Below are 115,343 nucleotides of genomic sequence, written 5' to 3' on the forward strand. Positions count from 1 at the left end.
GGCCGTTGGACTTAGGCTGGTAATATTCAGCGTGCTTAATCGCATCTGGTAAATATTGTTGTGCAACCCAATCTCCCGGGTGATCATGGGGATAGTCGTAGCCAACCCCATGGCCTAATTTAGCGGCACCGGAATAGTGGGCGTCCTTTAAGTCCGCCGGAATATCACCGAAGTGGCCACTGCGAACTTTGTCCAATGCGCCATCAATCGCGCCCATGGCTGAGTTTGATTTTGGCGATAAGGCGAGTTCGATGACCGCATTCGCTAGGGGAATCCGCGCTTCGGGTAACCCTAGCTGATCGGCTGCCTGACAAGCTGCAACTGCATGAGCACAGGCGGCGGGATTGGCTAAGCCGACATCTTCATAGGCGATGACCATCAAACGCCGCATAATGCTCTTTAAATCGCCAGCTTCGACTAGCCGTGCCATGTAATGAAGCGCGGCATTTGCATCAGAGCCCCGAATTGATTTTTGAAATGCCGAGATGACATCGTAATGGGCATCACCGTCTTTATCTGCGGAGAGGGCCTTCTTTTGGAGACATTCTTCGATAATTGCTTGTGTGATGGTCACGCCAGTTTGGCTGTCATCTTTAGAAGAGAGCACCGCTAATTCAAGGCCGTTCAGCGCGCTACGTAAATCGCCATTCGTTGCGGTACACAAATGGTGCATCGCCGCTGGTTCTAGGTCAACATGATAGTGACCGAGGCCGCGTTCGTCATCCGTTAAGGCACGTTTGACGGCAATTTCAATATCGTTCGGCATCAGTGACTGTACTTCAAAAATTTGCGTCCGGCTACGGATGGCCGGATTAATACTGATGTACGGATTTTCGGTTGTCGCGCCAATCAAAATAATGCGGCCACTTTCCAAATGGGGCAAGAGAAAGTCTTGTTTGGTTTTATCTAATCGGTGGATTTCATCCAACAGTAAAATGACCGTGCCGCTCATTTTAGCTTCTTCGGCGACGATTTGTAGCTGTTTCTTACTATCGGTGGCGGCATTCAACATGCGAAACGCATATTTGGTCGAGCCAGCAATCGCACTGGCAATGCTGGTCTTGCCAGTACCTGGTGGCCCGTATAAAATCATTGAAGATAAGCGCTTGGCTTTAACCATTCTCGCAATGATTTTGCCGGGGCCAACTAACTGTTGTTGGCCGACAACTTCTTCAATTGTTTTGGGACGCATGCGATAGGCTAATGGTTGTTGCATAATACCCTCCTTACAAAAACTAGTCTTAATTATTATAGCATTTGCGGCCGTTTGCGCCGATTGATTGGCTTCAACGTTGACCGATAGCCCGCCATATGATACAACGAAATTATCAAGATAATAAGGATGGATAAAAATATGGAAGTCGATGCAATTGGAAAAGCAATGATGCAGTACCAATTAGTGCCACTGGTCAGTCAATCCAACGTGGGGCTAGAAGTGACCATGCAGCGCGTCAATGCTCAGGGGAAACTTTCCACTCAGCCCTATCCGCAAGTCTTTGGCAGTCAGCGGCAGAATCCGCAGATTCACAATGCCTTTGCGCAGACGCAATTAAAATTAACCACCCCGGCGATGGCTGATCTGCCGTCACTGATGTCATATTTAGCTGGTTTGAACACAACGGCTCGGCGAGCATTAGCTGCCGAAGATTATTTGTGGCCGTTATCAAGTACCCCAATTCTCCCAACTGATTTAACCAAAATTCCATTTGCCGAAGCAGATGAAGTTGGGTTTAAACGCCGTCAACAACAAAGTCAGCACTATCAACTTGAGAAGTTGATGACGACTGGCGTTCACGTGAACCTCAGCTTTAATGAACAATTATTTACGCGATTATATGCCGAAACGTTCCATCAACACTATTCAAGTTATGTTGAGTTTCGCAATGCCATTTATTTAAAAGTGGCACAAGGTTTCGTGCGGATGAATTGGTTAATTCAATACTTGTTTGGCGCGACCCCCACGTTGCGTGTTGCGGAGGCCACTGCCAAACGGCAACGAACGAGTGTCCACGGTCCGGCAGGGCGCAAGAGTGCCGTTCAAGGTGACTATACGTCAATTGATCGGTATGTCGCGAAGTTACAGGCGGCTGTTCGGAGCCACAAGCTTGTTGCGGTCAGTGATTTTGACGGGCCAGTTCGGTTTAGAAGTACCGGATCTTTGACGACGCTTGGCCGCCAGGGCGTTTATTATTTGGAATATTGTGGCCTCGATTTGGACCCAACCAAGGCGACTGGTGTCGATCAAAATGCGATTGAATTTATGCGGTTGTTGGCCAGCTATTTTGTCATGATGCCGGCGCTACCAACGGCGATGGTTAGTCAGGTGAATGCACAGGCTGACCAGTTGACCACCCAAGTGACGATGGAAAATCCAACCACAGCGAGTGCCCAAGCGCAACCGGCTAGTCAAGTTTTGGATGCTTTGGCCGACTTTGCCAAAGCCTATGGGTTACCAGCCAGTGATACCGTTCTATTGCGGCATTTGAAGGCCCGTGTGACTGATCCCAAATTGACGCCGAGTGCCCAAGTTGCGCAACAACCAGATCTCTTAAACTGGGCAATCAAACAGGCTAAACAGTCACAAGCTGCGGCACTGGCAGAACCGTTTCGTTTACCCGGCTTCACTGACTTGAATTTGTCGAGTCAACTATTGGCTGAACAAGCGTTAGCACGGGGCGTCAAAGTTGATATTGTTGATGCGCCCGCTAATATTTTACGCTTGACGCACGGTAAGTCAGCACAACTAGTTGTTGACGGTAGCGGCACGGATTTGAATCCACAGGCCTTGACGACTGTCTTAGCACACAAAGCCGCCGCTAAACAAATCATGGCTGAGCAAGGGGTGCAAGTGCCGGCGTCGCAAACTTATCGTTCAGCCAATCAATTAATTGATGATTACGATCGTTATGCGGCCGGTGGCGGGATCGTGCTTAAAGGCACCGAAACGACTCGGGCCGTGGTTGCTTTTCGGATTATGCCGGAACGGGCGTTGTTTGAGCAAGTTGTTCGTCAGCTATTTGAGCAGACCAAGTCAGTCATGGCCGAAGAGTTGATTGTGGCCTCGAGCTATCGGTTCCTAGTTATTGATGGGCAAGTTAAAGCAATCGTTGAACGGCTACCAGCCAATATTGTCGGCGATGGGCGGACAACCGTTCAAGAGCTGTTAGCGCGTAAAAATGCCCGGCCACTGCGCGGGACCGCCTTTGAAAAGCCACAGTCTGAGTTGAAATTAGGGACGGTCGAACGCTATCGGCTCAAATCATATCACTTAGATTTAGATACGATTGTTAGTCGCGGCACTCAGATCCTGCTTCGCGAAGATGCGACCTTTGGCAATGGGGCCGACGTTTTAGATGCAACCGGCGATATGCATCAGTCATACATTGATGCCGTCGAAAAACTTGCGGCCGACTTAAAGCTCAAAGTCGCAGGGGTGGACGTGATGATTCCAAATCTATATGCGGAATTTACACCAGAACATCCTGAAATGGCCGTCTATCTAGGGATTCATGCGGCACCATTCTTATATCCGCATATTTTTCCAATGTTTGGGGCCAGTCAACCAGTGGCGGCGCAATTATTAAAAACGTTATTCCCAGAAATTTAGTCCTGGGTGACATTTTTTCGCTAATAATCAAAAAAACATCAGCTCGTGATGACTTGAGGCAGTGCTTCAAGTTGTGACGAGCTGATGTTTTCAGTTTTAAAATAATTTTTTTAATTTTCCAAATAAGCCAGTTGATTTTTGCGGTGTTCCGGGTTGGGCGGTATTGAGTGGATAACGTTGATCGATATCAATCACATCTTGATTGATGGCGGTAGCCGCCGTGAAAACTAGGGCATAATTTTCATCGCCAGTTCGGTAACTATCATCCGTTTTGATGGTGAACTGCACGTTGGCTTTGGCCGCAGCTTGCAAGTAAGGACCAAGTATGTCTTGATCAAGATTGCCATTAATGTATAGGCGGTAATCTGGGTGTGCTGTGAAAGCCAGACTGAGTTGGTCCACATAATGATGGCGCTTGATTTGGTAGACGGTGACGGCAACTTCGACACGTTCACGAAATGTGCCCAGATATTTATTTTGTTCATCTGGATGAAGTTGTGGAGTCCCATGCATCGCGCTTTGAATCCGATCAACGGGTTGCATTTCTTTGTCAGCCATTGTCAAACATCCTTTCTCTGATTATCATATAATTGTAGCATGTTCCAGAGTTAAATGCGAAAAACGAAAGCAGGGAAAACTGTGTTTACAAAATCAGACTTTGACTTATTTGATGACCCGACCTTAGCGGGACGCATGGCTCAAATTAAAACGGTGATTGATCCTAAATTTGAGGCCGTGACGCCGCAACTCCTACCAATCCTGGAAGCGAGTGGCCTAACCTTTTATCCGCATATTGCCAAGCACTTGCGTCGCTTCAAGAATCCACCCGTCGACACCTGGGTAGCTTTCAGTGAGAATAAGCGCAGTTACAAAGCATTGCCGCATTTTGAATTAGGATTGTGGCCGGATCGTCTGTTTTGTTATTTTGACATTCTTGATGAGGGGAAAGCTGCAGTGCAGGCAAGCATCACGCCGGCAGACTTACAAAAGCTATTCAGTCAATTGCCTAGCGACTATTTAATTAGTCATGATCACAGCGTCGCGAAGATGCAGCCGGCAACACCTGAAGCAATCACCGCGGTGCTTGACCGCTTTGCACAATATAAGCACAGCGAATTAGTAGCTGGACGGGCCATTATGCTGGACTCGCCACTGTTAGCCGATGAAGCGGCACAATTAGCCTTTATCCAAGAGACCTTCAAAACACTACTGCCAATTTATTTACCAATTATGGCTGGGGTAGGGAGAAAATAGCCGACTGGGCTTTTCCCAAAGCATAAAGACTCCAAGATAAAAGTTTTTGAACGAGTCCCGCCAGTCAGTCGGTTAGTATTACCGAGCTGGGACCGGTTGGCGCCAAAAAGCGGTCGCCAACCTCACTTTCAAGCTTTGCCAAAGGCAGCAAAGCTTGAAAGATGTCTATTCTCTAAGCCGAGCAATGCACTCAGCTAAGAGAATTTTCAGCACGTCCACACTAACCGACTGACTTCTGGGGTGGGTCATTCGATCAAGGCTGTTTTATTACTAAAGTAATGTCAATACAATCATACTGACGTTATTTTAGTTTGTCTTTACTGTCAAGCTGCAGGTGGTGTGTCGTGGAATTTACTGTGTGGGTGGCGTTAGCGCATGCAGGTTGCGCTTACACCACGGGCGCCTTTCAAGACTTGTTTTTAAGGCTTGAAAGCGAGGTTCCAGACCGCACTTTAGGCTGGAACTGTCCCCCACAGTAAATGGAATGACACACCACCGAAAGCGGCCTAGTTTAGGTTGATCTCCAGCCTCAAGATACAAAAAAACACGCCGCAATTGCGACGTGTTTTAATAACTGGAAATTAAAGTTTGTTGTAGTATTCAACGATAAGTGATTCGTCGATGTCTGCTTCAAGTTCTTCACGTTGTGGTAAGCGAGTTAATGAACCTTCAAGCTTATCAGCGTCGAATTGAACGAAGTTAGGACGTGAAACAACGGCTTCAACTGCACCGGTGATGACGATTAACTTCTTAGACTTTTCACGAACTGAGACAACTTGGCCGACTTGCACTTCGTATGAAGGGATGTCAACACGTTTGCCATCAACAGTGATGTGACCATGGTTAACCAATTGACGAGCTTGGCGACGAGTGGTAGCCAAACCTAAGCGGTAAACCATGTTGTCTAAACGACGTTCGAGTAAGATCATGAAGTTAACACCATGCTTACCTTCGCGGATTTTACCAGCTTTGATAAATAAGTTAGAGAATTGACGTTCAGTTAAACCGTACATCATCCGTAACTTTTGCTTTTCACGTAATTGGGTACCGTATTCAGAAAGCTTTGAGTGACGACCTTGACCATGATCACCAGGTGCATAAGGGCGACGAGCTAATTCTTTACCAGTACCTGAAAGAGACATTCCCAAACGACGGGAGATCTTCCAACTTGGACCTGTATAACGAGACATATGTTGTTTCCTCCAATAATTTTAGTTGGAGTAAAATAATCCGATGTGAGTTCGATATTCGTTCAGATTGAACTGCAGTTTTCGCCATTGCAGCCGCAGGTTACTAACTGACCAATAAGTGGCACCAATCTGTTGACGAGCTTACCCACTCACTGCTGCATTATTTTACACAAAGAGTAGCATAGCATGCCGACTTACTTTAGTCAATGTGTTGCACGAGGATCTTCGCGAATTCGGCGAGCTCTAATTCATTTTCGGCCGTGAAACGGTCAAGTGAAGGGGAGTCGATATCCATGACGCCAATTTTGCGACCGTTTTTAGTTAGTGGCACGACAATTTCGGCGTTACTAGCACTGTCGCAAGCGATGTGCCCAGGGAACTCATGAACGTTGGCCACCCGGTGAACTTGTTGGTCTTTAAAGGCCGTTCCGACAACGCCGGCGCCGACTTTAATGTGCATACAGGCAACCTTGCCTTGGAACGGGCCAAGATCTAGTGTTTCAGTTTCGGAATTATAAAGGTAGAAACCAGCCCAATTGAGGTCGGTGTATGTGTCGTTAATTAACGCACTGGCATTGGCTAAATTCGCCACCAAGTTAGTTTCGTGATAAAGCAGGGCGTCTAATTGTTGGTTCATGAGTGAAGTTTGGGTCTCTGACATGAAAAATCCTCCTATAAGTTGACAATTTCATACTGATTGATAATTGCGGGTATGCTATAATTTAGGTTAGATTTTAATTGGAAATTAAGCAAAAAGCAAGGCTGCGGTTCGACAGGGTGAATCCGCAACCAAACGAGCTGTCATTAATTTAATTTAAGTAAGGGGTATTCATATGCAAGTAGCAATCGGTATTGTGGTTGTCGCGCTTGTGATTTACGCTGCGATCAAGGGCTTTCAACTGTACATAGATAAACAGGTTCGACAGTTAACGGCACAGAAACAGGCGTTAGTCGAACAAGCTCAGGCAATCGACTTTGAAAAAATCGAAGGACTAGCCTTAACCGGCGGATCACTGGCAAAACTAGAAACGCTGCAAAATGATGGGCAGGTCTTACGGAATGATCGTTTGCCAGCCATTGATGAGCGCTTAACCGAAATTACTGCCGCCGCCCACAGTATTAAGTTTATGGACGCCAACCAGAACATTAAAAAGGTGACACAATCTTTAACTGCAATTGAAACGAAGATTGGGACGATTACCGAAGGGTTGCAAGCTTTAGATAATGCTGATCAAGCGCACCGGCAAGCGGTTGCCCGCTTGGAGAAAAAGTATCAGGACTTGCGTAAAACGTTGCTTTCGCAAAACTTTTCTTTCGGACCTAGTATTGACCGCTTGGAAGATCAACTGGCCAACTTGGAGAGTGATTTTGACAAGTTTTCTCAATTAGCCAAAGCTGGCGATCATGACGCAGCGGAACAAGTCTTAGATAAATTGCGGCATGATACGAGTGCCTTGGAAATGGATATTGATCGCGTGCCACCGATCTATAAAGATTTAGTCAGCGGTTTCCCAGATCAATTGAGCGAACTTGAAACTGGTTATCAACAATTGACTGAGCAACATTTTCATTTTGAAGTTGCGAAGATTGAACCAGAAATTCATGCGTTGACCAAGGCGATTGATGACAACATTAAGTTACTCGGTGAGTTGCGTGTTTCCGACGCTGAGGCTGGCAACCATGCCATCGAAAAACGGATTGATCATTTATACGACGTGATGCAAGTTGAAATTGATGCCAAAGCGGTCGTCGATCAAAAGCAAGACGAAATCAGTCAATTCTTGACGCATGCCACGAATCAAAATCAACGGCTACAAGTTGAACTGGACCGTTTAGCGCAAAGTTATGCGTTAAATGATCATGAAGTTGAACGGACGCGTGAACTTGGCGAACAGCTTAAAAATATTCAAGCCGTTTTTCAGGCGGACACGACCGCGTTGACGACGAATCAGGCGGTATTCAGTGAAATTGCCGGTCACTATGTTGATCAAGATAAACAATTGACTGGGATTGAAGCTGAACAGGTGGCCATCAATGATGCCGTCGCCGGTTTAGCTGCCGAAGAAGCCAAGGCACACGACACGTTACAACGGTTTGACTTTGAAATTCATGCGATCAAACGCCAAGTGGAAAACTTGAATTTACCGGGCTTACCAAAAGATTACCTCGATTATTTCATGGTTGTCACTAAAGAAATTGAGCGCTTAGATCACGATATTAATAAATTAGTAATTAATATGGATGACATCACCAAACAACTCATTGTGATTCAAGCGGATATGGCAACGTTGAAAGAGAAGACGACTGATTTGATTGATTCAGCCGTGTTGTCGGAACAGTTGTTACAATATGCCAATCGCTATAAAACCAATCATGAAGAAGTTCAGGAAGCCAGTGTTGAAGCACAACGATTATTTAATGAAGAACATGATTATGCACATAGCTTAGAAGTGATTGCGACGGCCGTTGATAAAGTCGACGCGGGCGCTTATAAGCGAATTGAAGACAGTTATTACACGCAAAAGCAAGCTGAGTCACAGTCATAAGCAGTCATTGAGGCCACTGTCAAAAGGTGGCCTTTTGCTTGGACTCGAAACAAAAAGGCTTGTTTCACGGCGGTTATTTGGTATAATTGCAAAGAATTCTTATCGAAAGTCCGTGCTTAGTACGGCTTTTAGGGAAAGTGAAGGCTTTAGAATGATTTATTTTGATAATAGTGCGACGACCCAAGCCGCACCATCAGTAGTGGAGACCTATGCGAAGGTCTCGCAACAAGTTTGGGGTAATCCATCTAGTCTGCACAACTTTGGTGAAACGGCTTTTCATTTATTAGAACAGTCGCGTCAACAAATTGCCGACTTGATTGGGGCTAAACCAAATGAAATCTTCTTTACCTCTGGTGGGACGGAAGGTGACAACTGGGTTGTGAAGGGCACCGCGATGGCCAAGCGAACATTTGGCAAACATTTAATTACGACTGCGGTGGAACACCCGGCGATTCATAATTCGATGGAACAGCTGAAAGAACTCGGCTTTGACGTCACTTACTTGCCAGTGGACAAAGAAGGTCGCATTTCGATTGCTGACTTGAAAGCTGCCATTCGACCAGATACAATTCTGGTTTCCGTTATGGCAGTTAACAATGAAATTGGGACGATTCAACCGCTGACTGAAGTGGCTGACGTCTTAAAGCAATACCCAAAGATTCATTTTCATATTGATGCGGTCCAAGGAATTGGTAAAGGCATTCAAGACATGATTATGAATGACCGCGTGGATTTTGTGACCTTTTCGGGGCATAAGTTCCATGCGCCTCGGGGTGTCGGCTTCATCTATGCCCGCCAAGGTCGCAAGCTAGCACCGCTGATGACGGGTGGCGGTCAAGAAAATAATTGGCGTTCTGGGACTGAAAATGTTCCCGCAATTGCTGGGATGGCAAAAGCGTTACGGCTGTTATTAACGGATGAACCTGAAAAAGTTGCTCGTGAACGGGCCATCAAACAGCGGATTTATGACCATATTACGACTTTCAACAAAGTGACGATTTTCAGTCAACCGACTGACGGCTTTGCGCCCCATATTTTATGTTTCACGATTAACGGGGTGCGTGGCGAAACCATCGTCCACGCGTTTGAAGATCAGGGGATTTATATTTCGACCACGAGTGCTTGCTCATCTAAGAAGCACTTGGCTTCAAGCACGTTAATGGCGATGCATACGCCGGAAGCCGTCGCGACTAGTGCGATTCGGATTAGTCTGGATGAAAATAATACCTTAGCGGAAGCCGACGAATTTAACAAGGTGTTCGATAACTTATATAAAAAGTTTTCTAAAATTAACGCAGACGCCTAACTGAAAGGAACTTGTCCATGCAATACACTGAAATTATGGTGCGTTACGGTGAACTCTCAACTAAAGGTAAAAATAAACGTAACTTTATTGATAGTTTAGGCCGTAACGTCCGCAAAGCACTGCACGATTTTCCAGAACTTAAAGTTCATGCAGACCGTGACCGGATGCATATCGCTTTAAATGGCGAAGATGCTGCCAAAGTGATCGGTCGCTTGAAGCTCGTTTTTGGGATTCAAAACTTTTCTCCTAGTATCCGCGTGCCCCAAGAGATGGACGCGGTCTATGCAACGGCGATTGAAATGGTTAAGGCACAATTTAAACCAGGCATGACGTTTAAAGTATACACGCGTCGTTCCGATCATAACTTCGAATATGACACGAATGCCATTAATGATATGTTGGGTGGTCAAATTTTAGATCACGTTGACGGGATTCAAGTTAAAATGAAGCAACCGGATATTGTGATTCGTGTCGAAGTGCGTCCTAATGGGATTTTCTTGTCGTCCGAAACGATTCAAGGTGCTGGTGGGTTGCCAGTTGGGACGGCCGGCAAAGGGATGTTGATGTTATCTGGCGGGATTGATTCGCCAGTTGCCGGTTACCTTGGCATGAAGCGTGGCGTTAACATGGAAATGGTTCATTTCTTCAGTCCGCCATACACGAGTGAACAAGCACTAGCTAAGGCGAAGCAATTGGCATCAACTTTGGCCAGCTATTCTGGTAGCGTGAAGTTTATCCAGATTCCATTTACGGAAATCCAAGAAGAGATTAAAGAAAAAGTCCCTGAAGGTTATCTGATGACCGTTCAACGTCGCTTGATGATGCGTTTGATGGATGCCATTACGCGTGAACGTCACGGTAAAGCCATTTTTAATGGGGAATCCTTAGGACAAGTGGCGTCACAAACGATGGATAGTATGATTGCCATCAATGATGTCACGGCGTTGCCAGTGTTGCGACCAGTGATTTCAATGGATAAGACTGAAATCATTAAGATCGCCGAAGAGATTGACACTTACAACTTGTCAATCATGCCATTTGAAGATTGTTGCACGATTTTTGCGCCACCGGCACCAAAGACCCATCCTAAGCTTGATCGTTCGCGTGCTTATGAAGAACGGATTGATGTTGACGGGTTGATGCAACGTGCGATGGCCGGCATTAAAGTGACAGAAATCAAACCTGGCGAGAATTACATGAATACTCAAGAAGAAGTTTTTGCAGAATTGCTGTAAAATTCCAGTTTATGATAATTAAAGGTTGCAAGATTAAACTCGTGAGTAAGTCTTACCGTGTCGATGATTAGGGTATGAAGATTAGTTGCCATGGCCGCTTCCAGTCGCCACTGATAACATGCGGCCGTGGGACCGGGTCAAGCCTGAGAAACGTCTTGATCCTCGCCCGAACCCCTTGCACAACTCGCAAGTGTCCCGGACCGTCCGTGGCGTAACGCCGGCAAGAAACACGCCGACCCAACGCCACATTCACGACCGATGGGATCACCACTAATTTGGCAGTGCCTGTATGACAGTGTTTACGAGTCCTTTTGTTTTTTCCACCTTTAAAATGATAATTGAATTCGTCAAAAACGCGTTTCAGTTTAACTGCTGAGACGCGTTTTTTTAATACCTGAGAGCTAAGTACAACGCTGTCAAGTTCAGGCTAGCCAAACTAGTCGCGGTGGAAAAGTGTGGTCATAATTCGACGATTTCTAAAGTTATTGTTTGCGACTGTCCCGACTTTGCGGTACATTTGAAGCATACTAGTTGAACTAGTAATTGTTAGCTTAATCAAGTTATTGAAGGGGTGTTTGCTGTGCAAGTATTATATCATGATCAGCCGTTAGACTTAGTTGGCGAACCTTTAAAAGATGGTGCTGAATTACCAAAATTTAAAGTGTTCACGACGCATAATGAGAAACTCAAGACCAAAGATCTTTTAGGCAAACCCGTGTTGATTTCTGTCATGCCCGATATTGATACTCGGGTCTGCTCGATTCAAACGAAAAAGTTCAATCAACAAGCCGACCAGTACCCACATATTCAATTTTTGGCCGTTTCAAATAATTCAATTGCGGATCAAGCTGGCTGGTGTGCCAAGGAAGGCGTCAAAAACTTGACGGTTGTTTCGGATGAAGACCTTTCCTTCGGCTATGCGACCAATTTATACTTGCCAAATAATGGGACGTTAGCTCGTGCGATTTATGTGGTTGATGCTGCTGGTAAAGTGGTTTATCACGAAATTGTCCCTGAAATGTCTCATGAACCAAACTATGTCGCCGCTTTAGAAGCTTTAAAGCAATTTGACTAAGCATTGACGACCGATTAGAAATTGATTACAATAGGAACATTCAAGCAATGAGCAAGAGAGTAGTTTCTCGTCCCATCTCCAGAAAGAAAACGGCGCTGTAAGTTTTCGTTGGGATTTTAAGCGAAGGTAGCTTGCGAGCTGTTGGCCTGAAAGTTGAGTAAGGCTGACCGGACGGATACGCCGTTCGTTAACAATAATGTTTAAGTGTGAAGAGTAGCGCGGCGAAGCTAAATTGCCGAAACGCGCTATTAGCGACAGCGACCTGTGCTTGCTACGTGACTGATAAAATGCCAAAAGCGCATTCTATCAGTCACTAGGCAATGCTCGGTAGCTGACCGTCGCTAATAACGCTCTTTAAATTTAGGTGGTACCGCGAAGTCTATTCGTCCTAATTAAGTTAGGATGAATAGGCTTTTTTGATGCCAAGACAAAGAAAGGATGTCCGCAAATGTCAGAAGAATTAACCACTGATATGCCGACTAAGTATGATCCGACCGCCGTTGAAAAGGGTCGTTATCAAACTTGGTTGGATGAAGATTTATTCAAGCCTTCGGGCGATAAAAAAGCTAAACCCTATTCCATCGTTATTCCGCCGCCAAATGTTACGGGTAAGTTGCATTTAGGCCATGCTTGGGATACCACGTTGCAGGATATTATTATTCGTCAAAAACGGATGCAAGGGTTTGATACGCTCTGGTTACCAGGGATGGACCATGCCGGGATTGCCACTCAAGCTAAAGTTGAAGCCAAATTACGTGAACAAGGGATTAGTCGTTATGACCTTGGCCGTGAAAAGTTTGTCCAACAAGTTTGGGATTGGAAGGACGAATACGCGTCAATCATCAAACAACAATGGGGTAAAATGGGACTTTCACTTGATTATTCTCGTGAACGCTTCACCATGGATGAAGGTTTGTCTGACGCGGTTAAAAAGGTCTTCGTCACGTTATACAAAAAGGGCCTAATTTATCGTGGCGAATATATCATTAACTGGGATCCACAAGCACGGACCGCTTTGTCAGATATTGAAGTGATTCACCAAGATGATAAAGGCGCTTTCTACCATGTAAAATACCCATTCGCGGACAAGGATTACACATTCAATGGTAAGCATTACATTGAAATTGCCACTACTCGTCCAGAAACGATGATGGGTGATACGGCGGTTGCGGTTAATCCAAGTGATGACCGGTATAAGGAACTCGTTGGTAAAGAAGTGATTTTACCACTTGCCGAACGTCCGATTCCAATCATTGCGGATGCTTACGTTGATCCTGAATTTGGGACTGGGATGGTTAAGATTACGCCAGCCCATGACCCGAATGACTTCCAAGTTGGTAATCGGCATGATTTGAAACGCATCAACACAATGAATGAAGACGCGTCAATGAATGCCAATGCTGGTAAATACGAAGGCATGGACCGGTTTGAAGCACGTAAAGCGATGGTCAAGGATTTGCAAGACCAAGACTTGATGATTAAAATTGATCCAATCGTGCACAGTGTTGGACATTCTGAACGGACCGGCGTTCAAGTTGAAGCGCGCTTATCAACGCAATGGTTTGTGAAGATGAAGCCGTTAGCAGCGCAAGCTCTTAAGAATCAAAAGGGTGACGATAAAGTTAACTTTGTACCAGATCGTTTCGAGGAAACGTTTAATCAATGGATGGAAAATGTTCATGATTGGGTTATTTCGCGACAACTCTGGTGGGGTCATCAAATTCCAGCTTGGTACAATAAGACCACTGGTGAAACTTACGTGGATGTTGAACCACCGAAGGATATTGAAAATTGGGAACAAGATCCAGATGTCTTGGATACTTGGTTCTCAAGTGCACTCTGGCCATTTTCAACGATGGGTTGGCCAAATGAAGATGCGGCGGACTTTAAGCGCTACTTCCCAACCAACACCTTAGTTACCGGCTATGATATCATCTTCTTCTGGGTTTCACGCATGATGTTCCAAAGCCTTGAATTTACTGGGCGGCGGCCATTTAAGAACGTTTTATTGCATGGCTTAATTCGTGATGAACAAGGTCGCAAGATGAGTAAGTCCTTAGGTAACGGGATTGACCCAATGGATGTCATTAAGAAGTACGGTGCCGATGCCCTCCGTTGGTTCTTGTCAAATGGTTCCACAGCTGGTCAAGATGTTCGTTTTAGTTATACGAAGATGGATTCGGCCTGGAACTTTATTAACAAGATTTGGAACGCGAGCCGCTATGTCATCATGAACTTGGGTGACATGGAAAAGCCAACGCTACCAGCACAATCAGATTGGACCTTAGCTGATAAATGGATCTTGAGTCGTTTGAACGCCACGGTTAAGCAAGTGACTGACTGCTTCGAAAAATTTGATTTTGGTGAAGCTGGCCGGGCCTTGTATAACTTTATCTGGAACGATTTCTGTGATTGGTATATTGAAATGAGTAAGGCCATCTTAACTGGTGACGATGCTCAAGCCAAGGCTAATACCCAAAACGTTTTGGCCTATGTCTTGGATCAAACGTTACGCTTACTTCACCCAATCATGCCATTCGTTACTGAAAAGATTTGGTTATCAATGCCACACGTTGGGAAGTCCTTGGTCGTTGCCGACTATCCAGTTGCACATGCGAACTTTGAAGACGAGGCAGCTGAAAATGATATGGCGTCACTAATCGAGTTGATCACCGCAGTTCGGAGTATTCGAGCTGAGGCCAACGCGAAGATGTCTTCAGCAGTTGACTTGTTGATCAAGACGGATAGCGAACGGTTGCAAAAAGTCTTCAAGACTAATGAAGATTATATTGACCGTTTTGCCCATCCAAAGACCTTAGTCATTGGGGCGGATGTGGAAGCACCTAAGTTAGCGATGACGCAAGTGATCAGTGATGCGGAACTTTACATCCCACTGGCTGAATTGGTTGATTTGAATGAAGAAGTTAAGAAGCTTGAAAAAGAACAAGCTAAGTTTGAAAGCGAAGTGACACGGGCAACTAAGAAGCTCGGTAACGAACGCTTTGTTGCAAGCGCACCAGAAGCCGTTGTTAATAGCGAAAAAGAAAAACTCGCTGACAATGAAAGCAAACTCGCTGCCACCAAGCAACGATTAGCCGATATTAAAGCTCAAGCTTAGATCACGACAAAAGTCTATCAGACCGTTTCAGGTTTGGTAGACTTTTTGTTGTTCCAGCCGAAAAAGGGTAAAATATGTCATTGAAGTTAGCTTGACTTGGTGTCGGTCTCGCGTCATATAACGAGTCTAACTGAAGGTTGAAAGGACAAAAGGACTCATAAACACTGTCATATAGGCAACAGGCACTTCCAAATTAGTGGTGATCCCGCTCCGGCAGGCAGAATCGCTGTGCTATGGTGGGACTGTCCCAGCCACAGTGCGGTCTGGAACTTCGATTCAAAGCCGACAGACCGCGTCTTTGAATCGCCCTGTAAGATTAGGCGGCCAAGAACGCCGGCCAATCTTACCGACACAGCACAACGATTCTCCCTGCTTCCGCTAAACCTAGCCTAAAAACAGTTAAATTAGCTGGAAGTCGCCGCTGATGGCATCGGTCGTGCTGGTGGCGTTGGGGCGGCATGTTTCTTGCCGGCATTACGCCACGGACGGTCCGGGACACTTGCGATTTATGCAAGGGTTCCGGGCGAGGACCAAGACGTTACTCAGGCTTGATCCGGTCCCACGGCCGCATGTGATCAGTGGCGACTGGAAGCGGCACTGTCAACTAATTTCCATGCCCTAATCATTGACATGGCAGTAGTTATTAGCAATTTTGGTCTTTCAACCTTTAGGAGTCTAACTAGAAGTGCCACTGATAGGATTAAGTGTTTGAAAGAGGAGCGATTAGTTTGATTGAAAATTATGACCAGGCCTTAGCGTTTATTCATGGCCGTACGAAATTTAAAAAAATGCCGACCTTAGCGCGGATGCGGCAATTTTTACAAGCACTAGGCGATCCGCAACTAAAAGTTAATGGTATTCACGTTGCGGGGACGAATGGCAAAGGGTCAACGGTGGCCAATTTACGCGAACTATTTATGGCGGATGGGCTGACAGTCGGTACATATACATCACCGTTTATCACCCGCTTTAATGAACGAATTAGCGTGGATGGCGAACCGATTAGTGACGCTGATTTAGTTGCACTCGTTCAGCAAGTGCAACCGGTCGTGGCTAAGCTAGATGCCGAACTACCCACCGGTGGCCCGACGGAGTTTGAAATCATCACCGCGATGATGTTCCTGTACTTTGCGACCCAACCAATTGATATTGCGATTGTCGAGGTGGGGTTAGGTGGCTTGTACGATTCGACCAATGTGTTCACCCCCAAAGTGAGCGCCATTACTACGATTGGTTACGACCACATGCAGCTTTTGGGTAATACTTTGACGGAAATTGCGACGCAAAAAGCCGGGATTATTAAGGATAAGGTGCCGGTAGTCGTCGGGAGATTGCCAAAAGACGCCCAGGCGGTCATGGTGGCAACGGCCGCCAACCAGCAGGCGCCGTTACAAACATTAGGCGTGGATTTTGAAACCAAACTGTTACCACCACAAGGCTGGCAAGAGCGGTTTAATTTCGATGATCAGGAGGCCCATTTTAAAGACCTCACGACACCATTACTCGGTGACTATCAAGTTGATAATGCGGCTGTTGCCTTGGCAGCTTACTTGACTTATCATCGTCAGGCCCAGCTGCCGGTCAACGGCCGAGACGTTCGGCAAGCCTTAGCCAATACGACGTGGCCGGGACGGTTGGAGCGCTTGAATCAAGAGCCACTGATTTTGATTGATGGTGCGCACAATGAACCCGCAGTGACGGAGTTGGCGACGACGCTCAAAGAACGCTTTGGCCAACAAACCGTTTACGTGATTTTTGCCGTTTTGGCGGACAAACAGCACGCCCAAATGATTCAAACACTGGCGAAGTTGCCAAATGTGCGCTTGTTATTGACACAGTTTGTGGGACCTAATCCGAAACGCCAAGCAACGGCGCCAAGCGAGTTGGCAGCAGAGTTGCCTGCCCACAAAGAAGCGCCCGTCTTTGCCGATTGGCAGTCAGCGTTGATTGCTGCCACCAACGAGATGTCTAGTGATGACGTCTTATTGTTGACGGGGTCACTCTATTTTATTTCGGATGTGCGGGCCTATTTTAAAACGCAAGCCTAATTTAATTGCGGAGCTACCTAACAGAATAGGGGGGCTTCGTATGAGTTTATTAACTGGTCGAACCGACGACCATGGGACACAGATCCATGACTTGATTCAAACTTATTTTGAAGGCTTTTTGGATGATGCCGCTGCTAATTCCGCCACACTTGCTTTTGAGGACGCCTATCCTGCAACTCAAGTGGGCGTCTGGTCACAGCAACCGGCGGCCAATCCACTTTGGAATAGTTTACTCACCGCATTACGTTGTGGTCGATTATTGCAGCAACAACCGCGAGTGATATTAGGTCAAGTTTACGGCAGTCAACAGATGGGGGAGCATTTAATCCACGATTTTGCCGGTATGGCGCAAGAACAGTTAATTCTGATTTGTTTAGACACGAAAAATCAGATTTTGAAACGTCAGATTGTGTTTCAGGGCACGCTAAATGCTTGTCCAGTCCATCCCCGCGAGATTTTTCAGGCCGCGTTATTGGCCAATACGGCGAGAGTTGTCGTGGCCCATAACCATCCCAGTGGCGATTGCCAGCCGTCGCATAAAGATACCGAATTTACGGAACGCATGGTTGCGGGTGGAACGTTACTGGGCCTGCCATTATTGGATAGTTTTGTGATTGGTGAGACCGATTACTTTAGTTTTGCTGAGCAAGGATTGTTAAACTGTAATACGGAACCTAAATAAAATATGGTAAAATAACGGGGTTAGGGTGCGCATATGCTCGCTTTAATCTCGTTTTTTTGTTAAATTTTATCTAAGTTCAATCGTGATACTGTCTTTTTGGTGTGTTTACGGTATGCTAGGATTTAGGCAGTATTTTTAAAGCAGTGCTATTATGCTATAATACTTACTATTGTGACTAATAAAAATTAAAATGTAATTGATGAAGGGATGAATGTAGTGTTCGGATTTGGGACTAAAAATATCGGGATCGATCTCGGTACTGCCAATACGATTGTGTACGTTGACGGCAAGGGCATCGTACTACGGGAACCATCCGTGGTTGCGAAGAACACGAAGACGGGTGAAATTGTATCTGTCGGTTCAGACGCCCGTGAAATGATTGGACGGACGCCCGCAAGTATCGTGGCAATTCGACCAATGAAAGATGGGGTCATTGCTGACTACGATACTACCGTAGCGATGATGAAGTACTTTATTCAAAAGACGCTCGGTCGTTCAAATGGGAAACCTTATGTCATGGTTTGTGTACCATCAGGTGTCACAGAAGTCGAAAAGCGTGCGGTTATTGACGCCACTCGGGTTGCTGGGGCGCGTGACGCTTATGTCATTGAAGAACCATTTGCTGCTGCGATTGGGGCTGGCTTGCCAGTCATGGATCCAACCGGTAGCATGGTGGTTGATATTGGTGGTGGGACGACAGATGTTGCCACGATTTCATTAGGTGGCATCGTGTCTAGCCGATCAATTCGGATGGCTGGTGACAAGATTGATGATTCAATCATCTATCATGTTCGTCAAAAGTTCAATTTGTTAATCGGTGAACGCACTGCTGAACAATTAAAGATTGCCGTCGGTTCCGCTTCCTTAGAAGCCGCTGAAGACATTGAAAGCACCACCATTCGTGGCCGTGATCTTTTGACTGGTCTACCAAAGACCGTTGAAATTACCGCCGTGGATGTTTCTGAAGCCATTCAGGAAATCGTTTCTGAGATTATTTCTGCAATTAAGGAAACCCTTGAAGAAACGTCACCAGAAATTGCTTCTGACGTCATTGACCACGGGATTGTTTTGACCGGTGGCGGCGCCTTATTAAAGAATCTTTCCGAAGTGATTGCTGACGAAACCAAAGTGCCAGTATTCATTGCGAACGAACCACTCGATTGTGTAGCGGTCGGAACCGGTGAATCACTTAAGAGCATTGATGTTATGAAAAAGCGATAACAGGTGAGCGGGAAGATGACTTCCCGCTTATTTATTGTTAAATCTTTGAATTTTCGACCGGGGGTTCATTATGCAAAAGTTTTTCTCAAACCGTAAATTGGTTATTGCGATTATTATCTTAATTATCAGTTTCGGCTTGATGAGCGTTTCTGTCGCCATTCGGGATCGTAAATCGACGCCACCATTAGTCCAACAGTTTGGTAATGATGTGGCGGGCGCAGTTGATCGCGTTGTTGCTTTACCGGTCAATGGGTTACAAGGTGCTACGAATTCCGTTTCAGACTTATTAAACACTTATCAAGAAAATCAAAAATTAAAGAAACAAGTTGATCAATTAGCGCAAGCTAAGGTCAATGCACAAACCGCAACTGCCGAAAACAAGCAATTGCGTAAGGAATTAAAGCTCAATAATGCCCTGACCGATTATACGGCCGTGACGGCGAACGTTTTGACGCGAACCCCATCTTCTTGGATGAACCAATTGGTGATTTCTAAGGGAGCGACGGCTGGCGTTAAGAAGGATATGCCAGTAATGTCACAATCCGGCTTAATTGGTCGCGTGGTTGAAGTGAATCAGACCAATTCAAAAGTTGAGTTGATTTCGAATACCAGTTCTTCAGCGGATAAATTTGCCATTCAGATTACGAATTCTGCGGGTAAAACCGTGAATGGGATTGTCACTGGTTTTGATAAGACCAATAATCTCATTGAAATGGGCTCAGTCACGTCAACCGTTAAGATTAAAAAGGGTGACAAAGTCATTACGAGTGGTCTCGGTGGGTTAACGCCTAAGGGGCTCTATGTTGGGACCGTGGCGCAAGTCAAACAAGACGATTACGGGCTGGCATCAGAAGTTGAAATCAAGCCCGCTGCCGATTTGACCGACTTAACCGTCGTGACGGTTGCTGAACAATAGGGAGGGATAACTTTGAAATCACGCTTAAGAATTATCTTCCCGATTGGCTTATTTTTGGCTTTGTTTTTGGACGGGTCATTGTCAAACGTTTTTGCTGGGAGTCTATTCAAGTATCCCTACGCGAGCGTTTTACATTTAGTCCTGATGTGGGTGATCTTTGCGGTCTTTTTAGATGATCGTGATGAGCTGCCCGTTGTCGCGTGGTCAGCATTTGCCGGTCTGGTTTTCGATTGGTTTTACACGGGTATTTTTGGCGTCTATTTGATTGCCTTACCACTCGTGGTTTACTTATGTCGCCAAATCAAGCCATGGTTAGACCTGAACTTTTTAACGTTACTAATGGTGTATATTATTAATTTGACGATTGTCGAAGCTTTCGTGTATGTGTGGTACCTGATCAGTAAAATTGTCACTAGTAATTTGGCTGACTTTGCAGTCTATACGTTAGGACCGACGATTGCCGTAAATCTCGCCATTTTCGTTATCTTGTATTATCCGGTGCGTCAATTGTATCTAAAGGTTAATTAGTCGGTGGAAAGGAATTCGAGCATGCAACAAAGTGTGATTTTGAAAGCCAGTAATGATGGCTATGACTTGATCTTTCGGCAAGCCGCTAGTTTTGATGCGATTATGGTCGATTTAAAGACCTTGCTAGACCGGTTACAAGTTGACAATACAACTGATAAGCAAATCTCTTTCGATATGAGTAGCGAAGGCCGCTTGTTGACTGCTGAGCAGACGCAAAAAGTGACGCAATTAGTCAATCGCTATTCATTGTTCAGTATTCATAAACTGACTGCGGATGTGATTTTAGCATCCGATGCGTTAGCAATGATCGAACGGAGTACGGTGCATTTAGTGAATCAGATTGTGCGTAACGGACAAGTCTTAGCCGTGACTGGTGACGTGTTATTCTTTGGGAAAATTCATGAGGGTGGTGTTTTGCGCGCCACCGGGAGTATTTTTGTGATGGGAGAAATTGCTGGTGCCTTAGAGGCTGGCTACCCTGATCATAATGATGCGGCCATCGTGAGTGATTTAGCGACCGTGCCACGCGTGCGCGTCGGTGAGTTAATCGAATTAGTGGATAAAGAAAAAATCGTGGCGGGGACGAATGTGGTTTATATTAATGACATTCAAGCTCTCGACTATGTGCCGCTGAACCAGTTGAAACGGGTTCGGCCAAAATTATTTACGCGGAATGGAGGACGTCTTTAATGGGAAAAGCAATTGTGGTCACTTCTGGTAAAGGTGGCGTTGGTAAAACAACGACAACCGCCAATCTTGGCACGGCTTTAGCGTTAATGGGGAAGAAAGTTTGCCTCGTTGATTTGGATATTGGGTTACGGAATTTGGATGTGATTCTTGGCTTAGACAACCGGATTTTATATGACATCGTGGATGTCGTTGAAAACCGCGCTCAAATTCGTCAAGCCCTAGTTAAGGATAAACGCTTTGATGATTTGTTGTTCTTACTGCCTGCCGCGCAAAATGCGGATAAAGATTCTTTGAATCCAGAGCAAGTTAAAGCAGTCGTGGACGAATTGAAACCTGATTTCGATTACATCTTGTTAGATTGTCCAGCCGGAATCGAACGCGGTTTCATGAATGCGATTGCCGGTGCCGATGCGGCAATTATCGTTTCCACGCCAGAAATTTCAGCCATCCGCGATGCTGACCGGGTCGTTGGCCTATTGGAACAATATCCATTAGCCGAAGCGCCTAAATTAGTCATCAATCGGATTCGGCGGCGCATGATGCAAGATGGCGAAACGATGGATATTGATGAAATCACCCATCACTTATCAATTGATCTGTTGGGGATCGTTTTTGATGATGATGCGGTCATTCGGACTTCTAATAATGGAGAACCAATTGTTCTTGATCCTAAAAATGCGGCGGCACAAGGCTATCGTAATATTGCCCGTCGGATTGAGGGCGAAACGGTGCCGTTGATGAACATTGAGCAACAAAAACCAGGTGTTTGGTCACGGATTGCCGGCATTTTTCGGCGAAATAACTAAAAAACGCTTGACGAGTGACTAGCTTTTGGTTATTATGAGAACAACATTAAAAAACAGAGAACAGAAGAGTAGTTCATCAATTATCGACCAGAGAATCGGCGCTGCTGGAAAGCCGACCGTAGTTGAGGAACGAACCACATCTGTGAGTTGAACGGCTGAACGAAGTAAGCTGTTTCGGTTGGCCTCGTTAGCGGCGGAGTTTAGTGATAAACTCGCTGAGTTCAATTGCGTGAGTAATTGAAAAAGATGAGGTGGCACCGCGATAAAATCGTCCTCTTAGGCTATAGGCCTAGGGACGGTTTTTTTTTTTTTTTATCACTAAACTCCCTGAGGCAGTGACTGTGAAGTTACTGCGAAGTGAGGTGGCACCGCGCATAGACGTCCTCTTGAGAACTTTTCTCAAGGGGACTTTTTTGTTACTGTGATAAAAATTAGGAGGGAAAGCATATGCACTATATTTTAGAAATCTTGCCATCATTATTATCAGGCGCCGGGATGACGCTACAAATCTTTCTTTGGACGTTGATTGGATCACTACCGTTGGGGCTGATTTTAAGTCTCGGGTTGATTTCAAAGATCAAACCGTTACAATGGCTGATCAACTTTTATGTTTGGCTCATGCGAGGCACGCCATTATTGCTGCAATTGATCTTCGTGTTTTATGGCTTACCACTAATTGGGGTGGTTTTCCCACGTTATGAAGCGGCCTTATTTGCCTTCATTTTAAACTACGCAGCTTACTTCGCGGAAATCTTCCGCGGGGGGTTACAAGCCATCGACAATGGCCAATATGAAAGTGCGCGGGTCTTGCGACTCAGTTACGGTCAGACGATTCGTAAAATCGTGATCCCGCAAGTCGTTAAGATTGTGATTCCGTCAGTCGGTAATGAAGTCATTAATTTGATTAAGGATTCTTCATTGGTCTACGTCATCGGGATTGGTGATTTGCTACGTGCGGGGAATGTTGCCACGGCTCGCGATGTCACCTTGGTCCCATTAGTCTTAGTTGCGGTGCTTTACTTATTGTTGACGGCAGTGACGACCTTTGTCTTACGTCAAGTCGAAAAACGTTACAGTTACTGGAAATAAGGAGGGGTCAATATGTTAGAACTTAAAAATATTACGAAGCGTTTTGGTGATCGCACGATTATTAATAAGTTAAATTTAACCGTTAAAGATGGCGAAATTTTAAGTATTGTTGGTCCTTCTGGTGCCGGTAAAACGACGCTATTACGGTGTATCACCGGGTTGGAAAAAGTCGATGGTGGCGATTTTCTTGTTGATGGGAAGCCCTTTGATCCCTTTACCAACCGCTCAAACGACAGTGTAATTGGGGTCGTGTTCCAAAACTTCGAGCTTTTTCCGCATTTGACGGTTTTACAAAATATTACTTTAGCGCCAACGATGGTTCTCAAACAATCTGAAGCAGATGCCCAAGCGGCCGCGAACAAGTTATTGGCACGTTTGAATTTGAGTGACCACGGGGATCAGTATCCGTACCAACTCTCCGGTGGGCAACAACAACGGGTCGCGATTGCACGAGCACTCGCAATGAAACCCAATGTTTTATGTTATGACGAACCAACGTCAGCCCTAGATCCGAATTTACGTCAAGAAGTGGAAAAATTGATTTTGGGCCTCAAAGCAGACGGCATGACGCAAATCGTCGTCAGTCATGATTTAACCTTTGCGGAAAATATTGCGGACGAGATGTTACACGTTGAACCAAATCAAACGAAATAGGAGGAGATTGCATGAAAAAAAGATTAATTTCATTGAGCCTGATTTTCGTTCTCCTTTTCGGTTTAGCAGGCAGCTTGTCTGGTTGTGAAAATGTTACGACGCGGGCGGATACGCAAGATACTTGGGCTAAAATCAAACGTCGTGGGTCCGTTGTCGTGGGCTTAGATGATAGTTTCGTGCCAATGGGATTCCGTGAAAAATCCGGTAAGTTAGTTGGGTACGATATTGATTTGGCTCGGGCTGTCTTCAAGTTGTACGGCATCAAGGTGAGTTTCCAGACCATTGATTGGTCGATGAACGCGACCGAATTGCGGAATGGCACGATTGATTTGATTTGGAATGGGTACACGAAAAATCCACAACGAGAAAAAGTGGTGGCCTTCAGTGATACTTATTTGAAAAATAAGCAAGTGCTAGTTTCTTTGAAGAAAAATAACATTAACTCATTTAATGACATGACTGGCAAAACGTTGGGCGCCCAGTCAGGGTCATCTGGTTACCAGTCTTTGGAAGACAATCCTAAGTTGCTGAAAGATAAAATTGCTAAAAAGACCCCGGTTCAATATGACACTTTTACGAATGCCTTTTTGGATTTGAATGCTGGACGAATTCAAGGGTTATTGATTGATAGCGTTTATGCGAATTACTACATTAAGCATGAAGCTAATGCGGCGGATTACCACGAAACGCAAGGCACGTTCAACTCTGAAGATTTTGCCGTTGGGATGCGCAAAGGGGATAAGACCATGAAAGCTAAAATTAACGCAGGTTTGAAGACGTTAAAAGCTAATGGGACCTTAGCAAAAATCAATAAGAAATGGTTTGGTAATCAACAAGTTGAGAACTAAATCGGGTAACTAAAAAATGGAGCTGTGACATTAGTCATGGCTCCATTCGTGTTTTCGAACAATTATGATGTTGTTACCTTTGTGCCGTGCACAATTTTTTGAAGGCTATTTGAAAAATTCGTTGTATAACGCAATCACGGCTTGATCCGCGTCGCGGTCGTGGACGCCGAACATAATCGAGATTTCGGAAGCGCCTTGGTTGACCATAATTAATTTGATATTATGATCCGCTAGGGCGGTTGAGGCCCGTGACATGATACCGACACGATTGCGCATGCTTTCACCGACAATCATCAAAATCGAATAATCGTGGGTAAAGTAAATTTCATCTGGCTGCACCGCCGCCGCAATTTCAGCCTTGAGGGCGGTTTCTAATTCGGGTGTTAATTGATGCTCATCGAAGATAATGGTTAAGTCATCGATCCCGGATGGCATGTGTTCATAACTGACGTGATGATCTTCTAAAATGGTTAAGATTTTGCGACCAAAGCCAACTTCCTTGTTTAACAAATATTTACGGATATATAATGAACAAAAGCTGGAAGAACTAGCAATCCCAGTCACCGGATAGTCCGTGCTGTTGTCCTTAGTTGACTTGATCAAAGTGCCAGGGGCCTCTGGGTGATTTGTGTTCTTAACATTTACCGTAATGTTACCTTGAATTGCCGGAATCAAGGCTTCATCGTGGAAAACAGAGAAGCCTGCGTAGGAAAGTTCGCGCATTTCTCGGAACGTCATTTCCTGAATCGCTGCGGGCTGTGAGACTAGTGACGGATTAACGGCATAGATGGCATCAACGTCGGTAAAGTTTTCGTAACGGTCCGCCTGCACGCCACGGGCAATGATTGCCCCGGTAATATCTGAACCACCACGCGAGAAGGTACAAATCTGGCCATTACGGTTATAGGCAAAGAAGCCTGGAATGACAAGTATTTGGTCGCTGTTGGCCCACTGAGCGAGATTATCATAGCTTTTTTCAATGATTTGGGCGTCATCTGGGACATCGGTGACGACCATGCCGGCGGCTTTGGGGTCCAAGTAGCGGGCATTTAGACCTGCTTGTGCGAAGACCGCGGCAACTAATTGGGCGTTTAACCGTTCACCATGCGCTTTAAATGCTGCCATCAAATAGCTGTTATCGGCGTAGGTTTGTTTAGGTAAGTTTTTAATGGTGTCAAAAATTGGTGTTAATCGGGCGTCGGCAACGTTAAAGCCGTGCCCAATTTCGGCGTAGCGGTCAATGATCGATTGCATGACAGCCGTTGTATCCTGATGATGAATGGTCTGGCGGGCATACTGAATGAGTAAGTCGGTCACCTTGGTGTCGCCATCAAACCGTTTACCCGGCGCAGAAACAATCACATATTTCCGTTGGTCGTCTGCTTTGACGATCGACAGTACTTTTTGTAGCTGGGTACTGCTGGCAAGTGAACTGCCACCAAATTTAATTACTTTCACATTAAATCGCTCCTCAATTTTATCAATACTTCAAAGAATAGCAGACAAACCGCTTGTTTGCAATGTTAATGTGACCTCATCTGACTCTCATTTTAACCGTTAGATTGTTAACTTGGCGGCAACATTTTCAGCAACCGACATTGAAAGTTGCGTCAGTGCAACCTTTCGCTTATTATTTAATACATATGCAAGGAGGAAGAAAACATTTGCAAACTCAGTTAGCAAAAGGGGTTCAATTGACGACGGTCTTGAGTCATCAATTTAAAACCAATCAAATTATTATCAATTTTCGGGCACCGATTAAGCGGACCGATATTACAAAACGGGCCTTATTGGCTAATTTATTAGAAACGAGTTCTGCGGACTATCCGGACCAACGAGCATTAGCACATGCTTTAGCCGAGATGTATGGGGCGGCCTTTGGTGCCGGCGTCAGTCGCAAGGGACCGACGCATAACTTACAATTATCTATTACCGTGCCAAATGAACGGTTTCTGGCAACGACAGAACCATTAACCATGCAAGCCATCGACTTCTTAGTGAAGATTATTTTTAAACCGCTCGCACAGGACGGTCATTTTGATGAGCCGACTTTTAAGCGCCAAGCGACTAATTTGAAGGCTTCCATTGAGTCGGTTGCGGATGATAAACAATATTATGCGGCCCAGAAATTAAATGAGGCCTTATTCGCGGCCGATGTTGCCCAACAACTACCCAGTTATGGGGTGGCAGCAGATATTGCGGCGATCACGTCACAAGGGTTGTATGACTATTATCAAACCTTGTTAGTTGACGATCAAATTGATGTGATTATGATGGGTGATTTCGAAGAAGCCGCGGTGATTGATCGTTGGCAAGCCGTTGCCTTTAAAAATCGGCTCGTTGCAAGACCAGCTGCCTTTTATCGTCACCAAGATACTGGCAACTATCTTGAAAAAACCGAAGTGCAAGCGTTAAGTCAAGCTAAGTTGAACTTAGGCTATGATTTCCCAGTTTTTTACCGCGATCAGCATTATTATGCGGCGTTGGTTTTCAATGAATTATTTGGTGGCTCACCATTATCTAAATTGTTTACGAATGTGCGGGAGAAAGCGAGCTTGGCTTATTATGCTAGCAGCTCTCTTGATACATTTCGTGGCGTCTTAAAAGTTTCTGCGGGCATTGACGGCCAAAATCATGACCAAGTGTTGGCGATTATTGCGGCACAGTTAACCGCGATTCAACAAGGTGAGTTCACGGATGACCTCGTTGACCAATTAAAGCTGGGGTTGATTAATGATTTTGAGTCAAGTTTAGACAGTCAGCGCACGTTTGCCATTCAAGCCTTAATCGACGATCTGACCCAGCAAACGGTTAGTGACGCTGATTGGCTCAAAAATATTCAGGCCGTGACCCGCGAGCAGATTATCGCAGTGGCACAATTGGTGACGCTGAACAATGGCTTCTTCTTGAACGGGGGACAGCATGAAAGTAACTAATTATGATCAATTTAATGAAACCAGTTATCAAACTAAGTTGGCGAATGGCTTAACTGTAACTATGCTCCCAAAGGCTGGCTATCATAAAACCTATGCTATTTTTACGACGAATTATGGCTCAATCAATAATACGTTTGTTCCTGCTGGTGAAACCGACATGCGGCGTTTTCCTGATGGGATTGCGCACTTTTTGGAACACAAAATGTTTGAAAAGGCTGATCATGATGCCTTTCAAACATTTGGTAAATATGGCGCCAGCGCCAATGCATTTACGAGTTTTACCCGGACAAGTTATCTCTTTTCGGCCACCCGTAATTTGAAAGAAAATCTGGAAACTTTGCTAGATTTCGTTCAAGTCCCTTATTTCACTGAGAAAACGGTGGAAAAGGAAAAGGGAATCATTGGGCAAGAAATTGAAATGTATGATGACGATCCAAGCTGGCGGTTGTACTTCGGGATGATCGGTAATTTGTACCCTAACCATCCGTTACAGTCTGATATTGCAGGAACCACCGATTCAATCGCTAAAATTACGGCAGACGAGTTGTACGCGGCTTACCGAACCTTCTATCATCCAGAAAATATGACGTTATTTATTGTTGGAAAACTGGACCCGGAAGAAGTGTTGGCTTGGATTACGGCCAATCAAGCAAGCAAACAATTCGACGCGTTTCAACCGATTGAAACGAAGATTCCAGCAACGGCCGAAGATGGTCACGATATTATTCCTTATCGTTCCATTGAGATGCCCGTGACGCGTGCTAAGTCAATTGTTGGCGTCAAAGGACTGGTGCCAATCGAACCCGGGTTGCCAGCATTGAAATATCGCGCAGGCGTCAATGTCTTATTAGAGATGTTATTTGGTGATACCTCTAAAAATTATTTACACTTATACGATCAAGGAATTATTGACGACACGTTTGGTTATGATTTTGAATTACAAAATGGTTTCGACTTCTTGACCTTTAGTGGTGAGACCGATGATCCAGCCGCTTTTGATGCGGCAATCATCGATGGCTTAGAAAACTGGCAATCGGCAGTGCTTGGTCAGGAACAACACTTAGCGGCAATCAAGAAGGAAATGATTGGTCGGATCATCTTTATGGCCAACTCATTGGAAGCCATTGCCAACCGTTACGACCAACAGTTATTTGGTCAAGCCACAATTTTTGATGAACCTGCCGTGATTAACGACTTACGTTTGGAAGATTTGGCAACAATCGCTGAACAGTTACTCACATCGCAAGCCATCAGCGAATATCAAATTCGGCCAGCAGCCAAGAATTAAAGAAATCCGAAAGTTATGGTCAGCAGGCCTAACAATTGAGTGGGCTGTGATATACTATGAAACGAAAGATTTTGAAAATAGACTTAGGGTGGAGAAAAAAGTCAAATGAGTGAAAATGAAGAGAAACTGACAATTGGCGCGCAACTCAAGGCTGCGCGGACGACTAAAGGATTGACGATTGATGATTTACAACAAATCACCAAAATCCAAAAACGTTATTTAATTGCAATTGAAGATGACCAATTTGATCAACTACCGGGTGATTTTTATGTCCGGGCTTTTATTAGACAGTATGCTGATACGGTTGATTTAGATGGTAATGAGTTACTGGAAGCGCATCGCGATGAGCTTCCTAAAACTGAATCTGAAGCCATTGTCAAAAATGTCGATGACGTTCAACCGACCCGGGCAAGTTCACGCGAACAACCAACCAGTCCGGCTGGGCGCGTTCGGAACTATTTGCCGACGATTATTGTCACTGGAATCGTCGTGGTGATTTTATTGTTTATTTGGTTTATGGCCGTTAAAACTCATGCTGGCGCTGGCTCGGCAACGAGTTCTAGCAGCTCCACGACAGAAGTTTCTAGTTCCAAAGCGACGAGCAGCAGCAAAATTGCCAGCTCAAAAGCAGCGGCTAGCAGTAGTAGTGCCGCGAAGGCCAGTTCTGAAAAGAAGTCTAAGGCCAACCAACAGACAATTAAGGCTAATGGTAGCAGTGATACGGCCTACACAATGACCAATGGGATCGACAAAAATAAAGTGACGGTTAAGGCGGCGAAGGCTGCTTGGATGTCGGTGACAACTGACGGCACACAAACTTGGCAAGGCACACTAACGGCTAATGGGACGCATGATGTGACATTGCCAAGTGGTGCCAAGACTGTCAAGTTCCAATTTGGGAATGCCACGTCGACGACCGTAACGATTAATGGCAAAAAATTTGATTTCAATCCAAACAATAGTACATCACAAGTGCGGACGATTACTTTAACCATTAAATAGACGTTACGGAGGAATACGAGTCATGAATTTACCCAATAAATTAACTGTTTTTCGAATTATTTTGATTCCAGTCTTTATCTTAATCATGGTCTTGCCATTGAGTTGGGGCCAAGTAGTTTGGGCTGGCACGACTATTCCAGTGACACAAGTCGTGGCGACGATTATTTTTGCCGTGGCGTCTTTAACCGATTTGGCGGATGGGAAGATTGCGCGTGGCCAACATTTGGTCACGAACTTCGGCAAATTTGCTGATCCCTTAGCCGATAAAATGTTGGTCATGACTGCCTTTATCATCTTAGTGCGCTTGAACATGGCGCCTGATTGGGTTGTGGCGATTATCATGTGTCGGGAATTAGCAGTGACCGGGTTGCGCCTGTTGATTGTTGAAAATAATGGTAAAGTTATGGCTGCGGCCATGCCTGGGAAGATCAAGACAACCACGCAAATGATTGCCATTATCTTCCTACTGTTGAATAACGTCTTCTTTGACGCCATCAACATTCCATTTGCATTAATTATGCTCTATATTTGTTTATTCTTTGTCATCTATTCTGGGATCGACTATTTCGTTCAAAATCGGGATGTCTTTGCGGATGGGTTTAAATAATGACAGAAGTTCACTGACTAGGTTACCTGGTCAGTGAATTTTTTTCGGTTCTTTTAGTGGTAGCGAGGGTTTAATTTCGTATATACTTAATGTAAGCAGAAACAAGTGTTACTAGGAGGTTCTTTAATTTTATGCAAGCAGAAATAATTGCGGTTGGGACTGAGATATTACTCGGTCAAATTACGAATACCAATAGTATGCATATCGCGCAAGGGTTGGCTGAACTAGGCATTGACAGCTATTATCAAACGGTGGTTGGTGACAACCCAGCTCGATTAGCCAGCGTGATTGAAATCGCGGCACAACGGAATGATTTGGTAATTTTGTCTGGTGGACTTGGGCCAACTAAGGACGATTTGACCAAACAAACCTTGGCGAAGTATTTAAACGTGCCACTTGTCGAAGATGAAGCGGCGATGCGTGCAATCGACGATTACTTTAAGACTACTGGTCGGTCGATGACAGCTAATAATCGGATTCAAGCGTTGTATCCGGCAGGCGCAACACCACTGACGAATCACAATGGGATGGCTGTCGGGGCCTTTTATCAGTCGCCTGATTCGGCGGACTTTTTACTATTACCGGGGCCACCGCGTGAAATGCGCAAGATGTTTGAGCTGGAAGCTAAGCCAAGATTGCAAGCGGCCTATGGACAACAAGCTCAGATTTATTCACGTGTGCTACGGTTCTTTGGCATTGGTGAATCAAAGCTAGTCACGGAATTGCAAGCGTTGATTGATGGTCAACAGGCGGTGACAATTGCCCCTTATGCGAAAACCAACGAGGTGACCTTACGATTAAGTGCGCAAGCCGATTCTAAACCGGCAGCGCAAGTCGCCTTAGACGAATTCGAAAAGCAAATTAAGGACAAGGTTGGTCGCTACTTTTATGGCTATGGCGATGATAATTCTTTAGCGAAAGTTGTCATTAAGACCATGATTGACCGTCAGTTGAGTCTCACGGCCGCTGAAAGTTTAACTGCCGGCGAGTTTCAAAGTACAATTGGCAGTGTTCCCGGGGTTTCGGCGATCTTTCCGGGTGGCTTTGTGACGTATGCGAACCGTGCCAAGCATCAATTAGTCAATGTGCCACAGACGACGATTGATCAGGCTGGTGTTGTTTCGGAGCAAACGGCGATTGCGATGGCGGATGGTGCACGGACGCAATTGGAGACAGAAGTCGCTTTAAGCTTTACCGGCGTCGCTGGGCCGGATGACTTAGAAGGTCAGCCAGCTGGGACTGTCTGGATCGGCTTGGCTTACCGTCAGACGCCGACCGTTGCGCGCCTGTACCATTTTGCTGGGGATCGCCAAAAGATTCGTGAGCGTAGTGTCATGGCTGGATTAGACCTATTACGGCATGCCTTAGCGGCAGAAAAACTGACTGAAAAATAAGCCGAACTTTTGTTCGCTTTTTGCTTGCTTTTCTGCGATTGAACAGCTATGATATTAAGAGTTAAGAGCGAGAACCAAAGGAGGAATTAATTTGGCTGATGCACGGCAAGCAGCACTAGATACTGCTTTAAAAAAGATTGAAAAGAACTTCGGAAAAGGCTCCATTATGCGAATGGGCGATGCGGCTCAAACCGAGATCTCGACCGTTTCCAGTGGGTCGTTAGCCTTAGATGATGCGTTAGGTGTTGGCGGGTACCCTCGCGGCCGAATCGTCGAAATCTATGGCCCAGAAAGTTCTGGTAAAACCACCGTTGCGTTGCATGCTGTCGCAGAAGTGCAAAAGCAAGGCGGAACAGCGGCTTATATCGATGCAGAAAACGCGTTAGATCCCGTTTATGCTGAACACTTAGGCGTTAATATTGATGACTTATTGCTCTCGCAGCCAGATACCGGGGAACAAGGGCTAGAAATTGCTGACGCGTTAGTTTCTAGTGGTGCTATTGACATCCTAGTAATTGACTCCGTGGCGGCGTTAGTGCCTCGAGCTGAAATTGAAGGCGAAATGGGTGATGCCCATGTCGGCCTGCAAGCACGGCTGATGTCACAAGCGCTTCGGAAGTTATCTGGAACATTAAATAAGACTAAGACGATTGCGTTATTTATTAACCAAATTCGTGAAAAAGTTGGGGTTATGTTTGGTAATCCCGAAGTGACACCAGGTGGTCGGGCTTTGAAGTTCTATGCCACGATCCGGTTGGAAGTTCGTCGTGCCGAACAAATTAAAGATGGGACAGATATTATCGGGAACCGTGTTCGCATCAAAGTTGTCAAGAACAAGGTTGCGCCGCCATTCAAACGGGCTGAAGTTGATATCATGTACGGGCTAGGAATTTCACAAACTGGTGAAATTGTTGATATGGCTGCTGACAAAGATATCATCAAGAAGAGTGGTTCTTGGTATTCTTACGGTGCCGATCGAATTGGTCAAGGTCGTGAGAATGCGAAGAAATACTTGGCTGAGCATCCAGATGTGATGGACGAGATTCGGACTAAAGTTCGAAACGCCTATGGCATGGACGCTGCGACCGATGATGAAGCCGAAGTGACTGATTCTAAAGCCAAGGCCAAGGGTAAAGCTAAAGTTGACGATCCAAGTACACTCGACTTGGAAGAGACACCTAAAGCTGAAAAAGAAACTAAATAAGGCTTAACTTAACGTCCAAAGCGGTTGCTTTGGGCGTTTTGTCGTCTAAATGAGTTCGTTTGGCTGCTTGCCGAGTACGGTTGAGCCTGCACTCACATAAGACTTTAAGTTGACACTACTTGTTTCAAACATTAGAATAACAAGTGTGTAAGTAATCAAAATATAACATCTGAAAATTTGTAGTTGATTTTATGTTAACTGGATTTTGGTGATGCGGAGGTGGAAACATGAATGTTTTCGGGTTAATCCTCGCAGTCATCGCAATTGTTGTCGGCTATGGGATTGGTTATGTCGTTCGTAAGAATATCCACGAAAAGGATTTGGACGTGGCCAAGAACACCGCTGAGGGTATTATTTCTGAGGCTAAGAAAGCAGCAGCGACTCAAAAGAAAGAAAAAGTCCTTGAAGCAAAAGAGGAGAGTCACCGCTATCGAACTGAAGTTGAAGGCGAGTTGAAGCAACGACGGAATGAAGTGCAAAAGCAAGAAGACCGTCTGTTACAACGCGAGGAAACTTTAGATCACAAAGAAAATACTTTTGAAAAACGCGAAGATGCTTTAGGCAAAAAGGAAGAAAAAATTGCCACAGAGCAAAAACGGGTTGAGCAACAGCAACAAAGTGCAGCTTCACTAATCACGCAACGTCAAGCAGAATTAGAAAAGGTTGCCGCCTTGTCACAAGACCAAGCGCGGGAACAGATTTTAACGCAAACGCGAGATCAATTAACGCATGAGCGCGCAGTGATGATCAAAGAGAGCACGGACGAAGTTAAGGCACAGTCTGAAAAGGAAGCTAAAAACTTAATTGTTCAAGCGATTCAACAGAGTGCTGCCGATATGGTCTCTGAGACAACAGTTTCGGTTGTGTCGTTACCTAATGATGACATGAAGGGCCGGATTATTGGTCGTGAAGGTCGTAATATTCGGACGTTAGAAACGTTGACGGGGGTCGATTTAATTATCGATGACACGCCGGAAGCGGTCGTTTTGAGTGGCTTTGATCCAATTCGGCGTGAGATTGCTAAGATTGCGCTCGAAAAATTGATTCAAGACGGTCGGATTCATCCGGCACGGATTGAAGAAATGGTTGAAAAAGCCCGTAAAGAAATGGACGAGAAGATTCGTGAAACCGGTGAACAAACGGTCTTTGACTTAGGATTGCATGGGATGCATCCTGATTTGATCAAGTTAGTCGGTCGGTTGAATTATCGGACAAGTTACGGACAAAATGTGTTGAATCATTCGATTGAAGTTGCGAAGTTAGCGGGTGTCTTGGCCGCTGAACTTGGTGAAGATGTTACTGTAGCGAAACGCGCAGGGTTATTACACGATATTGGTAAGGCCGTCGATCACGAGATCGAAGGTTCCCACGTTGAAATTGGCGTGGAATTGACAACAAAGTACAAAGAAAATCCAGTGGTAATTAATACCATTGCTTCTCATCATGGCGATGTTGAAGCAAAATCAATTATCGCTGTGTTGGTTGCAACAGCTGATGCTATATCTGCTGCTCGGCCAGGCGCTCGGAGCGAGTCGTTGGAAAATTATATTCATCGACTTGAAAAACTTGAAGCGATTGCCAATGATGAGGATGGCGTCAAGAAGAGCTATGCAATTCAAGCCGGTCGTGAGATTCGGGTTATCGTTAAGCCAAAAGAAATTTCTGATTTACAAGCAACAGTTTTGGCACACGATATTAAAAAGCAAATTGAAAATGAACTTGAATACCCTGGACACATTAAAGTTACGGTTATTCGGGAAATTCGAGCAGTTGATTACGCAAAGTAAACAACTGATGAGTCTGAGACTTTGGTCTTGGGCTCTTTTTTTATGTTCTTACTTTGAGGACTTCCGAGTTTAATTTTTAAATTGCAAGCTTTAATTGGCTGACTGTCCAATCTAGATCGGCTTGAAACGCCTTTAAAGCAACGTGCCAAGATTCTAAGCTAGTCTTTTCATGGGGCGCGATCTATGATGACTGTAATTTTAAAAGGGGAGGTCCTGGCAATGCGTTTTGGGGAGAGATTAAAGCAGGCAAGACTCGCACAACAGCTTACCCAAAAAGCTGTGGCGGAACAGTTACATGTTTCACGCCAGACGATTTCGAGTTGGGAGACTGAGCACAGTTATCCAGACATTGATAGTTTGTTACGGTTGAGTGACTTGTACGGACTGTCGTTGGACACGTTATTGCGAGAAGACACGGGGATGACCGACTATTTACGACGGCAAGATGTGCACCAGCAATTACGACCGGTTCAATTAGCACTGCGTGTGATGGCGGTGGCTTACATCGTATTGATGGCGATCAACTTGTTATGGCCGCGATTAAGATTGATGAATCCGATTGTCAGCCTAGTCTTTTTAGTGGGTTTATACGCTTTGAATTATTTAATCAAGTTTAATCAGCATTTTGGGTTGGAAAAACGACCACTGTTTCGGGAACGCCATCGTTGGTTTAATTTGTATGGGGGGTTGCTATTTGGTTTTATTTTAGGCTTGGGCTTGGTGAGCAGTCTGAAACAGCTGTTAACTTGGGCGGCGAGCCCGTTGATTCTGATTGGTGTGGCGGGACTATTCTTTTGGCTGATCGTCAGAGTGGATAAGGTTGAGTGAATAAGTTGCGTGTCATTCAGGCCATACTTGAGCTAAGTATGCGTCTGGATTTTTATTTTGGCCGAAAATGGTCGGTGCAACCGTGGCTTTTATTATGAACCCTAGGCCACTTTTTACCCCAATTAATGCTAAAATAATGATTATAACGTTAAAACAAGGGAGCAACATATGCGAATTTTATTTGTCGGCGATGTCATGGGTGAGGTCGGTCAGAATGCGATTGCGACGTACTTACCAAAATTAAAGCGGCGCTATAAGCCACAAGTGACGATTGTCAATGGTGAGAATGCCACTAAGGGTCGCGGTATTAATCAAGAAGTTTATAAGAACTTTTTAACCGCTGGTGCGGATGTCATTACGATGGGTAACCATACTTGGGATAATAATGAAATTTTTGATTTCATTGGGGATGCCAAGAAGCTGGTGCGACCATTAAACTTCCCAACTGAAACGACCCCTGGGGCTGGTTATACGATGGTGAACGTTAATACGGAAAAGTTAGCGGTCATTAATTTGCAAGGTAACGTGTTCATGGGGCAAAACTTGGCCAATCCATTTTTAACCGTGGCACCGTTAATCAAAGAATTACGCCAACAGACGCCAAATATTTTTATTGATCTACATGCGGAAACCACTAGTGAAAAAGAAGCCATGGCCTGGTACTTGGATGGTCAAGTTAGTGCGGTCATTGGGACACATACGCATGTTCAGACGAGCGACAATCGGGTCTTACCAGATGGCACGGCCTTTTTAAGTGACGTTGGCTTTACTGGCCCTTATAATGGGATTTTGGGCATGACCCGTGAAAATGTGATTGGTCGGTTCCTTGAACAAATGCCGACCCGTTTTAATGTTCAGGAAGATAGCCCGGCAGTGTTATCGGGCTGCGTTATTGATGTTGATGGTAAAACCGGGCACGCCAAGAAGATCCAACGCATTTTAATTAACCCGGACCATCCTTATTTTGATGATTAATTTGAGATAGAAAGTAGGAACTAAGTTGCCACAAAAAACGAGTGATACGCCGATGATGCGTCAATATTTCTCGGTGAAAAATCAATATCCAGACGCATTTTTATTCTATCGGCTGGGTGACTTTTATGAAATGTTTTATGATGACGCCATCAAGGGTGCCCAATTATTGGAATTAACGTTGACGACTCGGAACCATTCTGCCGCCAATCCGATTCCAATGTGTGGGGTCCCACATCGTGCTGTCCAAAATTATATTGATATTTTAGTCGATAAAGGGTATAAAGTGGCCATTTGTGAACAGATGGAAGATCCTAAGTTGGCTAAAGGCATGGTTAAGCGAGAAGTCATTCAGTTAGTCACGCCCGGAACGACGCTAGAACGCGGTGCTGAGCAGGCTAAATCGAATAATTATTTGACCGCTTTGATTCAAAAGGACGGTCAATTTGGCTTTGCCTATGCAGATCTTTCTACTGGGGAACTGAAGACCAGTTTACTCACGACCAACGATACCTTGATTAATGAAATTACCAGTCTCCAAACGAAAGAGATTGTGGTGGATGAGTCGGTGACGACTGAACTGCGTGATCAAATTAAAGCCTTGGGCATTTTGGTTTCTGAACAAAATCAGGTTGCCGCCCAAGCAGAACTCAGCTATTTGACGCAAGACTTGACCGTTGACTTAGAAACGCAAGTTGTTGAACATTTGTTGATGTATATTAACGTGACTCAAAAACGGAGTCTCGCTCATTTACAAAAAGCGATCGCTTATGAACCATCATACTTTTTGAAGCTGGATCATAATTCTAAGTATAATTTGGAATTAATGCGTTCAATTCGAACGGGCAAAAAGCAGGGAACCCTACTGTGGTTGCTTGATGAAACCAAGACAGCCATGGGTGGTCGGTTATTAAAACAATGGCTCGATCGGCCGTTAATTGTAAAACAAGATATTGAAACGCGCCAAAATAAAGTGGCCGCCTTATTAGATCACTATTTTGAACGCAATAATTTACAGGCAGAACTAGTCAAAGTGTATGACTTGGAACGATTGGCTGGTCGCGTGGCGTTTGGTAGTGTCAATGGTCGGGATTTAATCCAATTGAAGACCTCATTGCGGCAAGTGCCGAAGATTAGCTATATTTTGTCAGAATTGGACGACAAAGTCTTTACGGATGAAGTTAGCCATCTGGACCCAGTCGAAGACGTGGCTGATCTGATTGACCGTGCGATTGTTGAAGAAGCCCCGTTATCGGTCACGGATGGTGGGGTCATCAAAGATGGCTACGATGACCAATTGGATAAGTACCGTGATGCGATGAATAACGGGAAAAAGTGGATTGCGGCGTTAGAGGCAAAAGAACGTGAAGTGACGGGGATCAGAAACTTAAAGATTGGCTTTAATCGGGTCTTTGGCTACTACATCGAAGTGACTAAAGCGAATTTGGCCCAATTGCCAACGGATCGTTATGAACGTAAGCAAACGCTCACGAACGCCGAACGGTTCAGCACACCAGAACTGAAAGAACATGAGAGCCTGATATTAGAGGCTGAGAGCCATTCTACTCAGTTAGAGTATCAACTCTTCACTAAGGTACGAGAGACCGTTAAAGGGGCGATTAAACGTCTTCAGACGCTAGCCAAAGCAGTGGCGGCGATTGATGTGCTGCAAAGCTTTGCGGTCGTCAGTGAAGACTATCGTTTCGTACGGCCAACTTTGACTAAAACCCATGAGTTAAACATTGTGGATGGTCGCCATCCCGTGGTTGAGAAGGTGATGGGCAATCAAAGTTATGTGCCAAACGATGTGAAGATGACGCCTGAAGAAACGGTACTGCTCATTACTGGACCTAACATGTCTGGTAAAAGTACCTACATGCGGCAGTTGGCGTTAACGGTGATTATGGCGCAGATGGGCTGTTTTGTGCCGGCCAAGGAAGCCCAGTTACCAATCTTTGATCAAATTTTTACGCGGATTGGGGCAACCGACGACCTGATTTCGGGTCAGAGTACCTTTATGGTGGAAATGCAAGAAGCCAATAATGCCTTGCAACATGCAACAGCGAACAGTCTGATTTTATTTGATGAAATCGGGCGTGGGACGGCGACCTACGATGGCATGGCGCTCGCGCAAGCGATTATTGAGTTTGTGCATAACCATATTCATGCGAAGACCTTATTCTCAACGCATTATCATGAATTGACGGCCTTGGATCAAGAACTCAAGGGGTTACGCAACGTGCATGTCGGCGCGACAGAACAAAATGGCGAGCTAGTCTTTTTGCATAAAGTCGAGCGCGGTGCCGCTGATAAGTCTTATGGGGTGCACGTGGCAAAGTTAGCCGGGATGCCTGATGATTTATTGAAACGGGCGAATACGATTTTAACTAGCTTAGAAAGCCAGACAAGCACGGTTTCGGTTACCGGGACCGGGGTGCAGCCAGCGACTAACCCGGTTGCCGACCTTGCAACTGAACCGACGGCTGATGAACCAACGCAGGCAATGGCTGTCACGCCTGCAGAACCAGCGGTGGTTGCTGCCGAGCCAGCACCCGAAGAACAATTGTCGTTATTTAGTGAACCATCGTTGACTGACCCTAAAGGTGAGAAAGTCTTGCAACAATTGAAGACGTTGAACTTGATGGCAATGACCCCGATGGACGTCATGAATCAGTTATACAAGTGGCAACAAAAGTTAGGTCATTAAAGTAAAGGAGCCGATGACAATGGCAAAAATCCATGAATTATCATCCGTTTTGGCGGATCAAATCGCCGCTGGGGAAGTTGTGGAACGACCGGCATCGGTAGTTAAAGAACTGGTTGAAAATGCGCTGGATGCCCATGCGACCCAGATTGATGTGTTAGTTTTAGAATCTGGGGTGCAATCAATCCGGGTGATTGATGATGGTGAGGGTATTGCGGACGACGACGTCTTAACCGCGTTTAAGCGCCATGCAACGAGTAAAATTACGTCGCGGGCGGATTTGTTTCGCGTCCAATCACTCGGGTTTCGTGGTGAAGCCTTGCCAAGTATTGCGTCAGTGGCGGATGTGGTTTTAAACACGAGTACGGGTACGACTGGGACAAGTATTCATTATCGTGGCGGTAAGTTGTTGAAACAAGCGCCCGCACCGTTGCGCCAAGGGACGGATATTACGGTAACCGACTTGTTTTTCAATACCCCGGCGCGGCTAAAGTATTTGAAGTCACCGCAAACTGAACTGGCGAATATTGTGGACATCGTCAATCGGTTAGCCTTGAGCTATCCGGCCGTGGCATTTCGCCTCGTCCACAATAGTAAAGAGTTACTGAAAACTGCTGGTCGTGGTGATTTGCAACAAGTGATTGCCGGCATTTATGGCGTTCAAAATGCGCGGAAAATGGTGGCGATTGAAGGGACGACCGCTGATTATCGGTTGTCGGGTTACGTGGCGCTACCAGAATTAACGCGTGCCAGTCGGCAGTACATCACTATTTTGATTAATGGGCGGGCGATTAAGAATCAGCTGTTAACCAAGGCAGTTATTAAAGGCTATGGCTCAAAATTAATGGTCGGACGATATCCGATTGCGGTAATTGCCCTCGAAATGGACCCCTTGCTAGTGGATGTCAATGTGCACCCGACTAAACAAGAAGTACGCCTGAGTAAGGAACCAGAGTTGGCCAAGCTGATCAGCACGACGATTACCGACCGACTCGCAAACGTGAACTTAATCCCGTCAGCATTGACCAATTTAGGGAGTCACCGGCGTGAGCGGCTAAACACGGACCAGTTGGCGATTGACTTGAACGCGGCGTCTTCGCAACATCAGACGACGGCGCAACCGTCAATGAGCCAAGTGGCACCGTCAATGGCCGCGGCGGCGACTGAAATGGCGGCGGAAGTTTCGGTCTCGGCAGCACCTGAGCCGTTATCGGCGGCGACACCTGAAAGGACGCCAGCTGAAAGCCAGCCAATCATGATTAGTGATGCGCGTGAGTTAGATAATACGGCCGTGGCGGCCTTTGATGACCGCTATCAGGCTGAAACCGTCGACTTACCATTTGGTGTTGCGACTCCTGAAAAAACACTCGCGATTGAGCCAGTAACAAAAGCGACTAGCACACCAGCCACGGCTGAACGGTTTCCGGCGTTGCGTTACTTGGGCCAAATGCATGGCACTTATTTATTAGCCGAAGCGGATGATGGCATGTATATCTTGGATCAACATGCGGCGCAAGAACGGATTAATTATGAGTATTATCGCCAAGCCATTGGGGAAGTTAGCACTGATCAGCAAAACTTGTTAGTGCCAATCATTCTTGATTACCCAACTAGCGATGTGCTCAAAATCAAAGAACAGTTGCCACTGTTAGCACAACTCGGACTCAAGCTAGAAGCCTTTGGTGGTAATAGCTTTATTATTCATTCGCATCCAACTTGGTTTAAAGCTGGTCAAGAAGAGGATACGATTCGCGAAATGATTGATTGGGTCTTACAAGATGGCAAGCTGACGGTCGCCCAGTTCCGTGAAAAATCTGCGATTATGATGTCGTGTAAACGGGCCATCAAGGCTAATCATCACTTAGATGATCAGCAGGCGCGGGCCTTACTAGAAAAATTACCGACTTGTGAAAATCCATTTAATTGCCCTCATGGTCGGCCAGTAACGGTACACTTCACCAATACGGATATGGAAAAAATGTTCAAACGAATTCAAGATAATCACATTTCACAAAACACGCACTGAGTAGCAATGAAACGTCCAAGTTAATTGGATGTTTTTTTGTTTAAAACGAAAGAAAGTGGCAGTCTTATGGTGTCGATAGGATGGTTACCACTTCCGGTTGGGACTGATAACATGCGGTCGTGGGACCGGGCCAAGCCAGGGTCGTCTTGGCCCTCGCCCGGAACGCTTGCAAAAAAGCGCAAGTGTCCCGGACCGTCCGTGTTATAACGTCGGCAAAAACGGCCGACGTAACAACACCATCACGACCGATGTTATCAGTCCCAACCTTCAGTTAATTATGACTAGCATGCACCACAAGGCTAATTAATGAGTGGCATGTGTTGATATAATTACATTTATATATAAACTTTGGTGTGTTAGAAAATTTCAGTTTGAAATTGGGGCTGTAGTTGTTTCGAGGCATGATTAATTATCTGAGTCAGATTTTAAAAGTCGCACTTTGATAATTTTTAGTAACTGAATTCCGGTGTAATCGAAGCGGAAAAAGTAGTTGTGGCTTTCAGATTAATCGTGATGAGGGTGGAATTTTGGGCTAATAAACCCAAGAGTGATTTTTGGTATAAAAGTTTTAAGTTTGTTCATAACTCATACGATAAAATCTTGATTCATGGTAAAATTAAACCATTATTTTACCGAAACTAATGGGGATCGTGGCGTGCTGCGATTTGATGAAGGGGACCAGAGTTTGATTAAATTACGAAAAATACCGCTATGGGTGACTTACACAGTGATGTTTGTCATTATTTGCGGTTTAACGTTTAGCAGTTTATTTTTGGCCGGTCGAACGTTGATTTGGGAAGTTGATGGGATTGCCCAGCATTTTCCAATCTTGTTAGAATTTCAAAGAATTCTACAAAGCAATCCGCTGAAGTTATTCAGTTGGTCCTGGAACTTGGGGTTAGGGGCTGACCAGTTAACCACGTTTGCTTATTATGTGGTGGGTGATCCGTTTAACTATTTGGTGGCATTCACCTCACGGGCGCACTTGGAGTTTACTTACCAGACCTTAATTATTTTACGACTCTATTTTGCGGGGTTGGCCTTTTTAGGTTTCAGTAAGCAATTTCATTTCAGCCGCTTGAGTCGGTTGATTGGGACTTTAACTTACACGTTTACCGCGTATACGTTTTATGTTGGCATGCACCACCCGTTCTTCATTTTGCCAATGATCTGGTTCCCATTACTATGCTGGGCGATTGAACGGGTTCTAAAAGGCAAAAATTGGCTACCGGTGACACTCATTACGGCAATGGTCATTACGAGTAACTTTTATTTTGCCTATTTGTTAGCCTTAGGCAGCGTGATTTACGCGTTTGTCCGCTTCTGGCAACTGAAACGTGAACAGCGCTTGTCCTTGCCGTTTATGACGCTATTTTGGCGTTTGTTGCTGGCGGTCATTTTTGGTGTGGCGATGTCTGGCGTGATCTTGGTACCAACAATCTTGTCAATGTTGCATGCAACTCGGACGAGTGTTAACTTCGCTAATGGCTTATGGACGTATCCGGTTAATTACTATATTAATTTGCCGAACCGTCTTTTGACAAATGGTGGGAGTGTGCAGTACTGGGTCACCCTAGGGTTAAGCAGCATCAGCTACTTGGGTGCACTATTTACCTTGAAACATTTCAAGCGCTATTGGACTTTAAATTGGGTCATTGTGGCCATGATGATTGGCATATTGGTACCCGGGTTTGCGGCGTTTTTCAATGTGTTATCGACACCTTCAAACCGTTGGCTGATGATGGCAACCTTGGTCTTTGCCTTAGCCACGATGATTTTCGTTGATGAGCTGGCTAACTTAACTGCTAGCGACTTAAAATGGTTGGCTGGCATGAGTGTTGGCCTATTAGCCATCATTTGGGTGATCAACGGCTTATACTTAAACATTCGCAAACATGATATTGCCACTTATTTAATTTTATTAGCCCTCGTTGGCTTGTTACTAGCACGACGTTCCTTGAATTTATCGTCGCGCCAGTTTAACTGGTTGTTATTAGGCCTAGTGACCTTAAATCTTGCCAATAATGGGCTGGGCTGGATGAGTATTAATACGAATTCCAACAGTACTGAACAGATTCGTAAAGGAACCGCCATGAAATGGGTGAAAGGTTATGTTGACGGGGCACAAACTGGCTTGTCAAAGACTGGCTTTTACCGGACCGCGCTCGGGCCAAATTATTACACGATGCGTTCCGCGGAAAGTGACGTCCCGATGGTTTTAGGCACACATACCGTGGGGTCCTATTTCTCTGTTCAAAGTGGTTATGTTGGCAAGTTATCTCAGGATTTAGGCAATTCAGAGTATGCGATGAATTCACCGCTTGGCACTTTGAATCAGCGGACAACTTTTAGCAATTTCTTAGGCGTTCGCTATTTATTTGCCCGTGAGGATCAGTTGAAAGGCCAAGCCTTGCCGAGTGGTTATCAAGTTGTCAAAACCAAGCAAGGTGAACCGAAGATCTATGCGGATAAATTTATTTATGGGTTGAGTAACCATACTGGGACCGTGTTGCTGGAGTCAAAACGAGCACTGCCATTGGTTTATACCCAAACCCAACAATTTTCGCCGAAAACCTTTGCCAAATTAGCGGCGACTGACCGCGAACAGGCCCTATTGCAAGGGGCAATGACGACAACTAAGGCTAAAGGGGTCAAAACAGTTACCCCGAAGGCTAAGAGCGAGAACGTTGATTACACCGTGCAACTGGACGATACGACCATGTTGGATTCAACTGACAAAGTGATCATTTATCGAAACCAGCATGCCACCGGTAGTTCGAACAATGTGTTAAGCAAACTGCCTGCAGATACGATTATTTTGACCCCCGAGCAGCGAGAAAGCTTAACGCCTGCAACTGGGATGACGAAACCGTCACAACACTTATTAAATTTAATCGCGGCGAATGAGGAGATCTTCAACGAAGACGCCGAAATTAATAAAAATGGTCTCAAACAAATGACCAGTGATATTCAGGGTAATCAATTACCTTATAATTTAACGATTACCCAGCCTAAAAAGTATCGGAATACTGAATTATATTTGGTGCTTGATGGGATTAGTTACAATAATTCGTCGATTAAATACGCCATGACGACTGGTAATCGCAATGCCGTGTTTGCAAATCGACCGAATACGAAGATTGATAAGTTGAACCGGTTGCGTGATGGCTTGAAGGGCAATCTAAGTGCCAGTGGGTACAGTTTGACTGCGCAAACGACGGATAACTTAGCGACCTTTAACCAACTTGGCACGACCAACATGTCTGACTATGAAGCACGAACCTCGGCAGTAATTAATCTTGGCTATAGCAAACATGCGCGTGAAAAGATTGTTTTAAACTTTACTCAGGTTCGTGATTTGACCTTCAAGTCGGCAAAATTAGTGGCAGTGCCTTTCGGAAAGTCTTACACGGCTCAAACGACCAAGCTGCAAAAACAAGGTTTGAAAAATATGCAGGTCACGGCCAACCAAGTGACCGGGACGACAACGAACAGTCAGGCGAGTGTCTTGACGACCAGTATTCCGTATTCAACTGGTTGGCAATTACAAGTTGACGGTAAATCTGTGAAAACGCAAGTTGTTAATGATGCGTTTGTCGGCGCGCGCTTATCTGCTGGCAAACACAGGATTAAGTTGCGTTATACCACGCCAGGCCTAAAATTAGGAACTTGGTTAGCTGCAGCGAGCTGGATAATTGTACTTGTGCTAGCGGGCTGGTTTGGCTGGCGTCATTTGAAGTCAAAACGTCAAAGTTAAGCTAAGTCAACTTAAAAGCAGTCTAAAAAAATAACGACTGACCCGTGCCTGAGAATGAACTCAGGTCTGGGTCAATCGTTTTTTTTTATCACTACGCGGGTTGAAAAGCCGTTATTTGGTTGCGAGTTGAATTAAATGCGTTGGCACGGTGACGGGCGTTTTAAATTTGGCCCATTCACTGTCGGCGACTAACATGACCAGCGGTGTACTTGTCGTGGTGAGCCAAGTTTTCCTTGGTGCGACGGGGGTTAACGCTTCGGTGATGTCGGCATTAACGTCGGCTTCGGTGATTTGCCACAAACGGTGGGTCACGCCGGCTGGATCAGTCACTTCCAAGGCTTTTGGAAAGTGCCCAACCCAATCGTCAATCAACATTTCAATGACCGGTTGTTTGGGGTAGAGCACTGTATTGATGTCAGCGGGGACCATCGTGGAAACGGTCTGATTTTCAGGCCAACGGGCGATTAAGCGCCATTGATGGATACCGTTTTGGGTTAATTCATACCAATAATAACTATTACCGGTCTGAACGTGTTCGTCTTCGGTTGACCAAGTTGGGTCGTTGGTTTCAAGTTTAGTTAAACCGTCTGCATTTGGTAAGACGGCGGTAAAGGGTTTTAGCTGCAAAATTGCACCTCCATTGGCTTTGAGCATAGCATGTTCGGGGCCATTTGAGCAAGTGACGCCATCGGCATAAAATCGTCGGGCGAAAGCTATCAAGCAAGGTGTGGAATGTGGTACAATTTAGCAAGCAAACATACGTTTTATTAAAGGAGTCTTTGACCGTGTATGAATATTTTCTAGGCCAGATTACCGATGTGACCCCCAGCTTCGTTGTCATTGAAGTGGCGGGCATCGGTTATAAAGTATTAACGGCCAACCCTTATCGTTATGAAGTCGGCGCGGATGCTGTCAAAATGTTCATCCATCAGGCCGTCAGCGACAATGGCATGTCACTATTTGGTTTTTATGATGCCGACGAAAAGGCGTTATTCGAGAAATTGTTAAATGTTTCCGGGATTGGTCCGAAGTCAGCTTTGGCAATTCTGGCAAATAATGATCACGCCGGGCTAATTCAGGCGATCAATCAAGGGAATGCGACGTACTTAACGAGTTTTCCCGGGGTTGGTAAAAAAACGGCGCAACAGATTGTTTTGGATTTAAAAGATAAATTAACTGATTTAAATGGTGCAGTGGCGGGTCAAACGGCATTGGAAATGCCAACAGACCCAGCCGAAGGGGCTCTGGCCGATGCTTTAGCCGCGTTGGAAGCCCTGGGCTATTCGGCCCGTGAAATTAAGAAGATTACGAAACAATTGGAAGCCTTCAGTCAAGGCCAGTCAGTCGATACGAATGGCTTGTTAAGTGAAGGCTTGCGGTTATTGACTAAGTAGGAGGGATTAAGCTTGGACGACGACAACTTATTATCTGGAGACAACGTGGATGCCGCAGAAGCGTCGATTGAGACGTCGCTACGTCCGCAGCTGTTGGCCCAGTATATTGGTCAAGATCGGGTTAAACATGAACTCAGTGTGTATATCGAAGCGGCACGTAAGCGAGAAGAGTCGCTAGATCATGTCTTACTCTTTGGGCCGCCAGGGTTAGGGAAAACGACGCTAGCCATGGTGATTGCCAATGAGATGCAAGTTCATATTCGGACGACGAGTGGCCCGGCCATTGAAAAGCCCGGTGATTTAGTGGCGCTCTTGAATGAATTGGAGCCTGGTGATATCTTATTCATTGATGAAATTCACCGGTTGCCTAAAATTGTCGAAGAAATGCTCTATTCGGCGATGGAAGATTTTTATGTGGATATTGTGGTTGGTCAAGGGCCGACTGCGCATCCCGTTCATTTTCCGTTGCCGCCATTTACTTTAATCGGGGCGACCACGCGAGCCGGGATGCTGTCGGCCCCATTACGGGATCGTTTCGGGATTGTTGAACATATGGAATATTACCAAGTTAGTGATTTGGAAGATATTGTGAAACGTACGGCGGAGATCTTTCAGACGCCGATTAAACCATCTGGTGCTCACGAAATTGCGCGGCGGTCGCGGGGCACGCCACGGATCGCCAACCGGTTATTTAAACGGATTCGTGACTTTGCGGAAGTGGCCGATAAAGACGCCATTGATGAAGCTATCGTTAGCCGTTCACTGACCTATTTGCGGGTGGATGAGGCTGGCTTGGACGAAACCGATAACAAGCTTTTACGCACCATGCTAGAATATTATGATGGTGGTCCGGTTGGTTTGGCAACGATTGCGGCTAATATCGGTGAAGAAACGGATACGATTGCCGAAGTGGTTGAGCCTTACTTATTACAGATTGGGTTCTTGAAACGGACGCAACGTGGACGCGTCGTTACCTTAAAAGGTTATCAACATTTGGGTTTTCCATACCCAGATACTAAATAAATAGATTAGAGGTCACAGCAATGAGCTTAACGCTTGAAGATTTTGATTACGAGTTACCACACGAATTAATTGCCCAAACACCAATTAAACAACGAGATACATCACGATTATTAGAGTTAGATCGTCAAACTGGTGAGATGCAAGATAAGCATTTCTATGACATTATTGATCAATTAAATCCCGGTGACGCGGTCGTCATGAACAACTCGCGGGTAATGCCCGCCCGGTTATATGGCGTTAAGCCAGAAACTGGCGGTCACGCTGAAGTTTTGTTGTTACACAATACGGAAGGTGACGAATGGGAGACCTTGATGAAGCCGGCTAAGCGTGCCAAAGTTGGGACTGTGATCTCATTTGGTGATGGCAAGTTGACGGCCACGGTCACGGCTGAAAAAGAAGATGGGATTCGGATGATCGAATTCCACTATGACGGTATTTTCATGGAAATTCTTGAAAGCTTGGGCGAAACGCCGTTACCACCTTATATTAAGGAAAAACTGGATGATCCCGATCGTTACCAAACCGTCTACGCCAAGGAAAATGGTTCGGCGGCGGCCCCAACTGCTGGCTTACATTGGACCAAGGATTTATTGCAAAAGGTTCAAGACAAAGGCGTCAAGCTCGTTTATTTGACCTTACATGTTGGACTAGGGACGTTCCGACCGGTTGAAGAAGATAATATTGAAGACCATAAGATGCACAGTGAATTCTACCGCTTGGACGAAGACGCCGCTAAGACGTTGAATGAAGTCCGGGCCAATGGTGGTCGGATCATCGCCACCGGGACGACGTCGATTCGGACCCTTGAAACGGTTGGAACGAAGTTTGATGGTGAAATTAAGCCTGATTCTGGTTGGACCGATATCTTTATTAAACCCGGCTATCAATGGAAAGTCGTTGATGCCTTTATTACGAATTTCCATTTACCAAAATCAACGTTGGTCATGCTAGTGGCCGCCTTTACCGGTCGCGATATGATCTTGAATGCCTATCAACATGCGATTGATGAAAAGTATCGTTTCTTCAGTTTTGGGGACGCGATGTTTATTCACTAGTTTGCGAGACTTGAAACAAAAAAATGATAATTTTTGACCAAAAACGTCGGCGTGGTTACGTTGACGTTTTTTTAGTGGCTCAGCTGAGGAGAGTCTTAGCCAGTGACTTAGCTTGGTTGTGGCTGGATTTCGTGCTATCATATTTAAAGTTCAGATTAGGATTAACGGAGGCAAATTAGTGATGGAACCGGCAATTAAATACCGATTAATTAAAAAAGAAAAACATACCGGTGCGCGTTTGGGCGAGTTAATTACCCCACATGGCACCTTTCCAACCCCAATGTTCATGCCCGTGGGAACGCAGGCGAGTGTGAAGTCGTTAGCACCTGAAGAATTGGATGCGATGGGCGCCAATGTCATTTTATCGAATACGTACCACTTATGGTTGCGTCCCGGCGAACAAATTGTTAAAGAGGCTGGTGGTTTACATCAGTTCATGAACTGGAAAAAGGGTATTTTGACCGATTCTGGTGGTTTCCAAGTCTTTTCGCTGGCTAAGAATCGTGACATTACTGAAGAAGGCGTTCATTTCAAAGATCATTTAAGTGGCGCCAAACGTTTCTTATCACCTGAAAAGGCCATTCAAGTTGAAAATGACTTAGGGCCAGATATTATGATGAGCCTCGACGAATGTCCACCGTTCTTTGAAAGTTACGAGTATGTGCGGAATTCGGTTGCCCGGACGAGTCGTTGGGCCGAACGAGGGCTAAAAGCCCATCAACATCCTGATTATCAAGGCCTATTCGGGATTGTTCAAGGCGCTGGGTTTAAAGACTTGCGGGAACAAAGTGCCAAGGATCTGGTCGGCATGGACTTCCCTGGTTACTCAATCGGTGGGCTATCTGTTGGTGAATCTAAGGCTGAAATGAATCATGTCCTTGATTTCACTACGCCACTATTGCCTGAAAATAAGCCGCGTTATTTAATGGGCGTGGGTTCGGCGGATGCGTTGATTGATGGCGCCATTCGTGGCGTGGACATGTTTGACTGTGTTTTACCGACGCGAATTGCGCGTAACGGGACTTGTATGACGTCGCACGGTCGGTTGGTTGTTAAAAATGCCAAGTATGCGCATGATTTTACGCCACTCGATGATAATTGTGAGTGCTACACTTGCCGTAACTTTACTCGGGCGTATATTCGGCATTTAATCAAAGCGGATGAAACGTTCGGATTACGGTTAACGAGTTATCATAACTTATATTTCCTCTTACACTTGATGCAACAAGTTCGACAGGCGATTATGGATGATAATTTGTTGGAATTCCGCGAGAACTTTTTTGAAATGTACGGCTTTAACAAGAAAAATGCTAAAAACTTCTAGGGATACTAGTAATTTATAGCGTAATTTGTTAAAGTTAAAGATAGTCAAACATAGATTAGGAGCGATACTTATATGGGTCAACTAACATCAGTTCTCTTTATCGTGGTCATGTTCGCGTTCTTATACTTCTTCATGATCCGTCCACAGAGAAAACAACAACAACAACATCAACAAATGCTTAGCAAAATCAAGCGCGGTGACAAAGTCGCAACTATCGGTCGTTTACACGGGGTTGTCGACGAAGTCAATGAAGCTGAAAAGACTGTCACATTAGACTGTGACGGTATTTTCTTAGTCTTTGATTTAAGCGCAATCGCCAAGATTGCACCTAAAGCTGATGACGCTAAAGCGACCGATACTAAGGCCGTTGAAGCAGGTAAGGCTGCCGATGATTCAGCAGATACCGAAGAAAGTCATATTGACTCTGCAGCTAGCAACGTCGATAGTAGTGCTGATAGTGCTGCCGACGATTCAGAAGCTAAATAAGTTTATTTTAGAACGTCTGACCTTAGTTGGTTGGGCGTTTTTTTATTGATTGATGAGTGTCGTACGAATTGCCTAACAAACGTCTGTTCGTGTATAATGAAAGACACGAAGGGGAGGATTAGATGGCACAATCACTAATCGAATCACCAATCAATATCAATACTAGTCGCAAAATTATTCATGTTGATATGGATGCCTTTTATGCGTCGATTGAAGAACGTGAACACCCGGCGTACAAGACGCAACCGTTAGTCGTTGCCCATGATCCCCGTAAGACTGGCGGTCGTGGCGTGGTGACCACGGCCAATTATGTGGCGCGGCAATACGGGGTCCACTCGGCGATGCCGGCCGCGAAAGCACTGGAACTTTGCCCGCAGGCGGTTTTTAAGACGCCCAACTTTCCGTTGTATCGACAAGTCTCGGATCAGATTCACGAGATTTTTCACGAGTATACCGACAAGATTGAGCCGATTGCGTTTGATGAAGCCTATTTAGATGTGACTGAAAATAAGCCCCAGATTCACAGTGCGGTTGAACTCGCACATCAGTTGCAACGTGAAATCTGGACTAAGACGCACCTGACTTGTTCGACGGGGATTTCGTATAATAAATTCATTGCGAAGCTCGCCTCGGATTATCGCAAACCAGCTGGGGTGACGATTGTGTTGCCACAAGACGCGGAACCGTTTCTCTTACGTGAACCGATTGAAAAATTTCGCGGTGTGGGTAAGAAGACGGTCCCAAAGATGCACGACTTGGGCATCAATACGGGCTATGAGTTATTACAGCAAACTGAAATGTCGCTGATTCAACACTTTGGTAAACTCGGCTATATCTTGTATCGGCGGGTCCGCGGCAGTGATGATCGGCCAGTCGAATATTTGCGTGAGCGTAAGTCAATTGGTAAGGAGCGGACTTTTGGCCCATTTCTAGGTTCCAGTGACCAAGTCTCAGCACACCTCAAGGCATTAGCTGAGATGGTGAGTGAAACGATGCAATCCCATCAGCGACATGGCAAGACAATCGTGTTAAAGTTGCGTTATGGCGATTTTGTGACGATTACGAAACGGCGAACTTTTCCAGAATTTTTGCCCAATGACGCGGAGACTTATTATCGTTACGCTGAAGAGATTTTTGAAGAAGTCGTGGATCATCACTTTGATTCTGGTATTCGATTACTCGGTATTACGATGACGGGATTGGCACCATTGGCGTTTGAAAACATCAGTTTGCCACTATATCCCAATGAACGTGATTAAATTCATTTGGCGTCAGCGCAATTGTTCGGTATACTAAAGTACTGTGCCGAATTGCGACCACCAGCAAATCAGGAAGAGGAAGGATCACTTATGACCGTCCAAACAGAAATTTTAACTTTAATTAAATCAGCAAAAACAATTATTATTCAGCGGCATCAACGCCCAGATCCAGATGCAATCGGGAGTCAGCTTGGTCTGGCCGACATCATTAAGACCAGTTTTCCAGCTAAACGCGTGCTGACACCTGGTAAACAGTATCATGGTTTTGATTGGCTTGGCCAAATGGATGAGGTGACCGAGGAAGATTACCAGGATGCGTTAGTTTTGGTGCTAGATACGGCTAATCAACCACGTGTTGACGGTGAACTTTACAATACTGGCAAGACACTCGTTAAAATTGATCATCATCCTAATGATGATGCGTTTGGTGACCCACAATGGGTGGACGTGGATGCTTCCAGTACGAGTGAACTTATTTATGACTTTTATGCTGCCAATTCTGAGGACTTAACGTTAACCGCCAACGCGGCCCGGTTACTTTATGCAGGTATTGTTGGGGATACCGGCCGTTTTCTGTATTCGGCAACGAAGCCAAGTACGATGCGTGCTGCCGCAGCCTTAATGGAAGCTGGTGCGGATGCGACGGTGGTGAATCGGATTGAAGACACGATTACCCTGCCAGTAGCCCGGCTATCTGCCTATGTGTATGAACATCTGACACAGTTGGATTCGGGTGCGGCCTATGTGATTTTGACTAACGAGATCATGGACTCATTTGAAATTGGTGATGCGAGCACGGCTGGGGTGGTCCCATTGCCTGGCCGAATTGATACCGTTGAAGCTTGGGCAATCTTCGTTCAGCAAAAAGAAGGCGACTTCCGAATTCGGTTACGGTCAAAAGGGCCGGCCATTAATGAGTTAGCTAAATTGCATGATGGTGGTGGTCATCCGATGGCCAGTGGCGCCAAGGCGGCAGACCAACAAGAAATTGAGCAAGTTGTTCGTGAACTCGACCAAGTTGCTCGTCAATATAAGAAAGAGGTTTAACTATGACCGCAAGTTTCAAAGATTTTCAACTGCAGCCGTTTTTAATGCAAGCGTTGCAGGATATTAACTTTAAAAAGCCGACCCAGGTTCAGGAAAAGTTGATTCCGGTAATTGCTGCCGGTCGCAGTGTGATTGGTCAATCAGCAACGGGGAGTGGGAAAACCCATACCTTCTTGTTACCGATGATTAATAAATTGAATCCAGATGAACGCCGGGTTCAGGCCGTGATTACCACGCCTAGCCGGGAACTCGCTTATCAGATTCAAGAAGCGGCGAAGCAATTAATTCAACACAGCCCTAAGGCAATCCACATCGGTTTATACGTCGGTGGGACAGATAAACAAGATCAGATTGATAAATTAAACCGGCACCAACCACAGTTAGTAATTGGAACGCCGGGTCGGATTTTAGATTTGATTCGGTCACAAGCCCTGAACATTCATACGGCCCAGCAATTAGTCGTTGACGAAGCTGATATGACGTTGGACTTAGGCTTCTTAAACGTTGTCGATCAAATTGCCGGCCGGATGACCGCGGATCTACAAATGCTCGTGTTCTCCGCAACGATGCCACAAAAATTAACGCCGTTTTTAAAGAAGTATATGAATAATCCGGTGATGGAAGAAATTCCAGTTGAATCTGTGATTAGTCCAACGATCGACAACTGGTTAGTTTCAACTAAGAGTCATGATAAGAACAGTATTATTTATCGCCTGTTGACGATTGGAGAACCATACTTGGTGTTAATTTTTGCCAATACTAAGGAACGGGTCCAAGAAATTACCCGTTATCTTAAGGGGCAAGGCTTAACCGTGGCGATGATTCATGGTGATATTAAACCACGGGAACGGAAACGTGTGATGCGTGATGTCCAGAATTTGAAGTATCAATTTGTCGTGGCGACTGATTTGGCCTCACGTGGGATTGATATTGAAGGAGTTTCGCATGTCATTAACGATGATATTCCAAATGACTTAGAGTTCTTTATTCATCGGGTTGGTCGGACTGGCCGTAACGGCATGCCAGGGACGGCAATCACGCTATACAGTCCAGGTGAAGAAGACAAAGTTTCCGCGGTTGAAGCGATGGGAATTAAGTTTAAGCCTAAGGCCATCCGTGATGGCGAAATTGTGGATTCTTATGACCGGAATCGCCGTGAAAAGCGCGGTGCTCGGCATGACAAGCTTGATCCGTCACTGATTAGTTATGTGAAGAATGCGAAGAAGAAAGTTAAACCAGGGTACAAGCGCCGCATTCGGACCAAGATTTCTGACAAGGCACGGATGGATCGTCGGATTGAACAACGGGCAGCAGCGCGTAAAGCACGTAAAGACCGTAAAGGCTAGGATAATTAGCCGCGTTTTTTAGCATGAATTATGCCTTTAGTGTTGACAGGCTCTCTAGGCAACAGTACAATTTCAAGAGTAAGGACATATGCTATCGACATGACAGTCTAGAAACGCTTTGATTGCTGAAAAAAGTGCGGTGTCGATAGTATGCTACCGAGAAGATCGTCATGACTAGCCAACTAGTCCGTGTCTCAGCGTTAATGAGCTTAAGAGGTAAACGAACACATCGTTGCAAGCAAAGTGGTACCGCGTTAACAGCGTCTTTGCTAGCAACGGTGTTTTTTTGCCTAAATTTAGACGAATTGAGAAAGGGTGCCATTATTAATGAAAAAATTAAGCAGCAGTGAAATTCGGCAAATGTACTTGGACTTTTTCCATGAAAAAGGTCATACAATTGTGCCGAGTGCTTCCTTAGTCCCAGTTGATGATCCAACGTTACTTTGGATTAACTCTGGGGTTGCCACGATGAAGAAATATTTTGACGGTTCGGTCGTGCCAGATAATCCACGGATGACGAGTTCACAGAAGAGTATCCGAACGAACGACATTGAAAATGTTGGTCGGACGGCGCGGCACCACACCTTATTTGAAATGCTGGGGAATTTCTCAGTGGGGGATTATTTCAAAAAAGAAGCCATCAGTTGGGCTTGGGAACTCTTAACCTCACCAAAATGGTTTGGTTGGGATCCTGAAAAGCTATATATGACGGTTTATCCTAAAGATACGAATGCTGCGAAGTTCTGGGAAGCAACTGGTGTCAAGCCAGACCATATTATTAAAGTTGAAGATAACTTCTGGGATATCGGTCAAGGCCCTTCAGGCCCCGATTCAGAAATTTTCTACGATCGTGGTGAATCATTCAACAATTTAGCCGAAGACGATCCAGATAATTATCCTGGTGGCGAAAATGAACGTTACCTTGAGGTGTGGAATATTGTGTTCTCACAATTTAACCACACGCCAGAAGGCACCTATGAACCATTACCACGTAAAAACATTGATACGGGGATGGGCCTCGAACGGGTCGTTTCAATCTTCCAAAATGCGCCAACAAACTTTGAAACCGACTTGTTTTTACCAATTATTCATAAGACTGAAGCACTCAGTGATGGTAAAATTTATGGTCAAAATAAGCAAGATGATGTCTCATTCAAGGTGATTGCGGATCACGCCCGGACGATTACTTTTGCAATTAGTGATGGCGCGTTACCTTCAAATGAAGGGCGTGGCTACGTCATTCGGCGTTTGATTCGACGGGCCATTTTGCATGGTCAGAAATTAGGTTTAAAAGAAGCTTTCCTAGACCAATTAGTGCCAATCGTGGGCGAGATTATGCAATCACATTATCCAGCGGTGTTGAAAAATGCGGCCTATATTGCCAAAATTGTGCATTCCGAAGAAGTTCGTTTCAATGAGACGCTGAATGATGGGCTAAGCTTGTTGAATCAGCTGATTGCGGACACTAAAGCGGCTGGTGAGGACACCTTGCCAGGTGCCGATGCCTTCAAATTGTATGATACGTACGGCTTCCCATTTGAATTAACGAAAGAATATGCTGGTGACGAAGGCTTGAAAGTCGATGAACCGGGCTTCGAAGTCGAAATGAAAGCCCAGCGTGATCGTGCGCGGAATGCGCGGAGCAATGCCAAATCAATGGGTGTCCAACGGAGCTTGTTGATTGAACTTAAAACCCCAAGCGAATACGTTGGTTATGATCAGCTCACTAATGTTGAAGGTGAGCTAAAAGATATCATTGTCGATGAGAAACTGGTCGCTGGCGTCAATGATGGCACCGCCGAAATGATTTTTAGCAAAACGCCATTCTACGCAGAAATGGGTGGGCAAGTCGCTGACCGTGGCGTAATTGTCGACGCTGATGGGCAGACAGTCGCTAAGGTGACGGATGTACAAAATGCGCCCAATAAGCAACATTTGCACACGGTCGAAGTTTTGAAACCAATGCACAAGGGAACCACTTATCGCATGAGTGTTGACCTAGCCTTCCACAACAAGGTTGAGAAGAACCATACGGCCACGCATTTACTCGATCAAGCCTTGCGAGACGTTTTAGGTGAACATACGTCACAGGCGGGGTCATTAGTGGAACCAGACTACTTGCGATTTGACTTTACGCATTTTGGGGCCGTGACTGAAGCAGAATTAGCTAAGGTCGAACAAATTGTTAATGATAAGATTTGGGCCGCTTTACCAGTCAGCGCTATTCAAACTGATCAAGAAACAGGTCATAAGATGGGTGCCATTGCGGTCTTTACACAAAAATATGGGAAGATCGTGCGAGTCGTTTCGATCGGTGATTACTCGATTGAATTTGATGGTGGGACTCACGTTAAGAATTCTAGCGAACTTGGCTTGTTCAAGATTGTGTCCGAATCTGGCGTCGGTGCCGGGACTCGTCGGATTGAAGCCGTAACTTCTAAGGAAGCCTTCGAATTATTATCACAAGAAGAAGGCTGGTTGAAGACGATTGCCGCGCAAGTTAAAGCACCACAATTGAAAGATACGACTGATCGGGTGGCGCAATTACAAGCCGACTTGAAAGCTGAACAACAAAAGAACGCGACGCTTGAAAGCAAATTAGCGAAGCAACAAGCTGGTGCGGTCTTTGAACAAGTTGAAGAGATTAATGGCACGACCTTGATTGCACAAGCCGTCCAGGTTTCTGGGATGGATCAACTTCGCCAATTGAGTGACACTTGGCAAGCTAAGCACTATTCTGACGTGTTGGTCTTAGGAACCGTTATCGGTGAAAAGGTCAACTTGCTCGTTGCCGTGAGTGATGACAAAGTGAAGGCCGGTCTCAAGGCTGGTGACTTGATCAAAGCAATCGCACCAAAAGTTGGTGGCGGTGGTGGCGGTCGGCCAACCTTAGCGCAAGCCGGTGGTAAGAACCCAGCTGGATTACCTGCTGCATTGAAGACCGCGCATGACTGGGTCGCCGAACAATAAGTTGCGATATTACGAATGTGTTACAACCAGGTCGATTGATTGTACTTCATATAAGCATTTAGTAAAATAGACAAGAAGCGGAAACTAGCGGGAGGTGCTTTATATGAGTTCGTTAGATAAAACAATGTATTTCAACTTCGATAATGAAGGTAACAAGGATGTTCATGACACATTAACGACGGTTTATGAAGCGTTACAAGAAAAGGATTATAACCCAATCAATCAGATTGTCGGTTATTTGCTGTCAGGAGATCCAGCGTATATCCCGCGTTTAAAGGATGCGCGTAACTTAATTCGCAAGCACCAACGCGATGAAATTATCGAGGAGCTTGTCAAGTCCTACTTGAAGGCAGATAAGGATGTTAATGCATGAAGTTAATGGGGTTAGATGTTGGTTCCAGAACGGTTGGTGTGGCCACTAGTGATGCTTTTGGTTGGACTGCCCAAGGTGTTGAGATTATTCGCATCAATGAAGATGAGGAAGTCTTTGGCTTGGATCGTGTCGCTGAACTCGTGAAAGAACATGAGATTGGTGGCTTTGTCCTCGGATTGCCAAAGAATATGAACAATACGCTGGGACCACGGGCCGAAGCTGCGCAACATTATGGCGACCTATTAACAGAACGTTTCCATTTACCAGTTGACTTTGAAGATGAACGGTTGACGACGGTTGAGGCCGAACGGATGCTAGTTGAAGAAGCCAATACGTCACGCAAGAAACGTAAAAAAGTGATTGATAAGTTAGCGGCAAGTTTAATCTTGCAAAACTACTTAGACCGTCATGGTAAACTCACCCAAGGATAGCGAGGAATTAGCATGAGCCAAAATCAAAATACGCCACAAGATGAAGAAAAAATTACCTTAGTTGATGACGATGGTAATGAAACTTTATTCAATATCTTATTCACATTTGATTCAAAAGACTTCGGTCATTCATACATTTTATTGTATCCGGCCGATGCTTCAGAAGATGAAGAAGTCGACATTCAAGCTTACATTTTCAATCCTGAAGATGAAGACAATGGTGATTTGAAGCCAATCGAATCCGATGAAGAATGGGACATGGTCGAGGAAGTGCTGAATACTTTCTTGGCAGATGATAGTGGGATGCAATAAGCCCGTTAACTGAATAGACTAAATGAAGCGCTCAGATAAAAAATATCTGGGAGTTTTTTTGTCGTCCTGAGATCAGGTTGAGCATATTAAAACGTATGAAACAAGAAAACACCTGCTATGCAGATGTTTGGCAAAATGGTTACGTCTAAGCGTTTCCGATTATTTTTGGAATATAGATGTCGAGGCGAACATCGGGAAATATATTTGAGATCAAGAAAAATATGATCCGGGGGCAATAAAATAATCGTGTGGGAATATGAGGATTCCTTTATGAGTCAAAGTAAGACAAATACTGTTTAAAACGGTGGCAAAAGTGACAAGGAAATCTGGCTCATGGCTCTGGAGCATATCACGCACTTTACGGGTGATTCATAACCATATGTATTATTTATTCTTGACATTTTTGAACATTACGGTAAAAATTAAAAGTTGTGTTTATTTAGTCTTTCAAGGAGGAGAAATGAAAAGAAATTACGGGATTGATTTGGCAAAGTGGTTAGCAATGTTCATGATAGTTGTTATACACAATCTTTTGAATGGTGGAGTACTTTCGGTGAAAAGTACCAATATTAACAATTTGTCTTACTGGTTTTTAGAAAATATTGCAATTGTTGGTGTAAATATGTTTGCATTGGCTTCTGGATACTTACTTATCAACAAAAAAATAAAGGTCCAACACGTAATTGACTTATGGAAAAATGTAATATTTTGGTCAGTCGTTCCAACCTTGATTATTATGGAGTGGACCAGAAATTGGAACTTAATTAATATAGCCAAAGCATTTTTTCCTTTCTTTACAGGTCGTTATTGGTACTTTAATGCGTATGTGGGATTATGCTTGTTGATACCATTTATCAATGAAGGATACAAAAAACTAACACAGCAGAGCTGTGAAAGAATAGTAATATTATTACTGTTGTTTTCTGTAACTGTAGGCATGTTAAATAAATTTTTCTTAATGGGTGGTTATTCTACGCAATGGTTATTAATAATGTATTTAACTGGAGCATATATCCATACAACAACGCGCAATCTGAGTAAAATTTCCAATTTATTGTTAATTGGAATATTCCTACTGATGGCATTAGTTTCATTACTGGGTGAGTATGTTTCAATTAAACATGTGGGTCATCTATATATTTGGTTTAATTACAATTCACCAATGGTGGTTGTACAATCTATCGCGTTATTTTTGGTATTCGAAAGAATGAATGTGAAAAGTACGCGTATTAAAACTTTTTTGAAGAAATTTACACCACTAACTTTTTCGGTTTACTTAATTGATGCAAATCCCGAGTTTTTTAATATAGTATTGCGTTCTGCTTTTAGGTTTGTTCAGGAGAAAAATTTGTTTGAAGGATATATGATAATATTTGGAGTAAGTGTTTCTTTGTTTTGTAGTTTTATTATTAGTGCTTATGTAAAAACTCAACTAGAGAATGTCTTAGTTCGCAGACGTTAGTCTATACTTAGGTATAAGATTGTGTATGCGGATGATTGTATAAATTAAAGATTGAAAGTTAATAAAGAACAATAGGGGTCTGGGACAGACATGCATGTGCTGCCGCACACCCCGAAAAATGAAAACGACGATCACTAACCTTTGATGACAAACTATCATTGAAGGATTAGTGGTCGTCGTTTTATTGGTACTTTTTTTGCCGAGGGACAAACTGATCCGCCTAACTTGCGAGTACCCCGAAATATGTAAGAGCGGCGATAAAATGTAGGAAAATGGCGATTTAAAATTGTCGGTTTTCCTACATTTTTTGATATCATGAATCTCATTGGAATCTAGGAGGTCCTCAATGTGAGACATGATATTCGTCAAGGAGTTGAAATTTACGTGAATCAAGATATTAAACCAAATTACGCCGCTTTAGCCCGCCAATATGGTGTTGACTACCGAACTGCCAAACGTGCTTTTGAAGAAGCTAAAGACACCACCATAAAACCGGCCACACGCAAGAAACGCCCCAGCAAGTTAGATCCATATCGGGCAATTATTCAAGATAAACTCGAGTTGAATTGTTCCGCGCAGGCCATTTACAAATTCATCGTCAAAAAGGGCTTTGAAGGTAAATACACCATCGTGCGTGAATACTGTGCCAGCATTCGCCAGAAACGTGTCAGAAAAGCCACGATTCGCGTCAATCACACACCGGGGTTATCGGCGCAGATTGATTGGAAAGAAGATATGACCCTTTATAATATCGATGGTAAGCCATTTCACTTCAACATTTTTGTGTATGTATTGCCATATTCGAAGCTTAAATACCTCACGTTGATTTTTGATCCTAGTCAAGATACCTTGTTCGAATGTCTGTGTGATGCTTTTGAACATTGCGGCGGTGTACCACAAGAATTATGGGTGGATAATATGCGCCAAGTCGTGGATCATACGAAATCAGCTTTTGGGACAGCCGTCTTCAACGAACGCTTCAAACAATTCAGCCAAGATGCTGGTTTCAACCCAATCGCTTGTCGGGTCTTTCGGCCTCAAACGAAAGGTGTCGTCGAGGCCTTGGCTCGAACGACTTCCCGTTTACGACCGTATAATTACGAATTTCAAGACGGTGTTGAATTAATCAATCTCGTGGACGATTTGTGTTATGACTTAAATCACGAGATTTCACAAGCCACCGAACAAGTGCCACAGCAAAAATTTGAAGACGAAGAAAAAGAGTATCTGCGCGAGCTACCAGTTAATCTACTCGAGCCCTTCTTTGAAGAAGACATTACCCGTGTCGTCTCCAAGGAATCGATGGTTAACTTTCGCAAGTGCAAATACTCCGTAGATCCGCAATACATTGGCCGGACAGTTGACGTTGTACTAACCAATGACCAGCGGCATTTACAAATCTATTATATGGGAGAACCGATTCGTGCGCACGATATTACGACAAAAGCTTTTAATTATCATGAAGAAGATCGTGTTCAAATTCTTAAGTCTGACTTACTAAAAGACCGTTCTGACCAAGATATCCAAGCCTATATTGAAGAACATTTAACCGACTATGACCAAGTGTGAGGTAATCATATGACCACCAAATTCCAAGAACTATTAACCAATTTAGATGAATTAGGCCTGGATAAAATGCGGGCGTATCTGCCAGAGTATATTGATGAACTAAATCAACAGCAAGTCACCTTCACCGATGCCATGCTTAAATTGACGACAGTTGAACTAACTTGGCAAGACCAACTCAAAACGAATCGAATCGTTAAGCGAGCGCGGTTTCCACAAGTAAAGTCACTTAAATCATTTGATTTTGACTTTCAACCTAGCATTAATCAACAACAAGTTATGGGATTTCAAGACTTAGCCTTCATGGAAAGCAAAGAGAACTTGGTCTTTATTGGTAGTCCCGGAGTCGGTAAGACTCACTTAGCCATCAGTGTCGGCATTGAGGCGTGTCGCCAAGGGAAACGGACGTTGTTCGTCAATTGTCATGAACTTCTTTTACGGCTCAATGCCGCGGACGATAAAGGCACGTTGGACCGTTGTATTCGGCGGTATGCCAGATACGACCTCTTGATTATTGATGAAATTGGTTATTTGCCAATCAATCATAATGAAGCCAATTTGCTTTTTCAGTTAATCAATGCGCGATATGAGCATTGTTCAACAATCATCACTAGTAATAGTGATTTATCGACTTGGGTAGAAATCTTTCAGAACCCGACCGTCACAGCTGCCATTCTTGACCGGCTGGTTCACCATGCCCATATTGTAAAGATTAATGGTAAATCATACCGCCTAAAAGGGACAAATTAGCTGCCCAAAACCAACATTTTTAAACCGCCATAAATCTACATTTTATTACCGCACTTGACAAATATTGCCATTGAGCATGAATATAAAAATACAGCTTTTATTCAGTTAGGTAATCCTTCTACATATTTGTGAAGGAGGCTTCATCATGGATATGGATGTAATGTATGATTGTTGTGCCGGCTTGGATGTCCACCAAGGAAACGTTGTTGCCTGTATCCTGCATGGTAAAAGAACTTCTACCCGCCCCAAAGCTGAACTACGTACTTTTGGTACGACACAATCACAACTTAATCAGTTGGCCGACTGGTTAAAATCTTTTGGTTGTCAAATAGTTGCGATGGAAAGCACTGGCGTTTTTTGGAAACCAATCTGGCATGTCTTGGCAGATCAGTTTAATATTATTCTGGCAAATCCTCAACGCATTAAGGGGATTCCTGGTCATAAAACTGATAGGAAAGATGCCCGTTGGATTGCTAAATTGCTTCGTCTAGACTTGATACCTGCCAGTTTTGTTCCCGACGAGACGATTCAAGATTTGCGTGACTTGACACGTGCTCGAAAACATTTGATTGAATCACGTAATAAACAAAAAAATCGCATTCATCAAGTCCTACAATGCGGTGGGATCAAATTAACGACGTATATTCAAGATGTCTTTGGTAAATCAGGTAGAAACATGCTGGATTTGCTAGTTAACGGTGAAGTGATAACACCTGAAATCGTAAAACCATTGGTGTATACGACACTTAAGAAAAAGGTCCCACAAATTGTTGACGCGATGAATGGCTTCATGCGTGGACATCATCGATTCATGCTTCATGAAATATTAACTATTATGGACGCGTTTGATGCTAGTATTGCCGATTATGAGTCACAAATTGATATTCTACTTCAACAATATGAAGCTGAAGTGCAGCTATTAACTAACTTTACTGGAATTCAACGCGAATCGGCCGGCATCATCTTAGCTGAGATTGGCACAGATATGTCGGTTTTTGAAGATGAAAGACATCTAGCTTCGTGGGCTGGTCTTTGTCCTGGTAATCACGAAAGTGCAGGAAAACGCTACAGTTCTAAGATTAACCATGGCAATGCCTATTTGAAGCGGATTCTTTGTCAGGCAAGCTGGGCCGCTTCACGTTCTAAAAACGGTGATCTTGGAAATTTCTTTCGGCAGAAGAGTAGGCAGCGAGGGCCTAAGAAGGCGGCGGTCGCAACAGCACATCGTATGTTAAGACAAATCTATTTCGCATTGTTAAACTACCAAGAAGCAAAAAAACGTACACTTGCGGCCACAAGTGTACGTTAAATGAAACACAATAAAATGAATTTTTTTCGACTACTAAAGTCGTTGTTTAGTATACGCTTTTTTTGATGGAGTTTTCATATAAAAATTCTAGAATCTAAACTAAAGGTTGCAAGTACAAAAATAGACCCCACCCTTTGATACAGAAGGCATGCGGGATTAAATATTAGTATTTTCAGTTTTATTGAGCATTACCAAGCAGCTGAGCCAGGCTGCTTGGTAATGCTCTTTTGAACTCATCGAAAATAGCGTCAAGGACCTCAGCCATCATTTCAAATCGTTCACCTAGACCAGTTATTGTTTTTAGCAACCAATTTAAGGCTTTGGCAACTTCAATATCTGGTAATGGCCGGCCGTAATCGTAAAACAAATCATCCAGAGTACGTTCATCCATGTTCTCACGTTGTGATAAAGCCAAAATGTCATAACTTAGCATGATCATGGATAAATGACCGTAAAGCCCGTCAAAGCTTTGGATTTGTGTTTGGTCAAATTGAAGATATTGTTTAGCGACTTTGAAGTAACACTCAATTTGCCAACGACGACCATACATTTGAATGATTTCTTCTGGTCTTAAACTCAATTTAGTGGTCGCTAAAACCAAGTATTGATCAGTCTGACCGCGCTTGGTCACAAAAACCAATTTCATTGGCATTGCCTTGGCGGCAACGTCACTATCGGACTGTACAAGTATTTGGGCTTAGTCGACCATTTACTACGACGAAGGATACTGTAAAGCGTTTTAACGTCCATTTCACGACCACGATAACGAAAATACACTTTTTTAGTTTTTTTCAGCATGCCAACGCCATCAAGATGTCGCTTTACTAGTTCTGAAAACATGCGTGGCGAAGCGTACCAGCTATCAAAAAGGACATATTTAGCTTTAATCCCAGACGCAATGGCATCATCCACTAATTCAAGTGCCACATCATTCATTTTACGCATCGCTTGTGAACGACGCTGAGCTGATAAAGAACGATGACGATGATCCATTGATTTGAACAGCCCCAGCTGATTTTTAACGTTACGAGAAGACATGAGGGCAAAGTGTAATGGTAAGAAGGTATTACCATCGCTCCAACCTAAGGTTAGCGCGCGGAACCCCTTAAAGTAGCATTGTTTATCATGATCAAAAACACGAGCCAATAATTCAGTCTTTTTGGAAAACTCACGTTTAAAAAGCGAATCATCAATAATTAAAATCTGGCGACGGCGGGAATCAGAAAAGCGTTGGGTATAGTCAATTAGCTGGATTCCGATAAGTTGAACGAGGCGTTGCCAGTTAGTATGAGCGTTATTCAAGCAATTTCGAACAGTTCGTTTTGAAAAGGCATGTTTTTTTAGCTCTAAAAATAGTCGTGAGCAGCCATTCGAAAAGTAGTTCAGTACGAATACCGCGTGATTTTGAGATGTTAGAACGACGTAACGCGGCGGAAAGGTGGACCAATTTAGAAAAATGATGAATATTGGTAGTATTGTATAGTAGACATGGGCATGACACTCGTCAGTATATTTTGGTTTCGACGCTTTACTGTACATTTTTAACTTTCAACCTTTGGCTATTAATCAATGTTGCACTTCAATTATAATTTATCGGTTTTATATAAGTATTTGTAATAATGGATTATTTTAATTCGGCGCTTCACAGTGATAATAATTTTATTATTTATTATAATTAAATTAAAACTATTTTTCGTTAAAACAATACAAACAATACATTATAAACACTATAAATATTGATTTAGCGCCGTTGTGTGTCGTTTGGATGACAGTTTTTACTGATGTATTGACAATTCTCCTCATAAATGTTTAAGTTTAAAAGGTGACATTTTAAATTTGTTTACTAATGTAAATTTTTGCCGGATTTTCTTTATAAATAAATTTTATTTATGGAATTCAATTATTTTGAGTGGAGCGTGAAAGATGAACCAAGCAGTTAATTTTGATTTTATGATTCGACTAGTTCGTAAATATTGGCGTGCACTAATTGCCTGGGCTGTAGCCGGATTGCTAGTAGCCGGAATTTTAACTTTTTTTGTGATTACGCCGCAGTATAAGTCGAGTGTTCAAATTTTAGTTGGTCGGCATAGTGAGAACGCCGCTACACAGTATACGGATCAGCAAGCGGATGTCCAAATGATTACGACCTATAAAGAATTAATTACCAACCAAGTCATCTTGAATCCAGCACGGAAAACACTAAAAGACCAATATGGCTATACGCGTTCGTTAGGAAACTTAAAAAATGAAGTCGTCGTCTCTAGTACCCAAAATTCGCAAGTCTTCTCAATTGATGTAACAGATTCGGATGCCATTCAAAGTGCTCAAATTGCTAATCAGGTCGCGAAGAGCTTTAAAACGCAAGTCAAGAAGATCATTAAGGTCAACAACGTCACAATTGTTTCTCCGGCAAGTCCAGCAAACACGCCTGTATCGCCAAAAAAAGCTATCAATTTACTGATTGGGATTGTTGCTGGGTTATTACTCGGTTTTGTCTATGCTAGTATACGAGTTATGACTGACCGGCGTGTGCATGACACTGATTTTTTAATAGACGACTTAGGTTTAACTAATTTGGGTCAGATTAATCATCAGCATCATGACAAGCATATTACACAACAGATTTCGAAGTTGAAGGTCAATAAGAAGTCGGATGAGACGGCTCATGAAACACGCCGTACGCGTAAACGAGTGTAAGGGGGGATTTTATGTTTGATAGCAAGCGAAAAATAACTACGATGACGGCGCCAATTAATTTGACAACCATTGTTGATCCTACCTCGGTTATCACTGAGCAGATTAAAACAATTCGTACGAATATTAATTTCGCAGCCACTGATCAATCGTTAAGAACACTAATGATTACATCTTCGACAATAGGGGAGGGAAAATCGACAGTGGCTGCCAACCTGGCAGTTGAATATGCCAAAGAGGGTAAAAATGTATTGTTGGTTGATGCAGATTTACGACGGCCAACGGTTCATAAAACTTTCGGGTTATCAAATGATTGTGGCTTAAGTTCGTGGCTTGGACATCAAATTACGGATATCAATAAAGCAATTCATTCCACGATTGATAATCTCTTTGTGATGACGAGTGGCCCGAAACCACCTAATCCGGCTGAGTTATTAGGCAGTAAAATGATGTCGGATTTTTTAGCCACTACTACGAGTACTTTAGACTTGGTGATTGTAGATGCACCACCAATTTTACCGGTTACAGATTCACAGTTACTCGCAAATAAAGTAGATGGAACGGTCTTGGTAGTTCGTCAGAATGTTGCTCAAAAAGCGGCCGTACGTGATGCAGTCGTAGATTTGAAACGTTCACACGCAATAATCTTGGGCACAGTACTGAACGATGTTTCTGATGGACAACGTAACGGTTACTACGGCTACAACAATGGGTATTACAGTGATGAAGAAAAATAAGTTAGTTGATATTCACTGCCATATTTTGCCTAGATTAGATGACGGCTCACCTTCGCTAGCCAAATCAATAGAATTGGCGCGGCAGGCAGTCGCTGATGGTATTGGAACGATTTTAGCAACACCACATCATATGGATCGTCATTATACGAATCATGCTCTGAGCGTACAAAAAGCTGTTGAGAGCTTTCAAGCGGAATTAGATCGGCGAGGGATTGATTTGCAAATCTTTCCTGGGCAAGAGATACATTTGAATGGAGAAATAATAGCAAATCTAGATGATCTTATGGGGATAGATGAAGGTCGCAAATATTTGTTGCTGGAGTTGCCACACGAAATGGTTCCCAGCTATTTGGATGAAATCATTTTTCAATTGAATAGTAGAGGGATTACGCCCGTAATTGCGCATCCAGAACGTAACGCCAGGATTATTGCAGAGCCGGAGATCTTATATAATTTGGTAAAGCAAGGTGTGTTGGCTCAAGTGACTGCGACAAGTTTAGTGGGTACTTTTGGCAAGCAAGTTCAAAAGACGGCGAAGGAGTTTGTGAAGTGTGGTTTGGTGCAAGTCGTTGCATCAGATGCCCATGTTTTGAAAAATCGAGAGTTTTCAATGACGAAAGCCTACCAGGTTTTGACAGATATGGGGTCAAATTATTCAGAAAACTTTCAACAAAATGCACGGGACTTGTTGAATGGTGATGATGTTAGTGTGGAAGTTATCAAAATACCACGCAAGAAGCGGAAGTTTGGGTTGTTTTAAAAGGAGTGTCACACATTGAAAGCGTTAGTAACAGGCGGTGCAGGATTTATTGGCTCACACTTAGTAGATAAATTAGTTGAGCAGGGTGTTGATGTTGTCGTTGTAGATGATCTATCAATGGGCAGTGTAGATAATATAAAAAGTCGTGATTCTGTGACTATTCATATTGAAGATGTTTGTAATGAAAAGTTCATGCAAGAACTTTTGCAGAAAGAAAAGTTTGATTATATCTATTTTTTGGCAGCAGTTGCAAGTGTTGCTGACTCAATTGAACGTCCAAGTGAGACACATGAAATTAATCATAGTGCAGTGTTGAATACACTGGAATATATACGTACGGAAAAATTACCGTTGAAGCAATTTCTATTCACGTCATCAGCCGCGGTATATGGCAATTTACCTGAATTACCAAAGAAAGAGAATTCCAGAGTTGATCCATTGTCACCATATGCTATCGACAAGTATGCCACTGAGCGGTACGTGCTGGCTTATGGTGAGTTGTATGACTTGCCAACTGTATGCGTTCGTTTCTTTAATGTATACGGTCCTGGCCAGAATCCTAGTTCGCCATATTCTGGTGTGTTGTCGATTTTAACGGATTGTTTGGAAAATGACAAGACGTTTACATTGTACGGTGATGGTTCACAAACTCGTGATTTTGTCTATATTGAAGACGTTATCCAAGCATTATGGTTAATTACGGTTCAAAATGCGCGTCATCAAGTTTTCAATATAGCAAATGGTTATGAGTCAACTTTAAATAATATTATTCAAACATATGAGAAAGTAGCTGGGCGAAAGCTTACGATTGATTTTGCGAAAGGACGTACAGGGGAAGTTGAGCGTTCTGTTGCAAATATTAGTAGGTTAATTGGGTTAGGCTACTCAACAAATTGGTCGATGGAAAGAGGTCTGACAAAGTACTGGGAGGGGGTACAACATGAGGCAAGTTGAGTTTAACAAATCAGATTTTTCAGATGTGAATGGTAAACTGGTTAAAAATGGGGCAAGTAGTAAACCACAATATGTTTTTACTAGTAAGATTGGCAAACCCGTTACGGGTCCCGAACTGATCATTAAGCGTATTTTCGATCTTTTTGTTGGGCTATTGGGAACGATATTAAGCATTCCCTTTATCGTAGTTTTTGTATTAATTATTAAAGCCACATCGGATGGCCCTGCTTTTTATAAACAGGAGCGAGTAGGACTTATGGGGAAATCTTTTATGGTTATCAAGTTACGTTCTATGTATCAAGATGCGGAAGCTAAAACTGGTGCGGTTTGGGCGCAAAAAAATGATTCTAGAATAACACCGGTGGGTCGTTTCATGAGAAAAACACGTATTGATGAATTACCACAATTATGGAATGTGTTAAAAGGTGATATGAGTTTAGTCGGGCCACGACCTGAACGTCCAATTTTAACGGAAGAGTTCACAAAAGAATTTAACGATTTTCCGAAACGGTTGCGCATCATTCCTGGTATAACTGGTTATGCTCAAATCAATGGGGGTTACGATATAACCCCTGATAAAAAGTGTCAGTTAGATAATTATTATATTGAGCATTACTCGCTTTGGTTTGATATAAAAATGTTATGTGGGACTGTTAGGGTGGTTTGTACCGGAGATGGTGCAAGATGAGTGGACTGGATGTGTCGGTATTAATTTCTGTGTATTATAAAGAAAAGGCACTTTTTTTTCAAGAGGCGTTGGAAAGCATTGCCGATCAGACACAACTACCACTACAGATAGTGGTGGTCAAAGATGGCCCACTTACAGAATCTTTGGAAATAACACTTAGAAATTTTGTCGATAGGTATAGTGATGATTTTGAAGTAACTGTTGTTTCAATTAATACTGTGAGAAGTCTCGGATATGCTTTAAATAAAGGTATACAGTATTGTAAGGCACCGTTAGTGGCTCGTATGGATAGTGATGACCATGCACTTCCGAACAGATTAGAGCTACAAACGGCGTTTTTTGCTACACATCATTCTGTGAAGATAGTTGGTAGCGTTATACAAGAATTTAATACCAATTGGGAGAATGTAATTGACTACCGTGTGGTTCCAACTGATCCAGGTCAAATTAAAGAATTTTCCAAGAAAAGAAATCCTCTAAACCATATGACCGTAATGTTTAAAAAGTATTTTGTGCAGAAAATTGGTGGTTATCGTGAAGTGCCAGGATTTGAAGATTATGATTTATGGCTAAGAGCACTGCAAGAAGATAGCGCAGCTATTGCAAATATTTCAACTCCATTGGTTGCTGCAAGGATTGTTTCTCTACAGAAGCGACGTGGTGGATTGAAGTATATTAAACAGAATTACCACGCACGATTATATTTTCTTAAGGAAGGTTTAATTGATAAGCGGAGTTTCTGTGTGGCAGTAATATCTGCGACTGCTGTAGGGATCAGTCCAGCTTGGCTAAGGCAAATTATTTATAATAATTTGCTGAGAAGGGGAAGAGTTTAGATGTCAGTATATCTTTCAGTTTGTGCGGTTGTTGTATTTTTGAGTATTCTGAGTTGGAGCTTAAAGTCTAATATTCCAGTAATTCTAGTTGGGATTATATTAGCTTTATTTGCTGGAATGCGTGTACAGGTTGGTTTTGATTTTTTTAGCTATCAAAATGTATATGCGGAAATACAGAATGGTATTGCTCTATCATCAATCGGACACTTTGAAATTGGGTATTTAATATTAAATTGGATAGCAGTGCAGCTATCACTGAGCTTTAATGGATTCCTAATCTTTTTTTGCTTAATTACTTTCGGACTGCTTATAGTCTTCTTGATACTTCTTAAGGATCCACAGTTAGGATCAATGGCACTCTTATATTATTTTTCAAGATTTTATTTTACTCGGGATTTTGGTCAGATACGCGCATCACTTGCTGCTGTTATATGTTTACTGGCGTTTTTCTTACTTCTGAAGCACCATTTTGGGTATTTTGTAATTGTAATTTTAATTGCGAGTTTATTCCAAAAAGTTGCGCTGGTTTTTTTTGTGGCATATGTAGTAATGAAAGTATTTAAAAAGAGAGTAAACATAGTTAGTTTTCCAATTGTTGCCATATTTACTGCTATTTTATCAGAATTCGCAGGTTCATTTTTACAAAACCATGTCAGTGTATTTGATTCATATTCAGATTACTTGACAAATGCTGCATTTACAGATGGCGGCTCTGGACTTGCAAATTCAGTGATTTGGTTTCAGTTATCCATTGGAATATTATGTTTATATCTCTTCTTCCAACATAATATTCAGAACGCGGAGCAAAAAGTTGTAGGAGTTACAGCGTCTATCGAGAACGTGCAAAAAATTATAGTTGTGTACTTAATTGGTACGCTTATATTACTGCTATTTAACACGCTTCCAACTGCTGCCGGGCGTGTATCTACTGTTTTAAATACATTTGAAATAATAGTTGTTCCATTGATTTTTCAGAGAATGTTCAAAGGTGTGACACAAATAATTGCTTTCAGTGTATTTTCTGTAGCAGTTTGGTATTTGTTCTTTGTACATGCAGGGGTGCAATTTTTCATTCCGTATCATTCAATTTTTGGGTGAAAGGTGGAGATAGTTTGATTGTTTCTATTATTACTACTGTCTATAATAGAAAAGCTAAAATGCTTCGGCTATTTGAAAGCTTAGAAAAACAAACAAATAAAAACTTTGAGTGGATTATTGTGGATGATAAAAGCAATGATGATACGTATGAAGGGTTGAAAATAATAGAGGAATCAAGTTGTAATTTTAAAAGGAGAATTAAATATTTACAGCAAAATTCTGGAAAACATATCGCATTGAATTATGGCATACAAATGGCAAATGGAGAAATTACAATTATTGTTGATTCAGATGAAGTTGCTTATCCGGAAATGATCAGTAGAGTACTGCAGCAATGGGAAATTTCAGGCCGAGTTAGTGATCAGCAATTAGGCGTAATTGTGTTTGAACGTTTCTCCAGTGATGGTAGTCCGCTGCGAAAGGTGCCACACGATAATGTACGTGCGAATTTGGTAGAATATCGGTATGGTAATGGATTGATGGGTGATTATGCTGAAACATTTAAAACGAGTGTTTTAAGAAAGCATGTTTTTCCGAGATTTAAAGACGAAAAGTTTCTTTCAGAAGATTATGTTTGGATTGATATCGGTAAAGTGTATGATGCAATTTTTATTCAACAAGGTATATACACGTCAAGGTACGATGAGGATGGATTGACATTTAATTCGAAGCGGATAATGTGGGATAATCCTATTGGGACCATGAAACTTGCTGAAAAAAGGTTATCGCTAAAAACGCCCATATATTGGAAGTTAAAGTTTATCGTAGTGTATATGATTTTCTCGTTTAGAAATAATGTTAGTATTGTTTCTATATTTAGAAAAGCACCAAATAAGCTATTTTCGATGTTGCTTATACTTCCAAGTTACTTTGTTTATCGGGTAATGAAAAGTCGGTTTAAAGTGAGTTAAATTGAAAATGTATAGGAGAGATGCGCTTGAAAATTTTGTATGTTATATCAACTTTAAAAAACTCCGGCCCGGTAAATGTATTATATTCGCTATGTAAAAGACTGAGTAAAGTAAACGATATTAGGATACTCACGCTTTCTCCAGAGACTAATGGGAGTGAATGGAAAAAATTTTCTTCATTACCAGTTACAGTGGAAAGTTTAAGCCTTTCTAGGCTTGAATTTATTTATAAAGGAAGAGATGCTTTTCAAAAGTACATTGATTCAAATTCATTTGATGTTCTTCACAGTCATGGTATTAGAGCAGATAAATTAGTTGCAGAATGTAAATCCAGTTGTTTGAAAATGAGTACCGCGCATAATAGTCCTGAAGTAGATTATGTTTCTACATATGGCTATATCATTGGAAAAAGCATGGCAAGAAAGCAATTTAGTTATTGGAGAAGAATGTCCAAAATAGCTTGTTGCTCTAGCTATATACAAGCTCAAATTTCATTAAAGGTAAGTAAAAAATGTCTGCTAACAGTCCATAACGGAACTGATAAGATTAAGAGCTCGAAAGGTGTTCCAACGAAAGATCAAAAGATCAAGCTTTTATGTTTAGGAACACTAAGTACGCGAAAGAACACTGAATACGTTGTTCGAAATTTTTCAAAAGTGGAAAGTAGATTAAATCAACTTGAATTGATTGTGGTGGGCGGCGGCCCACTATATGAAAAGCTTAGTGATAAGTTTCAATCGAGTAAGATTCATTTTACGGGACAAGTTGCTAATCCGCAAACGTACATTGAAAATGCACATTGGATGATTTCAGCTTCTTTGTCTGAAGGGTTACCTATGGCAATTATAGAAGGATTATCGTCTGATTGTAATCTGATATTAAGTGACATTGGTCCACATAGAGAGATAGTAGATTTATTGGATTCAAAACTATATCGTCTGTTTGAAATAGGTAATGAAGTTGAGCTTCAGAAAATCTTGCTTGCAGTTGATGCAGGCAGAATTGAATGGTGTTCCGGAAGTGAAAAATATTGGAATATGTACTTTTCTGACCTAGTTATGGCGGAAAAATATCAAAAAATATACCAGAAATGGGTAAATGATTACAATTTTATTAATGGCTAGGTGTGTAACGACAATAGGAGTAAGTAATGGTAAATATTTTTTATCTGGTTTTTGGATTGAGCAGTGGTGGTAAAGAAAAATATTCTTTGAACCTGTATGAACATATAAATAAGGATAAGTATAATTTGCAGTTCATAGTTAAATACATGAGCCATGACTTTTTCGATGATCAATACGAAGCTGCTGGTGGACATAAAATAGCTTTAATGAAAGTTAATACTAAATTGCCAGAAAAAATCAACACACTAATTTTTGCGTTCAGGGTTTTCAAAAGTGTGAAAGAAAACTACGATATTGCTTATTTTAACCTAAATAAGCCTGCGGATGTTTTCACATATCCGTTGATTTGTAGATTAGCTGGTCAGAAAAAAATTATTATACATTCACACAGTTCCTCACAAGACGATGAAACCCGTTTCTTAAAAGTAATGAACGCACTTGGGAGATTTGTAATTAATTCAATTGCAAGTGCGAAATTTGCCTGTTCAGATAAGGCAGCTGTATGGATGTTTGGAGAAAAGCATGCAAAAAAACGTGACTATAAATTAATTACAAATGGTCTAGAGATTAATGACTATGATTTTAACGAGAATGTGCGGAGTCGAATAAGACTCGCATTAGGAATAAAGCCAGATCAGATGGTTGTGGGACACGTTGGACGTTTCGCAACAACTAAGAATCACACGTTTATATTAGACGTGTTCAAGGAAATTGTAAAAATTCAACCTAATGCAATACTGATTCTTATTGGTGTGGGTCCTCTTGAGAAAGATATTACGAAAAAAGCTGAATCGCTGAAGATCATTTCAAATGTGAAGTTTATGGGTGAGGTGGTCAATGTTAATGAGTATTTGCAGGCGATGGATGTTTTTCTTTTACCCTCTATATTTGAAGGATTACCGATTTCGGGAGTCGAGGCACAGGCGTCAGGACTACATTGTGTGTATTCCAATAATATTTCACGAGAGGCTGATATTACTGGGAATGTTCAATTTTTGGGGCTAGATGAAGGAACAAAGAAATGGGCTAGTACAGTTATAGCTGAGAGTAAAATTTGTCGTCAAAGTGAGAAAAAAAAGGTTGCTAAAGCTGGCTTTGACATAGCATATTCAACTAGACAAGTAGAAAGTACAATTAATCGTTTAATGAAATGACATTTTTATAACAAAATAAACAATAAACATTAAATTCCTGAATTGTTAAATTAAGAAAAAATTAGATAATGAGGGGAATGAAGCGATACCTGCTAACACATTTTTAACTTTAATGATATGAAAAAATGGAAACATTCACTTCCGTTGAAATATTCTAATGATTTCCTAGGCCGATTGTTAAGAACAACTTGGAATTAAGCGATGTAAGTAACTGTGAGAATTTTCATAGGTATACCCCTGGAAATAAAATCATGGTTAGCTGCTTTGGCTCCCATTACTATCGAATCGTCAGATGGCAATAAAGACTTGTGTACATTGGACCACTTTAAGTTTTTAGAGTTCACTGCTATTATCCATGTTGACCGAGCCAAATTTATCAGTGTATATATCAATGATAGTTTTCAGCTTGATAATAAAGAATCTTAAAAATGTCTCAAATTGACTCAAATGGTTTTGTCAAGACCACAAAGGTTAGTTAGTTCAGCTGTACGTCCCGTTCATTTTTCAATTAAGTCTCATACCAGTTGTAAGCAATAAACAGTCAATGGTGAGACGGGAAAGCACTTATCAATCGAATCACTTATTCATAATAAACCTAAGGCTTTCCTCTAACTTAATGTCAGAGTAGATAGTAAGGTTAAACTGAATGAATATGTAAAAATAAATGAATATAACTATTGATAACGTCTGTTTCGAATATTTTATAAAGTATTGAAGAAAAAATCCATTTTGGGGGATTTACAGTTGTTATGATGTTCTAGGTAATTAGAACGGACTGTTTCGGCAAAGTACTGAGCATATGGCAAATTCAGGATAAGGCGACGAACAGTAACACGTGTAACTCCATAGCTATTCAGATAGAGTCTTCTAGGCATTTCTTTGAATAATAATGATTTTCATGAAATGCTTGAATGGCATCTCTTTCAGCTTCAGAGAGCCGTGTATAGTTATTATAATGTTTAGTCAGGTCATGGAGGGGGCTCTTTCTTTATTCGTCGATGTTTAAAGTATAGTCCTCCATGGTCTATTTAGTTATTTTACTTAGCGTGACATTTCAATTTTAAATTTGAAGAATTTGTTAGCACGAGCGCACTGCAGTATGTAAAAGGGCAAAAACAATTCAGAAAAAACGTATACAGTTTGTATCGAGAAAATGGATTTATTAGCAGATAGATTTTTGCAAAGAAGACATAGATAGTGGCATATTGGAATGAGAGACTATTTGCAGTTGTAATTGCCTTGAGATGACAATTCTAGAGTGAAAAAAGGGCTAATTGACTTTTACTCTCAAAGAGTGTATAAAAGTCAATTTACAAACAAGTACTTAGTTCAGGATGTTTTACATTTGGTTCGCACTCATATACTTTAAACGGCTATAAGATATGGTGACGAATCCATCGATATCGTATACGCAGTAAGCTAGAATCTAACTACGATTTAAATAAGATACTTAGAAGAAAGACCTGTATACCATATTACTGCAGTTATAGAATATTGGCAGACACCGGAGTACATGAGAGTGTATGAATGTCTGGTGACCAGTTAAAAAATAATTCTATTTTTTGAAAATAGTAAAATATTTCAATGCTTGAATTTAGAAAATAGCAGTGAAGTAGGTTTTATTGTCCACTAGTATCAGGACGTGACAGTATGACGGAGGACATTGGTCGTTGAAACGAACAATTGAACATGACATATAATAAAAGTTCTGTGTAATAATTTTACGTTAGGAGGAGAAGCTTTGAATCAATATGTTAAGAGTGATTTATTCAGATGTTATGGTAAATCCAAATTGAGTACTTTCATATTCGCTTATGTCTTTAATGGAACATTCAGATTTCAATGCGCGATTCGTTGGGGACATTCCAGTGGTTTAAAAGGGTTGCTTGGTAAAATATTATGGCATTTAGATTATACACATAACATAATTCAGATACATTACTCCGCTAATATCGGTTTCGGTTTATATATAGGTCATGGTGGACCAATAATTGTGAATAGTAGAACTGTTATTGGAGATAATGTAAATTTGAGTCAGTTTACAACCATTGGTTCAAATTCAGAAACACCTGCTATAATTGGAAATAATGTATATATAGGGCCTAACGTTTGTGTGGTAGAACATGTAACAATAGGAGACAATGTCACTATTGGAGCAGGGAGTGTTGTTACAAAGGACATACCAAAGAATGCTACAGCCGTAGGTAATTATGCCCGAGTGATAAATTTTCAAAACCCTGGCCGTTTTGTGAATTATAGATGGATGAGTGATTAGAAAATTTAGCATCGGAATATATATGATCTTCAGATTATTGAGGTGTAAACTTGAAGTTTTTGAAAAATGTTTCTTATACAATTGCATCGAATATATTAAGTATATTTGTGTCAACTATGATTGTCCTAGTGGTTCCAAAATTTCTTGGTGTTCATGAATATGGCCTTTGGCAATTGTTTATTTTTTACGAGAACTATGTAAGTATGTTACATCTGGGCTGGGCTGATGGCGTATTTCTAAGACGTGGTGGGCAACAAGCAAATGATGTTGATGTGGCATCGTTGAAAGCAGAAACAGTTTTATTTGCATTGTTTAATATTTGTATAGGCATGTTGCTCATCGTGTACGGGTTACTATTCTCTCAAACATATCACTTTATTATCACTGCACTTGGTTTTTCAATTATCGTTGCGAACATTCGGACTTGGGTAACCATGATCTTACAGGCCGTTGGTGATTTTAGAGGATATGCAATTAATCTAAGTGTTCAATCTATTGTGTACCTGATTTTGATTTTTGTTATTTTATTATTCGATTTAGTCGACTACCGATATATGATTGTTGCTTTTTTGATTTCGCAATTGGCAACCTCAATATCAGGATTTATTCAATTGAAAAAGCTATTTAAAAAGAAGGTTTCGAAGTTGGATTTCAGTGCAGCCTTGAGAGAGGCAAAACTGAATATTGATTCTGGATTCAAATTGATGATTGCAAATTCTACAGCAATGCTAATTGTTGGAGTAATTAGATTTGGAATTCAACAAAAATGGTCGATTGCAACTTTTGGAAAAATCTCTTTGGTTTTATCTATTGCAAATCTTATTACAGTATTTATCAATGCTGTTAGTCTTGTTTTATTTCCAACGCTTCGTCGAACTACACAAGTTGCTAAAGAAGTGTATGTGGGTATTCGGAACATATTGATGCCTTTCTTGTATATAACAATACTAATATATTTCCCGATTAAGATTATTATTCCACTATGGTTACCTAAATATGCTGATGTCATGCAATTTACATCGGTTTTGATGCCAATGATGGTTTATCAAGGAAAGTTTGAGATATTATCGAATACCTTCATGAAAAATTTTCGAATGGAAGCAACGCTTATGCTTATTAATGTGACAACATTATTAATGAGCATCGGTTTAACTGGCATTACTGTATATTTGATGCATAATATTTCGTTAGCTGTTTTTTCGATTGCCGTAGTCATGGGTTTTCGGAGTGTGTTGGCAGAAGTTATTTTGTCTCGTCGAATCAGCGTCCCTTTTGTTCGTGAATTGTTATTTGAGAATGTTGTAATCTTAGGGTTCATGATATTGTCTTGGAATTACTCGACGGTAATATCATTTGGAATTTATGCCATAGTTATGGTTGTGTATTTATTCAGTAAACGTCAGGACGTTAAATCAGGTTTGAAGACGTTACGGGTACTTTCAAAATATTAGTCAAGGAGATGAAAAACAAAAATAGAATACATTCCTTGGCGTGAATACTTGTTGCCTCAATTTAAAGATATTTGTTGTTGGTGATCGTTTTGAAGAAAAGATTCTTTATCAAACATCCTAAAGTAAGAGGTATCAAGTGTGGCTTTTCTTCGACTTAGAGGTTTTAGCTAATTAATTAGCACAACGCGTAGTTATTAGTGTTTTCGTTTTTAACGTGCTGTTGTGAATCAAGGGAAGAAAATGAAATTTCTACCCCTTCAATCAATTCATGATATTTTTAAAATTCAGTCCAGCATTATGACGTATATGACTTTATACTGTTGGGTTTGGCGTAAGTACCTAATAGCCGATCGCCTTGAATAGTTAAAAATAATTCCGGGAAAATAATTCCTTAAAAAAAGTTTGTTGTTAATTGAAACCTGAAAATATGAGTCAAATCACAGTTACTTATATAGAAATGATAATAGTTATTAACAACAAGGCTTTTTCATTATCGTTAAGATGATTTTTAAACCATTTCCACTAGCTCAAATGGCGCATTGCTAGTGGAAACGAATAAAATCAAAAATGGCAGCGGATACATTGACCGATTTAAAGGCGATTACACACTGTCTCATTCAATTATTTAACGGAGTTACCAAAGTGGTTTATTGAGGGCCTAGCTGAAAATTTACAGAATCTAAGTAGTTGGATTCAATATTAACTAATTGATAGCAGTTGTGAACGACTGATTGTTGACGGCTGTCAAAAAATTTGGTTTAGTATAACGAGAAATTACAAGCGGCGGTCCGGTCGACACATGCTCAGTCCCTCAAGGCAACAATGGAGAGCGAACGATGGATCAAATATTGAATTTAAATTTTATTATCAAGTTAGTCAGGCGCTATTGGCGTCTACTAGTAGGTTGTATGGTTATTGGGCTAGCAATGGCGGCATTCATCACGTACAAAGTTATCCCACCATGTTATGAGGCAGATGTCCAGATTTTAGTCAGCCGGCACAGTAAGGACGCAGCAGCACAGTATGCCAATCAACAAGCGGATGTTCAGATGATTACGACTTACAAAGAATTAATTACGAGTCAGGTGATTTTAGCACCGGTACTTGAACAGTTGAAAGCCAAAAAAACTGATATTGCCTCGCTCACGCAGTTACGCCAAGCAATCACGATTGCAAGTACGCAAAACTCACAAGTATTTTCAATCAAGGTGACCAACGCTGATGCGACACACAGTGCTGAGATTGCCAACCAAATTGCCCAGAACTTTAAAACACAAGTCAGGTCTATTATGAAGATCAACAATGTGACGGTCATTTCACCAGCGATTCCAGCTACTCAGCCACGGTCACCACAAAGAGGGCTCAATCTGTTGATCGGATTACTTTTGGGACTAGGTAGCGGTGCACTGATTGGGGCAATTCGATTACTCAAGGCAGCACAAAAAGTGGCAGTTACGAGTGCAACGAGAGCGCAGACGACTGTTGGTGAGTTAGAAATAACTGGGGAATGAATATGATTAAGTGAAAAGCATTGGTTGTACAATACTGGATAACAACAGTCAAAATTAATATAAGCTGGTCTCGGACAAAAAAATAAACGGAGGAAGCTATGCGAATCGTTCATGTGGCGGAGTATGCAACGGGCGGCGTTGCAACTTATTTAAGAAACGCTATTGCGTATCAAATGTTGGACAGTCAGATTGATGAAATTATTTTGATTTGTGCCAAGGTCAATTCGGAGCAGTTTGAGTTTAAGTCACCCAAAGTGCGTTGTGTCACGTTTGATTACGTTCGATCGCTTGGTGGACTTTACAAATTATTGGCAGTTCGAAAAGTGATCGACAGCTTAGAAGCGGACGTGGTTCATTTTCACAGCAGTTTTGCTGGCTTGATTCGATTGACATATTTTTTGAAACCATGTCGTTATCAGGTCATCTATTGTGCCCACGGTTGGAGCTTTATTCAACAAGGTCAGGGACGTTTGAAAAAGCAATGTTATCGCTTGGTTGAATGTGTTTGTGCGTTAAAAACGACAAAAATTATTAATATTTCAGAAAGCGAATCACGGCAGGCACTACATCATGGTCTACCCGCTAAGAAGATGCAGCTGATTTATAATACGATTCCAAACGAGCTGTCGACGAGTGCAGTCACAAATCCGTTTGCCACCATCACGAAGAAAAAAGTACTCTTTGTGGGCAGATTTGATAAAGCAAAAGGACTCGATTTTTTACTTCAATCAGTTAATTTCAAAAATTTAGGAATTGAACTGGTTGTGATTGGCGAGTCAGTTCTAGGGGACATCAATGCTGAATTCAAGCAGCAATCAGTCCCATTCTTAGGTTGGATTGACCATCAGTATATTGACGCCTACATGCAACACTGCGACGCCGTGATTATTCCCTCACGTTGGGAAGGCTTTGGCTTAGTGGCGCTGGAAGCAATGAAAAATCAGAAGATGGTGATTGCTTCAGATGCAGGTGGTTTGGCGGAAATTGTGATCGATGGATACAACGGCTTACGGTTTAAAACCAATTCAGCGCAAGATTTAAATAGCGCCTTGGAAAAATTTAGTCAAATGAGCCAAGGCGCCATTCAGAAGATGGGACGTGCCGGAGCGAAAATTCAACAACATAAATATAATTTTAGTCAGATGAATCAGCAGTTGGTCGAGTTATATCGAGATGGGAGTGCCAAACATGGTCAAAGTTTCAGTGTTGATGGCCACCAAGAATGGTGAGAAAACGTTGGCAGCCGCGATCGAGTCGATTCGGTGGCAATCGTTCACGAATTTTGAGCTGATCATCTGTAACGATTATTCAACTGATCGGACCGCTAGTATTTGTGACTCGTTTGCGCAGCAAGATGACCGGATACGTGTTTTGACTAATATCGGGCAGCCGGGGTTAGCTTCTGCCTTGAATCAAGGACTGGCACAGTGTCAGGGCACATACATTGCCAGAATGGATGATGATGATTGGGCGCATCCAGACCGGTTAGTACAACAAGTTGCGGCATTAAATCGACAGGAACAGGTCGCTATTGTTGGCACGAGTATTCGGTTATTCGATGATCAAGGGGTCTATGGCCGTCGAGAGGTTAAACCGAGTCCCACGACGCGCGATATTTGGCGCGGACAGCTCTTTGCCCATCCGAGCGTCATGTTCAGACGTGAAATCTATGATCAACTCGATGGCTACAGCACTGCCGTCAAACATTTGCGAATCGAAGACTACGACTTTTGGTGTCGTTGTTATGCCGCAGGATTCGTTGGGCTCAATTTGACTGGCGCATACTTAGATTACCGTGAAGATCAAGCGGCTTTTCGTAAACGCGATAATTGGCGCCGCTTACGACTAGTTCGTTGTATGACGCATTGGCGACCGGCCATGGATATTCCTTGGTTTTACGGTGTTTTTCAAGTCATTGAATTACTGAAATGTGTCGTACCACAACGGTTGATTCGCCATTACCATCGGTTTATTTATCGAATCAGCGGTTAAGCCTGAACAGAATTGGAGGAAAATGTGCAAAGCTATTTTGTTGCCATCGCGAGCTATGTTGGCCTGTACTTATTAATGACGATTGTGAGAAATACGATTGGCTTCAAGGCGAGGTGGCCATTAACCTTGCCATTCATTGTGATTTTTGGTGGCTTAGCCGGTTTACGGGATATTACGGTTGGCGCCGATACCCGCCTGTATGTTGAAATTTTTGACCACATCGGGCATCAGCAGGCGATGGGGTGGTCAACGATTATGACGAGCAAGTATCCACTATATGACTTGTGGAATATCGGCTTATTTCAACTTGCACCAGTTGGTCAAACTATTATTATGGCGAATGCGCTGGTGATCGCTTTGATCATGCAACGAGCCATTTTGACTTATTCATCGCTGATTTTTTTGCCAAGCTTATTATTGGTCAGCCTATATTTTTATTTTTATAGTCTGAATATTAGCCGTCAATTTATTGCGATTGGGTTACTGTTTTTGGCAACGAGTTATTTACTAAAAAATCAGCCCAAAAAATTTTGGCCGCTTTACTTGGCAGCCATCCTGATTCACAGTACAGCAATCATTGGTGGTCTGGCGTATGTGGTTTACCGAATCAATTGGACCCGTAAACGCTTAGGCCTGGCGTTGCTAGTTGTTGTAGCAGGCAAGCTTTCTTTAGCACAGCTAGTCAGTTGGTTCACAACGCTGTTTCCCCGTTATGGTATTTATAATGTGAGTGGTGAGATTTCCACTACCGGGATTGAAACGATTAGCACGCAGAGCAATGGTGGCACCTTATTAATGAATTTGTTTTACTTAGTTTTTGTTGGGGTGGGATGGCGCTTATTGCCACGGTTAACGCCAGTTGCACATGCCAAATTGCGTTATTTGACCATTTTAATGACTTTAGCTGTTACGGCTGGGTTATTATTCGCCCAAAATGTTTTGGTTACTCGGTTGCTGATGTATTTTACGATCAACATGGTGGTCTACTTGCCATTAGTCCTAACGACAGGTTTGACAGTGCTCGCAAGGCCACGGTTTAAGCCAATCGTCACGATCCCCATGGCAAACTTGGGCCTGTTTTTGGTCACGTTAGTGCCGATGACGATCCAATTGAGTAAAAATATTGCTGAAGTGCTCCCATATCGGTTTTGGCCGTAAACGAGGTGTGACATGACGATTCCAAAAATTATTCACTACTGCTGGTTTGGCGGTGAACCCGAGCCAGAATTTGTGGCGCGACATTTGGTAACTTGGCGGCGTTATGCCCCAGACTTTGAAATTAGACGTTGGGATGAACAACGATTTGATTGTCAGCAACTCGCGGCTACCCGAGAAGCCTATGCGGCCAAGCGATTTGATTTGGTCAGCGATTATGTTCGCTTATATGCGTTACGAGAAGTTGGTGGTATCTACTTGGATGTGGATGTCGAGCTGTTGCGATCACTGACACCGTTACTTAAAAATCAAGCATTTCTAGGCTTGGAAGATTTCGATGCCATTGCGAGTGGGTTAATTTTCGGCGCAACGAAACATGAGCCTAATATCACCGCACTGGCAGCGCGTTATGAAGCTGCGACGACCCGACCGACGCAAAATTGTGTGGCAATCACGACCGCCTATTTCCGTCAACTCGGATTTAAACCACGTAATCAGCTGCAATTGATCAATGGCGTACAAATTTATCCGACTATGTATTTTTGTCCCTTGAAATATGGGACAACGAAGGCTCGAGTGACTCCTGAGACGATTTCGATTCATCATTATCGTCCAGTTTCAATACGGCGACGTTGGCATATTTTACTAGGACGGTTGGGCAGTCGATTGTTGGGGCGTCGGCGAGTTGAGACTTATTTGAAAAGATTGAAACAGTTAAAGATTCCGTATTTTTAACCGGGCTGTTCAACCCGATGTTAGACACATACTGGGGCATACAAGTAATTCTTAACTTGTGTGTCACAAGATCTAATGATGACAGTGATCTGATTTAGCACATCGCAATGAAGTGGGTGATTAAAGCGTGGGAGAAAAAGGGCTGAACCGACTGCGAGCGGCCTCAAGAAATGCTGTCACAACCATGGTGACGCAACTGATTGGGTTGGTCTTGAAGTTTGGGGTTCAAACGGCATTTATTCGAAGTTTGTCTGAAGATTATCTTGGCTTAAATGGCCTTTTTACAAATTTGGTCAGCTTTTTAAGTTTTGCTGATTTGGGAATCGGAACGGCGATTACAGTTGGGTTATACCAACCAATTGCGCGTGGGCAAGTTACGGTGGTGCAAGCCTTAATGGCGTTTTACCAACGACTTTACCGCGTGATTATTTTGGTGATGGCCGGTACTGGCCTTGCGATTGCACCGCTATTGCCATTACTAATTAAAGACACGTCTTTTAAGCCAGGACAATTAGCCTTATGGTTTTTAGGTTATTTGCTGATGACCTTGGCAACTTATTTTAGTGCCCATCAGCGCTCACTGTTAATGGCCATGCAGCAAGACTATTTGACGGTACGCAATGACTTTGGCTTTAAAGTGATTCAGCAAGTTGCTCAAATTATTATCTTAGTGCAGTGGCAGTCATTTTTAGGCTTTTTAGTCATTCAGTTGGTTATGGCAATTTGCAGTAATTGGCGATTATCGCGCATGGCACGAAAACGGCATCCAGAGATTTTTTTACTGGTTGCGGATCAGGAGCACCCTAAATTGGCTGCTGCAAGGCGACATGAAATTCGCCAAACGATCGTGGGGGCGATTGCCAATAAAATTGGCGCAGTTGTGATTTTTAGCACGGATAATCTCGTATTGGCGATGTGGGTTGGGTTAACCGCAGTGGCAAAATATGCCAACTATCTGTTGATTGTGCAAAGTATCAGTGCCATTTTTGCTCAGGTGATGGGCTCGGTCGTGAGCAGCATTGGTCATTTACATGCGACGGCCACCCCTCAGCATCAACAACGCATCTTTTATCGCTTATTATATTTGAACACTGGCGTTAATTTGATGGTGTCGGTGGGCTTAAGTTTTGCCATGAGTCGGTTTATTGTCATCTGGGCTGGACCGGAGTACCGCTTGGCGACATTAGTGACCATGCTCATTGTATTGAATTATTCACTGAGCCAGTCACGATATGTTGTGACAAGCTTTATTTCGGGGTTAGGTTGTTTTTGGGCGTTGCGCTGGAAGGCGATTGTTGAAGCTGGTGTCAATATTGGCTTATCGCTGCTATTGGTTGGTCAATATGGCATCTTAGGCGTGGTCCTGGGCACGCTGGTCAGTCATGTGTTGATTAATCTCGTTTGGGAGCCGGCACTCCTGTTCCGCGTGGGGACACTGGGACCGTTGCGACAGTACTTGGTTGCGTATTTGAAATATGAAGGCTTGATTGTGGTCGTGATTGGCGTGATGAGTTGGTTGTCGACTAAAGTTGGGACTGTCACCATTGCCCAGTTGGCTGGGCTGACATTGGGACTAGAAGTTGTCATTGGGGGCCTTTTTGTGGCCATGACTTGTCGAAGTCCAGCGTTTCAGTATTTTAAAGGTTTGCTGATTAAAGCGGTCAAACGAGTTTTTCAAGCCGCTTAGCCCTTAAAAGTCGCATAAACCCAGCAATCATGCTAAAATAAATCATGTTACTGAACACAAGGGAGCTGGGTTAAGATGGCGACAAGCAAGCGCCGCTTTAAAGCGGAAATTGATGGTCACGAGTATACGATCATCGGCAGCGCATCCGACCGTCACATGCAAACGGTGACGCGGATGATGAACGAACAAATTGCACAATTAAAGAAATTAGCCCCAGATCTGTCTGATCAAGCGATTGCGACGTTACTCGCTTTTAACGCGATTTCAGATCAAGTGGATAAACAAGCAGAATTATTGAAGATGCAACCAGATGATGCAAAAGAATAGCTGCATCATCTTTTTTTGCGTTTGAGATGAGTCAATCCAAGGAGGGATACCGTTGAATTCCAAAGTACTCACTACCTTAGAGTATCAACAAGTTAAACAACAATTAACGCCGTATTTAGTGTCGGCGGCGGGTCAAAAAGAACTCGCAGAATTACAACCAATGAGTGACCTTGATCGCGTTCAGGTTGCATTGGATGAAACTAACGATGGTGCCGAGGTTTATCGGCTAAAAGGCGGCATCCCAATTGCCCGTTTAGCCGATATTGCCCCACACATGAAGCGTTTGGCCATTGGTGCCACGCTGAATGGGAGTGAATTGGGCCAAGTTGGTCGGGTGTTGAAAACCACGCGGGCCATCACACGTTTCTTTGACGACCTCTTAGCGGATTCACCAGAAAATGGGATTCGCCACTTATTTGATGAAGTCCAAGAACTCGTCACCTTGCCAGAAGTGACGAAACGCTTAGCGACCGCCATTGAAGGCGACGGCCACATCACGGATGAGGCTTCACCAGAATTGAGCAGTATCCGCAGTCACATCAGCAAAACTGAGGGCGAAATTCGCGCGAAGATGGAACATTACACTCGCGGAAAAGATGCCAAGTATTTGAGTGATCCGATTATTACGATTCGAAATGATCGTTATGTCATTCCGGTTAAAGCCGAGAATCGGAGCCGTTTTGGTGGGATTGTTCACGATCAGAGTGCCAGTGGCCAAACGTTATTTATTGAACCACAGGCAGTCATGGCATTAAATGATCGCTTGCGGCAAAATCAAGTGGCAGAGAAACAAGAAGAACAACGAATCTTGGAAGAACTCTCAAACTTGATTTCACCGTATCAAGATGAAATTTTGCAAAATGCGGCGATTCTGGGCCATTTTGACTTTATCAATGCCAAGGCGCGATATGCGCATGACATGAAGGCGACCGAACCAACCGTGTCAGTTAAAAATGAGGTTTATTTGCGACAAGCTCGGCATCCTTTAATTGATCAAAAAAAGGTTGTCGCTAACGATATTACGTTAGGGACTGACTACCAAGCAATTGTGATTACTGGACCGAACACCGGTGGGAAGACCATTACGCTGAAAACGCTGGGATTGTTACAATTAATGGGGCAATCTGGCTTATTCATTCCGGTCGATGAAGGCAGTCGTATTGGGATTTATGACGAGATATTTGCGGATATTGGTGATGAACAATCAATTGAACAAAACCTAAGTACCTTCTCGTCACATATGGAAAATATTGAAAGCTTTTTGGCACAAATCAATGACCGCAGTTTAGTCCTAGTCGATGAATTAGGGGCCGGGACCGATCCGCAAGAAGGGGCAGCCTTAGCGATTGCTATTTTGGATGCCATTGGTGCTAAAAATACGCAAGTGGTTGCGACGACCCATTATCCAGAATTGAAGGCATACGGGTTTAATCGGCCAGATACGATTAATGCTAGTATGGAGTTCGATGAGGCGACGTTGAAACCGACCTATCGCTTACTCGTCGGGATTCCTGGTCGTAGTAACGCCTTGGATATTGCCCAACGCTTGGGCATTCCAAAAACGATTGTTGACCAGGCACGCTCATTAACGGACAGCGATAGCCAAGATTTGAATGCGATGATTGCTGATTTAGTTGCCAAGCGCAAACAGGTTGAAGATGAACAGTTGCAACTAGCAACTGACCTCACTGACGCGGATCAGCTTCACAAACAGTTGAAGAGTGAATTTAATGCTTACCAACAGCGCAAGGATCAATTGATTGAAGACGCCAAGGTTCAAGCGAACGAGATTGTTGAAAAGAGCAAGACTAAGGCCGACGCGATTATTAGTGATTTGCGCAAGAAGCAACTGGCGAGTGGTACGACTAATATTAAAGAAAACGAATTAATTGACGCGAAGGGTGCTTTGAACGCACTGGAGCAACAACCTAAGTTGAAAAAGAACCGCATCTTGCGGCACGAAAAGGCGAAACAAGACTTCCACAAGGGCGATGACGTCTTAGTGAAGTCCTATGGTCAACGTGGGGTGCTCGTCCAGAAGATGGGCCAGCATGAGTGGGAAGTACAACTTGGCATTTTGAAGATGAAGATTCAGGAAGCCGACATGGAAAAGGTGACAGCCGAGGCAGAACCGAAACGGGCCCGAGCAACGATTCAATCTGCGAACGCCAGTCATGTGTCACCGAATTTGGACTTACGTGGCGTGCGGTATGAAGACGCGATGACGCAAGTGGATCGCTACATTGATGCTGCGCTCTTAGCCGGTTATCCAGCGGTAACCATCGTGCATGGTAAGGGAACTGGGGCTTTACGTGAGGGGATTACGGACTATTTGAAGACGAATCGTCAAGTGAAGTCGTTCCACTTTGCTGCGCCTAACCATGGCGGTAACGGTGCAACCGAAGTGAGTTTTAAATAGTTTTTAGACAAATTGGTTGTGCTTTTTCAAGGTTAACTGATATACTTACTATTAGTAAATATCAATTATAGGAGGCCGATTAAAATGGTCGAAGCAACGACAGATAAAACGTTTGAAGCGGATACTGCAAAAGGTGTGACATTAACTGATTTTTGGGCAACTTGGTGTGGTCCTTGTCGGATGCAATCACCAGTTGTTGAGCAATTAGCAACCGAGATGGGTGATAAGGTCACTTTTAATAAGATGGACGTTGATGCTAACCCTGATACGGCTAGCAACTTCGGCATTATGAGTATCCCAACTTTACTCGTTAAAAAAGATGGTGAAGTTGTCGATACCTTAGTCGGTTACCATTCAAAAGAACAAATCATGCAAACCCTAGATCAATTCGTTGAAGCCTAGGTTTGACAGTTATCAGGTCTTGATTGCCAGTGATGGTGATTGAGACCTTTTTGCTATCAAAAAAAGACCGTGACAGCTGTCATGGTCCTAGGCGTATTTCCGAAGACTGGTTAAGCGTCCGGATTTGGTTGATCATCATCGGCCGGCTGTTGGTCGGCTTCTGGGCGAACAATTTCAATTGGTGTCTGTGGATCTTGTCCCAACAAGGGCTGTTCATGATCAATTGTCACTGAAATTCGCAGCGACATTTTATTTTGAGAGGTAATTTTGGCTTCACTGACGCAGTTGAAACGCTCGCTGACTTGTTCCGCCAGAAAGCCAGTTTCAAGCATGAAATCAGGGGCCTTCAGTGCGAAGCTACGGCGAGCAACGGGTTCACCTGTCAGTTCGTACGTGATCAGATCGTTGGTTTCTTTTTGAAGAATTAAATGACCCCAGCCACATTGTTCAAAAAATGTCACTAGGTCTTCATTGGAAACGACTGGAAATTGGCGCGCCAATTCTTTACCTGCCCAGTAAAGGATCCCACTGCTATCGTCTCCCAGCAAGTTTGGTAACAAGGCATCGCGCAAGACTTCAACGCTTAAAACGGAAGACTTGATCGCGTTACCCGCAAATTGAGAATAAAAGGCGTTCGTCATGATAGTTCCTTTCCATGTGTAATCGCAGTATCTCACTGCACCATAATAAATAGTATACCTTGTTTCCATAGATATACAGGTTTTTTTCACTTTCTAGGTCGGAAACTTAACCAATTCATATGCATTTGGGATTGCTTGAAATCAACGCTGAAAAAGGCGATAATGAAGTTTCAGAATTCAGTGAACGGAGATTTTGAAAATGGCGAATCAACAGGCAATTGGTTTCATGGATTCCGGGGTTGGTGGTTTGACGGTCGTTAAACAGGCCTTGAAACAGCTCCCCCGTGAGAGTGTTATTTTTATTGGTGATCAAGCGAGATTGCCTTATGGACCGCGTCCTAGTGCACAAGTTCAGCAATTTTCTTGGCAAATGGCGAATTTTTTGTTGGCGCAACAGATTAAGATGTTAGTCATCGCTTGCAACACGGCCACAGCGGCGGCGTTGCCGGACTTACGTGCCAAGCTAGGAATTCCCGTGATTGGTGTGATTTCTCCGGGATCACGGGCCGCAATCAAAGCGTCTAAGAATCACCGTATTGGGGTGATTGCGACTGAAGGGACGATTCGTAGCAAAGCTTATCAGCAGGCAATTTTAACCAAAGATCCGAGCGCAACCGTGATTTCACAAGCTTGTCCAAAGTTTGTGCCACTGGTTGAGTCTAATGAGTACCGGTCTTCTGTCGCGAAGCGCGTGGTTGCGGAAGGTTTACAACCGTTCAAAAATAGTGGCATTGATACTTTAGTTTTGGGCTGTACCCATTACCCCTTATTGCGACCTTTGATTCAGAACGTGGTTGGCCCGAAAGTCACCTTGATTGATTCTGGGGCAGAGACTGTCAATGGGGTTTCTTTCATGTTGGACTATTTGGATATTGCCAATACCAGCACACAAAAACCACAGCCAGATCAGTATTACACGACGGGTTCGGCGGAACAGTTTGCGACCATTGCGCAAGATTGGCTCGAACAACCAAGTTTTAAGGCGACACAGATTGAATTAGGGGGGGATTAAGTTGAAAACGTTAATTATTGCGACAAACAATCCTGGCAAGGCGCGTGAATTCGCTGAGATGTTTAAAGACTATGAGATAACAGTTAAAACACTGGCCGATTTTACCGATATCCCGGAAATTACCGAGAATGGCATCACCTTTGAAGAAAATGCCACCAAAAAGGCAACCGTGGTTGTTAAAGCGACCGGGTTGCCAGTCATCGCGGACGATTCTGGCCTGATGGTCGACGCCTTGCATGGTGATCCCGGGGTGTTCTCCGCCCGTTATGCGGGCGATCACAATGATGCCGCCAACAATGCCAAGTTGTTGGCAAATTTAGGCGGGGTGCCAGAAGCGCAGCGAACCGCAACCTTTCACACGACCCTAGTTGCTTTGAAACCTAATGGGCAAAAATTAGTGGTCAATGGCGAACTTAAGGGACGAATTTTAATTGCGCCACGCGGGGACAATGGGTTTGGTTATGATCCGTTATTCTGGTCTGACAAGTTTCAATGTTCATTGGCCCAATTAACGGATGCACAAAAAAATTCAATCAGTCATCGTGGCGCTGCGTTACGACAACTGATGCCAAAATTTGATGAATGGTGGGCGAATTAAGATGAAATGTTTAGTCGTAAGTGACAGTCATGGCGACCGCGATATTCTCGTGAAATTGCTGGATGCCTATCAAGGAAAAGTGTCGGCCTTCTTTCACTGCGGGGATTCTGAGTTGCAAGTGGATGATGCCGTCTTTAACCAAATATACACGGTTCAAGGCAATATGGATTTTGATGATCGGCTACCCGATGAAGTGAGCACGACTGTTGATGGCGTGTCCGTGTATATGACTCATGGACACTTAGTCGGTGTTAACTTTGGGCTGGATCAGTTGATGGCAGCGGCAACGCAACATCAGGCGCAACTGGCCTTTTTTGGACATACGCATCAATTAGGGGTTGAACGCCATCATGGCTTGTTAGTTTTAAATCCCGGCAGTATCAGTCAACCACGGGGTGAATTTAGCCGCCTCGGCGGAACCTATGCCATTGTCGAAACTGATGGTCAAAAGATAACCGTCCAGTATTACAATCGTCAATTACAGCCAGTACCCGAATTGCACTTTCAATTTAACAGCTAAAGCGGTTGAAAACTGAAATGCGCGAGTACGTCAGCCCATACAGATTTCACTTCCGGTTGGGACTGATAACATGCGGTCGTGGGACCGGGCCAAGCCAGAAGCGTCTTGGTCCTCGCCCGGAACGCTTGCAAAAATCGCAAGTGTCTCGGACAGTCCGTGGTGTAACGTCGGCCAAAATCAGCCGATGTAACGCCACCATCACGACCGATGCTATCAGTCCCAACCTGCAGCAAATTAAGCTCAGCGGAGTCAGGCAGAAACGTTGATTGGCCGGCGTTCTTTGCCGCCTAATCTTACAGGGCGATTCAAAGACGTGGGTTATCGGCTTGGAATAGAGGTTCCCAGACCGACCTTTGGCTGGGACTGTCCCGCATGGCACAACGATTCTGCCTGGCGGAGCGCTCATCACGAGTTTAAGCGCGACGGTGACTGGATATGTTCCTGTTCACGTGTTTTTGTGTACTTAGTATCCTTAATTAACAGCTAAATAATGATTAAAATAAGCAAAATGCCCTTAACTTAACGCGGCTTTCAGGTAAAATAGAAAGAGGTGCTTTAAAGAAGGGGGTTCACCTGATGTTGATTAAACCAGTTGAAGATATGCTGTTACGCAATGCGGATCATTATTTGATTCCGGCCGACATCGTCGCAGTTGTCCAAGCTGATAATAATTTATACCACGCATTTTTGGTGCTGACGAAGATTAAATATTCAAAAATTCCGGTACTGGATAATGATGGTCACTTTGAAGGCTTAGTTTCCTTACCCTTAATTACTGAGCAAATGCTTGGTTTCGATCAGTTGAATACAGAAATCTTAATGCAAATGCGGGTCAGTGATGTGATGGAAACGCGGGTTAAAACCGTGACGTCGGTTGGTGACGTTGAAACGACCCTGCATCTGATGATCAATGATCCATTTGTCCCAGTAGTTGATGCTGACGGTATTTTTCAAGGCATCATTACGCGACGTGAATTTATGAAGAGTTTCAATTTCTTGACTCATGAAATTGGGAAACAATATGATATGATTGAGAAGGATTTTTCCGGTAACGAAAAAACTAATTAAAACAATGGAGGCGTTCTAATGGCAAAATTAGATGCACAATCAATTATTAACTACATTGGTAATTCGAAGAAAAAGACACCAGTGAAGGTTTTTGTTAAAGGTCAACTTGACCAAATCACTGATGTGCCTGCTAGCATCAAAACCTTTTTCAGTGGCAATGCTGGGGTACTATTTGGCGATTGGGCCGACGTAGAACCATTTTTGACAGCGAATGCGGCTAAAATTGAAGACTCAGAAATCGAAAATAATGCCCGCAACTCAGCGGTTCCAATGGCTGACTTGAAGCAATACAATGCCCGGATTGAACCTGGTGTTGCGATTCGTGATCAAGTTTTAATTGGTGACAATGCGGTGATTATGATGGGCGCCGTCATCAATATTGGTGCTGAAATTGGCGAAGGTTCAATGATCGACATGGGTGCCATTTTAGGTGGCCGGGCAATCGTTGGTAAGAATTGTCACATTGGTGCTGGAACTGTGTTAGCTGGTGTGGTTGAACCACCTTCGGCAAAACCGGTTCAGATTGATGACGATGTCTTAATTGGCGCGAATGCCGTCGTTTTGGAAGGCGTTCATGTTGGTAAAGGTGCGGTCGTCGCTGCAGGGGCCATTGTCATTAATGATGTCGAACCAAATACGGTTGTTGGTGGGGTTCCTGCCCGTAAGTTAAAGGATATTGATGACAAAACCAAGAGCAAGACTGAACTGATGAGTGAATTACGGAATCTTTAATTTTGGAGGTGTAAGGAATGGCGCTACAAGAAGCTGATCTAATTCCAATTTATCAACAGTTACACCAAATTCCGGAACTTGGCTTAGAAGAACACGAAACGCACGATTACTTGTTATCAATTATTGCGAAAATGCCGCAAGATTACTTGACCGTTAAGTTGATTCCAACGTTAGCGACGGCAATTTTGGTTAAAGTGAGTGGTAAAAAACATGATTATCGGATTGGCTATCGAACAGATATCGACGGCTTGCCGGTGACCGAAGCAACGGGATTACCATTTGCCTCCAAGCACGTTGGCACGATGCATGCTTGTGGACATGATATTCATATGTCAGTTGCGTTAGGAATTTTGAGCTACTTTGCTGAAAATCAACCTGAAACGGATATGATTTTCATGTTCCAACCAGCTGAAGAGAATGCCTCTGGTGGCAAACGACTCTACGAGAGCGGGGCACTAACCGCTGACTGGTTGCCAGATGAGATCTTTGCCTTTCATGATAATCCAGATTTACCAGCGGGAGCCATTGGTTGTCGAATGGGAACGTTATTTGCTGGCACCTGTGAAATCCATGCTCATTTGACTGGAAAAAGCGGGCACGCAGCTTTTCCACATAATGCGAATGATATGGTCGTGGCAGGTTCGGCGTTGGTGCAACAGTTACAAACGATTGTCTCTCGTAACGTTGACCCCATTCAGAGTGGCGTCGTGACTTTAGGCCACTTTACGGCGGGCACGATTGGTAATGTGATTGCTGGTGAAGCCCAGATTGATGGGACGATTCGGGCATTGACGCAGGAGATGAATTTACACATTCAGCGCCGCGTTCGCACGATTGTTGAAGGAATCGCACTCGCTTATGATTGCAATATTGATCTTGATTTGCATCAGGGCGGCTACTATCCAGTTGAAAACAACGATACAATTACTGCAGATTTCATGTCTTATATGAAGGCTGATGCGGATGTTAACTTTATTGAGACGCGGCCAGCAATGACCGGTGAAGATTTTGGCTTTCTGATTCATCAAATCCCTGGGACGATGTTCTGGTTAGGCGTGGATAGTCATTATTCACTGCATTCGGAACACATGGTGCCACATACTAGTGCCATCATGGCTGGGGTTAATGCGATGACCGGGTATCTGACGCATCGTAATGAGTTACAAAAATAGTTCTAAAAAAACACGCGCTCACTTTTTTTGAAAAGTGGGTGCGTGTTTTTTTAGAGCTTATCGTTGTGGGCGATATACTGACAGTGACGGCAACTGAATGCCAGCGTCCTTGGCGGCGGCCAAATAGGCGGCGAGAAAGTCGCGTTGAATGGCAAATTGCATCCCATTTTTAACGTAGAATTGAACGCGGAAAACCAAGGTCCCATCGGCTTGGGTGGTGACGCCTTGAATATCTGGTTCACCGATGATGTCAGGGTAGTCTGGAACTAATGTTTTATTGGTCGCCTCAATGGCTTGAGTCAAGTCTGCGGCTGGGGTGTTAGCGGTAATATGCAGATCAATTAAGACCCGCATGTCATTACGTGACTGATTACTGATAATCAAAATCTTACGGTTAGGCACAAAATTCAAGGTACCATCAGCGCTCGTGATTTGCGTGGTTCGCAAGCCCATCGCTGAAACCGTGCCTTCGACCGTTTCGATTTTAACGTAATCACCGACGTCAAATTGGTCTTCAAGTAAGATGAAGAAGCCGGTGACAATATCACTCACAAAGCCTTGAGCACCGAGGCCTAAGGCCACACTGAAGATTCCGGCACTTGCAATCAAGGTGCCAACGGGAACCCCAAGCGTTGAGAGAATCGCATAGAGCCAGAAAAACATGATAATATAATGGAAGATATTTAATAATAGCGTGAAGATCGTTGAGAGCCGATTAGAGGCAGTCTCACTAGTATTCGCATTGGTAATAAATACATGATGAATCAGGTGTTTGCCAACGCGGTCAATAATCCAAAATAACGCGCTGAAAAGAATGATTTCAATGATTTTGCCCCCAATATTAAGGACGATTTGTTGCCAATCAATCTTGGCAACTAATTTCATCCATACGGAGACTTGTTTTGGCGTTTCCACGACGCCGAGATTAACTGGAAAAAACATTTTTTCACCTTCGTTAAAGTTGTCTGAATTTTAGTTTAGCAGACTTTAGGAAATGAACCAAGTTGAAAAGTTGAAGCTGATTGCTCAACCAGGCTGAGGCAATCGCGTGCCGGCTTTTGGCTGTCAGCCGAATCGCTTAAAGCGGAGTGCTAATCTCATCAGGATGTAAGCACTTTTTTCATTGCAGTATTTTTATGACAATGCTATGCTTATTCTAATGTAGATGCTGTTGAAGGAGGAATTTTTTAAGATGATTACACATATTGCGGGGATCATTGCCGCCGTAGCATTCTTACTATTAGTTTGCTTCATCGGGATTTTCTTAGTCCGTATTACGAAAACGATGGGTGAAGTCAACCGTAGCTTGAACACGATTACGGATGATGTTGATGCCCTCTCGCATGAAACTGAAAAAATCATGTCGAATGCCAATGAACTTTTAAAAGATGTCAATGGTAAAGTTGCCACGATTGAGCCAGCTTTTAAGGCCATGGGCGACTTAGGTCAAAGTGTTTCTGATTTAAATGCTGCCACGCGTGAATTAACTGCCAAGGTTGGCAAGAGTAATGAAAAGCGGAGCAAGTTCTCGAGTGCGTCGAAGGTTGGTAAAGCTGCCTTTGATGTTTACCGGAACCGCCGTTCAAAAAATAATAGCGAGGAGTCTTAATTATGTCGAAAAAAGGATTCTTATTTGGTTTAGCTTTAGGTGGCGCTGCCATTGTGACGGTGGCCATGAAAATGGATGATGAGAAGAAAGCCGAACTCAAGGCCAAGGCACAACAAGGCCTAGCTGACTTTAAAGATCGGGCCATTGACTACGCTTTTTACGCCAATGATGCTGCTGAAGATTTCAAGGAAGAAGCTGGCAAACAGTTTGCCGATGCTAAGAGTAAGGTTTCTGATTTAGCTGATCAATATCAGGCTGCCAAGTCCGAAGATGGTGAAAACTTTAGTTCTAGTTTAGACCAAGCTACGGATAGTCTGCGTTCTGAATTGGCACGAGTTGAAGCCGAGGGTGAAGATGAAGACAATAGTGATGATATTGTCATTGATTCTGCTGCCGCTTTTGATAACGGTGAAACTTCTGAAGCTGACAGTGCTGCAGACGACGCCGACGAAAGCGAACCAGACACTGATGCTAGCGATGCACCTAAGTCTGAAGAATAAATTAGGTTTAAACTGAGAAGTCATATGCCAATGTGTGTGTGGCTTTTTTAGTGTCTTAAGGGGGAATGAATGCTCATGTATTCAATCGGGACTACGGCCAAACTAACTGGTCTTTCACCGTATACGTTGCGTTATTACGATAAAGTTGGGTTAACCCCATTTGTGAAGCGCGATGCACAAGGTCGGCGGCGCTTTGATAGCGATGGCCTAGATTCACTGGCGTTGATTACTTGTTTAAAACAAACGGGGATGCCATTGGAAGAAATTCGTCAATTTGTGAGTTGGTGTGCAGAAGGTGACCAGACTTTGGGGGAACGCTTAGCATTGTTTGAAGCTCAAAAACGTGAAGTGACTGCACAGATTCATCAATCATTGTTGAACTTACAAAAGGTCGACCACAAAATTGCGACTTACAAAAAGGCGCAGCAGGCCGGCAGCGAAGCGGCTGTTGATTGTGATCAAATTCCTAAGCTGACGTTAGACGAGTTGTTGGCTCAAGTCCAAGCGTACGAAGTTCAACAGTTTCGTAAAAATCCTTGACTTAGAGTTCACTCTAAGTTCTATGCTAGCATTGTAATCAAATCAAAGGAGTAAACAATCAATGAAAACAATTCAATTAGGTTCAACTCAGACAAACGTTTCAGCGGTCGTGTTAGGAATCATGCGGATGGTTCGGCTGAATACCGCCGAAGCCGCGACTGTCTTAAATGTTGTCCATGAACAGGGTGTCACGATGATTGACGCTGCCGACATTTATGGTAACGGCGAGTCCGAAAAAACGTTTGGCGCGGCGTTCAAGCAGTCGGGGTTAAAGCGCGATGATTTCTTTATTCAATCAAAAGGTGGCATTGTGCTCGATCCTGAAAAGAGTAGCGGTGAGCTCGTATTTGGGCAACGCTATGATTTTTCAAAGCAGCATTTGATTGCCACGGTTGATGGTATTTTACAACGGCTACAAGTCGATTATTTGGATTCATTCTTGTTACATCGGCCAGATGCATTGATGGAAACTGATGAAATTGCTGAGGCGTTTGATGACTTACAGGCCAGTGGCAAAGTACGTCAGTTTGGGGTATCAAACTTCAATCCGATGCAAGTTGAACTCGTTCAGCACGCACTCAATCAAAAATTACTCATCAACCAATTACAATTTGGCGTGATGCACACTGGTCCCATTGATTTCGGCTTGCACACGAATATGCAAGATGACCGGAGTGTTAATCATGATGGTGAGATTATTGAATACTCACGGTTACATGGGATGACGATTCAAGCTTGGTCCCCATATCAATACGGGCTGTTTGCGGGCACGTTTATTGATAATCCGAAGTTTCAAGTGCTCAACGATAAATTGCAAGCCTTGGCTGATAAGTATGGTGTCACCAAGAATGCCATTGCGACGGCGTGGATTTTACGCCATCCAGCTCAGATGCAAGTGATTTTAGGTTCCATGAACCCACAACATTTAACTGAAAGTATTGCGGGGGCAGACGTCAGGTTGACGCGACAAGAATGGTACGATGTCTACTTTGCAGCTGGCAACGATTTACCATAAGTCAAAAGGTTGTAAGTTCAAAATAAATGTGAACAGGGCAGCAAGGTTGGCAGCGTTTCTGACTGTCTCCGCTAAGCTTAATTTTCAGTCCCAGCTGGAAGTGACAGCTGTTAGTTAATTTGTGGGCTGGTTGTTGTCAGGGTGAATGGTGGCTATTAATCCCAGTGTAGCAGCAGTTACGTACGAAATATTAGTTACGGACAGCCAATGAAAGCATTTAGAAAGTTCAAAGTATTGCCGACTGGCTCAATGATCTTCAAGAATCAAATCAACCGTTTTTAGCGTCATTTACTTTATAACCATTGACCTAGCTGAAGGGCGTCGCTGATTGCATCGGACGTGAAAGTCCCGTTTGAGCGACGGTTTTTGCCGGTCTTACGGGACGGACGGTCCGGGATAGTTGCGGTTTTTGCAACCATCCCGGGCGAAGGCCAAGACCGCTCCTTAGGCTTGGCCTGGTCCCTCGTCCGCATGTAATCAGCGACGCCCGGAAGCGACAATTTTGACTTCTTTTCGTTACCAATGTACTGTTACGATAGCATTTATCAGTGATTTTCGTCTCTCAACCTTTAGATAAAATCAAAAAATAGCAGGTCACTCACTTGAGATGGTGAGTAGCCTGCCGTTTTAGTTAGGACTATTTTAAAGATCTAAAATTTTCAAGTCTTTGGACGTGTGAGTGAATGGTTTAAAGCCTGCCTTAGTCACAACCCCACAGTCTTCAATCCGAACGCCAGCAACTCCCGGAATATAAATCCCAGGTTCAATGGAGAAGCACATGCCCTCAACGAGTGACATGTGGTTGCCAGCCATGATTGATGGAAATTCATGGTCGGTTTGACCGAGCCCATGACCGAGTCGATGAATAAAGTACTCACCGTAACCCGCCTTGGTGATGACATCACGTGCGAGCTTGTCGACATCTTCAGCGGCCATGCCAGGCTTAACGGCGGCTTGTGCGGTCAATTGTGCTTCAAGACAGACGTCGTAGATTTCTTTTTGTTTAGCGGTTGGTTCACCGTAAGCAATCGTCCGTGACGCATCGGAAGCATAACCTTCCCACATGACACCGAGGTCAAACAAGACCAATTCATTTGGTTTGATTTGGGCTTGGCTAGTTGCGCCGTGTGGTTCAGCGGCATGCGCACCGGCTTGGATCAAGGTGCCAAAACTCATTTCCATGACGCCTTTTTGCATTAAAGCATATTGGAGTTCGGCCGCGACTTGTTGTTCTGTCCGACCAGCCTTAACGGCGGCAAAGCCTTTTTCGAAGGCAAAGTCGGCCCACTTACCAGCAACGTTTAGCTTTTCCAATTCATCCGCAGTCTTAACGAGGCGGAGTTGTTGAATCATTGGTGATAAGTTTTTATCAAAATGCGCGGCTGGAAATTGCGCTTTAATGGCTTGAAAACGGCCCAAAGTTAAGCTGGCTTCTTCAAGTGCCCAAACCTTGGGATCTGTCAGTTGCGCAGTAATGTGTTGGGCAATCAGTGCGTAGGGATCTTCATGGTCCAAGTAACCGTAAACTGGGTAAGGCCAGCCAGTTCCCTTAATTGCTTCGACTTCAAGCGCTGGGGCAAACAGGAAAGGTTCTGCGTCTGCGAAGACGAAGAGGGCGAGGGTCCGCTCAATCGGATCACTCCCAAAACCGGTGAGATAAGAAATTGTATGATAATCACTAACATAGGTCACGTCAACGTGGTTGTCGACGGTCCATTGGCGTACTTGTTGCAGTTTAGTATAATCTGCCACTTAGATCACTCCTTAAATTAAATTCTGTTGCTAGTCTTAGTTTAGTCTATGCGGTTGATTAAAGCAAAGTGAGAAAAATTGGCTTGATCATTGAAAAAGCCGTTGTAAAATCTTGCTTTTTGAAAACAAGTACGGTATTATTTTCATGAAAGCGATTTCAATTGCTTTCTTAAGTTGCATCAAAGCCGTAATTTTGCTATATTGGTTGATGTTGCATGAAAGCGAATGAAAACAAGTAATACCAAGTAAGAAAGGGCTATTTTATATGGAAAAACAAACAGTTACGATTTATGACGTGGCGCGTGAAGCGGCGGTTTCAATGGCTACGGTTTCACGGGTCGTTAATGGCAATCCAAATGTGAAGCCAGCGACACGTAAAAAGGTGCTGGCAGTGATCGAACGACTCGATTATCGGCCAAATGCCGTTGCACGGGGGCTTGCTAGCAAGCGTTCGACGACGGTTGGGGTTATTATTCCCGATGTCACTAACATTTACTTTGCTTCTTTAGCACGTGGGATTGATGATATTGCGATGATGTACAAGTATAACATCATTTTAACCAATTCCGATGATGCCGGCGAACAAGAAGTCAATGTTTTGAATACCTTGATGGCAAAACAAGTAGATGGGGTCATTTTCATGGGTAACCATATTGATGACAAGCTACGGGCCGAATTCAAACGCGCCAAGGCACCAGTTGTTTTAGCTGGGACAGTTGACCCACAAGGCGATACACCAAGTGTCAATATTGATTACGCCGCCGCTGTCGAAGAATCGGTCACCAACTTGATTCAACGTGGACACAAGAAGATTGCTTTGGCACTCGGACCGTTGTCGCAATCAATCAATGCGGAATACCGCTTGACCGGCTACAAACGGGCCTTGAACAAAGCCAAGCTGCCATACGATGACAAGCTGATTTATGAAGCTGGTTATTCATATGATGCTGGGACGAAGTTACAACCGGTTATCGCCGACAGTGGCGCAACCGCAGTCTTTGTTGGTGATGATGAAATGGCCGCCGGAATTATTAATGCCAGCATTGAATCTGGCGTGAGTGTTCCTGACGACTTAGAAGTGATTACGAGCAATGATACGATTGTGACTCAAATTACGCGGCCATCAATCACGTCAATCACACAACCATTGTATGATATTGGTGCGGTTGCCATGCGGATGTTGACGAAGTTAATGAACGACAAAGAATTAGATGAAAAGACTGTGACATTACCTTATGGGATTGCCCGGCGCGCGTCGACAAAATCGGCTGAATAGGCTGGTTAGTGAGATTGCGTTATACTAAGCTCAGGACTTCGGTTCTGGGCTTTTTCTGTTGCCAGCGATTTTTGGTCGGCTGAATTCGTCGTGACCAAGTATAAGCAAGCGTGTTGCGACAAGCAGAAATTTTCAGAGCCAAGAGAGGAATGAGACACCGAAATGTTAACTTTACCTAAGCGACCGGGAATCGTACAACTGGGCTTGAAGGCGTCGGCTGAGCCGGCACAGTTGATGGACCGATTAAGATATCGGCCGACAACGTTTGAATTCTTTACGAGTGCAGCTGATTTTGAACCCGAGGCGTTTAACCGCTTGAAAACGGCGATTACGTTTGTCAAAACAGCTGTAACCACTGATGTAATCGTACATCATCCAATGAGCTATCAGGGGGTCCATTTGGATCAATTATTAGACCCTAACCGGCAACCTGAAGCCTATCAATTTTTACAGCAGTCAACCGCGCAGTTACTTGATTTAGTCACGGCGACGGATTGCCAGTTATTGGTCCACGGTGGCTACGGCGGCAGTGAAAGCTCAGCGCTCGTGCAAGAATATGCGTCATTAGCAGAAGCTCGTGACGTCGTCTTTGCCCGCTTGGACAATTTGGTGCAGCAGGGTAGTGGTCATGTCATGATTGAAAATGGCATCACAGCCAGCTTTATGTATGGTGATCCGCAATTGGATGAGCTAATCATCCAACATCAGTTGCCACTGGTTTGTGATTTGAGTCATGTCTTTATTGGACTCAAAGGAAATATGGCCCTGACGATGCTCTCGCTGAAACGCTTAAAGCCATTGATTCGTCACTATCACCTCGTTGACTCACTCGGTCAAAAGCATGACAGTCTGCCACTGGGAGCAGGGCTGATTGATTGGCAACAAGTTTTGCCCGCACTGAATTCGACTGCCAGCATGATTTATGAGGTGCCAGACGCTACGGATGCGACTTGTGCGAATATGTTGGCCAGTTATCATTATTTGCGAAATTTGGAAGTTAAAACGTTAGAAAGTCACGTATAGCTGTTTTTAGGCAAATAAAAAGTGATTAAGCCCTCGGCAAGAGGTCTTAATCACTTTTTTAGATCATGCTAGTCTTCATCAGGGAAGTTAGCGGCTTCGTAAACATCTGAAACGTCGTCGTTATCTTCAAGTTCTTCTAACATATGTTGTAATTTTTCAAGCTTATCGGCTGGGACATCAGTTAAAGTCTCAGGGATCATGGTTAATTCGGCGCTTTCCAAATTGTAACCTTTGGCTTGTAAAGCATCACGAACTTGTGCTAACTGCTTAGGATCCGTATAAATTTCGAAGGCTTCATCGCTGGCTTGTAAATCATCGCCACCAGCGTCTAAAACATCCATCATCATCGTATCTTCATCAGTGTCCATGTCGTCGGTCCGAACAATCACAATATAACCTTTACGATCAAACATGTAACTAACGGCACCAGTCGCAGCCAACGCACCACCATGATGGGTGAAAGCTGAACGAACAGCGGCAGCAGTCCGATTCTTGTTGTCTGTCAACGCGTGAACTAGAACAGCGATACCACCAGGGCCGTAACCTTCGTAAGTCACTTCTTCGTAGTTCGCAGCATCGGAGCCACTACCTTTAGCAACTGCTCGTTTGATGTTATCTTTAGGCATGTTGGCAGCCTTAGCCTTGTCCATGATTAACCGCAGATTCGAGTTAGAATCAGGATCAGGACCCCCGGCCTTTACAGCCATAAATAATTCACGAGAGATTTTTTGGAAAATCTTCCCACGTTTTGCATCTTGAGCGTTCTTACGCCCTTGGATGTTATGCCATTTACTATGTCCTGACATGTGTGACTCCTTCTTTCTTTATTTATCAAATTTATGTTTAAACATACGGTTAGTATCATAACAAATTGAGACGTTAATTTCAAGGATTAGTCTTGTCGGTTCGGGATTTGAGAACGGTATCAAAATTGCCCCCAGTACTATCCTGAATTGCGTGCATACATGTCTGAAATGTGCGTGCTACTGCAAAGCTTGTTTTGGTGAGTGCTTATGTGACCGTGTTATTTGAAATAGGTTATGGCTGAAAGCAATCACTGAGTGCCTCAACTAAAAAGTAACATGATTGTAATCTGCCGGATTGCAGGTGCTTAGATTGCTTGTGACTGCTTTATTTGGCCCCACTTATTGGGCTGGATTAGGGGGTTAACCGTTCTTGTTGCTTAACACATTTAATGATAGAATCATGATTGAATTATGTGTGAACGATTTAATGTGGAAAAATATCTTTATACGGGGAGTATGTCAAATGAACGCTTTACATAAAAAAAGGCTTAATCAAGTTTGCCTGTCAACGTTAGCCTTGGTTACCTTGAGTTTAGTACAGGTCCATCAAGCTAAAGCCGATACGGTGGGGACACCCGCGGCAGATCAAACAACCGTTGCGCAAAAGGTGTCAGCAACACCGCAGTCAAAAGCCGCAACCATTTCAACTACTACGGCTGGCGCTGCTGGTGTAACTGCGGGGGCCGACAAAAAAGTCGTAACTGGGACGAGTAGCCAAAGTGCTGGATCAACTAGTGGAGCTACAGCCAAAACCGCTGTTGAACCTGCTGCCGCGGTGTCTAGTGAGTCCTCGTCAGCTGCAAGTCAAGCAGCTACTGTGACGAAAGATCAAACTGCCACACAAAAGGATCAAACTACTACACAAACTGAAACCGATTCAAACAGCAGCAGTACGACTACAACACCAACTAATACTAATCCGACGACTGAGGCTGGCTCTGATACCAGTTCGCAGAATCAGTCAGATGTTAATTCGGAAACTGATCCTACCAAGACAGTGGATACCGGTACGGACACAAGTACTGCGGTCACACCAGCTCAAAAAACGGTTGAAGAGAAGAACGGTCAATCTTATTTGTATGATTCACAGACACAACAGTATGTGACTGGTTTCTATACTAATGACAGTAAACAGACTTATTACTATGATCCAACCACTTCCGCGATGGTCAAAGGCCAGCGTCAAATTGACAACGACTGGTATCGTTTTGATTTAACGACTGGTGTGATGCAAACAGGCTTTGAGTATATTAGTGAAGATCCTAAAACTGTCTACTATAATGATGCTGGTAAAATGCAGTATGGCCAACAAACCATCGACGGTCAGAACTATTTGTTCAACCTGGGTACTGGTGCGATGGAAACTGGGATACAATACGTTGATGCGACCAAAACAACGTATTATTATGCCGATAATGGTCAAATGCAAACTGGTGAGCACCAAGTTGATGGTTACTGGTATTTATTTGATACCACAACCGGCGCCATGAAGACGGGTTTTCAATACCTTTCAGCTGGTGACAAAACTGTCTACTATAATACTAAAGGTCAAATGCAATACGGTGAACAACAAATAGATGGTTACTGGTATTTGTTTGACTATCACTATGGTGCGCGTCAAACTGGCTTCCAGTATCTCGCCAATGGTGATAAGACCGTTTATTATAATGGTAATGGTCAGATGCAATACGGTGAACAAGCTATCGACGGTCACTGGTATTTATTTGATAACCGCTATGGTGCGCGTCAAACTGGCTTCCAGTATTTAGCAGATGGGAATAAGACCGTTTATTATAATGTCGACGGTCAGATGCAATACGGTGAGCAGCAGATTAACGGCTACTGGTATTTATTTGATAATCGTTATGGTGCCCGTCAGACTGGTTTCCAGTATCTAGCAAATGGGAATAAGACCGTCTATTATAATGGTAATGGTCAAATGCAGTATGGTGAACAATATATCAATGGTTATTGGTACTTATTTGATAATCGTTATGGGGCTCGCCAAACCGGTTTCCACTATTTGTCAAACGGGAATAAGACCGTCTATTATAACGGCAATGGTCAAATGCAGTACGGCGAACAATATATCGACGGTTATTGGTATTTATTTGATAACCGTTATGGTGCCCGTCAAACTGGTTTCCATTATTTATCAAACGGGAATAAGACCGTTTATTATAATGGCAATGGTCAGATGCAATATGGTGAGCAACAAATTGGTGGTCACTGGTATTTATTTGACAATCATTATGGTGCCCGTCAAACTGGTTTCCATTATTTATCAAACGGGAATAAGACCGTTTATTACGATGGCAATGGTCAGATGCAATACGGCTGGTTACAAATGAATCGGCATCGTTATTACTTTGATACGACTACTGGCAAGATGGCAACTGGTGGCACTTACATTAATGGCTCATACTACAGCTTTGGTAGTGACGGTGTTCAGAATAGTTTCACCGATCGGGTCGTCAGTTGGTTCACTAGCCGTAAGGGCACCATCACGTATTCTATGATGGGGTCACGGAGCGGTAGTGATGGTACGGCTGATTGTTCTGGTGCCATGACACAAGCAATTTGGAAGGCTGGTGCAAGTTATCCAACCTCACTGAACTGGGGCGGTTACAACACCGTATCTATTCGGCCATGGTTAACTAGCAACGGCTACTACAATGTCACCAATGGGACGGCGTCATCCGCGAAGTACTATTCACCACAATATGGGGATGTCATCGTCTGGGGTGATGGTCTTGGTGCCGCTGGTCACGTCATGGTCGTTTCAAATGGTAGTGGCAGCAATGCCAGTGTCATTTCAGTTTGTGGCTACAACGACGATGCTTATCATCAAGCCATTCAAGAATTTAATTATAACTGGTACTACGGTTATGACGATAATCCAAGCTTCCATGTTTATCGGTTAAATAATATTTATAGAGGTTAATCAGGTTTAAAGACCGCCATTCTGAGACTAGAATGACGGTCTTTTTGACTAATCAGGACTAGTGAATCCTAAAAAGGGCTTAATAAGTGGCAATAAATTTTCCGAATACTGGTGCTCTCGCGGGTGATTTGCTAAAATTAACTCAGCGCGTTTCTGAAGGGACGAATATAGATGAATAAAGTGACGATTCTAGGCAGTTTAAATGTCGATACAATTTTAAGAGTGAAGCGTTTCCCCAAGCCGGGTGAGACGCTACCTTTGATCGGTAAGAGCGTGGCCGGCGGTGGCAAGGGTGCGAACCAAGCAATTGCGGCTGCTCGTGCGGGTGCCGACACGACTTTTATTGGTAAAGTCGGACAGGACCAGGCCGGGGACTTCATGGTGACCCAACTCACAGATAGTGGCGTCAATGCGGAATTTGTCCAGCACAGTGCTGAAGCAGATACCGGCTCGGCAGTCATTATGTTAGATAGTAGTAGTGAAAATCGGATTCTGATTGATGGCGGGACGAATCAAAAGGTTACCGCGGCGGATGTCGACTTGGCACAGACGGTGATTAGTCAAAGTGATTTCATCGTGGCTCAGTTTGAAACCCCACAAGCCGCCACGGTGCGTGCTTTCGAATTGGCGCACGCCGCCAAGCGACGGACGATTTTGAATCCAGCACCGGCCACAAAACAAGTCGCACCCGAATTATTAAAGCTGACCGACCTCATTATTCCGAATGAAACCGAAACTGAAACCCTGACTGGCATTCCGGTCACGGATGAACATGCGATGATTAAGGCGGCCGAAGCTTGTCAAGCCATGGGCGTGGCCAATGTGATCATTACGGTTGGCAGCAAGGGCGCTTTTTGGATGAGTGGACAAAATCATGGTTTTGTCCCAGCTTACAAAGTGAACGCCGTCGATACAACAGCCGCTGGCGATACGTTTATTGGGGCCTTGAGTTCAATTTTGAAACCTGACTTTAGTAATTTAGCGGCGGCAGTACGATTTGCCAATCGGGCGTCATCGTTAGCGGTTCAAAAATTGGGAGCCCAGCCGTCTATTCCCACGGAAGCGGCCATTCGTGCAGCCGATCGGGCCTAAGCAGACGTAAATAAAGTTAAAAATAATCAACGACTGAGTTAATTTAACCCTTAACTCGGTCGTTTTTTTGTCTTGTCTTTGCGGAGCTAATCACTGAAAGGAGCGTGAGAAGGTGTCAATTGAAGCACAATTGAGTGAAATTATTCAGGTGGCCGTCGATCAACAGGCCAGTGATATTTATTGGTTGCCGACTGTCAGTAAGTATCAAATTCTCGTGCAAGCGGCAGGTGAATTGCAAACACTAATGACGATTGAGATTGCCGCGGCGCAGCAATTGATCAACCATATCAAATATCGCAGTAATATGGCCATTAGCGATCATCGACGGCCGCAATTAGGCGCCATGTCCGTGACGGTTGCCGAAGAAGTGTTAAACTTGCGGATTTCGGCGGTTGGTGACTTCTTAGGACGTGAATCGTTGGTCGTGCGGCTATTGTACCAACCACGGCCGACACGATTACACTATCTTATTCCCTCGCAGCGGGTTAAATTGGAAAAGTTGATGTCGCAAACGGGTCTGATTTTATTTTCAGGACCAATGGGGGCTGGTAAAACGTCCACCATGTATGATTTAGTGCGCCAAATTGACCGTCAACAGGTCGTTATGACGATTGAGGACCCGGTGGAAATCTATGAGCCTAAATTTTTGCAGCTCCAAGTCAATGCGATGGCACAAATGACCTATGGTGAGTTATTGAAGGTCGGTCTGCGGCATCATCCCGAGGTCTTCATCATTGGTGAGATTCGCGATGCGGAAACTGCCCAGATTGCGGTTCAGGCGGCCTTAAGCGGTCATTTAGTACTCAGCACCATTCATGCGCGTGGGGTCTACGGGGTGGTGCCACGATTACGACAATTGGGAATTGATGCGGAAACGTTACAACAGGCCCTGGTTGCCGTAAGTTATCAACGGTTACTCCCGCTAGTCAGTGGGAAACAAGCGGCCTATTTTGATATTGTGACTGCTCGAGAACCTTTACAGTTAGCGAATAACTCACAGATGATGACGCATGAATGGGGGCAACAACTTGAAGCACAGCACGCCTTGGGTCGCATTAGCGCTGAAACGGTGGCCCGGTTTCGCGACCACTAACCGATTAACGATCAAGTTGCAGGCAACTTTGTTTGAAACACTGGCGGATCTCATTGATAATGGCTTTTCTTTGCGCGATGCCATGGACTTCATTGTTGATGTCCATGGCCAACAATTCAAACAGTTGTCTCCGGTCATTGGCCAGTTACAGGCTGGCGCCGGTCTGGCAACTGCTTTGCAACCGTACGTTGGCATTGACTTATATTATCAATTATTGATTGCGGAGCAGCATGGCGCTTTGACGATGACCTTGCAACAAGCGGGCCAACTCATGCGAACCAAAGCGACTCAACAGCAGCAAATTCGTCGGCTACTCCAATACCCATTAATCTTGTTGGCGCTACTCATTGGCACGCTGGTGATGGTCAAGACGGCCATTTTACCGAATTTCAATGCGACGGCAAGGGCGCCAGTACAAGCAATTTCCTGGGAGTTGGGATTAAGCAGCGCGGCGATTATTGTGCTGCTTGGCACCATTATTGTGATCGGCCATTTGAAACGCTTGCCAGCGCGCCAACGCTTTTTATGGCTGGCACGATTGCCAATCATTGGGTCACTAGTCCGGACGTACAGTGGGTATTATTTGACGCTTAATGCGGGCATGTTGCTGGCAGGTGGACTCGAGTTACAGGGAATTTGTGAAGTCAGCCGGCAGTTCAAAACACAGTCACTCTTGCAACAGCAGGGTGAATTTGTTGAGAACCGTTTGTTGGCGGGAGAGTCACTTGCGATGATTATTAAACATGACCGCTTGTTACCTGACGAATTGGCACTGCTTGTCGGCAAGGAGGGTCCCACCGAACAGCTGAGTCAGGAAATGATTTATTTCGCGATGATGCAATATCGCCGGCTAGTGCGTGATCTGAATCGGTTGATCAGTTGGATTCAACCGCTGATGTTCATGGTGATTGCCCTCGTCATTGTTGGTACTTATTTAAATATGCTATTACCGATGTATAACTCGATGGGAGAGATTTTAAAATGAAAAAACTGAAACGGGTCTTATTGAAATCAACGGCGCCACGTAAAGGGTTCACTTTAATTGAAGTGGTATTGGCTCTGAGTATTTTACTGATTGTGGGTCACGTCATGTTGCGCGGACAGCGTCAATTTCTTGCCGATGCTCAGCGCCCTATTCCGGCAGTTCAATGGTATCTAATGCTGCATGAATTAGAAAATCCGGCACATGGGTTCACAGTTGTAAAATCCAAAGAACGCTCGATTGCACTCAAGGCGGCCAATGGTAAGTTGTATTTGCTCGTGTGGGCGCCTAAAACTGACCGACACATTAAGTTGATTGGACCAGGAGGGGGCCGGATTTTCCTCATGAATCAGGTCAAAACGTTTAGCTATCAATATGACCAACAATTGTTACAAATCACGAATGATGCAGGCGAAGCTTTTAAGGCGCGACTATTATTACCACGGGTGACCGGGTGAAACGCCGTGCTGGCAGCATCTTGTTATCTGTGGTGGCATTTTTGACCATTTTTGCTGGTTTTGAGAGTTTTCGTTATCATAACTTTGTCCAGCGACAAGCAATGTATCACTATTTATTGGTAGATTATCATAAGCCTCCGGTAAAGCTGCCGGTGCCAGCAACGGCTAATCAGGCTAAAACTGAGTCTAAGTCCATACCGAAACTGCCGCCGCCTGTCAAATCAACTGCTGATCCGAAACCGAAAGTTTAACCGAATTCACAGGGTTCCAGCTTGAACTCCATTCCAAAAGTCGGTAAGATTGGAAAGGATTCAAGAATTTTCGAAGAGGTGAGCATTCTGGCACAAGCAGAAACGGAAGCATTATTTAAAGTCTTAGATCAATCAGTCACGATCTTAAGACAACAACTATCGGTCTCGTATATTGATGCACTAATTGAAACCGGTGATAATTTACTCAGTCAGACTGTGCAAGTTGAGAACGGCCAGCCGGACTCAGCGAGTGTGGCGAAACTAGAAAAGCTATACCAAACGGTGACGTTGAGCAAGATTGAGCCGGAAACGAGTCGCCGCGCCTTACAGTTAGCATTACTGAAAGCAATCCATGATGATCGCGTTGATCCTAACCATCAAATGACCCCGGATTCGATTGGGCTATTGACGGCGTACCTCATTTCAAAGCTAGTCGCAGCGGATGGGGAGCTCTCACTGCTTGATATTGCAGTCGGAACCGGGAATTTGTTGACCACGGTCATTAACCAATTGCAGCCGACCCGACAAGCAACCATTCAAGGTTATGGTGTCGATAATGATGATGACCAACTGGCAATTGCGGCTATGAGCATGGCCTTCCAATGCTCACAAGTTGAACTTTTCCATCAAGATGGGATTGATCCATTAGTCATGCCGAAAACGACGGTTGTCATTGGTGATCTGCCCGTTGGCTATTATCCGCTAGATGAGCGGGTTGCTAATTTTAAAACCAAAGCAACTAACGGCCACTCGTATGTTCATCATTTATTGATGGAACAGGCAATGTCACAATTACAACCGGGTGGCTGGGGCGTCTTTCTCGTACCAACCAATATTTTCCAATCACAGGAAGCGCAAGGACTGCTCAAATGGATGAGTTCTGCGGCATACTTGCAAGGATTATTAAACTTGCCCAAGAATTTATTTTTAGATGAGAAGTCACGTAAGTCTGTCGTGGTCCTACAAAAGCATGGTGAAAAAGCCCAACAAGCCGCTAAGGTGTTGCTAGGCGAATTTCCATCTTTTGAAGACACGCGGGCCTTTGAAGCTTTCACAGCGCAGATTGATGCGTGGGTTGGTCAAAATATTAAACGCTAGGAGTGAGTCTTGATGGGGAAGACGATTGCGATTAACGCGGGCAGTTCGACTTTGAAATTTAAGTTATTTGAAATGCCACAAGAGCGAGTTATCGCCAGTGGTGCGATTGAACGAATTGGTTTCGAGACCTCACCAGTTCATATTCGTTATGGATTGGATCATAAGTATCGTGAAACTGAAGTTGTTCCGGATCATTTGACGGCGGTTAACTTGATCTTGGAAGAGTTAATTAAGTTGCATATTATTGAAACGTTTGATGAAATTACTGCTGTCGGTCATCGGGTCGTTGCGGGCGGTGAAATTTTTAAGGATTCTGTTTTGATTACGGACAAAGTCTTGGCGCAGATTGAAGCACTTGCTGAATATGCGCCATTGCATAATCCAGCCAATGCAATTGGCATTCGAGCTTTCAAGCGGGTCTTACCGAATGTACCTGCCGTAGCAGTCTTTGATACCTCTTTCCATACGAGTATGCCGCCAGTGAATTATTTATATTCATTGCCATATGATTACTATGAAAAATATGGCGCGCGCAAGTTCGGCGCCCATGGGACGAGCCACCGCTATGTTGCTGGTCGTGCCGCCAAATTAATGGGACGCCCATTATCGGAGCTACGGTTGATCACGCTGCATTTAGGGGCGGGGAGTTCAATTACCGCGATTAAGAATGGCAAAAGCTTGGATACTTCGATGGGCTTCACGCCGTTAGCCGGAATTACGATGGCGACGCGTTCTGGTGACTTAGATCCGTCGTTAATGGCGTATCTGATGAAAAAGTTAGCTCTCAAAGATCCAGATGACATGCTCAAAATTTTGAACACGCAGTCTGGTCTGTTAGGCATTGCGGGTTCCGCAGACATGGAAATCTTAGAGGAACGTTGTGGTCACGATAAGATGGCCCAGCTGGCAATTGACATTTTTGTGAACCGGATTGTCAAATATATTGGCGCCTACTTGGCGGAGCTGCAAGGTGCGGATGCCATTGTGATCACTGCCGGTATCGGTGAACGTGATGCAAAAATGCGTCAGCGAATTGCGGATAAGTTAAGTTACTTTGGCGTTGCCATTGATCCGCATAAAAATCAGGTCAGTGGGGTCGAACGTGACCTGAGTACGCCGACTGCCAAGATTCGCACGATTTTGATTCCGACTGATGAGGAATTGATGATTGCGCGTGACGTTGAACGGATCGGTCAGCCTAAACAATAATGATGATTGATGGACACATCTCCGAGAACTTTTCGGAGATGTGTTTTTTTACGCTAACTTGAAAGTTATTCACCTTAGATTGTCTTAGCTTCATGTCATTCATGTTAATTCGTTTGTTAACTGACAAAAGATTAATCCGCTGTCATCTGTGTTGGCACGGAATTAGAGAAGCTGATTAAAGCAGTGTTTAGCCTGCGGATGGTTAATTTGGACTAGACCGATTTGCCGAAAACGAGAAGCGCGCCCTTTTGAAACCAGTTAGGTTGACCCGTATAATAAAAGTCAAGGGGAGTGCTGATATTATGAAAGCAAGTGAACAACCTGCGAATGGTCAACTTTCGCGGGGACTAAAGAGCCGTCATGTGCAGTTGATTGCCATTGGTGGGACGATTGGGACTGGACTGTTTTTAGGTGCTGGTCAATCCATCCACTTAGCTGGGCCATCAATTTTAATTGCGTACTTAGTGACTGGACTCGTTTGCTTTTTGCTCATGCGAGCGTTGGGTGAACTGTTACTATCTGATTTAAAGACGCATTCGTATATTGATTTTATTAAAAAATATTTAGGTGAACGAACCGGGTTTGTCGCTGGTTGGACGTATTGGGTTTGTTGGATCACGATTGCGATGGCTGAAATTACCGCCGTCGGGGAATACATGCAATTTTGGTTTCCAAAACTGCCACAGTGGATTCCTGGCGTCATTATTTTGATCTTACTGCTGGCCTTAAATTCCGTGAATGTCTCAGCTTTTGGGGAAACCGAGTTTTGGTTCGCGATTATAAAAATTGTTGCCATCGTGGCGTTGATTGTCGTTGGTATCGTGATGGTCGTTTTCAGTGTTAAAACGCCAGTGGGACATGCAGGTCTTGGCAATTTAGTGAATTATGGTGGCTTCCTACCACATGGCATGAAAGGGTTTGTGTTATCCTTTCAAATGGTGCTTTTTAGTTTTATCGGGATTGAAATGGTCGGCATGACTGCTTCTGAAACAGAGGATCCTAAAACGGTTATTCCGAAGGCCATTGACAACATCCCAATTCGAATCATCCTATTCTATGTGGGGTCATTATTTTTCTTAATGGCGATGTATCCTTGGCGTTACTTTTCAGAAGCGCACAGTCCTTTTGTGCAAGTCTTTACCAATCTAGGCATTACTTCAGCGGCCGCAATCATCAATTTTGTGGTGTTAACCGCGGCAGCGTCTTCTTGCAACAGTGCGTTATTTAGTACGGGTCGGATGTTGTTCTCGCTGACATACGGTGGCAAGAGTAAGTTTGCGCGTCAAATGGGTAAACTGTCACCAAGCCAAGTGCCACGTAACGCACTCTGGTTTTCAACTTTGGTCATTGGCTTGGCAGTCTTATTGAATTTACTAATGCCTGGTAAAGTCTTCTCGTTGATTGCCAGCGTTTCGACGACGTGTTTCATTTTCATCTGGGGCGCGATTGTGCTGGCACATCTCGCTTATCGGAAAAAAGTGGGAAAGCAGCGGTCTAAAAAATTCCGGATGCCGTTCTTTCCAATTTCGGATTACTTGATCTTAGCCTTTTTAGGCTTTATCACGATTGTGTTATGTTTAAAAACCGAGACGTTGATTGCGTTAGTCGCTTCATTGATTTGGCTAGTTGTCTTATACGTCATTAAAATTGTGAATGAAAAAGTCCATGCAGGGACACTATAAGTTCAAAGACAGGTCTGAGAAAATTTTCAGACCTGTCTTTTTTTGCGTCAACTATTTGGTATAAAGTTTTTTCTGTCGGTAGGAAGCCTAGGCGACAAAGAAGGCACGTTCAGTTCTAATTGAGTGATCACACAACAAATAGAGAGAACTAGTCTTCTGTGGCATAAATTTTGGCGGATTAAAAAACTAAAGGAACTGTCAAATCTTAACTGTTCTATTGGGTGCACCTGCTTTTTAACATCACTATCCAGTAGGCAATAATCCAAAACAGTACACGTCTCTAGCCGTGAGGAGGGGGCGTTTGGGGCTCAGCCGTGGCATTTGACTTAGCGTGGTGATTTTTCCGCGGTTAGTCAAAAACCAGCTTTTGAGACCGACCTTTGGCTCAAAAATGGTTCATGGCGTTCCAGCCCCAAACGACCCCTCCGGTAGGCGGAAACAACCCGATTCGTTAATCAGTTATCTTGTGTCTCAAACGGTTCTGGTGCGCTTTGAGCAGTGAAGCGGTACAATTAAGTTTAATGTGATTTTAGTTGAATCGAGGGACGGTTATGCAATATTTTACTTCAGATACACATTTTTACCATGCGGATTTATTGGGCCAAAATGACTTTGCGCCACGGCTTTTTCCGGATGTCGAGGCGATGAATCAAGCCATCATTGATCACTGGAACGCCCGGGTGAGTGATGAAGACACCGTTTATCATTTAGGAGACGTGGCGATGTATTTTACGCGGCCTGCTAAATTGTCCTATGAACGGGTATTTGCCATCTTGGCACAATTACATGGTAAAATTATCTTTATTAAAGGAAATCATGATTCACGCGCGTTTTTCAAATATTTGGCGGCCCACGATCCACAACTCAACGGTCAGCCCAAGTTTGAATTTCATGATGTTGGGGTGTTGATCAAATACGATCACCGCCAATACTATATGACCCACTACCCAATGATGATGGGAATCGTCAAGCAGATTATTAATTTGCACGGCCATATTCATCATTATTCGGTTAATATCAAGGAGAATATCAACGTCGGCGTGGATACCCCGGAAGTTGATTATCTGGATCATCAAGTGCCATTTGGCGCACCATTCTCATTGGCTGAGATTGAGCAGATGGTTACTGGTAAGGCGATTGATTTTGCGAAGCGGCAATAAGTGCGCTTGACCGGCTTTCGTCAATGCTTTAGGATTAACGAAGACAAGTATTGCGAGGCGACGAGGATGACGGAACAGATTACGATACTACATACGAATGATGTTCATTCGCATTTTGAAAATTGGCCTCGTATTCGGCGCTATCTTGCGGATCAGCGTCAGTTTCAACAAGCGGCCGGGCACACTGTTTTGACGGTGGACCTTGGTGATGCGGTTGATCGGGCACATCCACTTTCAGAAGCGACTCGTGGTCAAGCTAATGTCCAACTGTTGAATCAGGTCGGCTATGATGCTGTCACCATTGGTAATAACGAAGGCTTGGGATTGACTCACGCCGAACTGGATCAGCTCTATACGCAGGCTAATTTTGAGGTGGTTTTAGATAATTTGACCGTCGCAGCCACTGGTCAGCAGCCGGCATGGGCAAAACCCGCCAAGTTGATGACCACCGCCAAGGGAACCCGAATTTTGTTGTTGGCTTTTACGGCACCGTTTACCTTAACTTATCCGTTGAATGGTTGGACGCCCGCAAGTGTCAAGGATCGGTTACCCCAATTATTGGCACAGTACGCCGGGCAGTATGACGTCCTGATTGTGATGTCACACTTAGGCATCAACGTGGATCGTTGGCTGGCTAAACACTATCCGATGATTGACGTGATTATTGGCAGCCACACGCACCATTTATTAGTTAATGGCGAGGTCAAAAATGGCGTGCTACTCGCGGCTGCCGGAAAATATGGTGAATACGTCGGCCAAATCAATTTAACGATTG

General features: G+C 43.7%; 98 protein-coding genes, 1 pseudogene and 2 other annotated features (2 of these 101 cut by a window edge). Of the genes and pseudogenes, 88 read left to right on the forward strand and 11 right to left on the reverse strand.

Features of this window, described 5'->3' with window-relative positions; all coding sequences use genetic code 11:
- Window positions 1–1,216 carry the 5' portion of a replication-associated recombination protein A gene (locus FFM74_RS00695; RefSeq protein ID WP_137624736.1) on the reverse strand. It extends 65 nt beyond the left edge of the window, so the window shows 1,216 of its 1,281 coding nt (coding positions 1–1,216); the start codon lies at window positions 1,214–1,216; its stop codon lies off the left edge, out of view.
- A 138-nt stretch (window positions 1,217–1,354) separates the two neighbouring features.
- Here FFM74_RS00695 and gshAB point away from each other — a divergent pair, with 138 nt between their 5' ends.
- On the forward strand, window positions 1,355–3,607 hold the full coding sequence (gshAB, locus tag FFM74_RS00700; protein ID WP_137624737.1) for a bifunctional glutamate--cysteine ligase GshA/glutathione synthetase GshB: 2,253 nt from the start codon (window positions 1,355–1,357) through the stop codon (window positions 3,605–3,607).
- A 96-nt stretch (window positions 3,608–3,703) separates the two neighbouring features.
- Here the strand turns inward: gshAB and FFM74_RS00705 are convergent, their stop codons facing one another.
- On the reverse strand, window positions 3,704–4,165 hold the full coding sequence (locus tag FFM74_RS00705) for a YueI family protein (RefSeq protein WP_137624738.1): 462 nt from the start codon (window positions 4,163–4,165) through the stop codon (window positions 3,704–3,706).
- 54 nt (window positions 4,166–4,219) lie between these two features.
- Here FFM74_RS00705 and FFM74_RS00710 point away from each other — a divergent pair, with 54 nt between their 5' ends.
- Window positions 4,220–4,861 carry a DUF1054 domain-containing protein gene (locus FFM74_RS00710; protein WP_223877121.1) on the forward strand — a complete coding sequence of 214 codons (642 nt, stop codon included), beginning with the start codon at window positions 4,220–4,222 and terminating at the stop codon, window positions 4,859–4,861.
- 581 nt (window positions 4,862–5,442) lie between these two features.
- Here FFM74_RS00710 and rpsD read toward each other — a convergent pair.
- A complete protein-coding gene (gene rpsD, locus FFM74_RS00715) occupies window positions 5,443–6,051 on the reverse strand; it encodes a 30S ribosomal protein S4 (protein ID WP_137624739.1) in 609 nt (202 codons plus the stop codon).
- Between the two features lie 199 nt (window positions 6,052–6,250).
- On the reverse strand, window positions 6,251–6,712 hold the full coding sequence (locus FFM74_RS00720; RefSeq protein ID WP_137624740.1) for a GAF domain-containing protein: 462 nt from the start codon (window positions 6,710–6,712) through the stop codon (window positions 6,251–6,253).
- A gap of 172 nt (window positions 6,713–6,884) precedes the next feature.
- Here FFM74_RS00720 and ezrA point away from each other — a divergent pair, with 172 nt between their 5' ends.
- The 15 genes from ezrA to FFM74_RS00795 all read left to right on the forward strand — a co-directional run bounded on the left by ezrA (window position 6,885) and on the right by FFM74_RS00795 (window position 24,813).
- Entirely contained in the window at window positions 6,885–8,597 is a 1,713-nt protein-coding gene (gene ezrA, locus FFM74_RS00725; protein ID WP_137624741.1) for a septation ring formation regulator EzrA, read from the forward strand.
- 151 nt (window positions 8,598–8,748) lie between these two features.
- Window positions 8,749–9,903 (forward strand): cysteine desulfurase family protein, encoded by a 1,155-nt coding sequence (locus FFM74_RS00730; RefSeq protein ID WP_137624742.1) that lies wholly within the window; start codon window positions 8,749–8,751, stop codon window positions 9,901–9,903.
- A 17-nt stretch (window positions 9,904–9,920) separates the two neighbouring features.
- Window positions 9,921–11,138: a tRNA uracil 4-sulfurtransferase ThiI gene (gene thiI / locus FFM74_RS00735; protein ID WP_137624743.1), complete on the forward strand. Its 1,218-nt coding sequence runs from the start codon at window positions 9,921–9,923 to the stop codon at window positions 11,136–11,138.
- Between the two features lie 580 nt (window positions 11,139–11,718).
- Window positions 11,719–12,213 (forward strand): thiol peroxidase, encoded by a 495-nt coding sequence (gene tpx / locus FFM74_RS00740; RefSeq protein WP_137624744.1) that lies wholly within the window; start codon window positions 11,719–11,721, stop codon window positions 12,211–12,213.
- Window positions 12,214–12,251: 38 nt separating this feature from the next.
- Window positions 12,252–12,607 (forward strand) — a binding site (T-box leader).
- Window positions 12,608–12,661: 54 nt separating this feature from the next.
- A complete protein-coding gene (locus tag FFM74_RS00745; RefSeq protein WP_137624745.1) occupies window positions 12,662–15,331 on the forward strand; it encodes a valine--tRNA ligase in 2,670 nt (889 codons plus the stop codon).
- Between the two features lie 788 nt (window positions 15,332–16,119).
- Window positions 16,120–17,379: a bifunctional folylpolyglutamate synthase/dihydrofolate synthase gene (locus FFM74_RS00750; RefSeq protein ID WP_414672063.1), complete on the forward strand. Its 1,260-nt coding sequence runs from the start codon at window positions 16,120–16,122 to the stop codon at window positions 17,377–17,379.
- 40 nt (window positions 17,380–17,419) lie between these two features.
- Window positions 17,420–18,061: a JAB domain-containing protein gene (locus tag FFM74_RS00755; RefSeq protein WP_137624747.1), complete on the forward strand. Its 642-nt coding sequence runs from the start codon at window positions 17,420–17,422 to the stop codon at window positions 18,059–18,061.
- Window positions 18,062–18,277: 216 nt separating this feature from the next.
- Complete coding sequence (locus tag FFM74_RS00760; protein ID WP_137606777.1) at window positions 18,278–19,282, forward strand: rod shape-determining protein; 1,005 nt, start codon at window positions 18,278–18,280, stop codon at window positions 19,280–19,282.
- A gap of 70 nt (window positions 19,283–19,352) precedes the next feature.
- Window positions 19,353–20,198 carry a rod shape-determining protein MreC gene (mreC, locus tag FFM74_RS00765; protein WP_137624748.1) on the forward strand — a complete coding sequence of 282 codons (846 nt, stop codon included), beginning with the start codon at window positions 19,353–19,355 and terminating at the stop codon, window positions 20,196–20,198.
- Window positions 20,199–20,210: 12 nt separating this feature from the next.
- Window positions 20,211–20,726 (forward strand): rod shape-determining protein MreD, encoded by a 516-nt coding sequence (gene mreD, locus FFM74_RS00770; RefSeq protein WP_137624749.1) that lies wholly within the window; start codon window positions 20,211–20,213, stop codon window positions 20,724–20,726.
- Between the two features lie 21 nt (window positions 20,727–20,747).
- The gene (locus tag FFM74_RS00775; RefSeq protein ID WP_137624750.1) at window positions 20,748–21,416 is read left to right on the forward strand and encodes a septum site-determining protein MinC; all 669 of its coding nucleotides are present in this window, start codon (window positions 20,748–20,750) and stop codon (window positions 21,414–21,416) included.
- Window positions 21,416–22,222, forward strand: coding sequence for a septum site-determining protein MinD (minD, locus tag FFM74_RS00780; RefSeq protein WP_137624751.1), 807 nt, complete (start codon window positions 21,416–21,418; stop codon window positions 22,220–22,222). The genes FFM74_RS00775 and minD overlap by 1 nt, the downstream gene beginning before the upstream one ends.
- A 47-nt stretch (window positions 22,223–22,269) precedes the next feature.
- Window positions 22,270–22,501 (forward strand) — a binding site (T-box leader).
- A gap of 168 nt (window positions 22,502–22,669) precedes the next feature.
- Window positions 22,670–23,311 carry an amino acid ABC transporter permease gene (locus tag FFM74_RS00785; protein ID WP_137624752.1) on the forward strand — a complete coding sequence of 214 codons (642 nt, stop codon included), beginning with the start codon at window positions 22,670–22,672 and terminating at the stop codon, window positions 23,309–23,311.
- Between the two features lie 12 nt (window positions 23,312–23,323).
- Window positions 23,324–23,965: an amino acid ABC transporter ATP-binding protein gene (locus tag FFM74_RS00790; protein ID WP_137624753.1), complete on the forward strand. Its 642-nt coding sequence runs from the start codon at window positions 23,324–23,326 to the stop codon at window positions 23,963–23,965.
- A gap of 11 nt (window positions 23,966–23,976) precedes the next feature.
- Window positions 23,977–24,813, forward strand: a complete 837-nt coding sequence (locus FFM74_RS00795; RefSeq protein ID WP_137624754.1) for an amino acid ABC transporter substrate-binding protein — start codon at window positions 23,977–23,979, stop codon at window positions 24,811–24,813.
- Window positions 24,814–24,918: 105 nt separating this feature from the next.
- Here FFM74_RS00795 and FFM74_RS00800 read toward each other — a convergent pair whose 3' ends face one another.
- A complete protein-coding gene (locus tag FFM74_RS00800; protein WP_137624755.1) occupies window positions 24,919–26,271 on the reverse strand; it encodes an aspartate kinase in 1,353 nt (450 codons plus the stop codon).
- A gap of 206 nt (window positions 26,272–26,477) precedes the next feature.
- Between FFM74_RS00800 and yfmF the strand changes: the two genes are divergently transcribed.
- The 12 genes from yfmF to FFM74_RS00860 all read left to right on the forward strand — a co-directional run bounded on the left by yfmF (window position 26,478) and on the right by FFM74_RS00860 (window position 45,318).
- On the forward strand, window positions 26,478–27,749 hold the full coding sequence (gene yfmF / locus FFM74_RS00805) for an EF-P 5-aminopentanol modification-associated protein YfmF (RefSeq protein WP_223877122.1): 1,272 nt from the start codon (window positions 26,478–26,480) through the stop codon (window positions 27,747–27,749).
- Window positions 27,736–29,037: an EF-P 5-aminopentanol modification-associated protein YfmH gene (gene yfmH / locus FFM74_RS00810; RefSeq protein ID WP_137624757.1), complete on the forward strand. Its 1,302-nt coding sequence runs from the start codon at window positions 27,736–27,738 to the stop codon at window positions 29,035–29,037. Before yfmF ends, yfmH begins: the two co-directional genes overlap by 14 nt.
- Window positions 29,038–29,142: 105 nt before the next feature.
- A complete protein-coding gene (locus FFM74_RS00815; RefSeq protein WP_137624758.1) occupies window positions 29,143–30,039 on the forward strand; it encodes a helix-turn-helix domain-containing protein in 897 nt (298 codons plus the stop codon).
- 22 nt (window positions 30,040–30,061) lie between these two features.
- Window positions 30,062–30,646, forward strand: a complete 585-nt coding sequence (pgsA, locus tag FFM74_RS00820; RefSeq protein ID WP_137624759.1) for a CDP-diacylglycerol--glycerol-3-phosphate 3-phosphatidyltransferase — start codon at window positions 30,062–30,064, stop codon at window positions 30,644–30,646.
- Between the two features lie 131 nt (window positions 30,647–30,777).
- On the forward strand, window positions 30,778–32,040 hold the full coding sequence (locus FFM74_RS00825; RefSeq protein WP_137624760.1) for a competence/damage-inducible protein A: 1,263 nt from the start codon (window positions 30,778–30,780) through the stop codon (window positions 32,038–32,040).
- A gap of 91 nt (window positions 32,041–32,131) precedes the next feature.
- Window positions 32,132–33,244, forward strand: a complete 1,113-nt coding sequence (recA, locus tag FFM74_RS00830) for a recombinase RecA (protein WP_137624761.1) — start codon at window positions 32,132–32,134, stop codon at window positions 33,242–33,244.
- A gap of 227 nt (window positions 33,245–33,471) precedes the next feature.
- The gene (gene rny, locus FFM74_RS00835; protein WP_137624762.1) at window positions 33,472–35,031 is read left to right on the forward strand and encodes a ribonuclease Y; all 1,560 of its coding nucleotides are present in this window, start codon (window positions 33,472–33,474) and stop codon (window positions 35,029–35,031) included.
- Window positions 35,032–35,250: 219 nt separating this feature from the next.
- Window positions 35,251–35,859 (forward strand): helix-turn-helix domain-containing protein, encoded by a 609-nt coding sequence (locus FFM74_RS00840; protein WP_137624763.1) that lies wholly within the window; start codon window positions 35,251–35,253, stop codon window positions 35,857–35,859.
- Window positions 35,860–36,027: 168 nt separating this feature from the next.
- Entirely contained in the window at window positions 36,028–36,834 is an 807-nt protein-coding gene (locus FFM74_RS00845) for a TIGR00282 family metallophosphoesterase (RefSeq protein WP_137624764.1), read from the forward strand.
- A gap of 52 nt (window positions 36,835–36,886) precedes the next feature.
- Window positions 36,887–39,538 carry a DNA mismatch repair protein MutS gene (gene mutS, locus FFM74_RS00850; RefSeq protein WP_414672064.1) on the forward strand — a complete coding sequence of 884 codons (2,652 nt, stop codon included), beginning with the start codon at window positions 36,887–36,889 and terminating at the stop codon, window positions 39,536–39,538.
- Between the two features lie 19 nt (window positions 39,539–39,557).
- Entirely contained in the window at window positions 39,558–41,561 is a 2,004-nt protein-coding gene (gene mutL / locus FFM74_RS00855) for a DNA mismatch repair endonuclease MutL (RefSeq protein WP_137624766.1), read from the forward strand.
- 607 nt (window positions 41,562–42,168) lie between these two features.
- The gene (locus tag FFM74_RS00860) at window positions 42,169–45,318 is read left to right on the forward strand and encodes a YfhO family protein (protein WP_223877123.1); all 3,150 of its coding nucleotides are present in this window, start codon (window positions 42,169–42,171) and stop codon (window positions 45,316–45,318) included.
- Between the two features lie 111 nt (window positions 45,319–45,429).
- On the opposite strand, the gene FFM74_RS00865 is transcribed toward FFM74_RS00860, so the two are convergent.
- Window positions 45,430–45,945, reverse strand: coding sequence for a DUF1015 domain-containing protein (locus tag FFM74_RS00865; protein WP_137624767.1), 516 nt, complete (start codon window positions 45,943–45,945; stop codon window positions 45,430–45,432).
- Window positions 45,946–46,103: 158 nt separating this feature from the next.
- Here FFM74_RS00865 and ruvA point away from each other — a divergent pair, with 158 nt between their 5' ends.
- The 16 genes from ruvA (at window position 46,104) to FFM74_RS00945 (ending at window position 63,425) form a co-directional block, all read left to right on the forward strand.
- A complete protein-coding gene (gene ruvA, locus FFM74_RS00870) occupies window positions 46,104–46,712 on the forward strand; it encodes a Holliday junction branch migration protein RuvA (RefSeq protein ID WP_137624768.1) in 609 nt (202 codons plus the stop codon).
- 12 nt (window positions 46,713–46,724) lie between these two features.
- Complete coding sequence (gene ruvB / locus FFM74_RS00875) at window positions 46,725–47,735, forward strand: Holliday junction branch migration DNA helicase RuvB (RefSeq protein ID WP_137624769.1); 1,011 nt, start codon at window positions 46,725–46,727, stop codon at window positions 47,733–47,735.
- Window positions 47,736–47,755: 20 nt separating this feature from the next.
- Complete coding sequence (gene queA, locus FFM74_RS00880; protein WP_137624770.1) at window positions 47,756–48,790, forward strand: tRNA preQ1(34) S-adenosylmethionine ribosyltransferase-isomerase QueA; 1,035 nt, start codon at window positions 47,756–47,758, stop codon at window positions 48,788–48,790.
- A 181-nt stretch (window positions 48,791–48,971) separates the two neighbouring features.
- Window positions 48,972–50,114, forward strand: a complete 1,143-nt coding sequence (gene tgt, locus FFM74_RS00885; RefSeq protein ID WP_137624771.1) for a tRNA guanosine(34) transglycosylase Tgt — start codon at window positions 48,972–48,974, stop codon at window positions 50,112–50,114.
- A 72-nt stretch (window positions 50,115–50,186) separates the two neighbouring features.
- A complete protein-coding gene (gene yajC, locus FFM74_RS00890; protein ID WP_137624772.1) occupies window positions 50,187–50,600 on the forward strand; it encodes a preprotein translocase subunit YajC in 414 nt (137 codons plus the stop codon).
- A gap of 122 nt (window positions 50,601–50,722) precedes the next feature.
- A complete protein-coding gene (gene dinB, locus FFM74_RS00895; RefSeq protein ID WP_137624773.1) occupies window positions 50,723–51,859 on the forward strand; it encodes a DNA polymerase IV in 1,137 nt (378 codons plus the stop codon).
- Between the two features lie 90 nt (window positions 51,860–51,949).
- A complete protein-coding gene (locus FFM74_RS00900) occupies window positions 51,950–52,906 on the forward strand; it encodes a DHH family phosphoesterase (RefSeq protein WP_137624774.1) in 957 nt (318 codons plus the stop codon).
- 2 nt (window positions 52,907–52,908) lie between these two features.
- The gene (locus tag FFM74_RS00905; protein ID WP_137624775.1) at window positions 52,909–54,252 is read left to right on the forward strand and encodes a DEAD/DEAH box helicase; all 1,344 of its coding nucleotides are present in this window, start codon (window positions 52,909–52,911) and stop codon (window positions 54,250–54,252) included.
- A gap of 327 nt (window positions 54,253–54,579) precedes the next feature.
- On the forward strand, window positions 54,580–57,222 hold the full coding sequence (gene alaS, locus FFM74_RS00910; RefSeq protein ID WP_137624776.1) for an alanine--tRNA ligase: 2,643 nt from the start codon (window positions 54,580–54,582) through the stop codon (window positions 57,220–57,222).
- Between the two features lie 103 nt (window positions 57,223–57,325).
- A complete protein-coding gene (locus FFM74_RS00915) occupies window positions 57,326–57,595 on the forward strand; it encodes an IreB family regulatory phosphoprotein (protein ID WP_137624777.1) in 270 nt (89 codons plus the stop codon).
- Complete coding sequence (gene ruvX / locus FFM74_RS00920) at window positions 57,592–58,026, forward strand: Holliday junction resolvase RuvX (RefSeq protein WP_137624778.1); 435 nt, start codon at window positions 57,592–57,594, stop codon at window positions 58,024–58,026. Before FFM74_RS00915 ends, ruvX begins: the two co-directional genes overlap by 4 nt.
- Window positions 58,027–58,038: 12 nt before the next feature.
- The gene (locus FFM74_RS00925; protein ID WP_137624779.1) at window positions 58,039–58,338 is read left to right on the forward strand and encodes a DUF1292 domain-containing protein; all 300 of its coding nucleotides are present in this window, start codon (window positions 58,039–58,041) and stop codon (window positions 58,336–58,338) included.
- Window positions 58,339–58,642: 304 nt separating this feature from the next.
- Complete coding sequence (locus FFM74_RS00930) at window positions 58,643–59,800, forward strand: acyltransferase (protein ID WP_137624780.1); 1,158 nt, start codon at window positions 58,643–58,645, stop codon at window positions 59,798–59,800.
- Window positions 59,801–60,148: 348 nt separating this feature from the next.
- Window positions 60,149–61,369 carry an IS21 family transposase gene (gene istA / locus FFM74_RS00935; RefSeq protein WP_137624781.1) on the forward strand — a complete coding sequence of 407 codons (1,221 nt, stop codon included), beginning with the start codon at window positions 60,149–60,151 and terminating at the stop codon, window positions 61,367–61,369.
- A 9-nt stretch (window positions 61,370–61,378) separates the two neighbouring features.
- Window positions 61,379–62,116: an IS21-like element helper ATPase IstB gene (gene istB / locus FFM74_RS00940; protein WP_137624782.1), complete on the forward strand. Its 738-nt coding sequence runs from the start codon at window positions 61,379–61,381 to the stop codon at window positions 62,114–62,116.
- A 151-nt stretch (window positions 62,117–62,267) separates the two neighbouring features.
- Window positions 62,268–63,425: an IS110 family RNA-guided transposase gene (locus FFM74_RS00945; RefSeq protein ID WP_414672065.1), complete on the forward strand. Its 1,158-nt coding sequence runs from the start codon at window positions 62,268–62,270 to the stop codon at window positions 63,423–63,425.
- Between the two features lie 178 nt (window positions 63,426–63,603).
- Here the strand turns inward: FFM74_RS00945 and FFM74_RS00950 are convergent.
- Window positions 63,604–64,926 (reverse strand): annotated as a pseudogene (locus FFM74_RS00950) (IS4 family transposase).
- 422 nt (window positions 64,927–65,348) lie between these two features.
- On the opposite strand from FFM74_RS00950, the gene FFM74_RS00955 reads away from it, so the two are divergent.
- The 21 genes from FFM74_RS00955 to trxA all read left to right on the forward strand — a co-directional run bounded on the left by FFM74_RS00955 (window position 65,349) and on the right by trxA (window position 88,335).
- Window positions 65,349–66,122: a YveK family protein gene (locus FFM74_RS00955; protein WP_137624784.1), complete on the forward strand. Its 774-nt coding sequence runs from the start codon at window positions 65,349–65,351 to the stop codon at window positions 66,120–66,122.
- 11 nt (window positions 66,123–66,133) lie between these two features.
- Entirely contained in the window at window positions 66,134–66,856 is a 723-nt protein-coding gene (locus tag FFM74_RS00960) for a CpsD/CapB family tyrosine-protein kinase (protein WP_137624785.1), read from the forward strand.
- Window positions 66,843–67,616 (forward strand): tyrosine-protein phosphatase, encoded by a 774-nt coding sequence (locus FFM74_RS00965; RefSeq protein ID WP_137624786.1) that lies wholly within the window; start codon window positions 66,843–66,845, stop codon window positions 67,614–67,616. Before FFM74_RS00960 ends, FFM74_RS00965 begins: the two co-directional genes overlap by 14 nt.
- Window positions 67,617–67,631: 15 nt before the next feature.
- The gene (locus FFM74_RS00970) at window positions 67,632–68,570 is read left to right on the forward strand and encodes an NAD-dependent epimerase/dehydratase family protein (protein WP_137624787.1); all 939 of its coding nucleotides are present in this window, start codon (window positions 67,632–67,634) and stop codon (window positions 68,568–68,570) included.
- Window positions 68,557–69,258: a sugar transferase gene (locus FFM74_RS00975; RefSeq protein ID WP_137624788.1), complete on the forward strand. Its 702-nt coding sequence runs from the start codon at window positions 68,557–68,559 to the stop codon at window positions 69,256–69,258. The genes FFM74_RS00970 and FFM74_RS00975 overlap by 14 nt, the downstream gene beginning before the upstream one ends.
- On the forward strand, window positions 69,255–70,094 hold the full coding sequence (locus FFM74_RS00980) for a glycosyltransferase (RefSeq protein WP_137624789.1): 840 nt from the start codon (window positions 69,255–69,257) through the stop codon (window positions 70,092–70,094). Before FFM74_RS00975 ends, FFM74_RS00980 begins: the two co-directional genes overlap by 4 nt.
- Window positions 70,095–71,192 carry an EpsG family protein gene (locus FFM74_RS00985; RefSeq protein ID WP_137624790.1) on the forward strand — a complete coding sequence of 366 codons (1,098 nt, stop codon included), beginning with the start codon at window positions 70,095–70,097 and terminating at the stop codon, window positions 71,190–71,192.
- The gene (locus tag FFM74_RS00990; protein WP_137624791.1) at window positions 71,189–72,103 is read left to right on the forward strand and encodes a glycosyltransferase family 2 protein; all 915 of its coding nucleotides are present in this window, start codon (window positions 71,189–71,191) and stop codon (window positions 72,101–72,103) included. Before FFM74_RS00985 ends, FFM74_RS00990 begins: the two co-directional genes overlap by 4 nt.
- A 26-nt stretch (window positions 72,104–72,129) precedes the next feature.
- The gene (locus tag FFM74_RS00995) at window positions 72,130–73,227 is read left to right on the forward strand and encodes a glycosyltransferase family 4 protein (protein WP_171000611.1); all 1,098 of its coding nucleotides are present in this window, start codon (window positions 72,130–72,132) and stop codon (window positions 73,225–73,227) included.
- A 26-nt stretch (window positions 73,228–73,253) separates the two neighbouring features.
- The gene (locus tag FFM74_RS01000; RefSeq protein WP_137624793.1) at window positions 73,254–74,381 is read left to right on the forward strand and encodes a glycosyltransferase; all 1,128 of its coding nucleotides are present in this window, start codon (window positions 73,254–73,256) and stop codon (window positions 74,379–74,381) included.
- 1,741 nt (window positions 74,382–76,122) lie between these two features.
- On the forward strand, window positions 76,123–76,656 hold the full coding sequence (locus FFM74_RS01005; protein WP_137624794.1) for a serine acetyltransferase: 534 nt from the start codon (window positions 76,123–76,125) through the stop codon (window positions 76,654–76,656).
- A 50-nt stretch (window positions 76,657–76,706) separates the two neighbouring features.
- Entirely contained in the window at window positions 76,707–78,107 is a 1,401-nt protein-coding gene (locus FFM74_RS01010; RefSeq protein ID WP_137624795.1) for a lipopolysaccharide biosynthesis protein, read from the forward strand.
- A gap of 836 nt (window positions 78,108–78,943) precedes the next feature.
- Window positions 78,944–79,618 (forward strand): YveK family protein, encoded by a 675-nt coding sequence (locus FFM74_RS01015; RefSeq protein WP_137624796.1) that lies wholly within the window; start codon window positions 78,944–78,946, stop codon window positions 79,616–79,618.
- Window positions 79,619–79,716: 98 nt separating this feature from the next.
- Complete coding sequence (locus FFM74_RS01020) at window positions 79,717–80,847, forward strand: glycosyltransferase (protein ID WP_137624797.1); 1,131 nt, start codon at window positions 79,717–79,719, stop codon at window positions 80,845–80,847.
- Window positions 80,807–81,610: a glycosyltransferase family 2 protein gene (locus FFM74_RS01025; RefSeq protein WP_171000612.1), complete on the forward strand. Its 804-nt coding sequence runs from the start codon at window positions 80,807–80,809 to the stop codon at window positions 81,608–81,610. Before FFM74_RS01020 ends, FFM74_RS01025 begins: the two co-directional genes overlap by 41 nt.
- A gap of 24 nt (window positions 81,611–81,634) precedes the next feature.
- Complete coding sequence (locus FFM74_RS01030) at window positions 81,635–82,768, forward strand: EpsG family protein (RefSeq protein ID WP_137624799.1); 1,134 nt, start codon at window positions 81,635–81,637, stop codon at window positions 82,766–82,768.
- Window positions 82,769–82,780: 12 nt separating this feature from the next.
- The gene (locus FFM74_RS01035; protein ID WP_137624800.1) at window positions 82,781–83,500 is read left to right on the forward strand and encodes a glycosyltransferase family 32 protein; all 720 of its coding nucleotides are present in this window, start codon (window positions 82,781–82,783) and stop codon (window positions 83,498–83,500) included.
- A gap of 127 nt (window positions 83,501–83,627) precedes the next feature.
- Window positions 83,628–85,187 carry a lipopolysaccharide biosynthesis protein gene (locus FFM74_RS01040; protein WP_137624801.1) on the forward strand — a complete coding sequence of 520 codons (1,560 nt, stop codon included), beginning with the start codon at window positions 83,628–83,630 and terminating at the stop codon, window positions 85,185–85,187.
- A gap of 75 nt (window positions 85,188–85,262) precedes the next feature.
- Window positions 85,263–85,514, forward strand: coding sequence for a cell division protein ZapA (zapA, locus tag FFM74_RS01045; RefSeq protein WP_137624802.1), 252 nt, complete (start codon window positions 85,263–85,265; stop codon window positions 85,512–85,514).
- A 52-nt stretch (window positions 85,515–85,566) separates the two neighbouring features.
- On the forward strand, window positions 85,567–87,933 hold the full coding sequence (locus FFM74_RS01050; RefSeq protein WP_137624803.1) for an endonuclease MutS2: 2,367 nt from the start codon (window positions 85,567–85,569) through the stop codon (window positions 87,931–87,933).
- Window positions 87,934–88,017: 84 nt separating this feature from the next.
- Window positions 88,018–88,335: a thioredoxin gene (trxA, locus tag FFM74_RS01055; RefSeq protein WP_137624804.1), complete on the forward strand. Its 318-nt coding sequence runs from the start codon at window positions 88,018–88,020 to the stop codon at window positions 88,333–88,335.
- 110 nt (window positions 88,336–88,445) lie between these two features.
- Here the strand turns inward: trxA and FFM74_RS01060 are convergent, their stop codons facing one another.
- Window positions 88,446–88,976 carry a YslB family protein gene (locus FFM74_RS01060; RefSeq protein ID WP_223877124.1) on the reverse strand — a complete coding sequence of 177 codons (531 nt, stop codon included), beginning with the start codon at window positions 88,974–88,976 and terminating at the stop codon, window positions 88,446–88,448.
- 199 nt (window positions 88,977–89,175) lie between these two features.
- Here FFM74_RS01060 and racE point away from each other — a divergent pair, with 199 nt between their 5' ends.
- The 6 genes from racE to FFM74_RS01090 all read left to right on the forward strand — a co-directional run bounded on the left by racE (window position 89,176) and on the right by FFM74_RS01090 (window position 94,078).
- The gene (gene racE, locus FFM74_RS01065; protein ID WP_137624806.1) at window positions 89,176–89,988 is read left to right on the forward strand and encodes a glutamate racemase; all 813 of its coding nucleotides are present in this window, start codon (window positions 89,176–89,178) and stop codon (window positions 89,986–89,988) included.
- On the forward strand, window positions 89,984–90,586 hold the full coding sequence (locus FFM74_RS01070) for an XTP/dITP diphosphatase (RefSeq protein WP_137624807.1): 603 nt from the start codon (window positions 89,984–89,986) through the stop codon (window positions 90,584–90,586). The genes racE and FFM74_RS01070 overlap by 5 nt, the downstream gene beginning before the upstream one ends.
- Window position 90,587: 1 nt before the next feature.
- The gene (locus FFM74_RS01075) at window positions 90,588–91,106 is read left to right on the forward strand and encodes a metallophosphoesterase (protein WP_137624808.1); all 519 of its coding nucleotides are present in this window, start codon (window positions 90,588–90,590) and stop codon (window positions 91,104–91,106) included.
- A 576-nt stretch (window positions 91,107–91,682) separates the two neighbouring features.
- Complete coding sequence (gene cbpB / locus FFM74_RS01080; RefSeq protein WP_137624809.1) at window positions 91,683–92,174, forward strand: cyclic-di-AMP-binding protein CbpB; 492 nt, start codon at window positions 91,683–91,685, stop codon at window positions 92,172–92,174.
- A gap of 18 nt (window positions 92,175–92,192) precedes the next feature.
- Window positions 92,193–92,906 carry a 2,3,4,5-tetrahydropyridine-2,6-dicarboxylate N-acetyltransferase gene (gene dapD, locus FFM74_RS01085; protein ID WP_137624810.1) on the forward strand — a complete coding sequence of 238 codons (714 nt, stop codon included), beginning with the start codon at window positions 92,193–92,195 and terminating at the stop codon, window positions 92,904–92,906.
- A gap of 17 nt (window positions 92,907–92,923) precedes the next feature.
- The gene (locus FFM74_RS01090) at window positions 92,924–94,078 is read left to right on the forward strand and encodes an N-acetyldiaminopimelate deacetylase (RefSeq protein WP_137624811.1); all 1,155 of its coding nucleotides are present in this window, start codon (window positions 92,924–92,926) and stop codon (window positions 94,076–94,078) included.
- Between the two features lie 57 nt (window positions 94,079–94,135).
- Here FFM74_RS01090 and FFM74_RS01095 read toward each other — a convergent pair whose 3' ends face one another.
- Complete coding sequence (locus FFM74_RS01095; protein WP_137624812.1) at window positions 94,136–95,020, reverse strand: mechanosensitive ion channel family protein; 885 nt, start codon at window positions 95,018–95,020, stop codon at window positions 94,136–94,138.
- 250 nt (window positions 95,021–95,270) lie between these two features.
- Between FFM74_RS01095 and FFM74_RS01100 the strand changes: the two genes are divergently transcribed.
- The 4 genes from FFM74_RS01100 to FFM74_RS01115 all read left to right on the forward strand — a co-directional run bounded on the left by FFM74_RS01100 (window position 95,271) and on the right by FFM74_RS01115 (window position 97,742).
- Window positions 95,271–95,687 carry a DUF948 domain-containing protein gene (locus FFM74_RS01100; RefSeq protein ID WP_137624813.1) on the forward strand — a complete coding sequence of 139 codons (417 nt, stop codon included), beginning with the start codon at window positions 95,271–95,273 and terminating at the stop codon, window positions 95,685–95,687.
- Between the two features lie 2 nt (window positions 95,688–95,689).
- Window positions 95,690–96,187 (forward strand): YtxH domain-containing protein, encoded by a 498-nt coding sequence (locus FFM74_RS01105; RefSeq protein WP_137624814.1) that lies wholly within the window; start codon window positions 95,690–95,692, stop codon window positions 96,185–96,187.
- A gap of 69 nt (window positions 96,188–96,256) precedes the next feature.
- A complete protein-coding gene (locus tag FFM74_RS01110; protein ID WP_223877125.1) occupies window positions 96,257–96,727 on the forward strand; it encodes a MerR family transcriptional regulator in 471 nt (156 codons plus the stop codon).
- Window positions 96,728–96,788: 61 nt separating this feature from the next.
- Window positions 96,789–97,742 carry an aldo/keto reductase gene (locus FFM74_RS01115; RefSeq protein ID WP_137624815.1) on the forward strand — a complete coding sequence of 318 codons (954 nt, stop codon included), beginning with the start codon at window positions 96,789–96,791 and terminating at the stop codon, window positions 97,740–97,742.
- A 642-nt stretch (window positions 97,743–98,384) separates the two neighbouring features.
- Here FFM74_RS01115 and FFM74_RS01120 read toward each other — a convergent pair.
- The gene (locus FFM74_RS01120; protein WP_137624816.1) at window positions 98,385–99,494 is read right to left on the reverse strand and encodes a M24 family metallopeptidase; all 1,110 of its coding nucleotides are present in this window, start codon (window positions 99,492–99,494) and stop codon (window positions 98,385–98,387) included.
- Between the two features lie 265 nt (window positions 99,495–99,759).
- Here FFM74_RS01120 and ccpA point away from each other — a divergent pair, with 265 nt between their 5' ends.
- On the forward strand, window positions 99,760–100,770 hold the full coding sequence (gene ccpA, locus FFM74_RS01125) for a catabolite control protein A (RefSeq protein WP_137624817.1): 1,011 nt from the start codon (window positions 99,760–99,762) through the stop codon (window positions 100,768–100,770).
- Window positions 100,771–100,932: 162 nt separating this feature from the next.
- Window positions 100,933–101,793, forward strand: a complete 861-nt coding sequence (locus FFM74_RS01130; protein ID WP_137624818.1) for a TIM barrel protein — start codon at window positions 100,933–100,935, stop codon at window positions 101,791–101,793.
- Window positions 101,794–101,861: 68 nt separating this feature from the next.
- Here FFM74_RS01130 and FFM74_RS01135 read toward each other — a convergent pair whose 3' ends face one another.
- Window positions 101,862–102,599, reverse strand: coding sequence for a YebC/PmpR family DNA-binding transcriptional regulator (locus FFM74_RS01135; protein WP_137624819.1), 738 nt, complete (start codon window positions 102,597–102,599; stop codon window positions 101,862–101,864).
- Window positions 102,600–103,062: 463 nt separating this feature from the next.
- On the opposite strand from FFM74_RS01135, the gene FFM74_RS01140 reads away from it, so the two are divergent.
- The 10 genes from FFM74_RS01140 to FFM74_RS01185 all read left to right on the forward strand — a co-directional run.
- On the forward strand, window positions 103,063–105,543 hold the full coding sequence (locus FFM74_RS01140) for a hypothetical protein (protein ID WP_137624820.1): 2,481 nt from the start codon (window positions 103,063–103,065) through the stop codon (window positions 105,541–105,543).
- A 171-nt stretch (window positions 105,544–105,714) separates the two neighbouring features.
- Window positions 105,715–106,635, forward strand: a complete 921-nt coding sequence (rbsK, locus tag FFM74_RS01145; RefSeq protein WP_137624821.1) for a ribokinase — start codon at window positions 105,715–105,717, stop codon at window positions 106,633–106,635.
- Window positions 106,636–106,747: 112 nt separating this feature from the next.
- Complete coding sequence (gene comGA, locus FFM74_RS01150) at window positions 106,748–107,728, forward strand: competence type IV pilus ATPase ComGA (RefSeq protein WP_137624822.1); 981 nt, start codon at window positions 106,748–106,750, stop codon at window positions 107,726–107,728.
- Window positions 107,664–108,713 (forward strand): type II secretion system F family protein, encoded by a 1,050-nt coding sequence (locus FFM74_RS01155; RefSeq protein WP_223877126.1) that lies wholly within the window; start codon window positions 107,664–107,666, stop codon window positions 108,711–108,713. Before comGA ends, FFM74_RS01155 begins: the two co-directional genes overlap by 65 nt.
- A complete protein-coding gene (locus tag FFM74_RS01160; RefSeq protein WP_137624823.1) occupies window positions 108,710–109,168 on the forward strand; it encodes a prepilin-type N-terminal cleavage/methylation domain-containing protein in 459 nt (152 codons plus the stop codon). Before FFM74_RS01155 ends, FFM74_RS01160 begins: the two co-directional genes overlap by 4 nt.
- A gap of 338 nt (window positions 109,169–109,506) precedes the next feature.
- Window positions 109,507–110,517, forward strand: coding sequence for a class I SAM-dependent methyltransferase (locus tag FFM74_RS01165; RefSeq protein ID WP_137624837.1), 1,011 nt, complete (start codon window positions 109,507–109,509; stop codon window positions 110,515–110,517).
- Between the two features lie 12 nt (window positions 110,518–110,529).
- Entirely contained in the window at window positions 110,530–111,726 is a 1,197-nt protein-coding gene (locus FFM74_RS01170; RefSeq protein WP_137624824.1) for an acetate/propionate family kinase, read from the forward strand.
- Window positions 111,727–112,028: 302 nt separating this feature from the next.
- Window positions 112,029–113,408 (forward strand): amino acid permease, encoded by a 1,380-nt coding sequence (locus tag FFM74_RS01175; RefSeq protein ID WP_414672062.1) that lies wholly within the window; start codon window positions 112,029–112,031, stop codon window positions 113,406–113,408.
- A gap of 551 nt (window positions 113,409–113,959) precedes the next feature.
- Entirely contained in the window at window positions 113,960–114,568 is a 609-nt protein-coding gene (locus FFM74_RS01180) for a metallophosphoesterase (RefSeq protein ID WP_137624825.1), read from the forward strand.
- Window positions 114,569–114,634: 66 nt separating this feature from the next.
- Window positions 114,635–115,343 carry the 5' portion of a bifunctional metallophosphatase/5'-nucleotidase gene (locus FFM74_RS01185; protein ID WP_137624826.1) on the forward strand. Its footprint extends 680 nt past the window's final position, so the window shows 709 of its 1,389 coding nt (coding positions 1–709); it begins with the start codon at window positions 114,635–114,637; the stop codon falls past the right edge of the window.

Origin of the sequence: Lactiplantibacillus pingfangensis, assembly GCF_005404945.1 — a bacterium.
GTDB classification, from domain to species: domain Bacteria; phylum Bacillota; class Bacilli; order Lactobacillales; family Lactobacillaceae; genus Lactiplantibacillus; species Lactiplantibacillus pingfangensis.

Bases quoted from the DNA above. Each gene is read 5' to 3' on its own strand.
- gshAB (WP_137624737.1), top strand. From the start codon at position 1,355: ATGGAAGTCGATGCAATTGGAAAAGCAATGATGCAGTACCAATTAGTG.
- FFM74_RS00705 (WP_137624738.1), bottom strand. From the start codon at position 4,165: ATGGCTGACAAAGAAATGCAACCCGTTGATCGGATTCAAAGCGCGATG.
- FFM74_RS00710 (WP_223877121.1), top strand. From the start codon at position 4,220: ATGCGAAAAACGAAAGCAGGGAAAACTGTGTTTACAAAATCAGACTTT.
- rpsD (WP_137624739.1), bottom strand. From the start codon at position 6,051: ATGTCTCGTTATACAGGTCCAAGTTGGAAGATCTCCCGTCGTTTGGGA.
- FFM74_RS00720 (WP_137624740.1), bottom strand. From the start codon at position 6,712: ATGTCAGAGACCCAAACTTCACTCATGAACCAACAATTAGACGCCCTG.
- ezrA (WP_137624741.1), top strand. From the start codon at position 6,885: ATGCAAGTAGCAATCGGTATTGTGGTTGTCGCGCTTGTGATTTACGCT.
- FFM74_RS00730 (WP_137624742.1), top strand. From the start codon at position 8,749: ATGATTTATTTTGATAATAGTGCGACGACCCAAGCCGCACCATCAGTA.
- thiI (WP_137624743.1), top strand. From the start codon at position 9,921: ATGCAATACACTGAAATTATGGTGCGTTACGGTGAACTCTCAACTAAA.
- FFM74_RS00745 (WP_137624745.1), top strand. From the start codon at position 12,662: ATGTCAGAAGAATTAACCACTGATATGCCGACTAAGTATGATCCGACC.
- FFM74_RS00750 (WP_414672063.1), top strand. From the start codon at position 16,120: ATGCCGACCTTAGCGCGGATGCGGCAATTTTTACAAGCACTAGGCGAT.
- FFM74_RS00755 (WP_137624747.1), top strand. From the start codon at position 17,420: ATGAGTTTATTAACTGGTCGAACCGACGACCATGGGACACAGATCCAT.
- mreC (WP_137624748.1), top strand. From the start codon at position 19,353: ATGCAAAAGTTTTTCTCAAACCGTAAATTGGTTATTGCGATTATTATC.
- FFM74_RS00775 (WP_137624750.1), top strand. From the start codon at position 20,748: ATGCAACAAAGTGTGATTTTGAAAGCCAGTAATGATGGCTATGACTTG.
- minD (WP_137624751.1), top strand. From the start codon at position 21,416: ATGGGAAAAGCAATTGTGGTCACTTCTGGTAAAGGTGGCGTTGGTAAA.
- FFM74_RS00785 (WP_137624752.1), top strand. From the start codon at position 22,670: ATGCACTATATTTTAGAAATCTTGCCATCATTATTATCAGGCGCCGGG.
- FFM74_RS00790 (WP_137624753.1), top strand. From the start codon at position 23,324: ATGTTAGAACTTAAAAATATTACGAAGCGTTTTGGTGATCGCACGATT.
- FFM74_RS00795 (WP_137624754.1), top strand. From the start codon at position 23,977: ATGAAAAAAAGATTAATTTCATTGAGCCTGATTTTCGTTCTCCTTTTC.
- yfmH (WP_137624757.1), top strand. From the start codon at position 27,736: ATGAAAGTAACTAATTATGATCAATTTAATGAAACCAGTTATCAAACT.
- FFM74_RS00815 (WP_137624758.1), top strand. From the start codon at position 29,143: ATGAGTGAAAATGAAGAGAAACTGACAATTGGCGCGCAACTCAAGGCT.
- pgsA (WP_137624759.1), top strand. From the start codon at position 30,062: ATGAATTTACCCAATAAATTAACTGTTTTTCGAATTATTTTGATTCCA.
- FFM74_RS00825 (WP_137624760.1), top strand. From the start codon at position 30,778: ATGCAAGCAGAAATAATTGCGGTTGGGACTGAGATATTACTCGGTCAA.
- rny (WP_137624762.1), top strand. From the start codon at position 33,472: ATGAATGTTTTCGGGTTAATCCTCGCAGTCATCGCAATTGTTGTCGGC.
- FFM74_RS00840 (WP_137624763.1), top strand. From the start codon at position 35,251: ATGCGTTTTGGGGAGAGATTAAAGCAGGCAAGACTCGCACAACAGCTT.
- FFM74_RS00845 (WP_137624764.1), top strand. From the start codon at position 36,028: ATGCGAATTTTATTTGTCGGCGATGTCATGGGTGAGGTCGGTCAGAAT.
- mutS (WP_414672064.1), top strand. From the start codon at position 36,887: ATGATGCGTCAATATTTCTCGGTGAAAAATCAATATCCAGACGCATTT.
- mutL (WP_137624766.1), top strand. From the start codon at position 39,558: ATGGCAAAAATCCATGAATTATCATCCGTTTTGGCGGATCAAATCGCC.
- FFM74_RS00860 (WP_223877123.1), top strand. From the start codon at position 42,169: ATGGTAAAATTAAACCATTATTTTACCGAAACTAATGGGGATCGTGGC.
- queA (WP_137624770.1), top strand. From the start codon at position 47,756: ATGAGCTTAACGCTTGAAGATTTTGATTACGAGTTACCACACGAATTA.
- tgt (WP_137624771.1), top strand. From the start codon at position 48,972: ATGGAACCGGCAATTAAATACCGATTAATTAAAAAAGAAAAACATACC.
- yajC (WP_137624772.1), top strand. From the start codon at position 50,187: ATGGGTCAACTAACATCAGTTCTCTTTATCGTGGTCATGTTCGCGTTC.
- dinB (WP_137624773.1), top strand. From the start codon at position 50,723: ATGGCACAATCACTAATCGAATCACCAATCAATATCAATACTAGTCGC.
- FFM74_RS00900 (WP_137624774.1), top strand. From the start codon at position 51,950: ATGACCGTCCAAACAGAAATTTTAACTTTAATTAAATCAGCAAAAACA.
- FFM74_RS00905 (WP_137624775.1), top strand. From the start codon at position 52,909: ATGACCGCAAGTTTCAAAGATTTTCAACTGCAGCCGTTTTTAATGCAA.
- alaS (WP_137624776.1), top strand. From the start codon at position 54,580: ATGAAAAAATTAAGCAGCAGTGAAATTCGGCAAATGTACTTGGACTTT.
- FFM74_RS00915 (WP_137624777.1), top strand. From the start codon at position 57,326: ATGAGTTCGTTAGATAAAACAATGTATTTCAACTTCGATAATGAAGGT.
- ruvX (WP_137624778.1), top strand. From the start codon at position 57,592: ATGAAGTTAATGGGGTTAGATGTTGGTTCCAGAACGGTTGGTGTGGCC.
- FFM74_RS00925 (WP_137624779.1), top strand. From the start codon at position 58,039: ATGAGCCAAAATCAAAATACGCCACAAGATGAAGAAAAAATTACCTTA.
- istB (WP_137624782.1), top strand. From the start codon at position 61,379: ATGACCACCAAATTCCAAGAACTATTAACCAATTTAGATGAATTAGGC.
- FFM74_RS00945 (WP_414672065.1), top strand. From the start codon at position 62,268: ATGGATGTAATGTATGATTGTTGTGCCGGCTTGGATGTCCACCAAGGA.
- FFM74_RS00955 (WP_137624784.1), top strand. From the start codon at position 65,349: ATGAACCAAGCAGTTAATTTTGATTTTATGATTCGACTAGTTCGTAAA.
- FFM74_RS00960 (WP_137624785.1), top strand. From the start codon at position 66,134: ATGTTTGATAGCAAGCGAAAAATAACTACGATGACGGCGCCAATTAAT.
- FFM74_RS00965 (WP_137624786.1), top strand. From the start codon at position 66,843: ATGAAGAAAAATAAGTTAGTTGATATTCACTGCCATATTTTGCCTAGA.
- FFM74_RS00975 (WP_137624788.1), top strand. From the start codon at position 68,557: ATGAGGCAAGTTGAGTTTAACAAATCAGATTTTTCAGATGTGAATGGT.
- FFM74_RS00980 (WP_137624789.1), top strand. From the start codon at position 69,255: ATGAGTGGACTGGATGTGTCGGTATTAATTTCTGTGTATTATAAAGAA.
- FFM74_RS00985 (WP_137624790.1), top strand. From the start codon at position 70,095: ATGTCAGTATATCTTTCAGTTTGTGCGGTTGTTGTATTTTTGAGTATT.
- FFM74_RS01000 (WP_137624793.1), top strand. From the start codon at position 73,254: ATGGTAAATATTTTTTATCTGGTTTTTGGATTGAGCAGTGGTGGTAAA.
- FFM74_RS01015 (WP_137624796.1), top strand. From the start codon at position 78,944: ATGGATCAAATATTGAATTTAAATTTTATTATCAAGTTAGTCAGGCGC.
- FFM74_RS01020 (WP_137624797.1), top strand. From the start codon at position 79,717: ATGCGAATCGTTCATGTGGCGGAGTATGCAACGGGCGGCGTTGCAACT.
- FFM74_RS01025 (WP_171000612.1), top strand. From the start codon at position 80,807: ATGGTCAAAGTTTCAGTGTTGATGGCCACCAAGAATGGTGAGAAAACG.
- FFM74_RS01035 (WP_137624800.1), top strand. From the start codon at position 82,781: ATGACGATTCCAAAAATTATTCACTACTGCTGGTTTGGCGGTGAACCC.
- zapA (WP_137624802.1), top strand. From the start codon at position 85,263: ATGGCGACAAGCAAGCGCCGCTTTAAAGCGGAAATTGATGGTCACGAG.
- trxA (WP_137624804.1), top strand. From the start codon at position 88,018: ATGGTCGAAGCAACGACAGATAAAACGTTTGAAGCGGATACTGCAAAA.
- FFM74_RS01060 (WP_223877124.1), bottom strand. From the start codon at position 88,976: ATGACGAACGCCTTTTATTCTCAATTTGCGGGTAACGCGATCAAGTCT.
- racE (WP_137624806.1), top strand. From the start codon at position 89,176: ATGGCGAATCAACAGGCAATTGGTTTCATGGATTCCGGGGTTGGTGGT.
- FFM74_RS01075 (WP_137624808.1), top strand. From the start codon at position 90,588: ATGAAATGTTTAGTCGTAAGTGACAGTCATGGCGACCGCGATATTCTC.
- cbpB (WP_137624809.1), top strand. From the start codon at position 91,683: ATGTTGATTAAACCAGTTGAAGATATGCTGTTACGCAATGCGGATCAT.
- dapD (WP_137624810.1), top strand. From the start codon at position 92,193: ATGGCAAAATTAGATGCACAATCAATTATTAACTACATTGGTAATTCG.
- FFM74_RS01090 (WP_137624811.1), top strand. From the start codon at position 92,924: ATGGCGCTACAAGAAGCTGATCTAATTCCAATTTATCAACAGTTACAC.
- FFM74_RS01095 (WP_137624812.1), bottom strand. From the start codon at position 95,020: ATGTTTTTTCCAGTTAATCTCGGCGTCGTGGAAACGCCAAAACAAGTC.
- FFM74_RS01100 (WP_137624813.1), top strand. From the start codon at position 95,271: ATGATTACACATATTGCGGGGATCATTGCCGCCGTAGCATTCTTACTA.
- FFM74_RS01105 (WP_137624814.1), top strand. From the start codon at position 95,690: ATGTCGAAAAAAGGATTCTTATTTGGTTTAGCTTTAGGTGGCGCTGCC.
- FFM74_RS01110 (WP_223877125.1), top strand. From the start codon at position 96,257: ATGCTCATGTATTCAATCGGGACTACGGCCAAACTAACTGGTCTTTCA.
- FFM74_RS01115 (WP_137624815.1), top strand. From the start codon at position 96,789: ATGAAAACAATTCAATTAGGTTCAACTCAGACAAACGTTTCAGCGGTC.
- ccpA (WP_137624817.1), top strand. From the start codon at position 99,760: ATGGAAAAACAAACAGTTACGATTTATGACGTGGCGCGTGAAGCGGCG.
- FFM74_RS01130 (WP_137624818.1), top strand. From the start codon at position 100,933: ATGTTAACTTTACCTAAGCGACCGGGAATCGTACAACTGGGCTTGAAG.
- FFM74_RS01135 (WP_137624819.1), bottom strand. From the start codon at position 102,599: ATGTCAGGACATAGTAAATGGCATAACATCCAAGGGCGTAAGAACGCT.
- FFM74_RS01140 (WP_137624820.1), top strand. From the start codon at position 103,063: ATGAACGCTTTACATAAAAAAAGGCTTAATCAAGTTTGCCTGTCAACG.
- rbsK (WP_137624821.1), top strand. From the start codon at position 105,715: ATGAATAAAGTGACGATTCTAGGCAGTTTAAATGTCGATACAATTTTA.
- FFM74_RS01160 (WP_137624823.1), top strand. From the start codon at position 108,710: ATGAAAAAACTGAAACGGGTCTTATTGAAATCAACGGCGCCACGTAAA.
- FFM74_RS01170 (WP_137624824.1), top strand. From the start codon at position 110,530: ATGGGGAAGACGATTGCGATTAACGCGGGCAGTTCGACTTTGAAATTT.
- FFM74_RS01175 (WP_414672062.1), top strand. From the start codon at position 112,029: ATGAAAGCAAGTGAACAACCTGCGAATGGTCAACTTTCGCGGGGACTA.
- FFM74_RS01180 (WP_137624825.1), top strand. From the start codon at position 113,960: ATGCAATATTTTACTTCAGATACACATTTTTACCATGCGGATTTATTG.